Genomic DNA, 115,343 nt, shown 5'->3' with positions numbered 1-115,343 from the left:
ACCGTCAAAGGCGATGTCCATGATATAGGGAAAAACCTGGTCGACATCATTTTGAGCAATAATGGCTTTCACGTCGTCGATCTCGGAATCAAAGTAACCCCACAAACATTGATTGAAGCGGTGCAAAAAGAAAAGCCAGATATGATTGGATTATCAGGTTTACTTGTCAAATCAGCACAGCAAATGGTCTTGACCGCTCAAGATTTACAAAAAGCAAACATCTCTGTTCCCATTTTGGTGGGCGGCGCGGCGCTTTCCCGGAAGTTTACGAAGATGAAAATTTCGCCTCAATATGATGGGCCCGTCCTTTACGCCAAAGATGCAATGGACGGCCTGTCTTTAGCGAATGAATTAAGAGCGAACCCTCTTCAATTTCAAACAAAACCCTTAGAGGATCAAGAAACACTCCATAAGGAAAAAGAAACAACGCAGCCAAAAGCCGTGATTGAATTACTAGAAAAACGCGCGACACTTCCGGAGGCAGCCATTTTCACGCCAGAAAATACGAAACGCCATTATGTACGGGATATTGATTTGCACCACATTATGCCCTATGTCAATGAGCAGATGCTGATCGGCCATCACCTCGGTTTAAAAGGAAAGGTCAAAAAGCTCTTGGCTGAACAGCATCCAAAAGCATTGGAATTAAAACAGCTGATCACAGATCTTCTTCAAGAAGGCAGAGAGAAAAACTGGTTTGCACCTGCATTCGTCTATCAATTCTTCCCTGCCATTTCAAATGGGAATGACCTGCATATCTACGATCCAGAAGCGCCTGACCGCGTCATTGAGACATTCCAATTTCCAAGACAGGAAAAACTTCCGTACCGGTCTATTTCTGATTATGTGCGGAAAAGCGGAGAGAACGAGAAAGATTATATCGCCTTATTTGCAGTGACGGCTGGTGCCCGCATACGAGAGGTTGCGCAGCAATTTAAACAAGAGGGTGACTATTTGAAAATGCATGCGGTCCAAGCTTTAGCACTTGAGCTTGCAGAAGGATTGGCTGAACGAACGCACCAAGTAATTCGTGATAAATGGGGATTCCCAGACCCAGTCGATTTCACGATGGAGAAACGGTTCCAAGCCAAATATCAAGGTCAGCGCTATTCCTTTGGCTATCCAGCGTGCCCTAATCTAGAAGACCAAGAAAAACTATTCCATCTGCTGCAGCCAGAAAAAATCGGGATTCATCTCACAGAAGGGTTTATGATGGAGCCCGAAGCATCCGTTTCAGCCATTGTCGTTTCTCATCCTGAAGCTCGATATTTTAACGTTCACTAAAAAAACCTCCTGAATGGGAGGTTCTTTTTATAAATAAAAATGGAATAAATATGAAATATTACGTTTATTTACCGATATTATAAATGAAAGTCATTTACTTAAAAGGAGATGTTTGTCATGTTCAAAAAGAAGATCGGGGTTTTATTGCTTACAGGCCTCTTTATCGCTAGCCCTCTTTTCCAATCACCTGCTCAAGCAAGTGAAACTTCTACGAAACAAACAAAATATTATACAGAAGAATTGGAGCATTTGTATCCAGATAGTGATTATGCAAACAATGATACGATGGAAAAAGCTCAATTCTTACAGCACTCTCTTCATCTAAACAAGACCTATTTATATCACGAAGGCAGTATCTCTTCTATGAATGACATTGATTTTTACCGGTTCACCAGCTCTAAATTTGATGGAGCAGATGGCCGCTTTTCTATCAAACTCGTCAATGTGAAAGCTGGAAATGATTTCGATCTTTATCTTTACAATCAGAGCGGGTCACTCGTGTCTTCCTCTGTGCGGACAAACAACCAAAATGAAATCATCCATATGCCGAAAATTGCCGCAAGCACTGACTACTATTTAGCCGTCAAACCAAAGCAATTATTAAATGAAGAGGACAACATGTATCGTATTGTCTTTGATAAAAGTATTGAAAAAGGCACAACGAAACGATATGGATCACCTGCCACATTGAATAGTTTCAATGAAGCCGGATCTCCCAATTCTTCTTTTGATTTAAGCAGCTTGCCGCAGGATGCCGTTGTCACTGGCCTGTCATTAGAAGCTGAAAAAGGCAGTACAAATGCATATAATTATGTATTCACTGTCTCTTCCTTAAAAGGCGGAACAGTGAACGTACCTTGGAACGGTCAAAAAGTTGACATCTCTTCTTATAAAACAAGTCAAGTGCCAGCTAAAGACCGCTTTTTTGTCTCTTTTAATGCAACCGAGGTTCCTCAATTGATCGGTGGACGGTTAATCAAAGTAGGCGTTGTCTCAATTAAAAACTTACAGCTCACCTTTGAATATGAATACAACCGTGACCTCAATTATTAAACTATACAAAAGGAAAAGGGAGCACCGAAGCGCAGGACTGACACCGAATGCGAGGGTTTGTCTACACGCTGAAGGAAAAGGTATCCCCTTTTCCTTTTTCTTATGCGTTCTTATGGTACGATACATATAGAGAAATCAGCTAAGAAGGAGTTGCGTGTATTGCCAAACGTTATACAACGAACTTTAACCCTTGATGACATACCAGACCTTGTCGCATTGTCAAAAGAGGTCGACTGGCCTGATTACAATGCGGAAGAGCTCACATCTCTTTTAACAAATGGACATTTTACCGGTTTTACAACAACTGACGGACAAGTCATTTCATGCGCTGGACTTTTTCAGTATGACAGAGTGGCATCAATTGGGGCGGTCATTGTATCTGAGACACATCGAGGCCTCGGTCTTGCCCGTCAAATGATTGACACACTGCTTCGTCATAGTGATCCAAGTGTCCCTGTCGTTTTAACGGCTACTGTACAAGGACAGCCAGTTTATGAAAAAATCGGCTTTCAGACAGCCGGTTATATTCATACATACAAAGCACAAAAAACAAATCCTAGTGCGCTTCACCCGTCACATCAGATTCATCTTTTTCCCGCTGATCAAACGCACCTCCCGTCTATTGAAAGGCTGGATGAAAAAGGCGCAGGGACCAATCGATCAAACTTCTTAATAAAGCGAATGGAGCGAGCAGCATTTAAACTGATCGCAAAGGATGAACACCACGAAATCACCGGCTTCGCGTTTGGTGTGGAAACACCAGCTAATCTGATGATTGGCCCGCTTGCAGCAAACGATGAACAAACGGCGCTATCACTCATTCAATCACTTCTCACGTCTTATTCTGGCGCCTTTCGTTTAGATATGCAGGAAGAAACAGCTGAACGCCTGCATGCATCACTTGTAGAAGCAGGATTTACGAAAACAAACGTCGCACATTTTATGATGATTCGCGGGAACGAAAAGCAGAACGATTCAGAGCTTCTCTATTTTCTGGCCTCACAAGCATTTTCTTAAAAAATCAAAAAGCTGTAGACAGATGTTGTCTACAGCTTTTCTTTTTTATTTTTCGCCTACGGATGAGAGAACTTGAGCGAGTGCATTTGTGACCTTACCATGCTCTGATGCATGCGGCCGGTCATCTCCATCTCCATAGCCATAATCAATCATGCGATTACGGTTTAAGCAAAGCTTTGTCAGCTGTGGCTGGAATAGATCAAATAAAGCAAAACGATCTTTTAGCTGTGGAAATTGCTTTTGATACTGCTGAATTTCTTCTGCAAGCAAGCGCCAAAGCGTCGTTTCATCTAACAGATTGTGATTGTCTAACACGTTTGACACGTAACGAAGATTGCAAATAAACAGGCCTGTAAAAATAAATTGTACAAGACCCTCAGGCGGCTCACTACGCAGCACTTCCTTTAGATCTTCTTCTAATGAAGCCAATTCAGGTAGCGGTTGATCACTAATGTTCACATCATCAACAAAATCTTTGATCGCCAAACGATGCGGCTTGTGATCTTTTAATACAAGAATTGTATTTTGTCCGTGCGGTGAAAACACCGTGCCATATTGATACATAAAGTGCAGAAGCGGTGGCATGACAACGTGGAAGAATGACGCCATCCATTCTTTTGCTGACAGACCCGATTTTTCAATGAGCTGCTTCAGATAAGGCTCGCCTTCATGATCTTCATACGTCAGTGCCGCCAACGTAACAGGGCTCTCCCCTTCATCTAAATATGTATAAATGCTTTCTCTAAAAATGACCCCAAGCATTTCAAGGTATTGATATGGCGCACCAGGTAGCTTGCTGTAATAAGGATGATCAACATTGATACTCGCATTCTCACCTGGTAAAATCACGCGGCATACATCGGATAAAAAGGCGTCTTGATCGGCGATTCCTTTAATATGTGCTGTAATACGAGGAGCAATCACCGTCCGTTCTGATGGGAGCCCCCGGTACACTAGCGTATTTAAAATACTCATTGGCAGTTTAATATGATGCTTGCCTTTATTTGAGATGTTTGTAAAGGTTCTGATCGATTGCTGTGGAATATATTGATCCAGCCCTTCTCCTAAATACACAATACGGCGCATGGCTAAATCTTCAGGGAAATGCTGGATGATCATATGCGTCCACTGCCATTTATGAACAGGCATCATATAATAATCAGCCGCATTCAGCCCTTCATCCTTTAACACACGTTGGAATTGACGAATCGTGACTTCGTCTAATTCTTTGGCAATGATGTGCTCATAGTTCTCATGATCGACCGCATGGAAAGTCGCAAGTTCTCGGTGAACAGCAATCCAAGACAGCTGCACACATTCCTGCCTTTCAGGTGCATAGGCTAAGTAATCATCGTAGCTGAATCCAATACGCCCTTTGTTATAGACGATCCACGGATGACCAGTCATCTCGCCCTCAATCCATGCATAATCTGTATCTGTTAGCTCATCTGCACGAAGTGCTTTTTTCGACAGCAAATGAACATCCGCTAACAAGGTATGGTGAAGCTCTTTGATCAGATGACCAGTTGTTTCAGAAGACATTGGGATGATTGGCTGAATGTCTAGTAAAAACACAATGGCACTAACATCCTTTGTCCATGTTCCGTCTTGACAGCACTCGATCGATTCAGCAATCGTATCAAAACTATCAAACAAACGAGGTTTTGCGAGATAACGATATTTCTTCTGATCGTGAATGATTAATTCATATTGGGCGATGCCATCCTGATGATTTAGCTGAACGGGATGAAGCATATCCTCATACATATATTCGGACAGCATTTTTGCCACCATTCGCTGGTTTGCTTTTTTCCAAGCAGCAGGATTGACCGCTTTTTTCAATTCATCTTGTACACTCATCGGTTCATCCTCCTTACCCTTTGATTTCTTCAAATGTATTTGCGTGTTTATGTGTACCGAATGTCTGGAAAACATGCTTTTGATAAAGTGGATACACAGGTCGTCGAGCCAGTTCATTGATAATGACACTGTTTCGGTACGCCCCTAGCCCTAAATCTGGTGCGCCTACTCCATGTGTATGAAGCTCTGCATTTTGTACAAAAATATCATTCTCACCTAATGTGTTTGTTTTCAATCGATATTCACGTTCAACCTGGAAGCGTCCTTGATGATCCCACTGAATATGATGGGAAATCGGATCAATAAATGGTGGTAATACAGATTGATAGCCCGTTGCCAAGACGACAATGTCTGTCTCATGCGTAAAGGAGTCCTCTTTGACCCATTGATTGCATGAAAGCGATAAGCCGTCCCTCGTTTCCTCAATCAAATTGACTTCCGTCATCGCTTGCAGCACGGTGTTCAGCTGCTCTCCGCAAGCAGAACGTTCATAAAGCAAGTGATAAATATCTCGGATCATCGCTGAACTGATGCCTTTATACAGCAAATCTTGCTGCTTTAATAGCGCATCTTTTTTAGGCTGCGGAAGCTCATAAAAGAAATCAATATAGTCTGGAGAGAAATACTCAAGACCCAAATTTGAATATTCCATTGGGAAAAACCCTTTAGAGCGTGTAAACCAATGAATATCCTTCGCCTCATCGTCTGATAAAATGTCATAGAATACTTCTGCTGCACTTTGACCAGAACCGATGACCGTCACGGATTTTCCTTTAAAACAGCCTTCTTTCTTTCGTTTCAAGTAATCAGCAGAATGAAACACCCGATCCCCTAAAGCTGGCTGAAGAGATACTGGTACCGCAGGCTGTGTACCGATACCTAAAACAAGATGCTTACTTTCAAACACCTCTACCGTTTGATCTTTCACATGACGGACATGCACTTCATATCGTTTTTCTCCACCTTTTTCAACGATGGAGACAGATTCGACATTCATGCCAAATCGGCAAGAATCTAATTGATCCGCGACCCAGCGGCAATAATGGCTATATTCCTTACGCGGGATATGGAAGTCTTCTAGAAAGTAAAATGAATACAAACGATTTTGTTCCTGCAAATAGTTGAGAAAGCTATATTTGCTTTTCACATCCGCCATACTGACAAGATCCGCTAAAAAGGGGACTTGAAGTGTTGTCCCTTCAATGAGCATACCTGGATGCCAGTGGAACGCTTCACTTCTTTCAAAAAACAAAGCGTCAATTTCGTCTACTTCTTCAGATAATGCAGCAAGCCCTAGGTTAAATGGTCCAATGCCAATCCCAATGACATCCACTACATTATTTTGCTTGTTGAACCGCGTCATGGTTATACTTCCTTTCAAATCGATCTCGATGACAAAACATCAAAAGACCTGTTTTATCTGGTAAAGTGACTGGTTTCACACGTTCGAATCCACACTTTTCAAAGACATGAATCATTTTTTCGTTCCGAATATCTGGCTCAGCCACGATTTTTTCTGTTCGTTTGTTCTGCTCAAACTGAAATGCTGTCATGGCTTGAAGCATCGGAGCCGCAAATCCTTTCCCTACATAATCTGGCTCTCCAATTAACAGGTGAATGCCTTGATCATGCGGAGAAGGCTCATAGTACGATTCAATGATATCCCCTTTCACATTGTATGCTTCAAAATAGCTCATCGGCGTGCCATCAATGGTTCCTAAATAAAGGGTTTGATGCGGATCATGAATGGCCTGATAAAAGTGCTTTTCAAAAGCAGGAAATGGAATATTCAAATGCCAAAATGGGTGGACATACTCTTCTTGCATCCACTTGTGGACAAGCTGGACGTCCCGTTCATATTCAGCGCGAATGAACCCAATTCGATGCCTCATCCAATCAGCGCCTCCTTATGTAAAAAGAGCGGATTCAATACAGACGTGTACCTGGATTGAGTTTCTAAAGAACCCGTCAGCTCATCCATATCTTCAAACCGCGTGAGTAAGTTCGCTTTTGAAGGCAGCTCCTGTGACCGAAGAAGACTGTTCGTCAGCTCAGATGCACCATATGTCTCTTCATGCGCAAGCAGTGTGTCTCTAATCAGGGCTAATAAATCTTCTTCTTTTGCAAGCCCCTCTGTACCAAAACCATTCACAAGACCAAACAAATGATTAAAGAAGAAATAGTAACGCAGTCTCTCAACCGCTACATCGTCTGCACAAATGGTTTCACTTCTGACGCTTAAGTTTTGAACAAGCTTCGCAAGCTGATCCTTTTTCGATTCGCTATAATAGTAGCCTTGGTTGTCACGATAATAGAATGTGTGCGGATATCCATTCTTTAGCTGTACGACAGCATTTTGCTGATGGGCTTCAAGAGCAAGTCCATACGTTTCAAACAGCCAAAGCATCGGCTCTAACGCAATCGATAAATATTGTGTGAACCAATCACGGCTGACATCTTCTGTTGATCTGCCTTCAGCATCTGCTAATTCATGGATAATGCCTGAAAGGCGTGATTTTTCTCCATATGCATGATCCTGACATAGCCCTGCAATTAAGCTTGCCCCTTTTTCATGATGCAAAAATGGATTTTGACGAATGACGACTTCAAAGCCAGATTCCGCCTCATCCCCTTGAATAGATAGATACGCAGGATCTTCAATCACACGGAATCCAGAGAATTTGTCATATAAAGAAACGCCTAATTCTGTTTTTAAGATACGAGACATCTCAACTCCACGATCAAGTTCCTTTTGTTTGTTAACGCGTAAAGAGTTTGTGATCTTTACAGGGACAGAGAATTTAAGCATGTACGCAGAGTCTTTTTGATAGACCGTTCTAAAGGAAGATGTCGCTGTGTATTCAGATCCTAGCGGCCCTAAATACGTCAGCATCCCGTCCTCTATATAACGCTTGACGAACGCTTTCTCCATGACCACTTGGACTTGTAGCGGATGAATCGGAATCAGGACATATTCACCGCCTTCTGTTAACGTCGTCAGTCTCTCTTTTTCTTCTGGCATCTGGCGCATGATCTCCTCAAACATGAGACTTGCCGCAGATTGTGAAAGAGAAGAATCCTGAAGCACAATTGACGGATGTGCTTTAAAGTAATGAAGCTGGAAAGAGCCTTTAAGCTCAGGAGAATAAATAGCTTCCTCCTCTTCTGTCATTCCTTGTCTGCTTTTTGGTGTAGGATGCGTTAAATGCCCAAGAAGAAGTGACTGCTCCGCTTCAATATATTCAAAATCAGCTGAAGAAAGAGCCGCTCGATCACTTTCTCTCTCTCTGATGAATCGTTCAATATTCCGGCAGCTTAAAATGATGCGAAGCATGAACTCATCCTCTGCATCTGTGCGGCCATATTCAATGAGAAGTTCCTTTGAACATAAAGCAACAAGTGTGGTGTAATCGATGATCGTTCCCTGTTGCTCACTGCCTTGCGGGCGAAAGCGAACGGGAAAATCAAAGAGATGGCGGCCTACAGGCGAAAAATATCGAATCGGAATGACAAGCTCAAGATCTTGTTTTGCTAATGCTGCTACAAATACAAGTGAGCCGTCTGCTTTTGTCTCTTTCTTTGCAGATCGATCAATTCCTGTTTCACGTAAAAAACAGTTTAAAAAGCTTTGCATAGTTGCATTTTCAGCCATTTGTTTATATTGACTCAACGTAGTACCCTCCCGGATTGAATATGAGCGATCCCGATATCAACAATGTCAGAAAGGATTTCCTCAATATGTGTAATAGTCGTTCTCGGATTTAACAAAGTGAATTTTAAGCAAGTTTGACCATCGGCTACTGTTTTTGCTACGACAGCCGTTCCAGTTTGGAAAAGTGTGCGATGAATGATTTTATTGATGTCCTCTGCTTGATGATCATCTATAAAACGAAACACGACTGCATTGATTTCTGGATCAGGATTGATCACCTCAAGATGCTCATTTTTCTCAATCAACGTAGCCACATCTTTCGCAAAATGGATGGTATGGTCAATGATACTTGCAAATCCTTCTTCTCCAATCATACGCAGAGAGAGAAGGAGTTTTAGCGCATCAAACCGGCGCGTCGTCTGAACAGATTTATTCACGAGATGCAGAATGCCTTCCAGTTCATCTTCCTTTGGATTGAGATAATCTGCGTGGTAATCAATCAAACCAAAATGTCTTTTATCCTTTAGTAAAAATGCCCCGCAGGAGATCGGCTGATAAAATTGCTTATGAAAGTCAATCGTGATCGAATCAGCCAGCTCGATGCCATCTAATTTTCCTTGGAAGGCTTTGCTTAATACAAGCGCTCCTCCATAGGCAGCATCTGCATGAATCCACAAACCGAAAGGCTTCACCATGTCATATATGTCACGTACAGGATCAATACTGCCAAAATCAGTTGTCCCGCAAGTCGCCACGACTGCAAATGGAAGCAAATCCTGCTCTTTAAGCTCCATAAGCTTCTTCTGCAAATCATGCAGGTCCATTCGGTGATGTTCGTCCGTCTCAACTAACACAACAGCCTGTTCACCTAAACCTAGCTGATATGCTGATTTTTTCACAGTGAAGTGGGCATTCTTGGAGCAAAGAATCCGCATACGGTTTGCCTCGCTCGGCAACCCTTTCTGCTGTACATTCCATTGCCAAGTGTTTTCACAAAATGCATCTCTTGCTAAAAGCAGTCCCATGTAGTTAGATTGGGTTCCACCGCTCGTAAAGGTCCCATCTGCTCGTTCTCCATAAGAAAATTTTTCACATAACCACTTGAGGATTTCCTCCTCAACCAAAGATGCAATGCCGCTTTGATCAAAGGAATCCATTGATTGGTTAAAGGAACTTACGATCACCTCTGCTGCCAGAGCAGGAATAAGAGGTGGGCAATGCAAATGTGCCAGGCATTTAGGATGTGACACATCAACTAAATGCGGTAAAAGGTGATTTTTTATATCTTGAAAAACAGACTCAATGGATTCACCAGCCGGTTGAATCTGGAATAACGATTCGACATGAGCCGCTAATTTCCCAGGCAATATTCCGCTATACGGTCCTCTGCTTGTTTGCCACTCTGCCAGTAAGCTGTCGATGGATGTGTAGAGAGCCGCTTGGAAGGACTCCCTCCCAAGCTGGCTTTGTTGAATAAATAATGAATCGACAGATGGTTTAGTTGACTGCATCGTAAACTGCCTCTTTAAAAATCGTGATGACTTTTTCAAGCTGTTCTTCTGTCATGATCAAAGGTGGTAAGAATCGAATCACACTTCCAAAACGGCCTCCTGTCTCCACAATTAAGCCTTTATCAAAACAATTCTTTTGAATGAGACTGGCTAGCTCTGGATTTGCTGGATAACTGCCGTCCACATCCTGTTTCTCATCTGGATTCACAACTTCAACACCAATCATTAATCCTCTTCCTCGTACATCACCGAGAGCGGGCACTTGTTTTTGAATGTCTTTTAGATTGGCCTGCATACGCTGACCAAGCGCTTCTACATGATCAAGCAGATTGGTTTCTTTTATATATTTAAGCGTAGCAGTTCCAGCTGCCATCGCCATTTGATTTCCTCTGAACGTGCCAATGTGTGCACCTGGATTCCATTGATCTAAGTCTTTGTCATAAATCACAACGGATAGCGGAAGGCTTCCCCCAATTGCTTTTGATAACACAATGACATCTGGCACAATACCAGCATGTTCAAAGGCAAACATCTTACCAGTTCGGCCTATGCCTGATTGAACCTCATCAATAATAAGTGGAATTCCTTTTTCTTTTGTGATTCGTCTCATTTCTTGTATCCATTCAATTGATGCCGGGATGGAGCCGCCCTCCCCTTGCACCGCTTCAAAGATCATGCCTGCTGGCGGGAGAATTCCACTCTCAGGGTCATTTAATACACGCTCAATATAAGAGCTTGAAATGCGATGTGAGTCTTTACCGCCAATTCCAAATGGGCAGCGGTATTCATATGGATAAGGCAGGAAGTGAACATCTGGCATTAATCCTTGTACTTTTTCTTTTGGCGATAAGTTGCCGCTTAATGACATCGTGCCATGTGTAGCACCATGATATGCTCCGTGGAATGATAGAATGGAACGATTTCCCGTCGCTGTCTTGACTAATTTAATTGCTGCTTCTATAGCATCACCACCAGTTGGTCCACAAAATTGAATTTTTGCTCTTTTTGCAAACTCTTCTGGCAAGTGAGAAAAAATCTCATTCACAAATTCTTCTTTAATCTCTGAAGTGATGTCCAGCGTATGCAACGGTCTTTTTTCATGAAGCATACGTTCAATAGCATCTATAACAACCGGGTGATTGTGACCAAGGGCAAGTGTTCCTGCACCTGCTAGGCAGTCATAAAATTCTCTACCATCTGCATCTGTCACGATCATACCTTCGGCTTTTTGCATGGCTAATGGGAACCGTCTCGGGTAAGACCTTGCATTAGATTCTCTTTGACTTTGTTGCTCTAAAAATTGCTGATTTTTAGAAACGGTTTTGATGGACATAATAAAACACTCCTCCAATTGATAAAGATTATCATTTTCATTTACTAGCCTAGAGGATGTAAGATACGAAAGTCAATTGTATTCAAAAAGATGATTCTAAAAGCATATGAATGCTATATTCTCTTTTTAACGAGTAATTTCGTGTATTTTTTACAAACATCTACAGCCATAAGGCGATGTAACGTTTGAGCATGAAAAATGTTGAAAAAAATTACAAATCAATTCTCCTGGTTCTTTTGCTCTATGCGTTGTAGCTCCCTTGTTTGATACGGGACGGCCGAATGAAATGAATGTAGTAAAACAAAAAATGAATGTTATTTTATCTTGATATAAATGGTTATGATGGTATAATTTCTCTGAAACGAAAGGGAATCGAGGGAGATCTGATGATTTTAACGAAGCATGACCTTCACCACTACTTGGCACAAGATCAGAAAGCACTTGCCATCAATCGAAAAAGACCAAAGTGGCTTGGGGATGATATTTGGAAATATCAAAGATATTTACGAAAATATGAGTACTATACGAATAGCGGTGCTACGTTACGCAAATGGTTTTATCGTTACTTACATAAAAAGAAAGGCATGCAGCTTGGCTTTGATATCCCAATTGGTGTATTTGGACCTGGGCTCAGAATCAACCATACTGGGCTGTTGATTGTGAACAAGCATGCCAAAATCGGCGCGTTTTGTGATATTCATCAAGGCGTAAATATCGGTCAAAACCATCATGAAAAAGATGTGCCCGTCATTGGAGATCATGTATGGATCGGCCCTGGCGCTAAACTGTTTGGAAATATTTATATTGCGAATCATATTTCCATCGGAGCAAATGCAGTAGTGAATCGCTCCTTTCATGAAGAGCGGATTGTCATTGCAGGTGTCCCTGCTCAAAAAATAAAAGAAAAAAGCCCTTCTTTATGAAGGACTTACTTGACCAAAGCAGTGAGCCACATGAGATAAAATAAGATGGATAAACATGAGGATCATCCTGCCCGAGCCCATCACCATTTATCCTATGATGCTTTGGCGCAATCAAACCATCAATCGGTAGCAACTTGAAGTGAAACAAATCACCACAGCCGTACTCTCTAATTTGCGTTGGAGTACCCGAAGACCAGCATGAGAAAGTACAAGACAAAGACGAGGATGGCAATCGCATAGATGAAAATGGACACAATCAGTACTGTCCAGCCCAATCCTTTTCGTCCTGTTTGAATGAGATATATTCCAAGTGTGAAGAGCCCGAGTAAAAGACCTAAGATGGCCCATAACCATTTATTTTTCCCGTGTTTTGGTGCATCAACGAATAGGTAGATTGCGACTAATATGGATACAAACCAACCTGTAATCCATTTCACATTCATCCGCCACCCTTCTTTTTCAATTTATTTAATCTTACTATACTTTTTTCCTAATCTTAAAAACAACTATTCAAATGAATGATTCGGAAGGCTTTGCCATTCTTCTCTCAGCATCCCATACCGCATCGAATCATAATACTCCCCTTGATAGTAACGAACCTTACGCAGTCTTCCCTCAAGGATAAACCCGCATTTCTCTGCGCAACGCATCATGCGTTCATTTCCAGACCAGGTAGTCAGACCGATGCGTGGGATATCAATGTGTGAAAAAAGTTCATCGATCCATAGACGCAATGCCTTTGTTCCAAAGCCCCCATTCCAAAAACGTGAGTCATAAATAAGAATCCCACACTCCAGCCAACGTGTGCGTTCATTCTCCCAATAATAAGAAACTGTACCCTTTAATTCACCTCCGACATCAATGCCAAATAGTTTTGGCAGGACAGAATCATCCTGTAAATAGCGTTTTTTAAATGCAGCGAGCGATATGTCATGTTCAATAAAATATGGTGCATTCCACTTTCGATAAGCCTGGTCTGGCGCTTTAAACCTTAAATGCCATACCACTTCTAAATCGGTTTCGTCTAATGGACGTATGCTCACAATCTCTTCTTTTTTTCCTTTCATCTGTTCACGTTCCTTTACTTTGTCGTTCTTTTAGCAAGATGACGATACTCGATAGGCGTCATGCCTTCATTTTGCCGAAACAGCTTTGAAAAATAAGTAGGGTCATCAATGCCTACATGTTCTGCAATGAGAGCTATTTTTTCATTCGTTGAAGCAAGCAGGCTTTTGGCTTTTTCAATTTTGAGTCGATTGATGTACTGGCTCGGCGTCAGTCCGTACACGGTCTGCATGCACCTTGTCATGTAATCAGGATGATAATGAAGAATCTCTGCCAGCTTCTCCATCTGTAATTTTTGCGTAAAATGACGTTCAAGATAGTGAACCACTTCTGAAGCGACAGTCTCCTTTGCACTTGGAATATGAAATGCTTCTTTTTGTAAATGAATGAGCATTTCCTCAAATTGAAGCTGCTTTTTGAGCTGAAGTTCAGACGCATCATCATTTAAAGCGCGCATCGCTGAAAGATGCTTCTGTAGCACGCTTTCCCCTTTCACTTTTCCTTTTCGGGGCAGACGAAATTCATAGCTTGCTGCTTTTTCAAAAGTGGCTTGATTTTGCTTCATGTCAAACCAGTGTTCTCTCGGCCGATCTGTAAACTCAAATGAATCAATTGAAAAATGCAGCCACTCATAAAGTGTTTCTTCTTTGCATGGCAGATGTCCACCATGGGCAAGTCCCGGTGATAAGATGATATATTCTCCCTCTTTTACGTGATGAGGCACCTCGTCTTCTGTGATCCACAGTTCACCTTTCGTGACATAAAGAAGATCAAATACGGTGAAAATTCTGGAGATATGTCGTTCTCCTCGATGGAATACACCTTTGCCTGAAGCAATATAGACTGGAAATGGCGGTACAGTAAATGTAATAAACGGACCCATATTCATCCCCTTATGAAGTCGGATTTCTCCAATAAGTTTCGGTTTCATCTCTTCTTATTATAGTCGATGCAAGGTACACTATAAATCGGATTTATACGAAAGAAGGCGATGTGATGAAACCACAAGCACTGACAATACAAAAGGTTCAAGCCAAAAGTGAAAAATCCCACCCTTCATTATTTGCATTAACTTGGCCTATTTTTATCGAAATCTCTTTATATATGCTGATGGGGAGCGCAGATACACTGATGCTCAGCCAGTATTCTGACAATAGTGTTGCCGCAGTAGGGGTAAGCAATCAGCTATTAAATCTATTGATTGTGATGTTCAGCTTCATTACGACTGGGACGACGATTGTCATTGCGCAGCTTTTAGGAGCGAGCCGCAAGCAGGAAGCGACCCAAGTTGCCTATGTATCACTAGGCACCAACTTCCTCATTAGCTTTGTGATCAGTCTTCTTATGTTTGTGTTAGCTGTGCCCATCCTGCATATGATGGGATTATCAAGCGAGCTCATGCCAGATGCAACCGTCTTTTTACAGATTGTCGGCCTGCTTTCTTTTATTCAGGCGCTCATTATGACCTATAGTGCTATTTTAAAAAGCTATGGATTCACGAGAGATACGATGTATGTCACCATCGGTATGAACTTGTTAAATGTTGCTGGTAATTATTTGGTCATCTTTGGACCATTTGGCTTCCCTGTATTAGGTGTCATGGGTGTTGCTCTTTCCACATCATTTGCACGGTTGATCGGTCTTACAGCCATGATACTCATTGTTCGACACCGCATTGGATTGCGGTTTTCATTCAAACGAATGTTTTACATCCAGCGAACGCATTTAAAAAAACTGCTAAAAATCGGCATTCCTTCTGCTGGAGAACAACTTTCTTATAATGGTTCTCAAATGATTATTACGCTGTTTATCACATTTATGGGCACGCAAGCACTGGCAGCAAAAGTCTATACCCAGAATTTGATGATGTTCATTATGTTATTTGGTGCCGCCATTAGCCAAGGAACACAAATCTTAATCGGGCGCCTGATCGGGGCGAAAGAATTTGATGCGGCCTATCGAAGATGCATGAAAAGCTTATACTGGGCCATTGCCATCTCACTTCTTTCTTCTACTGCTTTATCTTTATCATCGACGCATTTACTTACTTTTTTCACTAGCAACAGTGAGATCATTCAAATAGCGAGTCTCCTCCTCATATTGACAATTATTTTAGAGCCTGGACGTTCTTTTAATATGGTCATCATCAACTCCTTGCGGGCAGCTGGTGACGCGAAGTTTCCAGTCTATATGGCGATGATTTCAATGTGGGGCATCGGCCTTCCGATCGCTTATTTATTAGGCATTCAACTTGAGATGGGCCTTATCGGGGTTTGGATTTCTTTTATCGTGGATGAATGGGTAAGAGGTATCTTCATGTATAGGCGGTGGCGTTCAAGGGTATGGACGGAGTACCGGTTTACTTCCACATAAAAAGGACTGCGGGTGCAGTCCTTTCAGATTGTTGACAAAGGGCTAAAACGAACGAACTCTATTTTACCCCTTTGTCTTCTTTTCATTACGTAATATCTTCTAAAATAAGTGCTTTTTCTTGTGTTGAAATATATGACCGCTTCGTAAAGACGCGGTATTCGTTTTCTCTAGTTTTATCTAAAATAGCCTTATAAAAGTGAGCAGCTGCTTTCACTGGTATCCTTGAATAAAGTGGGAATTCATGGAGATGGTCAAAAAATTCCTCATAGTACGCCTCTGCCTCAAAAGCAATATATTCCCATACATGCTGGAAGGCTTGATTGACGATCCCTTCTTGTAATTCTTGCTCTGTATACCCAAATTGATCCATGACTTGTTTTGGCAAATAAATGCGGTTCCTTTCCGCCTTATCCTCACCAATGTCCCGAAGAATATTGGTCAACTGCATGCCAATCCCAAGGGAAATCGCAGCTTCTTTTAGCTGTTCTTTTTTACGCGGTGCAATGATCGGAAGCAGCATTAATCCAACTGTACTTGCGACATGATAGGAATAGATGAGCAGTTCATCTAACGTTTCATATCGATGCTGCTCTAAATCCATCTCCTGTCCTCGCAGCAGGTCACGGAATGGGGATTCATCCATACGAAACTGTTGAAATGTATACTCCAGCGCCACCCACATTGGATCATCACGATCTACTTCTCCTTGCAAGAAACGATTAAATGCCTCCTGAAAAGACGCCAGTTCTTCCTTTGGTGAAGGAGACTCATCTACAATGTCATCCGCTCTCCTACAAAAAGAATATACGGCCCAAACAGCCTGTCTTTTCTTTTTAGGTAGCATGGAAAAGGCACGATAAAACGTTTTTGAATGGGTTTGAATGGTCTCTTCACATATTTTCAATGCTGTTTGCACATCAACCACTTAGCTTCACTTCCTTTCTGTTGTTCAGCTCTTTAAGCAGTACAGAAGCCATGAGCTTTGCACTTTGCATCACGATCGGTACCCCGCCGCCGGGATGGATGGATGCACCTACCGCATATAGATTGTCTACATCTGCAACCTTTACTTGTGGGCGAAACACACCTGATTGAAACAAATTAGGAGCGAGGCCAAAGCTGCCGCCTTCAAACAATCCTTCTCGCATTGAATCATTCGGTGTTCTCACCTTTTGCCAGACAACCGCCTCTCGCAGCTGTGGAAAGCCTCTTTTCTCAAGACGTTCCACCATTTTATCCACAAAGTCTGTCTCTTGTTCCCAATTGATGTGATCTCCTGATGGAACAGGAATGAGCATATATAGGACACTGCTGCCTTCTGGGGCAAGGGATGGATCGATGGTCGATGGATTAAAAGTATAAAATGATGGATCTTGAGGTATCGTTTTCGTTTGGAACACCTCTCTCATATGCTGATCAAAGTGTTCTCCCATGAAAAATTGATGAACAGGTGCTTCATCGTATACTTTGTTTAACCCTAGATACACCATCACGCAGCCGGAGGATGGAACGTATTTACGCCGGTCTTGTTCACCTAAACCAAGCTGTTTTAACGCCGCTGGATAATCTCCGTTCATCACAAATGCATCAGCTGCTATGTGCTCATCATTTATTTTTGCCTTGACCACACGTTTCCCCTCAAACTCAAATTGTGCGACTTCTTCACTTTTTCTTATGTGTACACCCGTCTTTAAGAGCTGTCTCTCCAATATATCTACTAAACTCGCATATCCGCCTTTTAAATAGTAAATTCCGTGTGCGTGCTCACTATATGAAACAAGCGAATAAATGGCGGATGCTTCATACGGATTTCCTCCGACATAGAGGGTTTGAAGTGCATATGCATCTCGGAGGCGCTCATCTGAAAAATATTTTTTGAGAGAACTTTGAACGGTTCGATATGCTTTTAATTTCATTAAAATCTTCATGTTCGCTTTTGTAAAAAAGGTTCGTTTTTCATGAAATGATTTTTCTAGAAAAGCTTCCTGCCCTTCTTGAAACCGATCCGTCATTTCTTGCATAAATGTTAAATATCCCTGTTCTTCCTTTGGAAATACACGTTTGATTTCTTCTAGTTGTCGCAGTGTATCAGAGTATTTCGTATAGGAGGTTCCATCTTGATAGTGGATCGTATACAGCGGATCGAGCTGCAAGAGATCAAGAGATGTTTCATCAATGCCTACGTCATGTAAAATGCCTTTTAACATATCAGGAAGTAGGACAATGGTCGGACCTTCATCTACTTTATATCCTTTCTCACGTACAAAAGCAAGTCTCCCGCCGAGCCGTTCATTTTTTTCAACAAGGGTGACATCATGTCCAGCTTTTTTTAAATAGAGGGCTGAGATCATTCCGCCAATACCGCCGCCAGCAATCAATATATGTTTTTTCATGAGGCGCTCCCCTTTTCTTGATGTGGCACTCTTTTGTGCGTATGTTTCTCTTTTGACAGAATCGCATTTGTCGTAATACGCGCTGATTCTAAAATGGTTGGCAATCCGCTGCCTGGGTGGGTTCCTCCACCAACGAGCCAGCAGTGTTTCAACTCATCAAATTCATTATGCGGCCTGAGTACCATCATCTGCGTCAACTGATGACCAAGATTAAATGTAGCTCCTTCATATACATACAGCTCTTCTTCCCAGTGCTTCGGTGTGATCATCCGCTCGACTTCAATATGCTGCCTGATATTCTTAAAGCCTGTTTTCCGCTCCAGCGTATCCAGCACAAGCTCTCTAAATTCTTCTTGATGCGCTTCCCAGTCAATACCGCTTTGATTATTGGCAACGGGTGCTAACACATAAAGAGCGGACTTGCCTTTTGGCGCAAGCGAATCATCTGTCACACTTGCATTTTGAATATAAATGGACGGATCATCCGGCAGCTCAAAGGTTTTCGTAATCTCTTTGACGAACTTCGCATAGTCATCGGAAAAAACGATGGTATGATGTGGCTCATCATATATCGTATCTAAACCTAGGTACAGCATAAAGGTGGAACATGAGAATTTTTTCTTTTTCAGTTTCTTCTCGCTATATTTCTTTAAAAGACCCGGCTCTACAAGCTTTGTCATCACGTGTGCAAAATCACCATTTACGACCACCTCATCTGCTTGTATTTCTTCACCAGTTTCTAAGCGAATGCCCTTCACTTTCCTGCCTTCCGTCAGTAACTTGTCAACTCCAGTTGATAGATGAAGGGTAGCCCCAGATTCAACAGCTGCCTTTGCCATCGCTTCTGACAGCTGATTCACTCCGCCTTTCGGATGATAAACGCCTGTGTCATGCTCCATAAAGGAAAGAATTGAGAACGCTCCTGGGCATTCCCAAGGTGACATCCCTAAATATTTTGATTGGAATGTAAAGGCATATTTCACTGATTCATTTGAGAAATAATCCGACAGCACATCATATAAGCTTTTATTTAATGAGAGCTGAGGAAGTGCTTTGATGACTTTTGGACGCAAATAATGATGGAAACGATCCATTTTACTTTGTAGAATCGGCGTTAGGCGGTCCATTTTTCGTTTTGTATCATTCATAAAACGTACATACCCCTCGCCCTCACCAGGTGCAAAGGCTTCTAGACGTTTGTACATTTCGTCTCGATCTCGAATCATATCAAGCTTCTCATCTTGAAAGATTAATCTATACATTTCTTTTAATTCAATCACATCTATATAATCATAGAGATTTTTACCGGCAAAGGTGAATAGTTCCTCTGCAATATGAATCATACTGAGAAAAGTAGGACCTGTATCAAACGTGAAATCACCAAGTTGAAACTTAGAGTTACGTCCGCCAACAAAGGACTGTTTTTCATATATATGAACATCATGTCCTTTGCTTTGCAACATCATAGCTGCTGCAAGTCCCCCTGGTCCTGCTCCGATCACAATGATTTTCATTATCCTTTTTCCTCCAAATTAATTCACTTTAAGTTAATTATACAAATTGAAGCGGTTAGATCAACTTTTGATGTGCTCTAAAAGTCTCATGTTATGTATCAAAAAAGCCGACTTCCTTTCAACAAGTGCAAGAAAGCCGACCCTTTGTTATGCTTCTATATCAATTCGATATGTTTCAAACCAATGATGAATCTGTGCCAAATGGGCAATGAGCTGTGGGCCTTTCATTAACTGACCATACCAAGGAACCTGGAAAGAAGCCCCTTCTGTTTCAATCAGCTGTTTTAATTGATGTGGATCTAAAAATTCATGAAGCACAGAATCCTTTTGTGCGAGACAATCTGTTAACATCTCTTTTACCGCCTGAGTATAAGCAGGATGATGTGTTTTCGGATAAGGGCTCTTTTTGCGATAAAGCACTTCATTCGGTAAAATTCCCTCTAATGCTTTTCTCAAAACCCCTTTTTCCCGATTTCCATACATTTTCATTTCCCAAGGAATATTCCATACATACTCAACAAGACGATGATCTGCGAATGGAACACGTACCTCAAGGCTCGCCCCCATGCTCATACGATCTTTTCGATCCAGCAGTGTTGTCATAAACCAAATCATATTTAAGTAAAAAAGTTCTCTTCGGGCTTTATCTACTCCAGTTTCTCCATCTAAAAGAGGGGTTTCTGCCACGGTTTCTTCATATTTGCTTTGCGCATATTCCTTCAGTGATAATTTCTTTTGCCATGAGTCTTGAAGAAGCTGAATGCGTGCTTCCGTTGATCTCATCCACGGAAATCCATTGGTTTCGCTTGCCATGTGAAACCATGGGTAACCTCCAAAAATCTCATCTGCACATTCACCTGATAAACCGACAACAAAATCCTTTTTAATTTCTCGGCAGAACCATAGTAAGGATGAATCAATATCTGCCATCCCCGGCAAATCTCGCACTTCAACCGCTTCTCTCAAATAAGAAGCCAGCTCTTTTTGCCCAATGATACAGCTGTGATGATTCGTTTGAAACGCTTTGGTCATTCGATCAATCCACGGCCCGTCAGCATTGGGCTGGAATTGACTTGCTTCAAAGAATTGATCATTTCCGTCGTAATCAACGGAATACGTATGCAGCGGGGCTTTCCCTATTTTCTCAAAGTGCTTGGCGGCAATGGCTGTAATGGCACTAGAATCCACTCCACCCGATAAAAACGTACATACAGGCACATCAGAGACGAGCTGTCTTGTAACAGCATCCGTAAAGAGTTCCTTCACGTGCTGAGCGGTGTCATCAAGCGAGTCTGTATGCTGCTTGCTTTTGACATTCCAGTACCTCCACACACGCAAACCATCTTTTGAGAAGGTTAAGGCATGAGCAGGTCTCAGCTCTTTCACCCCTTTAAATACGCCTTGCCCTGGTGTTCTAGACGGCCCTAAACCAAAGATTTCTGATAACCCTTCATGATCCACTTTGGCTTTCATTTCAGGATGAGCCAGAAGTGCTTTGATTTCTGAGCCAAACAAAAAGGAATGATGACGTTCTGTATAGAAAAATGGCTTGACACCGAGCCGGTCTCTCGCTGCAAATAATAATTCACGCTCACTATCCCAAATGACAAATGCAAAAATTCCATTAAAATGGGTCACACACTCTTCCTTCCATTCTGTATAGGCGTGAAGAAGAACCTCTGTATCAGAATGCCCAAGAAAGCGGTGCCCCCTTTTGAATAATTCTTTTCGTATATCCTCCGTGTTATAGAGTTCTCCATTGTATACCACCGTATAATCATGGTGTTGATGGGTATATGTCATCGGCTGCTTTCCGCCTTCAACATCGACAACGGCTAACCGTTTATGGCCAAAAAGAACGTGCTCACTTTTCCACGTATTTGTATCATCCGGCCCTCTTTTAGATAATGTATCTGTCATTTGATTAATTACATGATCCTGTTGGATGAGCTGCTTTTTAAAGTCTGCCCAGCCTGTTATTCCACACATCATCATCAGCTCCCATCCGTTTTTCATCAAGTGTTCTCATTTAGCCTTTCTTAGTTTATGCATCGTCTCCTTGATAGTTGATTTGTCCTTTTTTCCCTGTGTATAAGACAAGCTTCATTTGGTAAGAAAAGAAAGAGGAAAGGAGGTTTTGCGAATGGAGAACCGAATGACATATCTTCAGCAAAACCACCCAAAATGGTGTAACGGGTACTTACTGATGGAAAACGGTCATTGTCTGATTGAAGACGAAGAAGGAGACATCATGCTGCCTGAAAGCCTTCAAAGTTCTATGATCTGTTTGAAAGAAAAGGATCGATGGACAAAAGGAGAATTGCTCGGGTCTGTCGTTCTTTGTGATAATGGGAAGTTGATGGAGGTAAAAGGCGGTGAACGCATTCAATATACAGCGTCTCTTCCTAAAGGGTGGCTTGATTTGCTCATGTTCGTACCAGAAAGCGTCTTTTATCAGATCATTGACTATGTAGAACAGCTTGGCTTTTCCGTCTATGATTGTGTCTTCTCTTCCTTCCATCCTTCTCATCGCGTGTCTTTTTTTCAGTTTTCAGGAGACATGCAATCACTTGCCCTTCAATGCCACCATCATTCGGGTACAAATCAAGTTCAATTGGAATGGACGACATCTGACGGTCACCGGCTGATGTCTCAGTTTGATCTCACATAAAAAGGGCACTGCTTTTTGTTTGAATCAATAGGCTTTGGATGTAGTGAATGAGTCAACTCCTTAATGCTCACTTTCGTTCCGCTTACCATTGACTCATTCCGTATGTTTTTCACTCCATTTTTTAAACAGTAACGCTCTTCTTGTTTTTCCTTTTTGTGGTATGTTAGTTTTGCCGTTTCTGTCACTTCTTCTCATTTCCCATAAATCCATCACATGAATTTCGATCGTCATCACATTCATCTCCACAGTGAACGGATTCTATCACAAAAATATTCAATAAAACGAAGTATTAAAAATAAAAAAATGGTTGCGGACACCGCAACCAAAAGTAAATTTCTTAATGATTCTCTAACACGAAATCAATGAATTATAAATCTGAAAGCACAAACACACAAATCATACTTTATTTTTTCTTATACACAAAATAAAATACTCCATTAGCATTACCATCTGATAATCTTTTAGGTATACGAACATACCCTTTTTTATTTGTTTTAAAGCATCCCATACCTCGACTATAACATTGTTGGAAATATCCATCTCTTCTAATCTTATATGGTTTAAATGCTACATATCCTTTTTGCCCTTTTTTTAAGTTGAAAGTAAAAGAATTTGTAGTAGCCTTTACCTCTGTATACGTAATATTTAAAGATTGACTTATAGCACTTTTTTCAGCTTTTGTAGCTGTACCATATGTAACAGCTATAGACCTACTAAAAGAAACCCCATGACCTAATGAACATGTAGAAGCTGTACAATTAATATCTGCTGACACTTTTACTGGATCTCCAACATAAGAAGTAGATTTTGTTGGAACAAACTTTAAATAAGACCAAACTGTATCTCTTGTTCCCATTTTAGGTTCTTCATTCTCTACAACACTTGATAAATCATCTTCTGATTCATGTTTTAAATCCAAAGCTTTATACTCTTCTTTTGTTAACTCAATCAATTGACCTGTATCCGATAATGTAAATGCATTTACAAATGCATCAAACTCAGGAGAATAAAATTTTTCATCATCATTAATAGTAACTTCTGAATCTAACTCTTTAGCCTGAGTAACACCACTAATTCCAAAACAAAACATTAATAATGCTACAGCAAAAAATTTAAAGATTTTCATTCAATTACACACCCTATAATTAGATTTAAACAAACCTAATCATACCATAAAATATGGGTAATTTATTGTTTTTTTGAAAATTTACCAAATAAAAACACAGATAAAAACAATATACCTAAAACAAAACAGACAATTGCATAGTTTGAAAGTCCATATTCTTCGATTGTTTTAATACCAACACCATAAACTGATTCAAGAATAGCTGTAAAAACCTTATTTAAAAATAATAAAAAAACACCTAACAAAAAAGATATTCCACTTAACATCATAAATACTGGATTCATTCTACATCGCTCCTCTTATTCTCTTTCCTTTATCTTCAACTCAGAAATTGTAAAACAATAAATGTTAACTTTCCATAGAAAACACTATTTTTAGTAGTTAAGTAACAAAATTAAAAATACAAAAGCAGACTCTAATAAGCAATGCTCTTTTTATCTTAAAAGATATGGAAACCGATCGGCAGACGTAAGCCGAGAAGAATGGTCACAATAGCAACCACAATAAAACCAATGAATACACCCGTCACCGATTTTCCTTTTTTCTTGCGTACAAGGACCATTTCCATGAAACCAATCACAAGAATACCAAGTATCATTTTTCCAACATACTCGCCCCCGTAACCCGGGATTTTCATTCCTGTGCGAACATACAGCTCTACGCCTGTTGCAATAATAATCAAGTAGAACAGTCGTACGATCATATGCACAATTTTAGCGCCTTTATCGTTTTTACCTGCTAATGCAAAGGCAACGAAAAATAAAATAATACCTAGCACCCACGCTGTAATATGTAAATGTGTTCCCATTTGTGATTTCCCCCTTTATCAGAACAATTACCTTCTCATCGTACCACGAAATAAGTCGAACACAAAGCGACAATCCTGTGTCAACACGCCTTTATTTGACGCGATTTGATAACGTCCCAATTGGTTCAATTGTTACTTCAACCTGATCGCCTGAGGCTAAAAATTTTGGCGGTTCAAAACCTTTGCCGACTCCAGAAGGTGTACCTGTTGCAATGATGTCTCCCGCTTCCAGCGTCATCCCTTTTGAAAGAGTTGACACAATGTCTTCAATTGGGAAGATCATTAATTCCGTACTGGCAGACTGACGAACCTCTCCGTTTACCTTTGTTTCCACATGGAGTGCTCCATGATCCTCGATCACTGACTTGTGAACGATATAAGGTCCCATTGGACAAGTTGTATCTAAGCTTTTTCCTATGAAAAATTGTTTGTGTTTTTTCTGCAAATCTCTTGCCGTTATATCATTTAAAATGGTGTAACCGAAAATGTAATCGTGGACCTCTTCAGGAGCAATATTCTTTCCTGTTTTGCCAATGACAATGGCAAGCTCCCCTTCGTAATCCAATTCACTTGTCACATCTTCATGGAGAAGAATGTCCGCTTCATGCCCTACAACAGAGGTAGGCGCCTTTGTAAAGATCATCACGTCTTTAGGAATATCTGCCGCACTTCCCATTTCCATGACGTGATCTTGATAGTTTTTCCCAACACACATGATGTTTTTCGTTGGTTTTGGAATCGGTGCATGGAGTGTCACGTCCGAAAGCGGATAGACATAAGAGCCGCGGTCTTCTTCTTTTTTCTCCGCCCAATCAAGAAGCTGTTTGACGTGTTCGACAAACTTGTCCCCCATGTTGATGCATTCAGATAAAGAGTTTGGCAATGTTTCTAGCTCAAATAGTTTTGCTTCTGCCTTTTTGACGTCCATCACCCATTCATCATCAATGACGACCCCGATAAACAATCTGTTATGTATCTCACCTGTAAAAAACTTCATGTCTTCCCCTCACAATCTTCATTTCACTACATTATGATGTCTCATTTTTATTTCTCTACGAAATAAAAAAAACCCTTTTTTATCATACTCTCTTTTAAAAAGGGTTTCAAAAATGAAGACCTGACATTTAGCGGTAGCGTCGATACTCCCACATATTCCCTTGATCCCATTTACGATCAACATTTCCTTGATGGCGGGAATGATGTTTTTTCTTTCCGCATCTTCGGCAAGAGTGACTCCGTTTGTGGTGATGAGAACGTTTAGATCGATGGCTGCGGTGTGATTTGCGGCAGCTTTTCTTATGAGATCTGTATTTGCTGCGGCATGATTTTTTTGGTTTACTCTTTTTACTGCGGTATGACTTTTTGCTTTTATACGACTTTTTGCTTTTGCATGATTTCTTGCTTCTATACGACTTTTTACTTTTGCATGGTTTCTCGCTCTTTACACTTTTCTTTGAGCAGCGACTTTTTTTAGAGCGATAGCTTTTTTTAGAACGATAGCTTTTATGGCTTTTTTTGCTGCGATGTGACTTACGGCAGCCTCCTCCACCAAAGAACCAGTGACGGCGATTTGAATGACGAGAACGAGATGATTTGTGCGAATATCCCGATTCTGGTTCACGATCTAAGTGTTGATCACGCCCCTCACTTCGAAGTGAATCAACTGCATGTTCAATATGCGAATGATCAAATGTGCTCACGAACAATTCCCCTCCCAAACTGTGCTATGACAAAACAAACAGACAAAGCTGTTTATCTTCTCTGCTTTATGTTACGAGACTCGGTAGACAAGTGTTCTTGGCGAATGCCTCTTTCTTAGAAAACTCCATGAATACCTACCAGCAGGTACAGGACATTCCTTCATTTTCATATAGTGGAGGAGATATAGGAGGGTGATGAACGCATGGACACAGAACCTTTAAAACAACTGGATATCTGGATTCATCCAAAAGATCTCATGGAATTAAAAAAGGACATATGGAACGATGAACCCGTCGAGGCCATTCTGAAAACCGGCCAAACGAAGTCACATATTTATGCCTCATACCGAGGATCACACATCCGAAAGCTCAAGAAAAAATCCTATCAAATTGAATATCGAAAACCAAAGCAAAGACAGGGCGAATCCCTTTTTCACTTAAATGCAGAGTACAATGATCCTTCTTTCATTCGCAACAGGCTGTCTTTTTATTTCTTTGAACAAATGGGTGTGTTCAGCCCGACCGCTTCTCATGTGTTTCTTACTATTAATGGAAGAAAAGAAGGCATTTATTTAAAAATAGAATCTGTAGATGAGCTGTTCCTCCAAAAACGACAGCTGCATGGAGGCGGCATTTATTATGCTGTAGATGATGACGCCAATTTCTCTCTTTTAAGTTCATTTGATAAAAAGCCAAAAAAACATCTTCTTCTCGGTTATGAGAAAAAAACGGGAACTCCTGAACACGACAAGCAGCTGAGTGAATTTATTTACTTTTTGAACACCGCAAGGGACGACACGTTTGCAAATAAGATTGAGCAGTACCTTGATGTAACACAATATTTCCGCTGGCTCATTGGTGTCGTGTGTACCCAAAATTTTGATGGCTTTGTTCATAACTATGCGCTTTATGTGAATGATCAAGGAAGGTTTCAAGTAATGCCTTGGGATTATGATGCGACTTGGGGTCGTGATATTCACGGAGAAGAAATGGCGTTTGATTATATTCCAGTTAGCGGCTTCAATACATTAACCGCTAGATTACTAGACATCCCTGCATTTAAAAGAGACTATTATGCCCTTTTCCAGCACGTACTAGATACACATTTTTTAGAAAAACGACTTCTCCCCATCATTGAGACATGGCATGCTTCGATTGAGCAGCGAATTGGAGATGATCCATATACGAAAAACCGACAAGACATGCTGCGTTCAGAGCGAGAATTAATCCGACAGTATATCAACAAAAGACGACGTTATTTACAAACTGAGATTAAAAAAGAGACATCGCGCCTGTAAAGACACTTTCGAATTTTGTCACTTTAGTTCTCATATTGACGAAAGAGCTTTTTTTATAGAAAAATAGGGTATACTAACCATATCCTTCTATTTGATAAAAAATGTGAGAGTTGGCGTCCGTTATGATCAATTATGAAATTGAACAAAAAAGATTACATTTGATTGAGACCGCAAAAAAATTCGGAATGAATGCCGAAGAAACCATCAGGTGCAGTCAAGAGCTTGACACACTCTTAAATAAAGGCATCAAAACCACCTCTAAAGAATGCTCGAATAAAGGGTAAACCATACACTTCATTCCTCTCATCAAAGTTCTTCAAAAAGACAATCACATATTAAAAGACCCATCATAAGCTATGGTGAAACGCCCAAAAACGAAGTGCCCTATTTTTCTAAAGGATGTGCACCGCTATGCCGGCTATTGTTGGAGCCTTTAAAGTAAATGCCGTCGGAACGAGCGGAGTCGTTCATGTTGGAGACTGCATCACCATTTCACCAAATAGTCAGGTTAAAACGTTTGCCGGCGCAGGCAGTTTTAACACTGGTGATCAATTACGCATTAGCAACTATAAAAGTGTGACAAATACGTATGATAGTGATGTCATTGATCAACCGCTTGTTGGTAACTTGTAAGGAGTGAGAATCCATTGAACTTCTATATTAATCAAGCGATACAAATTAATTACTTACGTGTGGAGTCTGTGAGTAACTCATCCGTTCTGCAAATCGGCAGTGCTGGATCAATCAAGGCACTCTCCAATCTGTATAACACTGGAAGCTATGTAGAGTCAGCACCTGCCGCAGCAGGCACACAAGGAATTGAAGAGTCTCAAGGCGCAAGCACGGCACCTTTTGTACCGCTTCAGTCACCAACAACATAAGTTCATCTGCAATCCCCGGAGGTGTATGCATATGTATGACTATCAAAACAGCGCTTCACAAATGTATGGCATCATTCAAAAGCAAACACAGCAAATCATGATGCTTGAAAAAAGGCTTAACGAGCTTCAGCAGGAAATGCAAATGATCAAAGATAAACCGACAACAACGATTGAACGGATTGATTATCAATTTGATCAACTGAAAATCGAGCGGCTGGAAGGCACATTAAATATCGGCCTCAATCCATCTGATCCAAATAGTGTTCAAAATTTTGAAGTGGGCCAAACAACAACCCCGGGAATTGGAATGATGCAGCAAGAAATGGCTGATCAATTTTTCAATCAAACACGCCAGCTTGTCGATGCATTCTTAAATGAAGAAGCACCGCAGCTTCTTGAAGAACTAGAGCAGCGATACGAAGGCTCGCTTGATGAAAGCAACAAACACCATATCATTGAGGACATTCGAAAACAAATAGACAGCAGAATCAAATATTATGCGGGGCAGCTGCCACAAAGGGAAGATATGACCCCGCTTCAACGTTCCGAGCAAATTGCTGAATACGTGAAACATGATGTCAAACGGGCAATCGAGCACTTTTTAGCCCATATTCCAAATGAAACGAAAGGAGAGGAAAACGGATGAATTTCACAGTCGTCAACCGCAACATCGAAACTGGAAGCATTAAAGTAGTTGGGGTATCGTCCTCTTCCCTATTTATTATCGGGGACACGGACCATGTACAACTGTCATCGATTTTCGATACACCGCCAGAATCATTAATTATTGGCCCGTTTGTTCCTCTAGCCCCTCGATAATGATTAAGCGCACATCTCAAGTGAAGTTCTCTAAGGTGAATTCTGTCGGGATTGCGAGTGTTGTTCAAATTGGTGATACACAGGAGCTCTGCCCGAACGTGAAGGTGCTAGCTGTCCAGCGAACGATTAGTTTATTTTATGGAAATGAAGCTGAAAACCTAGATGCAAAAGAATTTGAAGTGTATTATGAGCCGATCCCATTGATGCTGCCAGAACGAACGGTTAGAACGGCCTTTTATCATGAAAAGCCTCTCATTAAAGTGTCGTCCATACATGTAGAAGGGGTCTCTTCCTCCTCTATCTATCAAATTGGCTCTACGTGCGGAATAAATGCCGTTGCGCGAGTGAAGCATATTCGAGAGTTATTTAGCAACAATGACGAACATCCGCCAAACTCACAATTGGACCTACCTGCGCATATGATGGTGATATGACTTCGAATAAAGGATGTCGATTATGCCAGCAATTGTCGGACCCATTTACATTAACTCGATTTCTGGGGGCGTCGTAAACGTCGGTGACTCATTTTATCTTTCGCCTAAAAGTTCTTCAAAATCTGCTTTAGGCTCTGGAGCGGGGAATACCGGAGATTTCTTGATTTTAAATAATGGCATTAGCGCCACCAACTATGTGGATCCTGACTTAAATGATCAGAATATGGTAGGCAATGCATAAAGCGGCTCCTCTACACTCATTTCATTTAGAGGAGCGCTTTTTTATGCTTATTTCTTTCTGCGTTGTCTTGATTTCTTTGTCTTGACCAGCTTGCTTGCCGGCTGCTTTCTAATCCATTTGATGTACGGAACAAGCTTTTCATCTTGTCTTAGGGCATCCAGCGTATTCAAACGTGCGGCAAGCTCCTGGTTTGTATAAAGAGCATGTACCTGTTTATGGCAAGGGATACACAGGAAGGCAGTCGGTAGAAAGGCCCCTCCTTCTTCTCTTGGCGTTAAGTGATGTTCTGTAAGGACGACCTCTTGTCTTCCGCACAGCTCGCATAATCCAATCGTTTGCTTTGCCATCCTGAGATCACCTCACTTTACATTAATTCCATCGAGACTGTTGTTCCTTTCCCACTTGGATCTGCTGGGTGGACAATCAGTTTCTTAGGCAGTCTCATCTTTAATTCTTCCACATGGCTGATCACACCAACAGCCAAATTTTGAGATTGTAGCTTCTCTAATGCTGTAATCACCGTATCTAACAAGTCTTGATCGAGTGTACCAAATCCTTCATCTAAGAAGAAGAATTGCAGCGGGAACTCACCTCTCAGCTGAATTTGTGCAGACAGAGCAAGGGCAAGTGCTAAAGACGTCAGGAAAGTTTCTCCCCCAGACAAGCTGGATACCGGACGTCTGACACCTCCATTGGCATCATCCCGCATCACAAAACCGCCCTCTGAATCGACTTCAATGGCATACCTTTGTCTTGTCAAAATCCCAAGACGATGAGAAGCATCACGGCTGACACTTTCTAGCTGTTCTTCTGCTAGGAACTCAACAAATGTATTCCCTTTAAACACAGTTTGAAGCTTATCCAGCCGGTCAATTTCTTGCTGCAGTTCTTCAAGGCGTTCATGAATGCTTGCAAAGCGCTGATGGTTTGCTTCAATCACTCGCAGATGCTCCTGTGCAGATCCACTCAGCGCTGTCGCTTCTTCAAGCGCTTTTTCCGCCGCTTCTTTTTTTAGTTGAATGTCTGTCCACTCGTCTTCATCCAGCGACTCACCTTTTAACAGTTCAGAAATTCGCTTTAAGTTTGCTGCACATTGCTTTCTTTTATCCTCAAATTCCTCAATTTCCTGTTTGACTGTAAGACGTACAGATCGATCCATTAAAGCAGGTGCTATCTCCTGAGGATGAGCAAAAGGAGTAGATGCTGTTTCTTTTTGCCACGCTTTCTCAGCTTCTTGTTTTCGCCGCTTCGCCTCTTGGAGCTGACGTTCACTGCTTGAGAAATGGCTTTGCGCCTCACTAAATAATTGCTGTGCATGCTTAAATTGCTCGTACGATTGCTGTTCTTTTTCATTTAGATGAGCAATAGATTGTTGAACTTCGTCCAGTTCATCAGAAAGAGAAGCCGCTTTTAAAGGATATCGCTGTAAATCTGTTTCATATTGATCGATCAGGTGTTGCTGGCTTCCCAGCTGATGCGCCAACTTATCGAGTTCCTTCTCTAGATCGTATATGGCTGTTTGCAGATGCTCTTTTGCCTGCTGTTTTTCCTCTAGAAAAGAAATACTCTTCTCAATACGCTCTTGATAACCTTCCGCTTGTTGATCCTTTTCGTCAATTTGTTGCTGCATTTCCTGCACTTGGTTGATTGTCAGGTGAGGAAAGGTCTGTTCAAATTGCGTCAGTTGTTCGGAAAGCTCAGATCGAAGCTCCTTGATCAGCATGTCTAATTCCTGCATGCGCTGCTGCTCAAATGTCAGTTGATCTTTTACTTTGCTCATTTCTGCCGCTTGATCATAAGTGACGTCCATTAAACGAGCTCGTTTGCTTTCGATTGCTTGAATATCTTGTTTTACGCCTTTCCATTCTTGAATCAGCTGGTGCAAAGACTGCGGATTCTGTACTGCTTCTACTGCTGCAGCTACTTCCGAATCGGGGGCTTTTTGAGATAAAAAGGAGAACTGTTTAACTAATTGATTGGCATGCGTTTCAAGCAGCTGCTTTGCAGCAAACATGTCTCTAGCATACTCCTCTGCCAGCTTGAGCTCTTTATCTATTTTTACAATCCATTCATCAATTTGGGCAACCGTTTCTTCATGGTCATTGTCTATCACAGCCTTTGGATCATGATGAATCGATCCACAAACAGGACATGGTTCACCGTCTACTAGCTCTGCCGCTAATTCTTTTCTTAATTCTGCCGATCTGACAACATCACGCTGTTTTAATTTTTCTTGTTTTTTGTCCTGCTCTTTATGCCTCCATTCTGTAAGACCTCGTTCAAATTCACATACATAAAAATACAATTGCTCTATCGCTTGAAACGATTGATTTATTTTTTCATGATGATCTTTTTGCTGTTTTTGAAGCTTTTCATACGATTGTGTCGCCTTTGCTGAACGCTGTCTTAGCTCCTCAATCTTTTGTTCTTCCTTTTGAATGCTCACATTCATTCTTTGAACATTTTCACTGAAACGAAGTGCGTCTTGTACAAGTTTCCGCTCTTTGACAGAGACTTGTAATTGTTCCAGCTCATGCTTCAACTGTGTTTGTTTCGCAAGCGCACGCTCTAATAAAGATTGCACGTTTTCGGCTTCCGCTTTTTTTTGAGTCAATTGCTGCGCTTTTTCATTGTTTTGCTGCTCTAGTACGGTCTTTTCCTGAACAGCTGTTTCTTTTTTTCGTTCAATTTCTTTTAATTGAATAAGCTGCTCTTTCTTTTGAAGAAGCTCTGGCTCATTTTCCATTTTCTTTTGCCGCGTTTGCTCATACTCCTGCGTCATTTGATCATAGATCGTTCGTTGATGAAGTAAATGTTTTTCTGCTTCCTGCTTCTCTTTTGATGCTTGAGAGAGCTGCTTTTCAGCCTTTGTTAATGCATCCGCATAAGGCTTTAATGTCTCTGCCTGCTCTGCAATGTGAAGTTGATTCTTTTTCTCTTCCATCGTGGATGCCAGTAGATTAAGTTTGTTTTGTTCCTTCTCGTACGCTTCTTGTTCCTTTTGATACTGCCAGATGGCTTGCGCTTTTGTAAAAGCAGTGAACGCTTCGTCCCGCGTTTGTTTTTTCTCATGAAAAATAGCTTGCGCCTGCGCAGCTGCTTCTTTAGCTTTCGCTAATGCCTCTGGACCAGCTTCTCCTAAACCAGTCAGTTCAGCCAGCAGTTCGTTTTTTTGTCCATAGTGATTTTGAGCCTTTGCGCGTAAACGTTTGACGAGCTGATCACCATATTTCTCTAAATTAAACAAACGCTGCAGCATTTGGCGTCTGTCGGCTCCTTTCAATGAAAGGAATTCCGCAAACTTTCCTTGGGGTAAAACAACCGCTCTCGTAAAATCGTCAATGGTTAAACCAAGTAATTCTTCTATTTTACGATTGACCTCACTTGCTTTATCTGCAAGAACTGTCTGCGTATCACCAATTTCAATCAATCGGCATAACGTCGTTCTAACCTTCATTTCATCTGCCCGTTTAAAGGCACGTTCCACTTTATAAGAAATATGGTGTTCTCTTTGCAAAGCGAACGTAAAGGAGACAGACAGCTTTTCTTCAGCTTGGTTCAAAATACCATGCGTATTATTGAGTGCACGTTCGACCTTGCCATAGAGTGCGAGTGTCATGGCATCTAATATGGACGATTTTCCGCTTCCAGTCGGTCCAAAAATACCAAACACACCTGCATCACATAAGGAGCTAAAGTCAATGATTTGTTCTTCTCTGAAGCTATGAAGTCCTTTAATGGTTAACGTGATCGGCTTCAATTCGCTTCCTCCTCTTGCATGTCATTGGCAAGCTCTAAAAATAGCTTGACGGTTTTTTCATCAGGTAGACCTCCACCTGTCTGACGCTCATAAAATTTCACGAACCGCTCTTCAATCGAGAGCTTTTCCACTTGTTTTTGTTCTTCTTTTTGCTGTAACTCTTTAAACTTTGGTCTAATATGGACAAATCCACTATGCTGTTTTCTCAGCTGATGAATTTGTTCGATCGACAGCTGATCTGTTAAGTGAATCTCTAAATCAATCCAGGCTTGAAGATCCCGCTTTTCATCCAGCCAACTGTGTACTTGGCTCAGCCCTTCAGTCGCCTTCCACTTCATAAGTGGTTTACCGCTTGATAAAAACACTTCTTTCCAGCTTGCTGTTTCATTCGGTTTTGCATCCACAATGGTGACTGATTTGGCGTAGCCTGCTTCAGAAAAGCTGTATGCAAGTGGAGATCCAGAATAGCGGGCAATCGTTTTGGCACGTTTAATAGTTTGGGGGCGATGCAAATGCCCCAATGCGACATAACAAGCCGCCTCAGGCAGACTTTCGGCCGCAACGGTATATGCGCCTCCCACTTCAATCGGCCTTTCCGAATCCGTTTGACTGCCACCTGCCACATAAATATGACTTGTTGCGATATTGACCGTATCCGCCTGAAATTGGCTGCTTAAATGTTGAAACATTTGTTGTATTTTTAAATTGTACTGATCACGAAGCAGTTTCTCTTCAAATGTTTCAGCCAGCACCTCGTTTAGCCTTGCTTCAGACGGGTAAGCGAGTGCTGCAATAGATAGACGTTCACTTGCAGAAGAAACATCGACATGAATTAAATCATTTGTCGGATATCCAATTAAATGAATCCCCTGCTCATTCGTTAAAGGAGATGCGGCTGATAAACGGTCTGGGTTATCATGGTTGCCAGAGATCACAACCACCTGACGCTTTCCTTTATCAGATAATGCAGACAAACTTTCATAAAAAAGCTGTTCTGCGCGAGCAGGAGGGTTCACTGTATCAAAGGCATCGCCTGCCATCACAATGACATCAATGTGTTCATCCTTGACGATGTGATTTAATTCATCTAAAAACTCAGCCTGCTCCTCAAGCCGGCTTCGGCCTTCTAGGGTTTTCCCTAGATGCCAATCCGCTGTATGCAGAATCCTCATGTGATTCACCTCTCATTCATTCCACCTATAAAGAAATTTCTAGATTTCCATCAAAGAAATAAAGGATTTTCTCCTCTAATGTTCTGTTTGTTAAACGTTCTACCGCTGCTGAATACAACGATATTTGTGTTTCATAGCGTTTTTTTAACATCGCTTCAGCTTCCTCTAATCCACCTGAGAATCTGCCAGTCACTCGATCTGTTTTATAATCAAGTAAATAGAGCTTGCCATCTGCTTCAAATAAACAATCAATCATTCCTTGAATGAGCACAGGTTCACCTTCTGCATCAATATGGCTGTATACCTCTTTAACCGGTAAAACCATACTAAACGATACTTCTCGTTTCACCCAGTCCGCTTTCTGCAGTTTTTGACCAATAGCAGTAGAAAAGAAGGCCACAATTCCTTCTCGATTGATGGACTGGATTTGTTCATCTGTTAGTAAGTCTTTCTCTTTTAAAGAATGGAGCAGCTCTTCTACACGAGATTCATCATATGGTTCATTTGAAGGAAGAGGGATATGCTGCATGACTGTATGCATGGCCGTCCCTTGTTCTGCAGCTGTGAGTGTTTTTTTCTTCATAAAAGCCGGTCGTTCGTACAGTGTCGCATGAGCTTTTCGAATGGAAGCAGGCACACTGTATTCATCCTGTATTTCTTTCATTCTTTTGATCTCGGAAACTGACTGCTTTGTCCCTACTTGGGAGGCCGCTAAATATGGATAACGCCATGAAAGTCTTTCTTTTACTTCCTCCTCGTAATCGCCATATCCTTGAACAGGCACACCTTCCATTAATGCTTGTAGCACTTCGTCTTGTTTTTGTTTTTCAAGTGACATGTCTTCTTGTAGAAGATCGGACGCTTGATGAAAGGTGATAGAAAATGATGATGGATGCGAGAGAACGACTTCTCTCGATTCTTCTAAAAGAGAAGACATCGCTTGATGACGGATAAGGGCAGGGCCAATAAAATCTAAGTATGTTCTCGCTTGATAACGTTCAAAATCAGGGAGAAGCCAGTCGTCTCCGTTTGCGGCATTTTGCCACTTACTTAAAGCTTTCACTTGATTTTTGACAGAGCCGACTAAAAATAATTTTTCCTTCGCCCTTGTGAGCGCCACATATAGAACCCTCAGTTCTTCAGATAACAACTCTTTTCTCATCTTTTTTTTCATCGCGATCAGCGGTAATGTTGCATAACTAATTCTCAGCTCAGGATGAATATATTTGCTGCCAAAACCTAATTCTTTATCGAGCAAATAGGACTGGTTTAAATCCATCATGTTAAAGTTCCTGCCAAGTCCTGCAGTAAATACAACAGGGAATTCGAGTCCTTTACTGCTATGAATGGTCATCATGCGGACAACATCCTCTGTTTCACTGAACGTTTTTGCCGCTCCAAGATCATCTCCACGCTCTTGCATTCTTTCGATAAATCGAAGAAATCGAAACAGCCCTCTAAATGCAGCCTTTTCATACTGTTTCGCTCGATCATATAAAGCCCGAAGGTTTGCCTGTCTTTGCTTACCTCCTGGCATCCCGCCGACATAATCTAGATATTGTGTATCTCGGTACACTTCCCAAATCAGTTCTGCTACCGAATGCAGCATCGAAAAATCACGCCATTTGCGTAATTGAAGGAAGAATCGCTCCAGCTTTCTGCATGTCGGATGATCAGAGTGTGTCACACTCATAAATGCCTTCACAGCATCATAATAAGTGCCTTTTTTATCACTTGTTCTAATCAGTGCCATCTCATTTTCGTCTAAATGAACAAGAGGTGACCTTAAAACAGCAGCGAGCGGAATATCTTGATATGGATTATCAATCACTTTTAACAAAGAAAGAATGACCGATACCTCTGTCGCTTCAAAATAGCCTGAGGAAAGATTCGCATAAACAGGGATTCCCTGCTTCTTCAACTCTTCCATCATTTGCGGAGCCCACGGCATTGAGCGAAGCAAGATCACAATGTCTCGATACTGCAAGTTGCGGGTCAGCTGCTGTTTTGCATCGTACACTTGAAAAGGCTGTTCTACCAATTCTTTTATTTTCTTTGCAATCACTCTCGCCTCAAATTGTACCGTCTCTAGCTCTTCTCGTTCTTCATCGCTTTCTGTGTCGTGCTGATCTAAATGAACAAGAAGCATTTCTGTCGTCGTGTCTTCGCTTTGCGGATAACTCGCTCCAAGCTTTAATTCAGCTTGTTCGTCATATTCAATTTCTCCAACCGTTTCTCCCATCAGCTGTTTGAACAGAAAGTTGGTACTGTCTAAAACATCAGCCCGGCTGCGGAAGTTTTTATTTAGATCAATTCTTTTACCTGTTTCTTTGCTATCTGCTTTAAATTGTTTATATTTATTTAAAAACAGCATCGGCTCTGCAAGTCTAAAGCGATAAATGGACTGCTTCACATCACCAACCATAAAGCGGTTGCCTTCTGCAGGATGTTTCCCTTTAGACACTAGCTTTAGAATCGTTTCTTGGACAAGATTTGTATCCTGATATTCATCCACGAGAACTTCTTCAAATTGCTGTTGATAGTATTTAGCCGCTTCTGTTTCAATGAGATTTCCTTCTGCGTCCTGCTTCGCTAAAATGCGCAAACAATAATGTTCTAGATCCGAAAAGTCTACGATTGATTTTTCTTGTTTGGCTCTTTCGAAACGCTCCCCATATTGAATCACAAGCTCTACAAGTGTTTCTACAACTGGCTTCATTTCAGCCAAGCTTTTTAAATGCTGATCGGGACTGCGCATAAAGTATTCATCTTTTAGCTTTTCTAATTGTTTTTTGGCTTGATTGCGTGCATCTGTTGCTTTTTCTAACAGAGCCGGGTCATAGTCATCCCCTTTGCAAGTCTTTAACCTTTTAAAATTGATGTTTGGCAAAAGCTCATAAAGTGTCTCAAAATCATCTTGATGCCTTATTAATTCATTTACTTGCTCTAAATCATCTATAAAATTCTCTGCTCTCGGTGCTGGACCGCCCGGCTCTTTTGATAAAGTGAGCGCTTGTTCCAGCAGTTCCTGGCAGCTTCTTAAAACGAGAGAAAGGTCCTCTTTGATATATGGATAAAAGGGTAATTCTTCTACCTTTGTCTGTGTATCCACATCATAAAGAGAAAGGAATGCCCGCATCCACTGTTCTGGCGCTGGATGTGATCTAGAAAACTCATAAATTCTTTTGACAAGCCATTGAAGATCTAAATCATGCCGATCAGATGTGTAACGATCAACGAGTTCAAAGAATGACGGCTTTCCAGCCTTATACTCATCCTCAAACAGTTCATCTAACACTTCATCTCCTAATAATTCTCCTTCTGTTTGATCAGCCAAACGAAAACCTGGATCAAGGTCAATCTCATAATAAAAGGTACGGAGAACTTGCAAACAAAAGGAGTGCAAGGTAGAAATATTGGCACGATTCATAAGTGACAGCTGTCTCCGCATATGAAGAGAACCAGGGTTTTTAGATAGTTCTTTTTCAAGTGCTTCAGTGATCCGGTGCTTCATTTCTGCTGCTGAAGCATTGGTAAAAGTCACTACGAGCAGCCTGTCCACATCAACTGGCTGCTCCGGCCGAGTCATTTTTCGAATGAGCCGTTCAACCAAGACCGCTGTTTTCCCTGACCCTGCCGCCGCAGCAACAAGAATATCTTGTCCTTCTGAAACGATGGCGTTCCATTGGTCATCTGTCCAAGTACTGTTATTCGGTTTTGGTATTTGCATACTGATCCCCTTCTTTTTTGATCCGGTCTAACATGACATCATCCTTCTCAGAGGTGAGCACCCTAAATTCATTATCTTCTATTGATTCATCAAATTGGCAAATAGACTTAAAGGAGCAAAAGCGGCAAGGGGTTTGATCCTTTAATTTATATGGGTTTATCTCTACCTCACCGCTTGTAATTCTTTCTCCTGCCTCTTCAAAGGTTCGCCGAACGTGTTTTGTGAGAATGTGAAAATGATCTTCACTTAATACCGCAGAGTCAGATCGGAAAGAACCATCCTTTTTCAAACCAGCTTGGATGACTTGTGATCTTCCTGATTCGAGTGTTTGATCCATCAACTTCACTGCTTCCACATCTTCGAGCAATAGACCCTTCATTTTAAATTTCTTCAATATTTCCTGCTCAATTGCATCCTCTGCGAGCGGAATAGGGGCTTGAATCAGCGGGTCATGAATATGGAAGTATAAAATTCCTGCCGGTGTCGCTTCCATGCCAAGCCATTCTTTAGAATACGTAATGGTTAGGTCTAAATAAGTGAGCATTTGCAAGGCTAAACCGTAGTAAACTTCTGCTAGATCAAGCCCCTTCTCACTGGACTTATAGTCGACAATTCTTAATAGAAGTCCTTTTGATCCTTCTGCTTTATCCACTCGGTCAATCCTTCCAACAAGCTCCATCGTGCAGCCGTTTTTTAATTGAAAAGTAAACGGCGGCAGAGGTCCTTGACCTCCAAAACCTAACTCAAGTCCAACCGGAGAGAATCCGCTCACTTTTGCATGTTCGCTTAATATAGAAGACACCCTGATGAGGATTTTTTGAAGCTTTTCTTTTATATAAGCATGCCGATTAGAGCTTAATAAAATTTCTTTTTGCAGACGTGGAGCCAGCTGTTCAATTGCATGCCTTGAGTAGGTCACACAATCTTCCTTCGTTAAGTTTTTCCAATCCTTTTTTTGTTCAATAAGCGTATCTGAAATCAGTTTTAAAGCCGAGTGAAAGAGCTGGCCGATATCAGGTGCTTCTAATTTGTAAAATTGTCGATCTTTTAGTTTTAGCCCGTGGGAAGCAAAATGAGAAAATGCACATGCATTGAATTTCTCCATTCTTGAAACACTGCCCTGAATATGGTCACCGTAAAGTTCTTTTGTGACATTCGGCTTTAAACGCTTCGCTCTATTTGTAAAGAACAAGCTGGACATGATTTTTTTTGATACGTCGCGGTTGGACGAGGTCATCAAATGATTATATACACTCCACCATACGCCGCTGATCGGATATTGATTGAGCCATTGTTGCAGCTGCGAAACGGTATAGGATAACGAGACATGCTCGTTTGTTACAAATTTTAATTGTTCCTGATCATCCAACTGCTCTGGATCTAACACATAGAGGGCTTGCTGATGGTTTGGCATCAGTTCCTCACAATACTTGATGAGGGTCGAAGGCAAAAGAGACCGCCCTTCCGTATCTGAAGCTGAATAGGATAAATACAGGTAGTGCGATGGACTGGACAGCGCTTGATATATCAAAAATTGTTCATCCAGCAGCCGTTCCTTCCCTGTCTCTGCCAGCTCTGCTCCTGCACGCTTTAACCATTCCCGGTCGTCTTCAGACAATACACTTTCATCAGAGGGCCGTGCAGGTATAACTCCATCATTTACTCCAATGACAAACGTACACTTTACTTGATACATTCTGGATAAATCCATACTTCCGATAAACACTTGATCAAGTGAAGGGGGAATCAAAGCGAACTTGAGAGAGGACAGTCCTGTATCCATCATCTGTTGAAATAATGGAAATGAGAGCTCCTCCTCGCCCAGCATTTCAACAAATTCATCCATCAATTGAATGACAGCATCCCACACTTGCCCATGCTGCATCGCTTCAGCTAACCTGCCTGCTTCTTCTGCCTCAAGCCTTGCCTTTTCAAGCTTTTCTGGCACTTGGGCTTCTTCTAGAAAGACATACACTGCCTCCACCATGTCTCTTAGCTTTTGCGCTTTTTTCAATCTTTTTTGCAATTGAAAGAGAGGCGGAACAATCCATTCTTTTACATCATTCAGCATTTGCTCCATTTCTATTTCTTGATCGGTTTGTCCAAAATCTTCATCTAGTGATTGGAAGCGGCGATAATGAAAGCGTGAACCCTTCGTCCAGCGTTCACCTTTTACACCGTAAGCAATACAATAGTTTTCAAGCTGATCCGCCTGTTCTCTCGCTTTGTTTTTGGCGAGTTCAAGCGGAAATAAGAACTCTGTTTTCACACAGCGAAACACCGCCTCATACCGCCAGTTCCCTTTTATGACATCGAGGCTCGAACGAATGAACTCAATGAGCGGATGATACTGCATCGATTCATTTCCATCAATAAAGAAAGGAATATCGTAATCTCGAAACACCTCTTTTAACGTATCTTTATAGTCGTCTACATGTCTTGCAACAATTGAGATGTCTCGTAACCTAAGACCTTCCCCTCTTACTAAATCAAGAATATCTCTCGCTACTCCCTCAATTTCAGCTCGTTTATTTGCACTTTTCGATACGGTAAGGTGAGGCGTTTCTTCTTGATACGGCTGCAAAGGTCTCTGTTCATATTGATTTTCTAAATAAGCTAGATCTGGAGTATGAAGATGCCGCTTATTTCTCTCCAAAATGTTCTCAGAAATAGCCGCTCCGCACTCTTTGGCCAGCTGATAAAGCTGGGAATATGTCTTACCTGTCATGCGAAATAAATCAAGTTCATTTGGCTGCGTGTCATGATAGGAACGATCCACTGTGAATGCAGCTGTTATTTTTTCGGCATGTAGCAAAAGCTGTTCAATGACAAGAAGCTGCTGGGGGGTAAACTGATAAAAACCATCTATATAAATGTGTGCCCCTCTCAATTCTTCTGATAAAGGAATTTGCTGAGCCAGAAGTGTCAAGTAATCCTCTGAGTGCACATACTCATCTTGCAGATGCTGCTCCATCTGCTGATAAAGAACATGAAGATCATGCAATTTTTCCGCCGCACGTCTTTCTTCTGTATACTCTGAATGCATGCTGGATGCCGAAATTTTTTCAATATCCTCCGGCATCATACAGTACCTTTTGAATTCAGCCATCGTCTTTTCTATTTGCTCAACAAATCCCGGTTTATCACTCGCCTTTTTGAATACCTTAAACTTGTCTTTCTGTTCTTCTATTACTTTTCTTAAGAGCATTTGAATCCCTGTGCTTGTGACAAATTGACGGTTCGCACCGCCAGTCTGCTGTAATATAGACCAGGCAAGCCGAGTAAAACTAAAGACTTTGGCCCTGATCATTCCACCAGCTTCAGACGTTTTTGCAAGCTCATATTCCATTAAAAATGTCATTTGATCCGGGACTAAAAAAATGATTGGCGGACCCAGCGGATCAAGCCGCAGTTGTTCTTTGATTTCTTCTAGAATTGCAGTCGTTTTTCCACTCCCCGATCTGCCTGCTAAAAACTGAATCTCCACGTTCCACAACACCTTTCTTATGTACTCATATTCTAGCGAAAATAAAGGTAAATAGCTATTTTCCTATCACCTTCCCTTTCTCCTCCGATTGAAAAGAAAATAGGCACCTTTCCCGACTCTTTTCATATCATAAACCATCATGATCTAAAAGGAGGCTGGCAATATCATGTATTACGGTTATTATGACTACTCGCCATATGACATGCGCCAAAACACAAGGATCATTGCAGACCTTGAAAAGGCCATCAATGGCGAATATTCTGCGATCCAATGCTATGAAAAACTTGCACAAAAAGCAAAAAATCCTGAAGCGAAAAAAATCATTCAAGAAATACGTCAGGATGAAGTCAGACATTATCAGCTATTTACAAAGCTATACTATTCTTCGACTGGTAAAAACCACAAACCAAGCATAACAGAGCCTTGTCCAGACCAATTTAGGGAAGGTCTCTTATTTGCCTTTAAAGACGAACAAAAAACAGTCGATTTTTACTTAACGGTATCAGACTATGTCCGTGATCAAGGAACAAAGGAATTAATGAAGCGTATTGCTCAAGATGAACAGCAGCATGCCGTCTGGTTTCTATATCTTTTAACGCACCATGTTTCTTAGTTACCCCTATTTTAATAGGAGATCGTATGTTCCGTCAAAAAATGAAATTGCTTTTTTGCTCATTCAATATGTGAAATAAAGGGCTGTCATCATCAAAACGCCTCTTCACTTTTCCTTTTTTAAGGATAAAACGACCTTTTGACCATAAAAAAACTCCTCTGCTACAAATCGCAGAAGGAGTTTTTTGTTATTTAATGAAATTTTGCTTCATTGCTTTGCTGCTGTTGTTTTAACAATCCATCAATCGATAGCATCTTGCTGCCACTAAGTGTCAAGTAAAGCGCCATGACCATTAAAGAAAGTTCAAATTCATAACCGCCCACAAATCCTCTTGCAAAACCAACTGTGATAATGGCTACAGCCATAATTGGCACAAATAAAGCTGCGAAAAGACGTGTGCCTAAACCTAGAATCAGGGCAATTCCACCAACCAGTTCAATTGTTTTGACAATATAGGCCATAAATTCAGGGACACCAATTTGACCAAAAAATGCAGCAGTGCCTCCTAGTCCACCTTGATATGCTTGAAGCCCATGTAAAAAGAAAATAATGCCTAAGATGACACGTACAAAAAGTGTTCCTATTTCTTGATTTGTTTTCATATAGTGATTTCCTCCCATTTTTACACTACATTATGTAATGTTCATTCGTAAAAAAAATTAGTAATTTAAGTTGAGCATAATCATTAAGACCAACATGAGGATGGTTGATGTCACAATTGGGATAAGTGGTACATTGAACGGTATGTTGTATGTTGGGTTTAAGATTTTTTGGATTCTTAAATTCAATGCTCGGTCTCCAAAGGACACGGCAAATTTCGTTTGTTTTTGAAACTGGGTTCTATTTTTAATGAGTTTCAAAAGGGCTTGCCCTACTCCAAGCTCAGTCCCTGTCTGCTGAATGGCATAGTCATCTGCAATGACCTCACGAAAAACGGAGTAACTTTGTCTCATATGCTTTAACACAGGAATGTACCAAATCACTTTTGTGAGCATAGAGAAAGTGAAAGTCTTTAAAGGGTCGTAGCTGTATTTGTGATGTAATTCGTGATAGACAACAGCATCGATTTCCCCTTCATCCAGCATGTCTATAAGCGCTGTTGAGAGATACACTTTTGGCCGAAGCATCCCCATTGCGAAAGCAAGCGGTTCATGGCAATGAAACACAATGATCTCATTTCTATACTTGTCTGATAGACTTTGCGTTGAATGTTGATCGACTGCCATCATCATATTTCTTTTGAAATGAATATACTTTCTGACCTGCTTTGTCATATAGAAAACGGCAAAACCAAGCGTATACAAGACGAACGCATCCAGAAAATACTTTAAAGGAGTGAATCCATAAAATTCGAGAACAGATTGACATACATGGATCAGGTTATATGCTTGATTCCAGCCAAAAAAGCTTGAGAGTACATAATAGCCCATCTGGTAAAAGATCACTAAGCCAATCAATATACCGCCTAAAAACAGCAGACTCGACTTCATTTTAATCATGTCGTTTCTCCTCTTTTTTGGATGCAAGCCTTGCTTCGAGTACCTTCAGTAATTCAGGATCAGCACTTTCAATTGCGTCCACCATATGATTGACTGCAAGGGGGCCGAAATCATCCATCAGTCCTTGAGTAATCCATTTCGTTTGCTCATTTAGAAATTCTTCTTTTGTTAAAACAGGGTTATAGATAGATGAACGCCCTTTTGTTTTCTTTTCCACAATTCCTTTTTCGGTTAATCGATTGAGTACCGTCATGACCGTGTTGAAATTAATTGGCTTCTCATCTGACAGCTTCTGCTGTACCTCTTTAATCGGCATATCCTCACCTTGATAAAGGATCTCCATAATCCTTCCTTCTAAAGGACCGAAAAAGCGGTTCAATCCCTTTTCGTTATATTTAAAAGAAGGAATTTTCATGTCATCACCTCACACTAAGCATTGTAGTGTAAACGGTCAAATTTTTCAACAATAATCCCTTATTTCATAAGGATTTCTTTCAAAACCAATATTTATGTACTCCAATTTACTCCAATATTACTTAAGACTTCTTTTGAATTTAAGGAGTTCACCTGTAAAATTCTTTAAAACGAACAAATGAACTCCTTATTGAATTATGCCGCCACTCTATCAGCAACCTGATAAACGTTTTCAGCTCTATCAACATTCTGTTCAACAATTTGTGAAAATGCCACAAGACTAATCAACATTATAGATGTAACCAGAATTTTTTTCATCAATAAGCTCCTCCTCTCTAATTTTTTTTCTTACATCAATACTCATTCTAAAGTAATCATTTGCCAATTTGAAGTTCTCGTTTGAACTAAAATATTCAGCCACTTCCAAAGCCAAATTTTCAACATCAGCATACATGTTCTTCTTTAAAAGGGAATCAAAAGCTTCCAAAATTAATGAATGATCATCTTCATAATACAATCCTGTTAAAATCATAAATTTCAACTTGTACTCTTCATCATTAAATTCGTCTACATATTTTAACCCTTTAATATAATAATACTTTGCTTCAAGAAACATGCCTCTTTTTAAATAAACATGAGTTTGATTAAATAGAGCTTTCGTTACGAAACTGTTATGATGAGTTTCTAAATAATTTAATGCTAGATCAAGGTGTTCACATACATCATTATACTGCTTCAATTCCTCATAACAAATAGCAGCGTTAATATGGGCCATCCCTTTAATATGAGCCAGTTTATTTTTTTCAGCAATATCTACTATTTCTAGAAACATATGAAGAGCTTGCCTAAACTTTGATTCATCTATTAAATTACCACCTATTACAAATCGACATCTAAGAGCCTGCACTAAATAATCATCATATCTTTCGTAAATATTTAAAGCTCTGTTAGCGTAATTTAAAGAGAAGTAAGTTTGTTTCATATAATAATAAACATAGGAAACTTTAAAATAAAACTCAGCTTGCTCAATTTCATCATTAATTTCAGATATCATCATTTCTGCTTTTCTATAAGCAGATATTGCGGTTGTTAGTTCCTTTCTCCTGAACTCATACATACCCATAAAAAAATAATAGTAATACTCTAACATACCTGTCAAATTTTCTTGTCTTTCAACCTTTTTCAATGTTAGATATGTTTTATCTAAATCATGAGGATTTTTTGCGTTGAGATGACTTTCTAACAAACTATGTCTAAATTCCAATAAAGAAAAATACAAAAGGGCATCTTGATTCTCCTCCATACTATCTAGCTCTCTTTTCACTTGCTGCTTAATTTCTATCGCCAAGTCAACATTTTCTGCCTTTATGGCTCTATACCAATCATTTAACTTGGTAGTTACTAGATCATATGGTATCAAATCTTGCATAACCCTTACACCTCCCCGCTTATCAAATAATTCTTACTTTCGTAAATAATAACAAATAAATCAATATTTTTACACTATTAATCAATTACTTCCTTTTACTTGAACATTATCAACAACCCATCCGCCTTTTTCTTTTTTCAATTCTGTTTGAATAATTAAGGTATGCTTACTGGTAACAGCATTCACCGTAACCGCAGTTTTTGCCTCATTCAAATATAGTTCTCGATTTTCATCAACTTTTTTTGAATAACTTTCCAAAGACAGTAAATCACCTTTAATGGTTACACTATGTTTTTTTGGAGCCTTAGAAGGGAATGCATAGCTCATAGCCTTATCAGTGGCTAACTTCCTCACCGCCCCTTCACGATCATCCGCATCTTCATATTGAAAAAATGCTTCAAAGAATTTTTGATTCATGTCAGCAGCTTCTGAATTCGTCATATGATTCATTTTATTTTCGATCCTTTGTTTTTCTTTTAGAGCTTGATTTTTTTCAGCACTTAACTTGCTGTATGTCATGTAATAACTCGTAATCCCTAAAATCAAAATCACACCACCCAATACCCAAAATACTTTTTTCATAAAATCCCCCTAATTTTTTATTCTGCCAAACGACACCAAGTGATCACGCCAATATCCCTTTTTAAGAGGAGAGTATTGAACGCCACTATCATTACTATTATACATTCTTCCATCTCCTACATAAATTCCCACGTGTGTGATGAATTTACCTTGATACGTCCCAGTGAAAAACACCAAGTCCCCCGCAACCGCTTCACTTTCAGAAATCTTTTTTGTTGCACCGTATTGTTCTTGGGCTGTCCTTGGCAAGGATATACCAGCTTTTCTATATGCCCATTGCACAAGACCACTACAATCAAAACCAGTGGAAGGAGAAGAACCACCCCACTCATATGGATTGCCTTCATACTTAAGTGCTTCATTCATAACACTCTCATATCCCTCCATTGCTCCATTGACTGGCTTCACAGTACCACCGCCTTTTAGATAACGCATTACATGGTCAACATAATGGGGATCACCGTAGCTTTTCCATCCCAATTTCAGAGCTTGGAAGTTACTAAATTCTAAAGCCAGAGCCTTTGTATATTTGCCACCTCTTTTTTTAACAAAATCTATAAATCCTCCACCATAATTGTAAGACTGTAAGGTTAGACGCACATCACCCCCTGCCTTTTTAAAGACAGCAGCAAAATGTTTTACTCCCACTTGAATTGAATACTCTTGACTAGTTATAGTGTTTGGTGGCAAACCTATTGATTCGCTTGATTGCATGATGTCAAGATAACGCCCACCACTTTCCTGCATAGTAAGCGCCATAATGATGTTCAACTGATCGTAAACACCTTCTTTGCGGGCATATTTTCCAAAGACGTGGCGGAGCCTTTCAATCTCTGGCGCAATGCCATTCGTCACAAACTCTTCATCCCCACCGCCGATTTCTTTTTGATTACTCCCCCCAAAAATCAACACAACCACAATCAACATTCCCCCAAAAAAAATAATTGGGAGTGAACTAAAAAAAGCCGTCAATAGCTTTTTCATGATCTGTCACCTTGACCATTCTTGCTTTGACGGCTCTCTATCTGATCCAATTCAATTTTCACATGCTTTGGTTGCTGCTGAATTACTCTTTTAGTTTTCGGTTGTGTATCTGATGTCTTAACTGTTTCATTTTCAGTTTTTGGAACTGGTGCACTTACTCTTTCTTTTGGTTGTGTTTGTTCATTTCTTGCTACGTTAGCATTAGGAACAGGACTCACAGGCTTTTGATTACTGATATTTTCCTCTGTTAACGTTTTTTCAGAAACACCTTGATCACTTCTTTCAACATCAACCTCATGAACTGATGTTGAACCCTTCGGACTATTGTTCTTTTCTTCTTCGGCAATATGTTCTTTAATTTGATCACTTCTTTCTGCATCCACCATTGGTATTTTGCTTGATGCGCTTGAATTATTGTTCGCTTCTTCTGCTAGTTGATCTTTTGCAGCTTGTTCGCTTCTTTCTACATCCACTTTTGACATAGGGTTTGAAACGTTTGACATTTTATTGGTTTCCTCCGCAAGTTGATCTTTAGTCGCTTGTTCACTTCGCTCTACATCCACTTTAGGCAGCTGATTAGAAACACTTGCCTTATTATTACTTTCCTCCGCAAGTTGATCTTTAGTTGCTTGTTCACTTCGCTCTATATCCACTTTCGGAAGTTGATTAGAAGCCCTTGCACCTGTTTCCGTTTGATCTGTTCTTTCCTCTTTTCCACCATCCACAACGTACAATGGCGGCTTATAATCATCTGCTTTCGAATCTACATCTACAGTTGATTCATCAAGCTGCCGTCCTCTTTCGATTTCTTTTTTCGCAGACGCATCTTTTTTGAGGGGATTATTTTGGGACATTCTATCAAATTTAGAATTTCCAGTAGTTGACTGGTTTTGTGGTGCGCCTCGTCTTTCTGCTAAAGACCGTTCTTCTTCTGCTTTCTTTTCTTCAGCAGCTTTTTTAGCATCACGCTTCTTTTTCCATTCACTAAAACCATTACCAACCTTCTTCATACCATCAAATGAGGGCTGTACAACCTGTTTTCTAGTATTTTCAAGTAGATTAGCATCCACCGATTGAACTTTGCCAGCCGTAACAAAATTGATGATCTTGTCACGTTTTAAAAATGCAAAGATCAGAATAGCAGACAATGCTGCCACATTTAAAAAATACATCCCTAAATTGGTAGGAGGGATTGTCTTATTAACAATTACACAGACAGCATAAACAAATACAAGAACAAGAGTTAGCATTGCTTTCATAATAAACAAAGCGAACATTCTTCCAAGCGACACAAAGCCACTATAGGCAAATTGCGGAACATATGAAAGAATAAACGCAAAAGGAAGAAAGAATGCTATCGCCAGAACGATAATTTGAATCAAGAAGTTAAGAAACGGAATCAAAAAGAATGGAACACCTAGAGAAATTGCAGCAAGCATCCCTATAAATGAATAACCTAACTGTGCATAAATACTTCCCTCTGCAATACTTTGGTTTTTATACTCTTTTACCTCTTTGTCATTAATGAACTCTTTCTTTGCACTTCGACCCTCACTGGTCAATTTGAAAGAAAGTAGCGTGTCTATACGATCAAGACCACCTTTTCCATCCCCCTTCTTCAAAATTGTTTTTTCATTTGGTGTACCATAGTTAGTCACCAAATAAGGATTTTTCAAGGCAGCATTAAAATAAAAATTTCTAAGAACGGCTGTGGTCCCTTTAAGCTCTTGACCTTTTTTTACTTCATCCATGGTCAAAGAAGAATCACCTTTACTCGAAAACGAATCGGTCAACTTATTACCAACTGTGATTAATTTCCCTTGTGCTTCTATCGACAACGCATTAAGAGATTCTATCCAATATCCAGCTTTACCGACCCACAGTCCTGCCACAATCATGACCATAAAAAATAACACAAATCGTCTCATACCTTCTTTAAAACTTCCACGAATTAAAAACAGATAGACTACGAAGCCTATCATAAATACAAAGATTATTTCTCCGAAACTATTCTTTAGAACGCTGTACATTTTCTTTGAGACATCTGTCACAGCATCACTAAATCCTTCTATCGGTTCAGCACTCATAAATAGGTCCATCGCTTTATCAACAACAAGAACTATTATTTGCGTTGTGCCTAGCATTACATTAGACAAAGAAACGATAGTACCCTTTATCATTCCATCTTCAGCTTGGTTGTGGGCTTGATAATGTTCAAGTGGAAATCGACTAATTTCAAGCTCGACCCCCCCAACTTTTTCAACCTTTGGTTTCACCGTTTTATCACCTGCTTTATCGTCAGCTAAAGCAAATGAAAAAAAGCTAGTTAATAGAATAACCATGATTGAGAAAACCAATATTATTTTCCGTTTTATTTGAATCGCCCCCGATCTGCAAACAAAAAAGCCATGCTGCTTCACATGACTTTCTACAAGTATTGTTCTTCTGCATACGCAACATCACTTTTATTAATTGTTTCAAATGCTCCCATCCACTCATCAAACAAACATTCAATTGAAATTTTTGCAGTACGCCCGTAAATATCCTTGAATAAGCATTGACCTTGAAACATGGATTCAAGCATTTTTTTGTTTTCCTCACTCGGTTCAAGATTCATCCATTTCAAGACTTCTTCACGTTCGTTCGGCTCATCGAAAGCAAAAGCGACACCGAAGTTTCCTGTGTCATCCTCATGTAAAGCATCCTTTGTTGATTGTGAGATGAAGAATTCAGCATTGTTGTAAGAACGCCCAATACGTCTCATTTGACGCTCTACTTTTTTACCCTGTGGCGAAGCTGTAAATATCCATGCTTCATCAATAAATTCCGCTGTTTTTTCTTCTGCATTCATTCCAAAAAGCTCGCAAAACTTACCAAGCGCAAACATGACCGCACTTGATTTTAATTGTGACTTCGTAAAATTTTCTATACGTTCCCCAAAGTCTGGCAAGTCCATGTTCTCAACTTCTAAAATTGTGATTCGCTCTTTTAAAGACAGGGAAGGATTAGAACCATCATGAACTAGCAACTTCATGATAGAGTCTTTGACAGACTCATAAAGAAAGTCTCCTGCTTTTCTCACAGTCTCTTCTTTATGCTTTTGCATCTCATAAATGACATGCAGCGATCCAACTTGTTCACCCTTCTCTTTCATTTCCAGAACTTTTGTAATTGCTCTCAAAAAAGCAGTGCTCACATCATCTTTCCCTTTAAAGTCATAAATCTGCTCGAATATAACTTCTAACAAGTCTTTCGCTTTACTTGGAGGCATGAAGGAAATTGGGTCTAATGCGCCCCAGTTCTCATCTTGTTCATGGTCTAACGTTATAAAGTGATATTTCTCTAAATGCTTAATATACAAAGGGAAATCTTTACGAGTTTGTGGGTTGCTGATAACTTTTCTAATCCATTTCCTCATTTCCTTTTTCGGGTCGATGTACAGCGATTTAATATCCATAAAGGATATATATGTGTACAACAGCTTTGCGAGGAAAGACTTACCATTACCTGTATCGCCTGTAATTAAGCAATGCGGCGATCTAGTTTTTGAACCTTTAATTTGCTGATTAGCAAGAAAAGGATGAAACAAAACAAAGTCTCGACTTGATCGAATGGCGCTTTCTAAATCTGTATGCTTATCAAAACGATCTCCCCATCCTAAAAAGAAACCAATCTTTGAACCAACAAAAGAATCAACTCCCAATAAGCATTCAGCCAATCCACTTTGTGTTGTTTTTTGAATCCAGTTTTTATCCATGACATCCAACTTTTCAGCAGGCAGCATTTTATAAAACAAAGACAATTGATCAGCAATAGGAATCCTGCATTTAATTCCTGCCCCTTTTAGGTGTCTCACGACTAATCGAGCCTTTTCAGCGCATTCTTTTTTCGTGCGTCCGTCAACAATCACAACCGCAAGCCAGTTGATCAAAGACACTTCCTCTTTTTTGATTTTATTTTGAAGGTCTTTGACGAGAAACGCACTTGTCATGGTTGACTGGTCGCTTTCGTCTCCAACACTATACTTTTCATTTTGTTCTTCTCTCAATTGCTGGTGCTTAATATTTAATGCTGTCTTTGTCATAGACTTACTTTCTACTTTTGCCTTTACCTCTACCTCCACTGGAAAAGGCAAAGACTGAACCTCATAAAACAAGTTGCTATTCGCCATATTGTCTAGAAATTCGTCAACAACAATCATTGAAATATGTCCTTCATCTTGATCACTAACGAGCTTTAAAGAGCCTGGAATTGTTGGATCTATAACAGTGTTTGTAATTGAATGAATATCTCCATTTTGGCTTTCTTCCTCAACATCGTGATAAAGCCCTCTTATAAAGTGATAACGATTGATATATTTAAGCTCGGCTTCTCTCAATCTCTCTCCAAACACGGATGTAACCGTACTCGCCAAATCGTCCTCGATCTCTTTATATTGTTCAAAAAATTGGGATGATACATCTTGTTCCCATCCAAGCATATTTACAACGGTGTCTGTGACAGTGTTAAACATTGACAAAACATTATCTTTAATATCAGCATCCAAACTAAGCAATGTCTTATTTAGCTTAATTCCAATGATGAAGTCGGGCCTTGTCAATCTTCCCAAGCGTTGCTGCATCACACTCACCATTTCCCCCATATAGTACGAAGCTACTTCTAAAGCATCCTCATGTATATCCTTTTTCAATACATTCAAACGCCCTTCGAGATCAAAGCGACTCGGATACATCATTAAATGGAAATCTTCATACTCTGTTATTTCCTCGTAAAATGATGTCCAACTGTCTTTATAATTATCTATTTCACTTTGGTTTCTGCTTGGAATCGAGCTACTTTTAATCCGATAATACGCCCAAACGTCTCCCGTTTTCGTCAAGACCATGTTGTTTAACAGGGTTTTCATTGGAGTTTTTAGAACAACCATTTTTTCGCACCACCCTTACTAAAGATTTGAATTTTATTTCTTGATCATTCGCAAAGTCTATTACTTTGTCGTTACAATATTTTTTCTTTGGCAATTTGATTAGTACAATGTACTTTATCAAACCTAAAAAATAGAGATAAATATTTTTCCCTTCTGGTTTGATTTTTGTAATCAAAATTGTCAAACCAAGTGGAATACCAAAAATCACGATTACAAAAGTATTTTCAAAGGCGCTAGGAAAAAACTTCCTAACACCTAAGAAAAAACCAAAACTAATAGCGACAAAAATAAAATAGTTGATCATCGGGATCAACTCTATCGCAAATGGTAAACTATAATTTTCCGTTATCCTTTGTATTTTTTTAGGCTCACGCATCGCTTTTCTATAGTTAAAAACAAATCTCGACACACTATCACCTCTTACATCGTTTTAAGTATCGCACTAACCCATCCTGTGACAGTAGACCAGTTTTGAACGCAAAATACACCAGCACTTGTAATGATTATTGCACCAACCACTTTACCAATACTTAATTTCGCAAGATTTTTCAGAATTAAGTACATAGCTATAATCGCTATAGCCTGTACAACAACTTGCTTCCACCAACTATGCACACCACCAATTGTTGGTAAGTCTGCTTTTGCTCCTAACACAAGGAAATCTAAGAATTCCATAAATATCACTCCTATTGATGTTTTAGTTGTTTTACATAATACTGACCACTGTTTTTTGTAACGAACAAAGTAAAACGTTCTTTTACCGGTATGCTTGTTTCTTTTTCTTTGAAGATGACAACAGAAGATATTTCAAAGCCATCATCATTCTTGTAAATACTGAAGTTTTCGACATCACCAAATACCAGATGACCGTTTAAAGTCTCTGGTGTTTTCATGACATACGACATGTCATCTTTTGATTCTTCCGCATATTTTCGGAAGAATGTATTTAGAAACTCTTTTATGGCTGCTGACTGATCGCCGTCATATTCTTCACGTTCCTCTGATGAACTAGCAATATCACCTTTAAGATCATACATTTCTGAAAGATAAGGCGTACCACTCACAGCAAATTTGTCCCCTTTATGTTTCACAGGAATATTTAACAATGCTTGTTTCGCTACCTTATGTTCTTTCTTTTTGACCTTTACAACATTCTCGTAATTCACCTTATATTGAAAAAGTGAACCTCCATCCCCTTTTTTAACATTGTAGAGGACATAATCATTCAAAACTCGATCCCCCTGTGAACCCGATGTATCAAACCATGTTTCTTGATCTGTCTCATCATCCACAACAAGATATTTCATCAAGGTATTTTGACGTTTTTCAGTAGCAGCCCTGTCATTTTTCACATTGATATACTGCTCAATGAATCCAGATAAGAAGCGTTCTCCTGCCACAATAGAAACTTCCTCTTTCTGCTTACTGTTTTGTTCTTGTTGTCTCGCAAGATCGTTCAAAGCTGACCTATTGCTAACAGACAGTAAAACCGCCAAGAAAGCAAAAAAGACAAGCGTTCCAATCATTGACCATATTCCAACAGTAATCATTTTTGAACGATCTTTTGGAATTGATTTAGGTTTCTTTTCTGGCTTTTTAACAGCTTTCAACTTCTTCTTAAAAGCTGAAAGCATTGGATTGTTTTCGGTAGCCATCTTACTGTCATTCTTTTTCTTTTTCATTTTCCTCCTCCTTTGTATTGATTGACCACTTTAGCAAACGGATGCAGCAGTAAAGAGCTAGTAATATCAAGGCAAACCCCAAAGAATTAACAGAAAAGTGACGTATAACAATAGATTCATGAGTAAACAATCTATATAGAGAAAAACCAGATGCAATAAGTATTATGAAAAACAATAAAGCAATTAAAAAATACCTAGCAATGCTGGCGATCCACTTAGAAAAAGTCATTATACATCACCTTCCTTTCAAGATTTTTTACTACTTAGTGCTTGAAGTATCATAAGACCTAGACACGTTAAATATAGTATTTTCAAAAATTGTATCCAGGCCAAAACTGTAGAAGCCATTCCATATAGATAGATCAATAGAACGCCAATAACAACGCAAGAACAAGCAACTCCACCAAGAAAAAACAGTTTTAGCATAACTAAAGAACCTCACTTTCAAAAAAGAGCAAGCCCCGAAAGACTTGCTCATGCATCATTTATTATTTTTTTGCGAGTCCTTTAATACTCGTTTGAATAAAGTCCATAAGCCATGGAACAAAATCCGTCAATCCTGCAAGAAGTGCCATTCCTACTGCTCCTGCAATTACTGCTGCTAATGTTCCCCATGAAAAACGATCCACATTCTCTGGTACTGCCATAATTATCATTCTCCTTTGTTTTTAGTGCATGTCTCCTGTGACATGCTCGATAAAGTTTTCAATATCACGCATTAAATTTGGGTAATCATCTTTCAATCCCATTATTGTTAAACCCAAAACTATGAATAAAACCGCCATAATACCTAATCTAAATATGTTCTGTTCCAATCTACCTCCCTCCTTATCTAACCAAAGACAAAGCCCCTCCTCTTGCTGTAATCTCTTGTTTATGTCCACCAATCAAAAATTGATAAGTAGTTTTAACACTATAAGTAATTTCAGTTCCATAAGGGTGCTTTTGGTTCAAAGAACTGCTTTCAATTTGAAAACTGCCCCCATACGAATTTTCATTCTTTTTCGTAATCGCTTGAAACGCATCTTTGGTCAATCCTCCTCTTCTCTCAATCTGGTAATTTGCATACTGCTTAAAGTCATTTATTTGATTTAACCTAATGCAATAGTTCGCCACATCCGCAACTAGAACAAGGCAGAAACAAAAAATATAAACCTTAAACAGCGTCATTACTGATCCTTCAACCATTTTTTATCCCCCACCTCCATTAATAAACTGGATGGATTTCACACCATCTATCAATAGAGTTATAAAAAATGAGATCATCACAATCATGACTGGCATTGCAACTTTAGTCGGGAAAGTACCAAATTTCCGCAATTTATATTCAACAATGTCATCAACTGTCATGAATAATTGTTCATTCGTCATCTTTCCTAATTCATAGATAATGCTGTCATCCTTTGAATTTTGCTGATACTCATACAAAGTGAGCATGAATAACCTTGCACTATCACCACCACTTGTATCATTCGCAAAATCTATAAAGGGCTGCACGTCATTAGGCTTTTCATGCATTGAAATTAATAGCATTCTCAATGCATCTTTCAAAAGACCCTCATCAAGCCTTGATGACAGACGTTCAAATGCTTGATAAACAGTAGACATGTTTTCCAGCAAGTAAATGTAGACTTCCCTAGAGAACTTGAAAAAGACTAGCTCTCTCTGGAATTTTTCTACCTCGTACCAACCCTTGATTTTCCTGTAGTCCATATGGTAAATGAAGCAGGCTAGTGCCAATGCTACAACTGCTATAACTGGCTTAAAAACAATCAATGGTAACGAAGCCAAAAAAATTGAAACAGCTTTAAATAATCTCTTCTTTTGAAATCCTTCAAAGCTCAATTCTGGATTCAAATAGAGCAACATTTCACGCAAGTTACTTTCCCCGATTTTTTCCCAAAAAGAAAAGACCGTCTTTTGTTTGACCGTCTGTTTCACCTTCTCATTTTTCATGTTTTTAGATTCTCACCTCCGTTACAGCATCATCAAAATACCTTTGATTAAACTGATGATAGACATAGAAAATGATAGACAAGTAAACCGTATTTGCTATCATCCCCACTAAGGCATGTGCGTAAATATCAACGTATTTCTTTAGGGTAAATGACAGCATAATGCCTACAATAAACCCTATTGAATAGAAAATCATTGTTCTAAAATCTTTCTTATGTTGCTGCTTATCTTCAATAAATCTTTGCTGTTTCAACAAAACTTTATTGTGATAATCTTTTGTATCTTTGAGCGTCAAAATGGATGTGCGCCCCTCAACAAACATGATTCCTAGCTGCTCTATATATTGATCGAATTGCACATCATTTTTATATGCATTCCTCAAACTTTTAAAAGCCTTCACGATCTCCTTTTCATCTGAATCAACTAAAGTTATTTGAAGATCAATGAGCTTTTGTTTCAATTCACCTTCTGCATATTGAGCACATGCAGAAAAAGCCTCTATCAATGGCATGTCATCATTTGTCAATAACTGGGTCATATTATTTAAGAACCTGTTTCTTTCTAGAAAAGCTGCCATTTCATAATCATTTTTAACTTTTCTTCGCAACTGATAAAACCAACCATACGAACCACCAACCAATCCTGCAAGAATCGCCATCCACCAATAATGAAAAAGTAAATAAGTTAATCCTGCAAAACAGACAAATGGAATCAAAATGAATTTTGCATATTCTCTTTTTTGTAATGGCTGACCAAATGCTATAGACATGGCACGTATTTCTTCTAAACTATAGAGCTTCTTTTTACGAAATTTCATGTACCCCCCACCCATCTATAATTTTGCTTTGAAGCTGAATATCCACACGTTTTTCCATCATTCGTTTCATGAAAATGCTACTTACCTTGCATGGAACATATTCAAACCCTTCATTGGTAAGATCACAACGAAAAACCGTCAAGACTTCACCATTCGGCAAAAACTCCACGATCTCTTTCAAATATCTTTTCATACGCCCTTCTTCATCTTCAATCTTTTCAATATGAATACCAAAATTAAGATAACGGAAAATATCATCTTTCATAGATGTTTCGTCAATGTCGTAACCCATTTTCATCATATTAATAAGTCGTGATGGTATCGCTCGAGCGTTGACAGCATGCAATGTTGTAATCAATCTGTGACCCGTTAAAATCCCTTGCATCATTTCATATGCTTCTCGACCTCGTGTCTCTGAAACAACCTGCCAAGCAGGGTTATTTCTTAAACCTGCTTTCACCAACATTTCAATGCTTATCGAAGGATTAGTAATCCATGATTTAATGTCCTTGTCAGGAAAAAGAATTTTCGCATGGCTCTCGGGAGTATCTTCGATCATAACAATATGATCTTTGTACTCAACAAACGATAACAGAAGTTTTTGCAGCTCGGTTTTCCCTGTTCCAGTCTCACCAGCGATTGTGATATTAGATTTAGAAGCCACCATCGCTTTCAATAAATCGAAAATATAATCTGGAGCAAATAATTTAAAATTCTCTTGGTGCAAAGCTAATTTTGGTCTTACAACCCGAAGCGCCATTGTTGTGCCATATTGGGCAATATCCTTATGGACCGCATTCAGACGCAAATTAGAAAACGCAGCATCCAAAATAGGATTTTTTCGGGTGAATTCTTTGCGACAGGCATTAGCGAATTTTTGAATGATCTTGATAATGTATGATTCTTCGATTTCTCCATAACGGAATTTCCCTTGATTCGTAATGACGTCAAGATGTGTACCGTTATACGAAATGTCTGTTACGCCCTCATACTCATCAATGATCTTTTCAATGACCCCTAAGCCAACGACTTCCGCCATGACAAATTTTAATTCTTCATTACTCAAATGAGGAAAGTCTTTCTTGACCACCTCATTCACTTTTCCCCTTGCTTCAAGATCGACAAAGGCTTTTAATAATTCCGAAGGATGATTTAGTTTTAAATGTTTTCGTACATCCTCCAGTAGCTTCTTTTGTTCCTCAATTTCAGTAATCATTTACGATCTCCTTTCGGTTTATCGACAACCAGTGTAGTTCGATATTCTTTGTTTTTTTGATCGGTTAATATAATCTTTACAGCTTTCATTTTTCCTTCTACATCTTTTAGGTACTTATATTTGAAAGATGTTTTTCCAAGTTTCACGTTGTTTTTCTCATTAAAAGAACTTTCGAAATTCAATTCGAAAGCTCTCTGTGACAATTCAACTTTTCCTTCTTCAATTCTAATGCTGTTATCTACGTTTCTAAGGCTCGCTATACGTGCCGATTCATTCATTGTAGCGATTATGCTATGCTGCCTATAATCAGCAACATAATAGTACGTGGTCGCACCCACAATAAATAGGATAACCGACACCATCAAAAGAATTAAGGGTACACCCTTCAAATCCCCTCCCTCCTTTCAAGAAATAGTTTTTCAACCTTCTAATTTTTCTAACCAAAGGCAATCAAAGCGACACACTGGTAAAGCAGCTATAGGTGTTTCTTCTTCTTCACTCGGACCACCAATTGTAAAGAAGACTCGCAAAATATAGGAGTCTTCTCCTTCCTCCAAATTGCCCTCAACCTCAAATGATTCAGCTCCACCTGCAACATTCTCACGTAAAGCTCTTAAAAAAGAGCCACTAGGTGATTGAGAACCAACCCTTTGCAGCTCTTTTTGGAAAGTAGATATGTTTTCAAAAACAAATGACATTTTGTTATTCCCCTTTCTTTAGTTTTGCAACTCAAAGCCAGTATATAGGACGTCAATATATGTTTCTCCGTCTCTTGTTTCTGGAAGCAGCACCTCAAAATCCACTTCCAAAATATACTCTTTTCCATCCATTTCAATTTTCTTTTGAACGGAAAGTGTTCCAAATAATTCTTCAACCCTTGTAGACCTCATTCGATCTGTCGCTTCTAACCAGATGCTTTCCCATGCAATTCTAGCCTTTTTTTCAATTTCTGATAGAGCTTGTGCAAATTGCAAACCATTAGCAAAATGTAAAATCATTGTTTTTCCCTCCTTTTAAAAATTATTTTTGGACTTCATGACCAGAATAGATGACACCAACATACATTTCTTCGCCTCTATCTTCTGGAGGCTTAACTTGGAAATCTACTTTCAGATTACTTTCTTTACCTTCCAACATAATTTTCTTATGCACCGTAATGCTTTCTTCAATGATTCTAGAGAACATTATTTGTTGACCAACTTCCAGCCAGACACTTTCAGTTATATTACCTGCTTTCTTTTCAATCTCTGCAAAATCTTCATCAAAGTGCGTAGGGTTTTCCAATAACACATTTAACATTCTTATTCCTCCTTTTTTTAGAAACAAAAAAGGACAGTCTTTTGACTATCCTTTAACCTAACTTTTATAAAAACCTGTTTATTGAACATTAAAAAGTGTTCTGCAATCATCAACGAGTTTCTCCATAAAAGGCGTATCTAATATTTTAAATTCATTGGTTAATTCCATAATTGCAAATGGCTTTTCAATATTTTGGGGATACTCTTTCTTTAAGAAATCGTTGGTGTCTTCCAAAGAAGCAGCATTAAGAGTAAAAACACGTTCATCAAGCACAATTAGAAAAAGCCTCATTGGGTCAGGATATTTCCCTCCAGTAGAAGCACCAAAATCAATAGGTCCAATTGCCATTACAATAACTCCTCCTTTCTTGAGCCTTGCCTAATCCCATCAACGGAAGCCCGTTGGATCGCAAATATCAATCCCCCTATTCCCCCGATTCTTCGGGGGACTCCCTCGCCGGTAGGCAGCTCAAAAGGTATGATGACCTTTTGAGACATTAAAAGGGTATTGGGGGCGCTGATTGTTTCAACTCCTTATCCTCACTTCGTTCCGGTACCGTTGACACAAGCAATACTCGCATCACTTAACTGTATCTTTTCTCCACCTTCAGATATAAAAAGTTCTTTTGAGAATGAGACATCTCTTCCACAGCACACTTTATTTGATCATCACTGGGATAGCTACCGAATGCACCAATCTCTTTCGTGCTAACTCCATCCTCACATCCGAAAAAACCAACAATAACAAAATATATTTCTATTTCCTTTTTCATATCTTCATCTCTCCTTAATTGATACTGATACAGATGCAAAATTAATTAGACATGACCCAATCTAAGTCCTTTTTAGTCCATCCTTCTGGTAATCCATTAGGGAATGGATCACTAGCATAAACAGGTTTCAGCAACACTTCATCTTGATCTATGGTTTTACTGTCCATGTGAGCATACATGGACGCATAAAGCTCCAATTGTTCGGTGACTTCTGTCTTTATTAAATTGACACCCATTGGTTTTGACTTGATTTTCGTTTCGTAATTCCCCAAGTCTGACCAAATTGGCGTGTAAAATTTTCGCCCTCCGTCAATCAATTCATAAGAAATTCTTTTGTCTTTATCATTCACCTGTTGATCGCTGAACAGGTTGCCTGTGTGTCGCTCAACGTTTATATGCGGAAGCTCATACACAAGGTCATAGACTGACGTTTCTCCCTGTTTTTTGTTAGTCACTTTCGTTTGTTCCATAGTAATCATCGAGTTATCGCCGCTTTTTTTATACGACAAATAACTATCGACTAAACGTGTGGGAACTTCAAAGTCAAATGATGGCTTAATGCTGCTGCCAATTTCATTTTCATAATGAAGATCAATTTCACGTTTCGTTCCATAGCCCGTTTTCTTCTTTTCAATTTTCGCTAATGGGAAAGTAAGTGTTTCATAATAAACCTTTCCTGCTGATGGCGTTTTTTCAGTCATCACAACGCCTTTGTATGAAAATTCTTTTTGCTTTTCAGAAGTTGCCTTGATCGTTTTTTCACTCGCTACATATCCATCCGTACTTAATTCGGATGCAGCAGCATCAATTTTAAAATCGTTTTTGTTGAAGTCTGTAAACTTCACAGTGTAGAGATTTTTAACAGCAGCCTTCAAACCGTCAGATGGTATTGTCATTTCTATTTTCTTAGGCAGCTCTTTCGCCGAATATGTTTTAGAAACGATTTTCTTATCCTTCAAGTACAGGCCTACTGTGATTTTCTTTTCTTCAAAATCTTTTAAAGTGGTCTTATAATTCATTTCTTTAGACAGATGAACTTTCACAGGTAAGCCCTTTGTGGATTTCGCTGTGTAGATTTGCAACTTATCAAATGACAGCTTTGCCAATGGCTTATCATAATGATAATTGATGACAATATTCTTGCCGCCAATCGTTCCACTTTCTTTGTCTCCATCAGTTCTTATATAACGATACTTGTATTCTCCACTTTTGATAGAAGGGGGCTTTTCTGAATACTTTTCTCCACGCACCTTTTTGTATTTCTTACTTTCCTTAATTTTTTCACCTGTACGGTTGTCATAATAATTAACCGTCACAGATCGCTCCAAATTATAGTAAAACTTGATCGTCACATCTTTGTTGCCTAATGTGCCTGTTTTCTTTTTCAGATCAACAGGGATAAATTTTTCTTTTCCTTTGGTGATAGACGCTTTAGGCGCAAATGAATACGAGGAACCTATGTTTCTTGTATAACTTTCCTTTTCCAAAACCTCTCCAGAGTATTTATCAATGTGCTGCACATTGATTTTCTTCTGGCGCACTTCAAATTTGGCGGTAAAAGACGTCTTATCATCTGGGTCTCTATATACATCCATCATTCCCAAAACTTGTGTATTTCCACCCACAGGCTTTGTAATCAAAGGTTGATACCTTTCTCTCTTACTGCCATAAAGGTCACCAGTAGAATAATTCAATCCAACCCCCATACCAGCTTCTAATCGTATCCGTTCGTTTCCATGAACAATCATTTTTCCACCAGTAATCTTTTTACCTGTACTTTCATTGATAATTGTCACATTGCTTGGAACTTTTATGTTTACACTATTTGATTTATGCGATTTAAACGTTGTGGATTCTGTCACTTGTTTGTTTCCTTTTACAGAAACAGCAAGTTTTCTTTTGGAGAAAGTCGTTCTATTATCAGGCACTTCTCCATTAATCACTTTATCCCACAGTTCATCATATTTCTTTAAATTCTTACCACTGCCGCCATTTGAATAAATTCGGTCTAAGACTAAAGAGGTAACAACTATACCTAAATCTTCCTCACTGCTTTTAAAGATGTTCTCTTGACCACCCCATCCATAATAAAGCGCCCTTTGCACCTTTTCATTATTATATGGAACCGATTCATCATATTTTGCCCCAGTCCCAGGCGTAGGTTTAGAGTGCTGAAAACAAAAAGCAATCTTACCATCAACCTTAAATTTTCCAACAACCGAACCACCATAATTGATCTTACCTAAATACGTTATTTTTGGTGGTGCTGCATCCACCTTTTTTAATGAAATCACATCAAAGGCTAATGAAAGCAATCCTTTCTTCTTTTTCTCAATCTCATTTTTTGTTAGAAGAGTTTGACCAATATCACCATCATTTAATAATTTATCGAATTTTGCTTTTTCATAATCGCCACTAACTTTCATATAAAGCGATTGACCACCCATGACTAGAAAACCTTCTTCATTTATAGATAACGATCCTAGCGTTTGGTTACTTTCTATTGGTCTGTCATCCCTTTGAATAGTAAAAAGTAGAGAGAAAAGAGTAAGTGATAAAAATATCAACAGAGTCTTTTTCAATAACACTAACAACCCCTTCTTTTCAAAAAGAAAAGGATATTCCGAAGAATACCCTTAACTTTTATTTATTCAATTCATCCCAAGGAACATCCAAATCTTTTTCACTGTAAGTATGTTTGTCATATGAATAAGTACTTTCTCCACTTCCAGCATGATTTTCAATCTTTCCTTGTCCTGTTTTCTTTCCGTTACTTGTAGAATTATTTGCAGGCGTTTTTTTAGGAACAGCAGTTGATTTTTTAGGCGCACTTGATTTACTTTGGTGATTAGAACCGCCATTACTTACATATTTCTTTGGCTGATTACTTTTTGAAGGACTAGAAGAACCTGTTGTATTTCTATAAATCTTCGGTTGTTCTTTCTTCACTACTGGAGCTTTACTAACGCTACTATTGTTATTTTTTTTCGGTTCACTGGCAGCAACAATTCTTTCTTTTTGTTGTGGCTGCTGCTGATCACTAACGACCTGTTTTTGCTGCTTTTCGACTTTCTTTACCTTTTTAGGCTTTTCTTTCTTAACTTCTTTTACTTCCTTCTTCTTTACCTTTTCTTTTTTCGTTTCTTTTGTTTTCTTTGTTTCAGCCTCTGTTTCTTTTACAACAGTAGCTGTTTTTGGTTGCTCTTTATCTTGTGTCTCCTGCTTCGCTTCATTTTTAGCATTAGCAGAGAACCCCCAAATAGTTCCACCAACTAATACGCCCGCCAACCCTAGACTAATTACAACTTTTTTCGCTTTCATAGTCTCCCCAACCTTTCTCTTTTCGTTTTATTCTTAATACAATTATACCATTTTTTGTGCTTTTTTTACATCAAAATTTTGTGTTTTTTCCAAATAATTGATGTAATTTACTACCTTGCTATATACTTGCCGAACACTGCTTTTATCAAGAAATATCTTGGTACTGGTCATTCGTCCGTCATCCATAAATTTCGTTTTGTAAAATGAATAACGATATTCTGAATAGCCTTTTATTCGCTCTCCCTCAACCACTAAAAACCATTCTCTACTTATCTGCCTTACATAAACCTTAGAAGGAACACCTATCATAAAACCCAAATTAAATAGTCTATGATCTAACCCTTTCCATTGGCTCATGATGGATCACCTATTCCACCAGTCAACAACAAAAGCAATAGCATTGTGCAATAGCACAAAATTCAACAAAAACAAGCAACCGATATAGAAATAAGATTGTTCTAAATCACACATCTTTTTAACAATCCTTTTAAGCAAACTATCTTTTTTTATCACATCACCTATATGCACAAAAATTATAGAAAATGGGCCGAACACAAAAATAATTAGTGCTATGAAATTCAGAAATTCGTTTTCTAGAACAAACATAAAACTCGCAAAAAACGCAACTCCAAAATATAAACTCGCCAAAAATGAAAGAAGTGGAACTAATATTGAAAAGCAAATATAAGCGAATTTTTGATACCCTTCATACTTCATACGGCTTCATCCTTCTCAACAGAAAGATCAATGTCCCTTGTTAATACTAAAACAGCCTCAGCAATGTTTTTATAGTTAGGCTCATTGGACTCAATAACAAGAATTTTTGTGTTTAATTTACTCGCCAAAGTCATCCCCCCATACTTACACAGCTTCATCCAATCGAAGCCTTTTAAAATTCAAAACAACATAGTCATCCTGCTGCTGATAATCCGTAATGAAGCTAATTCTGCCTAATACGCACCTTCCTGTATAATCCCCATCTTTATACTCACGTAACTGAATCAAATCCCCCACTTTAAAGTCCCTATCATTTTTTCGTATTTCAAAGCATTTGTGACCTGTTTTACAAGCCCAAAAGTATTGAGGTAGTATTTTTAATTCATGAAATCCTTCCTTCAAGAAAATCTCCCCTTTCTTATCCAAACAAAAAAGGACAGTCTTTTGACTATCCTTTAAGAACTCATCCCCCTATTCCCCCGATTCTTCGGGGGACTCCCTCGCCGGTAGGCAGCTCAAAAGGTGTGATGACCTTTTGAGACATTAAAAGGGTTTGGGGGCGCTGATTGTTTCAACTCCTTAATGCTCCCTACGGTGCGCTTACCGTTGACACAAGCAATATTCGCATCACCTGTGTTTATTAGCAGCAAGCACCTAAAATCAAACCACCATTTCATGAATTGGCGTTAAGAATGTTTCTAACATTTTTTCATGTTTTTCTTGCAATTCCGCATTGATGATCATGTCTGATAAATCATTTTGCCCTAAGGCTCTATCAGCTTCAAGAATCATCTTCATCGTTGGCGCACAGCTATTTTTCAACCAATTACGGGACTTCTGGTAAAAGTCAGTTTGCGGCTTTGTATACAACCTCAATTTCTTTACATCACCAATAAATTCTAGCCAAAATGGACTTGTTTCTCTCATTCTTTTTTCTTCTGGACCATCTTCTTCTACAAAACGAACATAGTTGTTTATGATAGCCATGCCGATACTGGTCAAATTTCTATCTTTAATTAGTTCACAGACAGCAGAATGAGCACGTTCATTTTTCAACCTTATTTCATACCTGTTCCAATCTTCCATCTCTTCATACGGAATGTTATATTTTTCAGCCTGTTCAAAATTCTTCTCGTAAAAACAAAGGTATGCGTCTGATTTTTTAGAACCGAAATATAAAGTTGTACCTCCTAGACGACCGTCACCAATATCAAACGAGCCATTATAATCAGATTTTCTAAATCTCGAAACGCACAGCCCTTTTTGTGCTTTATCCAGAAGAGAAGGTATTGAGAAATATGTTCGTTTGTCATCAATTGCTATATCTAATCTTGTAAAGCTCCCTTTCTCGTTTAAACAATCTTGAAAGAAATCGAACCATGTTTTCTTTCGACATTCGAGAAAAGATTCAAATTGTCTACAGCCCTTACCGGAAAATTCAATCAGTGTTCCCCTTTCATCATCTGGAGCACTGTACATGACTTTGATCATATCCATTTCCCATGTTCCAACATATCCGTAAAAGCCTTTCGGCTTCTCTGTCATAAAATCTTTATGGATATGTAAAATATTTTGAATGATATGATCTACATCATGAGTCTTAAAACTAACTCTTACATAGTCGACCATTGATGTTAAATTTTCTTCATCTTTTTCATTCTTGCGTACTACCCCCCTGTTAGCGTGGGGGGGTTTTACTTGCCCCTCGGTCATTCGCTTCGCTCACTCCTCCGTCGTCACTTGGGCGCTTTCGCTGCCGCTTGCGGCTGTCGCCGCCTGCGCGCCCTGCGTTCCTTCCTTAGCAAGTCGGATTTCTTCTAGGAAATCATAGCCACTAGGTATTAAAGGACTGTAAAATTCCATAATATTTCCCGATCCTGCATAGGCGTATCCTCTACCTTTAATATCCTTTTCAACGAATTTTTTATCAGTGTCACCAAACAACATACCGTAGCCTGTTTCACTCATTTTCCCCAACGAGACCCTAAAATTAAACTGATCTCGTATTCCGTCAGCAAAATACTTTGCATCTGGACGTTGCGCTCCTGCAACGAGAAAAAAGCCCATCTGTCTGCCGAGCATGATAATTTGCTTAATATCTTGCATTGCTGTTTCACGTTCCTTGAAATCGAGCATATCCATAAACGCCACGTACTCATCAAATATGATAAAAACAGGTTTATAGCCCAAATAGGCATAGTTCTCCCCTGTCCTATAATTCGGATGACTCTTCATCTCATTCATCCTATTCATCATATCTTCAACTGATTTACGCAGCGTCATCATGATGCCATTTTTTCGTGAAAATACTTTCCCCTTCAATATTCCCTCCAAGTCTGCCAAATCTGCATTCTTGGGATCTAGTATGCGTACATCCGATCCAAACGCAACAAAGGACTTTATCAAAGTGAGTATAAAATACGTTTTACCTCCACCTGTACCACCAGAGATCAGCATGTGCGGCAACTTATCAAATGTCCAATCAATATGCTTCATAAGCTTCATAGAGCCTTTATTTACAACAGCGTCATCAATGGATATACGATTTTTACCAGCATCATACAATAACTTATAATTGAAAAATCCATCCTCTAATTCCGTTTCAACCAAATCACAAAACAAGCCGTTCTCAAATTCTTTACCCAGTTCCATAAATCGAGACTGGAACCTGCTCATATCCATAGCAATCTTAATAATGATATGACCATCCTTAACCCTATAATAAAATCTAGGGAAATATGTGATTTTTTGAACCATTCTATCGGTTATACGGCTCTTCACGCTTTTACTATCATAAAATTTGTTTGACAGAATCATTCGTGCAATTTTTTGACGATGATAAATTTTCTTTAATTTTGAATACTTACGGAATATGTAGCGCCAACCAAATAAAATAGCTGCTGGAACTACAATTGACACAGTTAAACTTGTAATGATCAAAGGAATATTAAAGGTAAAGTTTTGAAATGTATCTTCAACACCTTTTTCGTATAACATCCAAAGATGGTCTTTCCAAAAAAGAGTCATCAGCAACAAAAAAACAGGTACACTTATTAATGCACCTGTCTTCACCACGTTATTTTTATGTCTAGGACGAATCTTTGTCCCTTTATACTTCCATAGCTTAGAAATGGTCATCCACCCCTAACACTATTACTTTTTATCATTTGTTACTGGGGCTGCTGGTGTTACTTTTGTAGAATTAGTATTAGAGCCTTTGATTCGAATATCTTCGGCAAGAATAGTCCAAACGAGAGTACCAAACCGACCACCATTGTCCACCCTTGCTTCAATAATAGGGTTTACCAGTTCTACATCTTGCATAAAGTCATATTCCTTTAATTCAACATTAGAAGGTAAGACCACTTCAACGGGACCACCTTGGCAACTAGCAGCAAGATTATAAGTTCTGCTTTCTAATTCATCAGTTCTTTTTTGATTGACTTGATCATAAACAAATTTTTCACGTTTAAATCCTAAGAATTTGCAATCTCCAAAAGTTTCTGCAATATTAGGTACAATAAATTTCAATTCCATTATAAATCTCCTCTTTCACGTGTTCATCACGATTTTTATTTTTCAATAATTTTAACTAACTTCGATCCTGTATAGCCGCCTTCTTTAAAATATAGGCGAACTCCAGCCCTGCCCTTGCTAATTATTCGGTCTACAGTAAGAGTTTTCGCAATCACAGAACCCGCACAACTAATTTCATTTACCTGTGTTCCAATTGAACCTTTTTTACCTTCTGAATCTCTAAAGTATTGGATGGTCATTTCATAACCTCCAGATCTTATATTTTAAAAAAGAATCGCTCCGACTCTGAATCTGTCCTCATGGCGCTTATCAGTCGCTCACAACATATCCAGTCATGGCAACCTAGTAGACCATTTATGATCATCAAGCTGCTTACAGCTATTTCGCACGCTTCTTCTAGCCTGCTTCGGCATTATTAAACATGATTGCCGTTAATCGTCAAATACTCACGCATGACATTTCAAACAAGAAGCCTTATAATAAAAGTGTCTATGTTTTATCTAAGGCGTTCTTGATGAATATCAAGGCGCTTTTTTTGTCTGTATGTATTTTTCAAAGAACTTCATTCCTTTTTAAAGAGATACTCCACCCACATATGGGCCATTTAAAAGAATAACTTTTGGTTTAGCACCAAATATGACTGGTGATTCATCAACAAGAGGTGTCCTAAAATATTGCATTGGCTTCCCCTCTGAATCATAAAACGTTTGTCTAAACCATTGATCAAATTCCTCATATTCTTTGTGCAGCGACTCATCAATCTTTTTTTGAATTACTGCTGCTAGAGCAAATGTAATTGGTTCTTTTTCATTTTCAAACCTTTTTAAGGATTGATTGAAAAATTCTAAAAGGCTCAATTACTTCACAACCTCTCTTTTCTCTCACGCTTTATAGTGGTGTAAACTCACACTATTCATTTAGCGAGCAGAGAAGAAATTTCTTTCATCCCGACATTATAATGTTTCTTGATTCGTCGAAATGATATCCCTTTTAGTAACAAATTTTCAACTACTTCTCGTTTCAATGGCTGTGATAAATAATGGTCTATGTACACATAATTTAATGCCATCTTCATTCTTGCTGACCAGTTGCCTTCTAAAGTTTTTGCAAGTAACACAGCCTTTTTCATTATGTCTTTTGTTTGAGAATATTCCATTAGCTTGTCACCTTTTCTCTACTATCTGAATAAAGGTAACTTTTTTCAAAATAACTTTTGTCTACTCTCCCTCTAACAACTTGATACCCCTGTTTTGTTAACTGTGCATTTAATTTTCTAATGACTTCATATGCAGTTGCTTGTTTAACATTCAAGATTTTTTGAACGTCTTTGCAGTTTAAAAAACTCATCATATCCCCCTTCAAAATATGCGTATAATCATTTCTTAACTCTATAATAAATGAGTATACGCATTAAGTCAACATAAAAAATGCATATTACGCATAAAAAACTGATGTTTATTGTTTATTTTATTACTATATGTAATATTATAAGAAAAAAAGAGGTCGAAAATATGAGTTTTGGTTATAAATTAAAAACTTTAAGAAAATCAAAAAAACTTACCCAAAAAGAACTTGCACATCTTTTATATTTAAGTCAAAGTTCTATTGCTCGCTTCGAGAATGAAGAGATACTTCCAACAAGTGACACATTAAATAAAATTGCTAACTTCTTTGATGTTTCCACTGACTATTTATTGGATCGTCCCAGTAAAGAAAGAAATAATTTAGAAAAGGCTATTAATGAAGCCATTGAAGAATTAAAAGAAGAAAAAACACTTATGTTCCTCAAAAATGGTGACATTGATGAGGAAACAGCCAATCTAATAAAAAAAGCTTTAAAAAATGGTATCGAGTATGCCGAGGCTATGAAAAAGAAAGAGTGATGACGATTTATACAGACAAAAGAATTAAACACAAAGCACAGCACTTATTAAAAGAACATAATGGCAACGACATTTATAAAATCTGTCAAACTTTAAATATACCAATTCTCAAAAACGACTTAGGTACTGTAAGAGGTTGTTTACAGTATCATGAAAATACCGACACCTATCTCATACACATAAACTCTAATTATGAATGGGAAAAATTCGGAGTAGCTCACGAATTAGGACACTATTTTTTGCACAGAGATTTAAACTCTTTCAAATTACAAAATTGTTCAATTGAGTTAGAAAAAAAATTAGAAGACCAAGCAAACATCTTCGCTGCTGAACTTTTATTACCCGATAACTTGATAAACACATTTACTAACCATCTTAATAAGTGGAGAATACAACAAATTGCCTTTCTCAATGACCTACCAGAATTTATTGTGGAACAAAAGGCTGCTCAACTTCGGATGTTTAACCCAACTCCTCAAAACTTTCAGAACGTTGGAAAAATAATTGTATAGAAAGGAGTTTAAGATATGCCTATAAAAAAAATGTCTAATGGAAAATATAAAGTCGATATAAGTGTAGGATTCGATCCCATAACTGGAGCAAGACGAAGAAAAACTAAAATTGCCAGCACTAAAAATGAAGCCGAAGAAATTTATTACCGCATTAAAAATAAGTACCGAAATGGTGAATTAGATTATGGAAAGAATACAAAATTCAAATATTTATTAGCTCTATACTTTAATCATATGGAACAACATTTAAAAGAAGTTACTATACACAATAGAACACTTTCGATTAATAAACATATCGCTCCATTCTTCAAAAATTCTCTTGTAAATAAAATCACGTACACAGAAATAACAAATTTCAGACAACACTTAATAAATCAAAATTTAAAGGTATCAACGATAAATCAACTTATGGTGATCTTACATAACATTTTTTCAACAGGAGTAAAAGAAGGGCTTGTTAAAAAGAACCCTTGCGCTGATGTAAAGAATCTCAGAGACACTTCTAATAAAATAATCATCTGGACTCCAGAAGAATTCAAATTGTTTATAAATTCTCTGACTCCAAAGCAAGAATATTACAAGACACTATATACATTTGCATATTTGACAGGGACAAGAATTGGAGAAGCTCAAGCAGTAACCTGGGAAGATTTAGATACAATAGAAGGAATAATAACCATCAACAAAACCTATCACAGACTTAACAAAAAAGATATCGTTACTACACCTAAAACACCAAATTCGATAAGAGCAATTAGCATAAACGAAAAACTAACTAATATGTTATTAAAATTAAAGACCAAGCAAAAAAATAGATACGATGAATTAGGTTTAATCCAAACACCACAGACTCCAATCTTTGAAAAAGATGGGAAAATCCCCAGCACTCATTATATCAATCAACTCATCAAAGACACATGCCACAAGATAAACAAATCAATGAGTCAATCTTTAAAAGTAATTAAATTTCATGGTTTTAGGCATTCACATGTTTCACTACTAATACATCAAGGTGAAGAAATACTATTGATTTCCGAACGCTTAGGACACAAATCAGTAACCTTCACTTTAGATACCTATGGACATCTCTTCCCTAGCAGACAAAAGCAGCTTTCAAAGAAATTAGATTCTTTGTCGTTCCTTTAGAAATGAGTACAGCTCATTTCTTTTTTCTTTATTGAGAACAAAAAAATGGAGTATTGTACTCCACAAATACTCCATAACTAATAAAATACATATAATTTAATGCATTTTTACATAATTAACATAACTGAAATAAGCATTTCTATCAATAAAGTCTTAATTAACAATAAGCATTGTAGTGTAATTGAAAATGATAGTCAACAGATAACAAAAATAGGGGAAAATCGTTGTATATTGTATTTGTTTTTGGCGAAAATTATATGTCATTTATATCAAAAAAATCTCTTTTCTAACAGAGTTAACCATAAGATAATCTTATGAAAATACTAAAAAAATTCGTATTTTATTTATAGATACTTTTGTATTATAGTGAAGATAACAACATTTCACTTACTGAACAAATATACAGGAAGAAGGTTTATACGTGATGAAGCAAGGAAACAGCCTTCGAACCGATCTCATTTTGATTGCGGTAAGCGGTTTAGGTGGATTCCTTTTGTCTCTAACAGGGATGTCTATCGGCTGGATGATTGGCACATTAATGACAGCTGCATTTATTGCCCTGCGCCGTCCCGCCCTGTTTCAGCGTAAAGGAAAGAATACCTTACGTATTCACAGCAGATGGCTACTCCTTGGTCAATTCATTCTCGGAATCGAACTAGGACAAAAAATGAACATGAAAGTCCTTCACATTTTCGCTGAAAATTGGCTTCCCGTGAGTTTCATGCTCGTTTTTTCTATTTTATTAGCCATGCTCTCCGGGTTTGTCTTATGGAAGCTGAGTAAAACAGATATGCTGACCAGCTTTGTCGGCACTGCCCCCGGCGGTCTTTCCGCTATGCCGGGCATCGCCCAAGAGGTTGGAGCAAATACAGCTGTAGTGAGTCTTGTACAAACGATACGCGTGTTAATGGTCGTACTGACCATTCCTTTTACGGTATTTTATTTAAATACAAAAAGCCAATCAGATGTGGTAGTCGCCCAAGGCAGCGCCTTCTCATCAGGCGTTTTCACCATATCAAACATTTCTTGGACTGCTGCACTCATTTTAGGGGCATGGCTGATGTCACGCCTAGCCGTGCGTCTTCACTTTCCCGCCCCATGGCTGATCGGCAGTATGTTAGGTGTGGCGGCTCTCCAAGTAGGGGCAGGCGCCTTGACAGGTCATGATTTGATTCCTTACTGGCCAGCCCAAGCGAACATTGCGTCACAGGTATTTCTAGGGGCAACCATCGGGTCAAAAATGAATAAACAAATGTTTGTCGGGCTAAAAAATACCTTGATTGTGGCCGTCGTCAGCTCAGCCGGATTGATTGCTGCGACCGTTCTCAGTTCAATTGCCATCGCAGAAATAACAGGTATTTCTGTCATTACGGCCATTCTTGCTTTTTCGCCTGGCGGTATTGCAGAAATGGCCACAACAGCTGTGACACTTCATGAGGATTCCACATTTGTTGTGGCTGTACAAGTCGTTAGAATTATTTTGGTCATCGCCATGCTGCCACCGTTTTTTCGTTTCTTACATCATGTCTGGGCAAAAAGACAGACTGATTATAAAGCCGCTAAATAAAAAGAGCCGCTTTGCATAAGCAGAGCGGCTTTCAGATGGTCTGACAACGGGCTAAAATGATGTTGATTTTAGCCCGTTGTCTTCTTTTCAGCGTGATAGAAAACCTTTGCAGTCTAGGAAGGTCGAGCACCAGAGCGGAGCGAATTTGACATTCGTGAGCACTGGAGCGCAGACATGACAACGAATGCGAGGGTTTGTCTACACGCTGAGCCGCTTTGCATAAGCAGAGCGGCTCTTTTTTATTCATCATGATTCCTTTTTACACCGACTACTTGATCCTTTGAGATCGTTCCAAAATGCCGGCTGTCAAAGCTATGTATTCGATTATCTCCGATCACGAAGTAATGATTGTTTTGTATGTTCTGACGACCGGTGATGGCTTTCAGCTGAAAATCACCTGTTAGGACGTTGCCCATTTTATGTTTTTTCTGCTCTTTTAAATACGGCTCTTTCCATTTTACACCATCAACAAACAGTTGATCATCTTCATATTTGATTGTTTCTCCTGGAAGTCCAATGACCCGTTTGATCAAGATTTGATTTTTAGGGCCATGAAATAACACATAGTCAAACCGGCTAATTTTCGTGAGTTTTGGCGAGAACTTGTTAATTAATAATTCTGTTCCATCTGTAAATGTCGGGTCCATACTAACCCCTTCTACTTTGTACGTGACAAACATGAAATTCTTTACTTGGAACAACAAGACGATGCATGTAATAATCATGAACCATAGCAATGGCTTCTTTTTCATTAAGAGCCTCCTTTGTCCTCACGCTGACTCATCCGAATATTCAACCTATTTTCTACTCTCTTTCCAACATACCATAATAAAGCAATGACTAGAACCGCAAAAACACTTCTTAACGGATTCTTTACTAAAGCTGAAATGTCATAGCCGATAAAACTAATAATAAAGAGCATGACACACTTCCCTGATAAAGCGGCTAATGAGAACTGCCAGACGCTGATTCTTGATAGACCTGCTACGACATTGACGGCAGCAGAAGGTGTAAAAGGAAAGCAGAGTAAAATAAATAATGGACCAAATCCCCGCTTTTCAACCCAAAGCATTAGCTTTTGAATAGAAGGGTGTCTGCTAATAAAATTCAGCATCCTCATCTGTCCAAATTTTCTGATCAGTAAAAAGACAAGGATAGACCCTGCACTTGCACCAATCCAGGTCAATAAAAAGCCTTCCCATAGCCCAAAAGCATTAGCATTGGCCACCGCAAATGCCACGAGAGGTAAAAACGGTAGAAATGCTTCTATTAAAGGGAGTAATATAGCCACAATGGGTCCAAAAGCCTTGTAGCTTTCAAAAAATGATGTGATATTTTCATGAGTAAATATAGAAAGAAATAATGGCAACTTGTTTGACTCCTTCAAGGTTTGTCTATCTTTCATTTTACATGGAAAACATAAAAATATACAAATGAATCCCTCTCAGCCCCCCTTGAGATTTTTTAAGTCATCCGATATAATAAATAAGAACAAACGTTCTATATATAAAGAAAGCAGGCATGGACATGACGAGATTATCAAGCGTACAGCTTCAGATGATGGAACAGGCCATCTTTCTTCCAATGGTCATCTCCATCCTCAATCGTGATTTGACGTACCTTAAAAAACATCAAACATTCAAACTAAATGAACCATATATTCAGCTAGTCACCTCTTCATTAAAAGAAGCACAAAAAGCCCTTTATCAACTGAAACAACAGTTACGTAAAGAAAAAATGAACGTACAGCAAATTGAACACGATGAAGGATTTACGACATATTTATTTCTGATAAATGGCTATGAAGAAAAGCATAAATATTTTAATCCCCGTATACGTCATCGTGTAGAGGAAATGCTCACCCACTATTTCCTCCATTCAGGAAAATAATATGGTTATATTTTACATTTATAGAAGGAACTCTTCAGTTTTTGGCGAATTGATTGTTATACCAAAAATTAGGAGGTTCCAACTCATGTTCAAAAAAATAACAGCACTCACCTTAGCAGCAGGATTACTTGTGCCAAGCACAGTGTCAGCATTAGAACCACTGCAAACAGGAAAACAAGCCCCAGCAACATCTGCACAAATAACAAGTGTAGCCTATACAACGGTTTCTATCGTTGGAAAACGAGTGAAGTTTGAAGTGAAAGCACTCGAAAATCCTTTCAACATGAATTACTATAATCGAATTGCTTGGACGAGTACGGACGAAGAACCAAGTGTATTCAATGACAATATTCTATCGGTCATTGTCGCTAAAAAAACCGGACAGGCTTATCAAGTCTTTTCATACGAAGCACTCACTTCGGTAAAGGACAAGATTGAATCAGGTCAAAAGGTGTATGGCTGGGCGCTTGCTTTAAATGGTGTGTGGTACCCAACGATGCCTGCAACCCTCTATTATTAAAAAAAGCCTGCCACAGCGGCAGGCTCCAGATTGTTGACAAAGGGCTAAAATGAACTTTATTTTAGCCCTTTGTCTTCTTTTCAGCGTGATAGAAAACCTTTGCAGTCTAGAAAGGACGAGTACTGGCGCGGAGCGAATTTCACATTCGTGAGCACCAGCACGCAGGACTGACAAAGAATGCGAGGGTTTGTCTACACGCTGAAGCCTGCCACAGCGGCAGGCTCTTTCTCCATTATGACAATTCGAGCTGTTTTCTAAGCTCTTGTCTCACTTCTTCTAATCCTGGTCCATCTAACTCAAAGTAATACACATTCCCAGGCTGGTAATCGTGCCCTTTTAACTGAATGGTATCCACTGATTTTAATGAACTCAGTAAAGGGAATAGACCGATCAACTGCTTCATGGATAAATTGGTGGAGACGTTATCCCCAAGTGTATCAATGATGTTGTCATAAGACGGTATGGAAGAAATGGATTTGGATTTTTCAAAGATGGCTTGAAGTGCTTCCATTTGGCGCTTTCCGCGCATGAGATCACTATCTGCCTTTCTCGTTCTCACAAACGCTAATGCTTCTTCACCACTGAGCGTATGCGTGCCTGTTTCCACATGAACTTTTCCTTTTGAATCCTTTTCCATTTGTTTTGCAATGCCTTCATCTTCAATCGTTACGTCAATTCCATTTAGCTCATCGACAATGTCTTGAAACGCCTTAAAGTTTCCTGCAATCACATAGTCTACCGGGATGTTTAACAAATTCTCTACCGTTTTGACTGATAAATCTGCACTCCCAAACGCATGGGCGTGAGCAATTTTATCATATCCTCTCCCCGGTATATCAACGTAAGAATCACGAGGAATACTTAGGAGCTTGATCGTTTTGTCTGTTCGATTCACCGTCGCCAGTAAGACCGCATCACTTCTTGCTTCGTCTACCGTTTCACCTGGACGGCTGTCAATCCCTAAGAGCAGCACCGAAAAGCTATCCTTTCCTGGATCAAAAGCTTTCACACGCTTTTGCGAGGTCTCTCCTCTTTCTAAAGATACTTGCGCTTTATTCGACGCTTTTGAAATTTTATAGTATGCGTATCCTGTGACAGATACTGCCATGATCATGACAAATGCCATGATAAACAGCACGACTTTCACCCAAGGTCTTAGCCTTCTTTTTGATCTTGTTTTCTCCTTCATCCTTTCCGAACCCTCACTCTATCTTAGTCTCACAATGTAGGTTCCACTATAACATATTTTGATGAAAGTTTCCTGCATGCAACATATTTTTATGTATCCACAATAAAAAAGCTGCTCAAAATGAGCAGCTTCAGATTGCTGACAAAGGGCTAAAATGAACTTGATTTTAGCCCTTTGTCTTCTTTTCAGCGTGATAGAAAACCTTTGCAGTCTAGGAAGGACGAGTACTGGCGCGGAGCGAATTTCACATTCGTGAGCACCAGCACGCAGGACTGACACCGAATGCGAGGGTTTGTCTACACGCTGAAGCTGCTCAAAATGAGCAGCTTTTCAACCATTACTTTTGTTCAATTCCTTTTTTCACTTCATCAATCATCGCATTCAATGATTCAAGGCCGCCGCCTGCTAAATACCACATGTCAGAGTTTAAATACACCACATGATTGTTTTTAACCGCTTTGACTGATTTCACATAATCATTTTCAACAAGCTGTTTCGCAGACGTTTCTTCTCCAATCGCCGCGCCTCGATCCACGACAAATAAGTAATCTGGGTTCGTTTTGACCATATACTCATACGAAATGCTTTGTCCATGTTTATCAGATGGCTCTAGCTTTTGATCTGCTGGTGTGATCCCAAATACATCATGGATCAGACCATATCTTGACTTAGGACCAAATGCCGTCATTTTGCTGTCGTTCGCCATGATGACGAGACCATTTTTGTTTAACTCTTTTGCTTGTTTCTTTAATGCATCTACTTTTTGATCAATGGCAGACAGTTCTTTTTTCACTTGGTCTTCTTTATCGAAAATCTTTCCTAACGTTTCGGCATTCTTTTTGAATGATTCCATATAGTTTGCGTTATCTACATCCATATAAATCGTCGGAGCAATTTCAGAAAATTCATCAAATGCATCTGCTTGGCGGTGCTGAATAATGATCAAGTCAGGCTTCATCTCTGCAATTTTCTCAAAGTTTGGCTCTTTTAACCCGCCGACATTCTCATATTTATCACTTTCATATTTAGATAAATAGTGAGGAATCACTTGTTTTGGTAAGGCTGTCACGTTGACACCAAGCTTATCAAGTGTATCGAGACTTCCCATATCAAAGACGACGACTTTTTTCGGGTTTTTCTTGACCTTCACACCGTCTTTATTCAACATATCCTTTACTGTTACGGTTTCCTCATTCGTTCCCGCTGTTTTTCCTTGGTTACCACAGGCAGCAAGGACAGCAATCGCTGTTAATACTGTTATCATCCAAATCCATTTTTTCATGATTGATCACCTCTTCATTTTTTCAAGAAAAATATAAGCAAATACGCTCACCACGAATGACTTCGATTGGTATGCGCATGTCATAAATGTGTTCAAGTGCTTCTGTTTGAATCACTTCATCAACGCTTCCTTCTTTGATCACCTGACCCTCTTTTAAGGCGACGATGTGATCTGAATAGACAGATGCAAAGTTAATATCATGGAGAACAACAACAATCGTTTTTCCAAGATCTTTCACGAGCTGCTGAAACAGCTTCATCATTTCAACTGAATGGTTCATATCTAAATTATTTAAAGGCTCATCTAAGAAAATATAATCCGTATCCTGAGCTAGCACCATGGCAATAAAGGCTCTCTGCCTTTGTCCGCCGCTTAGTTCATCTAAATATTGATGCTGGATTTCGACGAGTCTCATGTATTGAAGCGACACATCTATCATGTTCTCATCTTCTTTTGTCAAGCGGCCTTGAGAGTAAGGAAAGCGGCCAAAGCTGACAAGCTCACGAACGGTCAAACGCACACTCATGTGGTTCGACTGCTTCAAGATGCTCATTTTTTTCGCAAGCTCCTGAGGAGAGTACGCACGATAAGGTTTATCCTCTAAATAAGCTTCCCCAGTATCAGGTTGAATCAGGCGGCTCATGATGGACAAAAGCGTACTTTTGCCTGCGCCATTTGGACCAATGAGAGAGGTCAGCTGTCCTTTTTTTACACTGACAGTTGTTTCGTGAAGCACTGTTTTTCCGTTATATGTCTTACTGACTCCCTTCATCACGACCATGAACGACTCTCCTTTAAAAGTAGATAAATAAAATACAGTCCGCCGACTAAATCAATCAGCACACTAAGCGGTGTTTGAAACGTAAATACCTTTTCCACAAGAAATTCCCCGCCTACAAGCGCAATGACACTAATGAAAAACGAGCCTAATAGCAAGTACGTGTGCCGATATGTACGAAACAGCTCTCTTGCCACATTGACGACGAGTAAGCCAAGAAACGTAATCGGGCCGACGAGGGCCGTCGCAATAGAAACAAGGACGGCAATGACGATCAGCATCTTTTTTGTGATCCCGTCATAGTCAATCCCAAGATTCACAGCCTGTTCCTTTCCTAATGACATGACATCTAATTTCGCGCGGAAGGTCCATATATAAAGACAAAGTGCCGCAAATAAAAGAGAAGCGAGGAGTAAAATATCTGTGTTCATGTGATTAAAGCTGGCAAAGGACTTGTCCTGTACGACTTGGTATTCATTCGGGTCAATGAGCATTTCCATAAAGGAAGAAAGACTTTTGAACAATGTTCCAAACACAATCCCGACAAGCAGGAGTAAGAAAATATGCTTGTTTTTGCGTTTGAACATGACCGTATAGAGCAGCACAGAAAAAAGAATCATTAATCCAACGCAGAGAAAGAAATTCAGGTTCTTATTCGCGATCATCATATTGGTCGATCCAAAAAGATAAATAATCGCCGTTTGCAAAAACAAGTAAAGCGCGTCTAACCCTAAAATGCTTGGCGTTAAGATTCGGTTATTGGTCAATGTTTGAAACACAACAGAAGAAAAGGCAATCGCGCCTCCTGTCAAAGTCATGGCAAGCACCTTTTTTAAACGGCTCGGCACTGTGTACTCCCAGTACCCCATTTGAAAGGTGACGAAGATGACAACGAATACGGCTGCAATGGCTGCAATGAGAAATAATGTTCGTTTCTTATGCATAGCGCTTCCTCCTTAATAACATGTACAGGAAGATCGCACTTCCAATGATGCCGACCATAAGCCCGACAGATATTTCATATGGATAAATGATCACTCGTCCGAGCACGTCACATATGAGCACAAAAATGGCCCCTAATAAAGCCGTATGCGGCAGGCTCTTTTTCAAGTGATCCCCTCGGTAGATCGATACAATATTCGGAATGATTAAGCCGAGGAATGGCAGCATGCCAACAGTCAAAATCGTTACAGAAGTAATCATCGAAACAATCACCAAACCAACTGCCATGACACGTTTATACGTTAAACCTAAATTGACGGCAAAGCTCTCACCCATACCAGCCACTGTAAAGCGGTCAGCATATAAATACGCGATGATCAATAGAGGAACACTCACATAGAGCAGTTCATAACGCCCCTGAACAATAAGAGAAAAATCCCCTTGCAGCCATGCGGATACGTTTTGGATCAAATCATATTTATAGGCTATAAACGTGGAAATTGAACTAACAATTCCGCCAAACATTAAGCCGACTAACGGTACGTAGATCGTATCGTTCACCTTAATATGGCGTAAAATTTTTAAGAATAATAGATTGCCAGCTAACGTAAATAAAAACGCAATCGCCATTTTCATCAGCGGGCTTGCCTGTGTAAAAACAAGCATGGCGGTTAAAATACCCAGCTTGGCCCAATCCATTGTTCCTGCAGTCGTTGGAGAGACAAATTTATTTCTCGTCATGCTTTGCATGATAAAACCGCATAAGCTCAGGCTCATGCCAGCAAGCACAATACTCATCAGCCGCGGGATGCGACTTGAAAATAAGGTGTTCATTTGTTCATCTGATAGATGAAACAACTGTAAAAGAGACAGGTCCTGTACTCCGACAAACAGCGACGCACATGCCAAACACAAAAACAACAAACTTAATTGGTACAACTTCATACAGGGTTCACACTTTCTATCAAGCTCTCTGCCACAAATGATTATCATTATCAATTAAGCGACAGTTCATATATTATCATATTTAGTGAAATATTCAATAGTAGAATGAGGGTGAAAACCGCATAAAAAAAACAGCTTTTGGGATCAGCTGCTTTTTTACGCTTCAATATTCAATTGAAACTGCCCTTGCAGTTCCTCTTCAGCCTCTTGAAATAACTGCCGCAAATTCTCTGCATAATCACCAAGCTCGTCTTTGCTTGCTTGATAGTGAATCCACGTGAGCTCTAAAGGCAAGCTCACTTCTCCTGTTAAACAGTCCCAAAGGGCATCAAGGTTTTTGCCGTAATGATCAGGAAGTTGTAACACTGTTTTTAGTTGATCATGAAGCTCCTCTTGTGATCTGCACATCGCACCATTTAGCTGTACTTTTTTCATTTCCCTCCCCCTCTTCTGTCTTTATTTTAAACGAATTGGAGAGGAAAGAGAAAGAATCCATTTCACTTTTGCCTCTCTCTGAAACTTAAACTAAGTAAGATCAGGCAGGCAGCCAGCACGAGCATGAAAAAGAGCGTTAACACTGTCTGAGTACCGTACATATCAGCAAAGAGACCAACGAACACACTTGGTATGCCAAGACCTAGATACGCAAACAAGTAATATCCAGCAACGGCTCTAGCCGCTTCCTTCTTCCCTTTCTCAACAATCAGCTGGAGACCACCTAAGTAAGTAAATCCATAGCAAGCTGTGCCCGCTAAAAGAGTTCCAGCAAGGACAAGGAAAATGGACCCGCTATTAGCACCGAATAACAGCAGGCCATATCCACACGGAAGACAAATAAAACCGATACGAAGCGCTGCACTGCTATTCATCTTTCGGACAAAAGGCTGCATCAGAACACCTGCCATATTAATAAAAAACAGCGCCGGTCCTACCCACAATTCATAGCCATTTAATTTAAGCTGTGCTGGCAAAATCGAAATGACAAGACCGCACACAGACCATGCGATAGCAATGGCTATGTTCGCAGGCATTGTCCCTTTTGGAAACCTCGGCATGTTCATTAGCGGTTTACTTGCCTCCCCTTGTACAGGCGGCACCAAAAAGAATACAGCAACAATCGTCAACATAATCAAGACCAACACAATCCAATAGCTAAGAGGCGTCAGTGACACTTGCTCAAAAGAAAGAATCGCTGTAAAAAGAGCACCTCCCCCAAATCCAATCGAACTGCATAATGCGATAAACGTTGGGATCCAGCCCGATTTCTCTGGATATAAAGCAATCAAGTAGGCAGTACATGTGCCAACACTTAACCCAAGTCCCACTCCTTGCAGCAGCCGGGCGACAAAGAGCATTTGTATGGTCGGATGCACGATCATGAGCAGGGTGGCACATAATGAAAAGCAAAGTGCGATCAATAAAATCGGTTTTCGTCCTGCCCGGTCAGACATGCCGCCAAGTAACAATAATACTGGAATCAGTCCGAAAACATACGCAGCAAACACAAGGGCTGTTGACGCCTTTCCGTATCCTGCGTGCTCTGCATATTCCGTATAAAGAGGGACTTGCAGGTTCACTGCTGTTGTAATCATAAAAAGGCTAAATAAAACGAACACAAACGGAATCATAGATAGCTGTGCTGTTTCTTCTTTTGATGCAGGAATCATGGGACTCTCTCCTCTGTGTAAATGATATGAACCAGTGTACACATCATTTGGATTTCTTCCCACATCCAAAAATGAAGCTATTGACCAGTCCATAATTCCATGTCATCATCATGATGACATGACAAAGGAAAGAAGGTGCACTGTGTACATTCATTTAGACCGTTCCAGCTCTACCCCGCTCTGGCAGCAAATCGTCAATGGCATCATTCAAAAAATTCATACAAACACACTGAATCCTGATGATCAGTTGACTCCGTCAAGAGTATTAGCACAAGAGCTCAACGTATCTCGATCCACCGTACAGCTTGCCTATGATGAACTGCTGGCAAGAGGTTATGTCAGCACCTCTAGAAGAGGCGGAACAAAGGTCATTTCAAGTGATTACAATGCTGCTTCTCCCCCACATCAAAACGAACCGCCTTTTGCACTTCCGACAAGACCTCACTTTGACGAGGCTGAAAAACAAATGGATCACTGGCTCTCGGCCAATCAATTTCATGACACACTTGAGATTGATTTCCGCCATCAAGAACCAGCCATCGACGACCATTTTCAAAACATATGGAAACGCTCGCTTCTAAAAGCATTACAGCGCTTAAATATGAAAGATTGGGGTTATTCTTCTCCGCATGGATTATGGGAAGTACGTTCAGAAATTCGCCAATACTTATCGGTTGAACGCGGCATTGAGATAGAAGAAGACCAAATCGTGTTAACAGGGGGCACACAGCAAGCCATTGACTTGATTTCACAAGTCATGCTCAAAAAAGGAGATACAGTCGCTGTTGAAGATCCTGGTTTTCCTGGAGCTAGGTTGTCCTTTTTACATCGCGAAATGACTATTTACCCCGCACCAGTCGATGAAGAAGGAATGATGGTGAATACATTGCCAGAACGTACAAAGCTGATCGCTGTAACGCCCTCTCATCAGCGGCCAACCGGTGTCTGTATGAGCGTCAATAGAAGACGGGAGCTGTTGCAGTTTGCTGCGAAGGCTCAATCTTACATATTAGAAGATGATTTTGATGGGGATTATCGTTATCATGGCGGACCGCTTCCTTCTTTATTTTCAGAAGCACCCGATCATGTGATCTATATTGTCAGTTTTTCCAAGGTACTTGCTCCAGGCATCCGCCTTGCTGCCATCATCGGCTCCAAAGCAGTCATCAAAGAAATCGCTGCACTGCAATCACTTATTCAAAGACAGCTGCCGATCATGGAGCAAATCACTCTTGCCTCTTTTTTCAGAGAAGGAGAGTTTACGCGATATGTCAGGCGGATGAGACAGGTGTATAAAAAACGGCAGGCAGCGATGATGGATGCTCTTTTGACACATCACTTTGACAAACACTTCCGTTTATATGGAACCGATACAGGCCTTCACGTCTTTTTGGAAGGAACATCAGACTTTGATGAACAAGGTACGATTGAGGCCGCAAAAGCGGCAGGTGTCGGCATTTATCCATTAAGCCCCTATTGTTATGAAAGCAAAAGGAAAGGGTTGCTGCTTGGTTTTGCCTGTACGGATGAAGCCATGATTCAAGAAGGTGTACGCCGATTAAAGCAAACACTGCACATCTAAAAAAGCCTGGAAGTCTCCCTTCCAGGCTTTTCATTGTGATTGCTGAACGTTTCCCACTTCTTCAATGAAAGAGGCTGTCTCTTGCAATCCATCTTGAAAATGTTGAGTAGCTGACATAAACAGCTTTTCTTGATCAGGACGCTTTAACAGCTGCTCTACCTTGCTAATTCCTTTTTCAAATGAAGCAAGACCTGTCTTTAATTGTTTGTCTGCCTTTTGATACACAGCTGGCACTTCTTGATGAGTAAGCCCTTTTTGAATGACACGGTCGAATGCTTTCGTCGCTTTTGTCAATTTTTCATTTACTTGAATTTTTCCATGTCCATCCGAAATAAATTGATCGGTCATGTTTTCATATGCTTCATTTAACTCATCCATATAACGCTGAACCCATTGTTCATACGCAGCTTCTTTTGTGTTTTGTTTTGAAGGCGGCTGACCTGCTTGATTGCAGGCCGTGAGTAGTGTCACTGTCACGGTAAATAGCAGCATCAAATGCCATCGTTTTTTCATACAGGGCCCCCATTTCTCTTTCCCATTTGTTCATATCGGTCAAATATGATCAACTTTTACCTCATACGAACACCTTGTAAGAAATGACTTATTTTTATTGTAACAGACCGCATGTATCACTTCTGTGATTTATGCGGAAATGAATGAAAATCCTTCTAATGGTTCACATTTCCCTGCCATTTCATGATGATACAGTCAATAGACGACGAGAAAGGCACATTTGGTTTCAATCTATTTCATTTTCGCCATTTTTTCTCAAATAAAAAAGACCCCTTTCGGCGCCTTTTCCTTAGATGTATGGATTTCAAATGATGATCTTTCTTAGAATGGAAGCTGCCTTATATTCTGCTATGCATGCGGCAACACCCTCTATGATCCTACCCATTTATTGCAGCTTTCCTTTACAAGCAATCTCCAGCTCTTCTACCACCTTGCCATCTTGAATGAGATATGCTTTTTCATGAAGATTCACAGCAGGACAGATGTGATTCGGAATCATTTGCACCTTCTCACCGATCTGTACACTTTGACGAAAGCCTTCATGATAGATAATGGCATGCTCGTCAAATACGCTTGAAACAAATACATCATCATATTCTTTCACTTTGCCTAAGCCCTCTGTTTTGGTCAGCCCTTTTGTACGTGTTTGTGCCGTCAGCCCCTTGGCCCCTACATCTGTAATCACCCGGCACTCTGTCGGTTTACTAATGACCGTCGTCAGCACTGATGCTGCACAATGTGAATATGTGCCGATTACATTGGACTGGGAAGCATCCATCAAGATGTATGTGCCTGGCCGTATTTCAGTGACTCCTATTGGAATATCAAATTGAAATAAAAATGGCGGTGTTGATCCAATACTGACGACCTCTAGCGGCATACCAGCTTCTTCTGCAATCTGCGCAAAACGGAGTGTTCGATTTACAGCCTCCTCGTATAATGTCCGGCAATGTGCTTTACTTTCCGCTTGATACGTATGACCATCATGAGAAAAAATCCCCTTTAAATGAACGGCATCACTTGTTTGAATCGCCTCTAATATGTGGCAGAAATCACGTTCTTCAATGACACCAGACCTTCCCTCTCCAACCTCTATCTCAATTAAAACCTCCGCTTTTTTCTCTGATTCACGAAAGACTTGCTCAATCTGCTTCACATGCTCAACACAATCTATACCGAATGAAATCTGTATCGACTCTGCCAGTTTACGAATCCGCTTGAGTTTAATCTCACCTACAATTTGATTGGCGATAAAAATATCCTTTAGCCCATGGGCTGCCATTACTTCAGCCTCTCCTACTTTCGCCACCGTAATGCCAGATGCACCTTTCTCTTCCTGCAGCTTGGCAAGTGCAGGCGTTTTATGAGTTTTCGTATGAGGGCGCAATTTGACATGCTGGCGGTCTGCGTATTGCTGCATCGCCGCTACATTCTCCATCATCACCCGTTTATCAATGAGTAGTGCCGGCGTATCCAGTTCTTCATACATCATCCCCATGACCCCTTTCATTATATAAAAAATTATACGATATAGATAAATTATATATTTTTTTATACGATAATCAATGGTTTTTTTGCAAAAAAGTGATGACGATGAGTAAGCAGTCCAGCGGCTGTCTGCCGCTGGTCTCTCACTAATAACGATTACGAAGTTCTCTTAAGATAAAATCATACACAAGGTTGAGCTGCTGTTCCTTTGGATACAGCATAAATTCTTGTTTCTTAGGAAGACCTCCATCAAGTCGATCTTGAAATTTCGTTCGGAGATACGCTGTTCGGTGTACCTGACTCTCAAATGACTTATATGAGACATCTAGTTTGACCGATTGCTCATTTGTAAAAGTAACAACCGTGTCTCCGAGGGATGATTCCTGAAAGATATGAATGTATTTGTGGGAGATCCATCCGCATTGAGGGCGGTTGGATGAATAGGTTGGGAAGAAATACAGATGATTGGATGAGTCAATCACGATGGGAGGCTTGTGTGATATACCTGTTACTTCATATGTTCCCGCTTTTCTGCCTGCATAGCTTGAGCCAAAGAACCTGCAACTGCGTTCTATAATTTGCAGCGGCTTTAATTCAACGTAAAAGCTTGTCTCTCTTTCGATCACTTTTGAATATACTCGTTTTCCTTCTTCAACCGGAAGGACCGCCATTGTTGTTTGATTAATGACGTATGAATCTAATGGTGTTTCACTAATTCCTGACACTTCATTTCCTCCTGTGTTAATTTTTGGTTATTTTAGATACTATTAATCTATCACCAACGTATAAGAAACGACAGGATTTTTTCAATATTTATTTAAAATTATCTTTTTATCATGTTATTTAGTACATTCGATCTATCTAAAAGCCATTTTTAAAGATATATCGCATCTTGTCGACTGGACAAGGGGTGTCGATATGGCTCAAAAATAAATTGTCTAAAAATTATAAATTCTTGTTGATTTTTTCTCCGCCAATCCATATACTATAAAAAAGGCATCGGGGGGATTCTTTATGAAAGAGAAAAAAACGTATGCTGAGCTCATGAAGTCCCGCAACACCCAAAAAACCGAAGAGAATGGCGTTACTATTTTAGACATTTATATTCAAATGGTTTTAGATGAGGCGCTTTATAAACAGCGCTTAACCTTCCTTAGAGAAGAGATTGACAAGGCTCTAGATCAGCGTGATGAAAAGCGTTTTAATGACCTGTCAGCTCAATATGCAGAACATTGCTTACATCAATCATGATGATTTTACTTGCGGCAGAGAGACAGAAACTTGTCTCTTTACCGCAAGTTTTTTGTTTTTATCCATTTAATATGGTTCCGCCATTCACATGAATCATTTGTCCATTCATATAAGAAGAGTCTTCGCTCGCTAAAAATAAATAACTCGGTGCTAACTCTACTGGCTCACCAGGCCGCTCCATTGGGACATCTCCACCAAATTCAGACACTTCCTTTTCCGTAAATGTGGATGGAATCAGCGGTGTCCAAATCGGTCCAGGCGCTACCCCATTTACCCGAATCCCTTGTTTGATAAGAGATAGAGATAATGACCTTGTAAACGTTACAACCGCCCCTTTTGTCGATGAATAATCAATTAAGGTTTCATGACCTTTATAAGCAGTGACCGATGCTGTATTAATAATACTGCTTCCTTTCGTTAAATGAGGGAGCACCGCTTTTGTTAAATAGAACATGGCAAATATATTCGTTTGAAATGTCCGAAGAAGCTGGTGAGAGGTAATCTGTTCAATGCTTTTTTGCGGATGCTGTTCACCTGCGTTGTTGACCAAAATATCAATCGAACCGAAAGCATCTTTTGTTTGTTTGACGACCTCGTTTGAAAAAGCTTCATCCCCTAGGTCACCTGATATTAAAATGACGCGGCCTCCCATCTTTTCAATATAGTCCTTCGTTTCTTCCGCATCACGATGTTCATTCAAATAAACAATCGCTACATTGGCTCCTTCTTTCGCAAATAAGACAGATACTGCTCTTCCAATCCCGCTGTCTCCACCTGTGACAATCGCCGTTTTCCCTGTCAGCTTTTTGCCTTGCACCTCTCGATCAAAGATAGGTCTAGGGTTCATTTTATATTCAAGTCCTGGACGTTCGTTCTGATGCTGAGGCGGTAACGTTTTCTTTGGCTGCTTTGTTGACACGTCAGTCCACTCCTTCCTTTTTATCTCGTTTATTTTTATGTGTTGCTCATTTTTTTATGTATTTCGCTCTTGTTTTCACTAAAATGTATGATTTTCAGCATCGTGGAAAAATTATACACAATAAGTGACTGGAGGCGACAACATGGAACAAGAACATAAAGGATCGGAACAAGCAAAGTCGTTATGGCTAGCTGATAGTGAGAAGCCCTCTTTTCCTACTGTCAGCGAAGATCTTACAGCAGATGTCATCATTGTCGGTGCCGGTATTACCGGTATCGCTACTGCATTTGAAATGACAGAACGCGGACTGGATGTCATCATCATAGATGCTGATCAAGTATTGCAAGGAACCACTGGACATACGACAGCGAAAATTACTTCCCAGCATGATGTGTACTATCATGAGCTGATTCAGCATATTGGTATGCCGAAAGCCCGTTTATATGTAGAAGCAAATGAAAAAGCAAAGGAGCTCATCCAAGCACGTGTGAAAGAGTATGACATTGATTGTCAGCTTGAGGTAAAAGATGCTTACCTTTATACAACAGAAGAAAACGGCGTCAAAAAGTTAAGGAAGGAATTAGATGCGTACAAACAGCTCGGTATCGATCGCGAATGGAAAACAGCGCTCCCGTTTGATGCTGGCATCAAGGTAGCCCTCGCCATGACGCAGCAAGCACAATTTCATCCTCTTCATTATCTTCATGCACTGATCGATCAGCTCATTGACCGAGGCGTGCGCATATTTGAACAGACAACGGCAGTCGATGTAAAAGAAGGAAAACACCCTGCTGTCATCACAAAAAGTGGTCATCATCTGATGGGGCGCTCTATCATTTCATGCTCACACTTTCCTTTTTACGATGGCAAAGGACTGTATTTCACACGAATCCATCCTGAGCAATCTTATGTCGTCGCAGCCAAAACAAAAAAACCGCTTCCAGACGGCATGTACTTAGGAATTGATCAGCCTGCCCATTCATTAAGAACGGCGAAATTCCATGGAGAAGATGTCGTGCTCATCGGTGGACAAGGCCATAAAACCGGACAAGGCGGAGATGAATCCGCACACTATGAAGCACTAGAAAAGTTTGGAGAAACCACCCTTGGCATAACGGAAGTCCTTTACCGTTGGTCCACGCATGATATGGTCACAATGGATCAAATCCCTTACATTGGCCGCCTGACATCACATCATTCGAATATTTTTGTGGCAACAGGCTTTAGAAAATGGGGCATGACCACAAGCCACGTAGCAGCGACACTGATCGGAGATTTGATCGAAGGAAAATCGAATCCTTACGAATCCATCTTTACTCCATCAAGACTCGTGTCAGACGCATTCGTAAAAGACTTTATCAAAGAAAACACCAATGTTGCAGCGAAGCTAATCAGCGGTAAATTAAAACGAGCTGATCAAACAATTGATGATTTAAAACCGGGTGAAGGCGGGATTGTGTCTTATGAGCATAAAAAATGTGGCGCATTTAAGTCAGAGGACGGCGATATCTTTCTTGTCGATACAACCTGTACTCATTTAGGCTGTGAAGTCGCGTGGAATAATAGTGACCGCACGTGGGACTGTCCTTGTCACGGGTCTCGCTTCTCCATTACGGGAGAAGTAGTAGAAGGTCCGGCTAAAAAACCACTGAAAAGGTCATATAAAGAACAGTAAAATTTCACTGTTTTCCCTTTAATAAAACCAAAATTATCCGATAAAAAACATAAAGTCTGATATTTGTGATGATTATGGGGGGACAAACACATTGTTATTTAAAAAAGAGAGTAAAAAGAAAAACACTGCTTTTTTCACACAGCAGGATGATGGGATAAAACGAATCAATTTTCCGGAGAATACGGACATTGCCAAACAAATTAAAATGATTGATTTGACGCAGCAAGACCTTTTTATCTTGAAACAGCTGAATCCAATCGTTCAAGATGAAATTGAACATATCGTCGATAAATTTTATAAAAACCTAGAAGTCGAGTCTTCCTTGATGCACATCATTCAAGATAACAGCTCAGTCGAGCGTCTAAAGAAAACACTACGCATTCATATTAGTGAAATGTTTGCCGGTGTGATTGACGAATCTTATGTGGCCAAAAGAATTAAAATTGCACAAGTTCATTTAAGAATTGGACTTCAACCTAAATGGTATATGGCAGCCTTCCAAGACCTATTGCTATCCATAATGGATTTATTTGCCCAGCATATCCAAGATTTCAAAGAATATCAGACGGCAGTGAAAGCGACGACGAAAATTTTAAATCTAGAGCAGCAGCTTGTCCTAGATACGTTCCAAAATGAATACTCTAAAGTTCGTGATGAAGCAGAACTACAGCAAAAAGAGCTTCATACAAAAATTACAGAAACATCTAATTCACTTGCTTCTCTCTTCTCAAACACAACAAATGCAGTGGACAAACTTGTATCAAAATCTGATGAGATGGCGGATATGTCACAGGCTGGCACAAAGATTTCTGCACAAGTTGAAGAGAAATCAATTGGCGGTAAAAAAGAGTTAGAAATTCAGCAGACGCAAATGAACCAAATTGACGGCAGTATGACAAAGATTGAAACAGAAATTAAACGCTTAGAAGAAATCGCGAAACAAATTGAACAAATTTTTGGGATCGTCACAGGTATTGCGGAGCAAACGAATTTACTCTCTTTAAACGCTTCAATCGAATCAGCTCGAGCAGGTGAACATGGCAAAGGCTTTGCTGTCGTTGCAAATGAGGTTCGCAAATTATCAGAGGATACAAAGAAAACGGTTTCAACTGTATCTGAGCTCGTCAACAACACAAATTCACAAATCGCCATTGTGTCACAGCATATTGCTGATGTGAATTTACTTGTGACAGACAGTAAAGAAAAAATGACCCAAATCAACTCGCTATTCGATGATATCGTCAGCAGCATGAACTTAAGCAAAAACCAAAACGGAAAAATTGAAATAGATTTGCAAACATTCCTAAACGAATTGAAAGAAGTCAAACAAACTGTGTCCCAAGTGGCAAGTTCGGTCGAATCCTTAACGAGTCTGACAAATCACTGATCCAGTCATTCTTCTTCTGTTTTAGTATAATAGAAGAAAAGATAGAAAAGGCGGGATTTGATTGACAGCAATTTGCCTAGTCAGACACGGTGAAACCGATTGGAATGCAGCGAAACGAATTCAAGGACGAACAGATATCCCTTTAAATGACACTGGTAAATGGCAAGCGGAACAAACCGGTCTTTACTTAAAAGATGCCCACTGGGATGTTGTCATTTCCAGTCCGCTATCAAGGGCAAAAGAAACAGCTCATTTGATTTTACAGCATGTACATGCACCGCTCGTGATCATGGACGATTTTATTGAACGTGACTATGGCGACGCTGAAGGCATGTCATTTGAGGAACGTCAGAAACTGTTTCCGAATAAACAGTATCCAAATATGGAACCATTATCGGCACTTCAAGATCGAATGCTAGAAGGTATTGAAAAAGTGAGAGCAACCTACCCAGATCAACGGGTACTAATCGTAGCACACGGTGCTGCCATCCATGCCTTACTCACCTCACTAGCTGACGAACATATGGGTATTAAGGATACAAGACTTGAGAATGCCTGCTTAAATTATGTGGAATGGACAGATGGTGAATGGAAGGTGAACGATTACAACGTGGTCAGCCATTTAACACAATCTGCCCCTTCTTAAAGAACCTGTTTTCATAGCAGGTTCTTTTTCATGTCAAAAACAATGATAAAATAATATTTTTTTATATCGAAATTCGAAATAGATGATAGCCTTTTCTACCTATTTTATGGCATTTCGGGTATCGAATGTTTATCCTCAAATGGATCATGAGAAAAAAAGCACGATTCCTTTTTAATAGGAAACCGTTGGAAATATAGAATAAACATATTTTACCATCATTTCCAAGCGACTTAATTCCCTATTTTTCGCTAGGACTTCCACAAAAATTCGGGCCTACTCTTATTTGCCTATCTCTATTAAACTGAAAATACAGAATAATCAAACGGATCATTCTAATAGACTACGGATGATTATTCTGAAATAAGAAAAAGGGATGTGGAATGTGCGTGAAAAAGAAAAATGTGATGACAAGTGTTTTATTGGCTGTCCCTCTTCTGTTTTCAGCAGGGTTTGGAGGCTCGATGGCAAATGCCGAGACTGCCTCAAAGTCAGAAAGCGAAAAAAGCTATATCGTTGGCTTTAAAGCTTCTGCCACCACAAACAGCTCTAAGAAACAAGCAGTGACACAAAATGGTGGGAAATTAGAAAAACAATACCGCCTCATTAATGCTGCACAAGTGAAGATGTCTGAACAAGCCGCAAAAAAACTTGAACACGACCCTAGCATTGCTTATGTAGAAGAAGACCACAAAGCAGAAGCATATGCCCAAACCGTCCCTTATGGTATCCCTCAAATCAAAGCTCCAGCCGTACACGCTCAAGGTTATAAAGGTGCTAACGTCAAAGTAGCTGTCCTTGATACTGGAATCCACGCCGCACACCCTGACTTAAATGTTGCAGGCGGTGCTAGCTTCGTCCCTTCAGAGCCAAATGCCACACAAGACTTTCAATCACACGGAACTCACGTAGCCGGAACCATTGCTGCCCTTGATAACACGATTGGTGTTCTTGGGGTTGCGCCAAGCGCCTCCTTGTATGCCGTTAAAGTATTAGATCGAAACGGAGATGGACAATACAGCTGGATTATCAGCGGTATTGAATGGGCTGTTGCCAATAACATGGATGTCATCAATATGAGCTTAGGCGGACCAAACGGCTCCACAGCGCTTAAAAATGCTGTAGACACAGCGAATAACCGCGGAGTAGTTGTCGTTGCCGCAGCAGGGAATTCAGGTTCAATTGGCTCTACTAGCACCGTAGGCTATCCTGCAAAATACGACTCTACAATTGCTGTTGCCAACGTGAACAGCAACAATGTCAGAAACTCGTCTTCTAGCGCAGGTCCTGAATTAGATGTTTCTGCACCTGGTACATCGATTTTAAGTACAGTACCAAGCAGTGGATATACGTCTTATACGGGAACATCAATGGCATCTCCTCATGTAGCAGGAGCAGCAGCGCTTATCCTTTCTAAGTATCCGAATCTATCAACGTCTCAGGTTCGTCAGCGCTTAGAAAATACGGCAACACCGCTTGGTAATTCGTTCTATTATGGAAAAGGATTAATTAACGTTCAAGCGGCTTCTAACTAAAATAAGTGTGACAAAAAAATCCGGCGAACTGAGCCGGATTTTTTATTTATTGCTTTTTCGATGTTTCCTCTTTTTTTGCGGCTTTTTCCATATCGATGATTCTCTCCATCATCGTCGGGTGTCCATAGCGGAATATTTTCACTAAAAGTGGCGGATTGACTTGGGAAAGCCCTGATTTTGCAAGCTTTTGAAATGACGTCACCCCCGCCTCTCCATCTTTCGTCAAGTTCACGGCGTATTCATCAGCTGCACGTTCTTGATGCCTTGACACAGCATTTGTAAAAGGAGAAGCAACAAATGACAGCATAGATACAATGATCAACAGAAGTGGAAGAGCAGCAACATCATGTGGTGCCTTCAGACGAAATGAAGAAGCGCCTTTTTGGTAAAGGGAAAAATAAAAACGGTCAATGGCAAAAAATCCAACCAGAGACAGCACTAAATATCCTGCTAAACCGATATACACATGCTTCATCACGTAATGTCCCATCTCATGCGCCATGATAAATAAGATTTCACGGTCTTTCAGCTTTTGAAGTGTCGTATCCCACAAAACAATACGCTTATTTTCACCAATTCCTGTGACGTAAGCATTCATCGTGTTTGTTTTCTCTGACATGTTGACTTCATATACATGATCTGCTGGAATGTTTGCTTTCTCTGCAAGAGTTAATATCTTTTTCTCAAGCGCTTGATCCTTCAATGGGTAAAAATCATTGTAGAGTGGATCAATAACGACCGGCTGTATAAAGAAGAGAAACAGTGTAACTGGAACGGTTAAACACCAAGCATACAGCCACCAATATTTCCTTTTCTTTTGAATGAGCCAAAAGAACACAATCGCGCATAGAACAAGCAGTGGATATTGAATCCAAAAATCAAGCGTTTGGTCTTTTAGCCAACTTGCCGTGCTTTGTGCTGAAACGCCGTAGTACAAGGACAACTGGTAGCTCACCCACTTGACTGGCAATGTGATCAGCATCGTCAAAAGTGACAGCACAAACACATACACAAGTTTGCTCACAAGGTGAAAACGAGCTGCTGCCAAGCTCCAATCTGCTAATTTCCTTGAAAACCCTGAAATGAGCAAAAGGAAAAAGACATACCAATCTAAAGGAATTGTCATAAAGTACAACAGGTTACGAATGTTCGAGTAATTTCCACTGATCAAAAGCTCATTGCTTGTCATAAATGTATGCGGGTCTGCACTTGTCCCTTTCACACTGTCAGGGACAGATGAATCCCCCATTAGAAATAAGTAAGAATAAATAAAAAGACCGTACAATATGTATGCTACCGTTGCAAGAGCTACCCATTTGCGTACTCGCACTGGTCAGCCTCCTTTCCATTTCTCTCTCTATTGTAATCACGCACGTTTTTGTTTAGAACCTGTCTCATGTGGCTCCATCATAGCATGCCCTATCTGAAAAAGCTTGAGTGAAAAAAATGATTATGCTGTTCAAAAATCGGAGAAACTAGCTATAAAAAAGTGAGTTGGAGGTTCATCATGAAGAAAATCCTTGCAGGAATTGTGATCTTTGGGCTTTTACTGATTACCTTCTTTTATGTGTTCAGCCGGACAAGTGACATCTTCGATGAAAATCGAGCAGAGAAATTATTGCTTTCACCGACGAACCAGTCCATTTCTTATGAAATAGATGATAAAGATACAACTGAGGATCTAATTGAACAATTAAACAAAGGGAAACAAACAAGCAGCCATCTCAAAAAGAATGTAAAGAAGCCAGATTATATTGCCAAGGTCATGTTCGGACGGACAAATGGCACTTCTTTTCAGCTATGGACCAACCGCTCTCAAGTTGTTTTTTTAGTAGACGGCACCTATTATGAATTAAATCAAAAACAGTCAAATTCCTTTCGAAAACAGGTACAAGAAGCGATTCAAAAAGGAGCCTCTTCATAAGAGACTCCCTAGATTGTTGACAAAGGGATAAAATGAACTTGATTTTATCCCCTTGTCTTCTTTTCAGCGTGATAGAAAACCTTTGCAGTCTAGGAGGCGCGGAGCGAATGTGAACCAAGCACGCAGGACTGACAAAGAATGCGAGGGTTTGTCTACACGCTGAGGAGCCTCCTCATAAGAAGAGACTCTTTTTTTATTTACTTGTTTCTGCTTGGTACTTATCCTTTAGCGCTCTTCTTAAAATTTTACCAGTCGTGTTTTTTGGAATATCATCAATGAAATGGATCGTTTGGGGCTGCTTATATTTCGCCAAATAGCGTGAACAATGTGTGATGATGTCTTCTTGATTGATGTGAGCATGTTTCTTAGGGGAAATGTAACAGACAACAGCCTCTCCTGTGTTTGGATCGGGCACACCGATGACAACGGCTTCTGCTACAGCTTCATGTTGATAAAGCACTTCTTCTACTTCTCTTGGATAGACATTATACCCGCCTACGAGAATCATATCCTTTTTTCGATCGACGATATAAATATATCCGTCTTCATCTCTCCTTGCCAAATCTCCTGTGTACAGCCAGCCATCTTTCAGTGCTGCTTCTGTGTCTTCTGGCATTTGATAATAGCCTTTCATAATGTTTGGCCCTTTTGCGATCAGTTCTCCGACTTCGTTTGGTCCAACTTCCTCTCCAAGTTCATTCACGATCTTATTTTTCACATTCATAATATCAGTTCCGACTGAACCTGGTTTTCTTTTTCCATCAAGGGGATTGAATGCCGTCACTGGGGAAGCCTCTGACAATCCATAGCCCTCTAGCACCGTGACACCGAATTTTTCTTCAAAACCGTGAAGTAAAGCAACAGGCATGGACGCACCGCCTGATATACAAATCCTCACCGACTTCATCGCTTCCTCATGACCGTCCTGACGGTATAAATAGTTATACATGGTTGGAACACCAACAAATAGCGTTGGTTTTTCTTTCTCCATCATTCGTAAAAGCTCTGATGGGCTGAAATGCGGCAGGACATAGATGGTCGCTCCATGAATCAAGGGGGCATTCATACAGACGGTCAAACAAAACACATGGAACATCGGCAATGCAGCAATCACCTTGTCCTTCTCATCAATTGACAGGTACTCCGCAATGTCTCTTGCATTTGAATATAGGTTAACATGAGTGAGCATTGCCCCTTTTGGTTTTCCTGTTGTGCCAGATGTAAATAAAATAACGGCCGTATCGTCAGGTTGTATGGAAGGATGCTCAGTTTCCGGCGCATCTCCAGACACAAGCTTTCCGAAGAAAACAAGACGATCAGAAACTTCTTTTAAACTTGACCTGCACGCAGATTCATTTTGTGCACAAATAATGACTCGTTCAATAGCTGGAAGCTGTTCATACACCTGCTCGTATATCGGCAGAAGCTGATCCGGTGCAACAATCCCTTTTACATCACCAGTGACCAGCATATAGCCGATTTCACTTGGCGTATATGTTGGATTGACAGGTACAACAACAAGTCCTGCCTTTAATGCACCAAAAAATGAAATCACAAAATGCGGTGAATTTCCTAAAATCAGCGCGATATGATCTCCCGCTTGAAACCCTTCGCTCACTAAACCATCTGCAAAACGTTCGATACTTGTCATCAGTTCTTGATAGGTCCACTTGTTCCCTTCAAAGATCAGTGCGACGTTCTCTCCCTTGGTCATCGCAGTCTGCTCAAGATTTTTGATCAAATCCATTCTCCCACCCCTTATACTTCATCAATGAATGAATAGCCATTCATTTTATGACCAAACATTCCTCCTTTCTATTATAATAGACAATCGAAAAAATTCACAAGATCAAATGTAAACCGCTTTCATCTCTTTCATTAGAAAAAGCACCGCTATCTCTAGCCGTGCTTGTCCTTGCTTAATAAATCAAATCCAGAAAATCTTCTTTTGATACGTTACCAAAATAATGGCGCATATCCATGTCTTCTAATACATCACTAATGGTTTTGCGATCATATTGCTGCCCAATGAGTCGTTTCTCAATATCAGCAATATCCCCTACACCAAAGAAGTCACCAAAAATTTTGCAGTCTTGAATGATGCCTTTTTTCACTTCTAATCGAAGATCAATCGATCCAGCTGGAAAACGCTTAGAGTGCTGCAAGTTAAACTTAGGTGAACGGCCGTAGTTCCATTCCCATTTTTGGTATCGATCACGAGAAATCTCATGAATCTTCTCCCAATCCTTTTCTGTCAGCTGATACTCAGGCACGTCTCCGTTCGTGTCAAAAATATAGCTTAAAAGAATTTTTCTAAATTCTTCTGTTGTCATCTTTTGATCCATCAGTTCACTAATATTCGCAACCCTGCTTCTAATGGATTTAATGCCTTTTGATTCGATCTTTTCTTTCTTCACATTTAATGCCGAGACAACATGTTCGATTTCTGAATCAAATAATAGGGTGCCATGACTGAAGATACGTCCTCGTGTAGCAAATTGAGCATTCCCCGAAATTTTACGCCCATCTGCCATGATGTCATTTCTGCCGCTTAATTCCGCTTTGACGCCAAGCTTTTCAAGCGCTTTGATGACTGGCTCGGTGAATTTTTTAAAGTTATGAAAGCTGTCCCCATCGTCTTTTGTAATAAAACTGAAGTTCAAGTTTCCTTTGTCATGGTAAACTGCACCACCGCCAGATAACCTACGAACGACTTTGATGCCATTTTCTTCCACATATTTTGTATTGATTTCTTCTATTGTATTTTGGTTCTTTCCAATAATAATGGATGGCTGGTTGATGTAAAACAGCAAATACGTTTCTTCTGGATCTAAATATTTTAAGCAATACTCTTCAATTGCTAAATTAATCATTGGGTCATAATGTTGCTCGTTATCGATAAACAGCATCTCTATCTTCCTTCCTTGTTCCATCTAAGCCCTGATTGGGCAAGCTGTATATTGCCAGTATATAACGCCTGTGCTTCATTGACTAGGTCTTTATGCCGACCGAAATGAGGCAGATGGGTGATGATAAGCTCTCCAACATTTGCTTCACTTGCCAGCTTCCCTACTTCAGTGCTGTTCATATGTCCTGCACCCGATCCGTCTTGTCCGGCGTAAAAGTTGCTTTCGGCAATAAGTAAGTCTGCATCCTTGCTAAAAGGGATAAATGCATCGTGATAGCTGGAATCAGCTGTATACACCACCACAGCCTCATTTGCTTGAATTCTCATCGCATAGCATTCTGCCGGATGAACCGTTTTCAAAAAATCAATTTGAAATGGTCCGATTTGAATGCCCTCTTCCGGGTGATAAGGTTTTGTCTTTGTATGTACATCATCAGAGAGCCGCTGAAATGCTGCTTGATCCCCGGTATGTCCGTAGATCGTCAGCGGACCACTGCTTTTTCCTAAATGATAACCCACTAGCTTCGCATATTGGAGAGGTCCGATATCTGCAATATGATCGTGATGATAATGAGAAAGGAGTACAGCATCTAGTTCTTCTATATCAATGTATTGCTGAAGCTTTGACAGAACTCCGCTCCCGCAGTCAACAAGCAGACGAAAACCATCTGATTCAAAAAGATAACCTGATGTGGCTTCACCTGCTGCTGGAAATCCTCCGTAGCAGCCAATCACGGTTAATTTCATCGTCATATTTCCTCCTTTTCAAAAAATCCCCTTCTTACAATATACCCATTTTTCATAAAAAAAGCATTCTTCTTGCCTATTGTTACAAAACAGATTGACAATTATCAAACTGTTATAATACAATGATAACAATAAAACGTATTGGAGGATGACAAATGCTAGGAAAAATCACTGAGTTTTTTAGAAATTTGCCTTCAAAAAAATGCACAAAATGTGGAAATGATTTAATGGAACAGCACGAGTGTTACGGTAATGAATGTGAGGAATGCTCACAAGTAAGTTATCTTAAATAAGGAAATAAATAGAACAAAAAAAGCACTTTTTTCCTCCTTCGTCAGTTGGAGTCAAAAGTGCTTTTTATTTTTTCTGATAAATAGGTAAAAAGGTAAAACCCTTGGTACAGAAGGGTTTTTTAGTATTTTCATATGATGACTTTTAGTTCGGAAGGCACTTTTTATTGACTTAAAACAACGAAGGGGGTTCGAAGTGTCCATTTTTTCAAATAATTTTGTATTTTCTTAATATAATTTAATCGTGGACGAACCTCTTTAATTTTAGTTATACTTTAATTCATATATTAAAACTTAATATAATGGGAATATTCCTTTAATGAATATGTTAGGGAGGAAATCTATGAAAAAATTAAAATTTGGATTAGCTACTCAAATCCTAATCGGTCTTATTCTCGGTGTCGTGGTTGGTGCGATCTTTTTCGGTAACCCTGGTGTTGAGACATATTTAAAACCAATTGGAGACTTCTTCTTACGACTCATTAAGATGATTGTCATTCCGATTGTCGTATCTAGCTTAATTTTAGGTGTTGCAGGTGCGGGTGATGGTAAAAAAGTAGGGAAGCTTGGTTTTAGAACCATTCTTTATTTTGAAATTATCACAACGTTTGCGATCATCCTTGGTCTTGTGCTTGCGAACTTTGTTCAACCAGGTGCAGGCGTTGACTTTGGACATACAGAAAAACAGGATATTAGCCAGTATGTTGAAACGGAAAAAGAACAAAGCAGTAAATCAGTTGCTGATACGTTCCTTCATATCGTTCCGACGAACTTCTTCCAATCATTGGCCGAAGGTGATTTGCTTGCGATTATTTTCTTCACTGTATTATTCGCACTTGGCGTTTCAGCGATTGGTGAACGCGGCAAACCAGTACTCGCCTTCTTTGAAGGCGTGTCACATGCGATGTTCCATGTCGTCAATGTTGTGATGAAAGCTGCACCATTTGGTGTTTTCGCGCTCATTGGTGTGACAGTATCAAAATTTGGTCTTGAATCTCTTGTTTCATTAGGTAAGCTCGTAGGTCTTGTTTATTTTGCGCTCGCTCTCTTCCTTATCGTTGTATTCGGAATTATTGGAAAGATGATTGGCGTCAATATTTTCAGATTTCTTGCTTACATGAAAGACGAAATGCTTCTCGCCTTTAGTACATCCAGCTCTGAAACAGTTTTACCGAGAGTCATGGATAAAATGGAGCGCATCGGGTGTCCAAAAGGAATTGTTTCTTTTGTTATCCCAATTGGTTATACGTTTAATCTGGACGGCTCCGTCTTGTATCAAGCCATTGCGGCGCTTTTCTTAGCGCAGGTATATGGCATTGACCTCACGATCGTACAGCAGCTCACACTAATCCTTGTATTGATGGTGACATCAAAAGGAATGGCTGCCGTTCCTGGTACATCCTTTGTCGTATTACTTGCAACACTTGGAACGATCGGTGTTCCTGCTGAAGGTCTAGCCTTTATTGCAGGTGTTGATCGTATCATGGATATGGCAAGAACCGTTGTCAACTTAACTGGTAATGCACTTGCAGCTGTCGTGATGTCTAAATGGGAAGGGCAATATGACCCTGAAAAAGGACACCGCGTGATGACTGGACAAGATGTACCTGAGCCAACACAACTTTCAAGCTAATCAAAAAGAACCCCGCGATCGGGGTTCTTTTTTTATACTGTGATTAATTTGCTTTGAACATAGTGGTACAGTAGATTGGCTGTATGAATCAATGAGTCTTCATGGGTTCTTTCAAAGGCATGCGAAGAGTCAATGCCAGGCCCAATCAGTCCATGAATGATATCATGCCCTGCTCGAATCGCTGCTGACGCATCTGAACCATAATAAGGGTATATATCAAGGCGGTAATCGATCTTATTTGCCTCAGCTAATGCGGCTAAATGTTTGCGCAGACCATAGTGATAAGGACCGCTAGAATCCTTCACACATATTGACACACTGTATTCATCAGTTGATTGACCGTCACCGATGGCTCCCATATCAACAGCCAAATATTCCACCGTTTCTTCCGGGATATTCGAATTCCCACCGTATCCGATTTCTTCATTATTTGAAATTAAGAAATGTGTCGTATGCGGCAATGTGATGTTCTCTGTTTGAATGCGGTGAATCAATCTCAGCAACAACGCCACACTTGCCTTATCATCAAGGTGTCTTGATTTAATAAAACCTGAAGATGTCACTTCCACTCTAGGATCAAATGAGATAAAGTCTCCTACTTGAATGCCAAGTGCTTGCACATCGTCTGCATTTTTCACTTTCTCATCTAAGCGAATCTCCATATTTTCTTGATTTCGCTTCGCTTTTCCAGCATCCTCATATACGTGAACGGACGTTTGATGCATCAGAATGGTACCTGTGTATGTACGGCCTGTTACTGTTTCAATTTCACAATACTCGCCTTCTATCGAGTTATATTGAAAGCCTCCAATGAGTGCAAGACGCAGCCGGCCATTTGATTTAATTTCTTTGACCATCGCACCGAGCGTATCGACATGTGCTGTCAGCATGCGGTGTTCCTTGTCATCTGTTCCTTTTAGGGTGGCAATTAATCCGCCTTTTCGATTTCGCTTCGTTTCAATATTTAAATCTTGTAAAAAACGTTCGACAAAGCCAATCACTTTCTCAGTATTTCCTGATGGACTTGGGATCGACACAAGCTTTTGAATAAGCTGAATCGTTTCATTTACTTCCGTTGTCATTCGGCATATCCTCCTTCATCTAAAAGAAATTCTTTCCAAGCATGCCTTTTTTCAGCATCCTTCTTAAAATATATCGCTTCGGGTTCCTGATGTCTAATTTCTAATAGAAAAACCTTTCTCATGAAAGAGAAAGGTTTTTTTGATTAAGCTTCTTCTTGTTTCATTTTTCTTATGTTCCAAGCAAAGTATGCTGTTGTTGCAGCCATCATGATGATGGCTACTGTTCCAAGAATTGCTGCTTGGTGCCATAAATAACTGTTATCACCGCTTGCAATGATCGTTCTAAATCCGTTGATGGTATACGTCATTGGAAGCAGACTGTGAATGACTTGGAAGAATTTTGGTACAAGCTCAAGCGGGAATGTACCCGCACTTGCTGCAAGCTGAAGAACCAAGATAATGACGGCAATAAAGCGTCCTGGGTTCCCCATCGTCGTCGCAAGAAGCTGAATGATCGCTAGGAATGTCAGACTGACGATGATTGCAAAGAGATAGAAGCGCCAGAGGCTTTCCACTTCAAGTCCAAGTCCAAAGATCAGCATGGAGCTTGCAATCACTGCCTGCAAGATACCGACTAAGAGAAGCACACTATATTTGCTGACAAACCATTCAAACGCATTTCTAGGTCGTCCTGCAGGATCTTTCATTGGGAATACAACAGTCAGCATAAGAGCTCCAACAAAGAGTCCCATTGATAAAATATATGGTGTGAGCCCTGTTCCATAGTTATCAATTTTTTTCGCTGTATCATTCTCTGTTTTGACTGGGCTTGCAATCATATTGTAATTGTCCTGCCCCGCATCAATGTCTCCTGTTTCATCTGCAGCGCTTTTTAGCTTATCAGAAAGCTTTCCAGTCCCACTTTTTAAGTCACCTAATCCTTTATCAAGGGATTTTGACCCTTCAGCCAGTTTAGATGAGTTGCTTTGGATACTCGCTGATCCACTTTCTAGTTTATTCAATGCTGCACTAAGCTGGCTTGAACCGTTTGCCAGTTTATCCGCACCACTTTTCGCTGTATCAAGCTTTCCATTTGCTGTTTGCAGGCCATCTTGTAATTTCCCTTGGCCCGTTTGAAGCTTCAGTGCACCTTGATACAATTTATTCGTACCGGATGTCATTTGATCAATCGCATTTTGTATGGCGACTGTCGATGTATACAGCTGTTCTGTTTTCTCTGGCAGCTTCTTGACTTGCTGTAGCTGTGCTTTTGCAGATGCAACCGCAGACTGAACTTCACTTGCGTCAGGCAGTTCCTGCAGCGCCGCTAAGCTTTGCTCAAGACCAGACAAATCAGGCAGTTCGATTGTAGGAAGACTGTCTAGCTGATCCATTGCCGCCTTTTTCTCTTCATCTGTCATCGAGCTGTTTTGAATAATACTTTTTACTTTTGCATCTCGATTAGATAATGCTTCTTTTAAAGAAGCAAGTTTGGTACTAAACGTTTTTGCATCTTCTTTCACCTGATCAATCTTAGGCGCCATCTTTTCAAGATTCGCTAATTCAGGTGAAGACAATACTTTCTCCACAGCAGCGATTTTTTCTGAAAATGACTGTGCTTTATTGTTCAGCTGCTCAATGCCTGCTGTGAATTGCGGCATTTTAGAAGAAAGCTGCTCATGTCCTTCACGGCTTGTGTTTAACCCTTCAGTCAATGTATCAATGCCTGTGCCAAGCTCACCAAATTTCTGATCAATCGTTTGATAGCCTGTTAAGAGCTGACCAAGACCGCTATCAAGAGATTGAATTCCAGTGTTCAGTTCACCCATTTTTCCTGCAAACTGATGAACACCTTCGCTATACGTTAACGTTCCTTCTGCCAATTTCGCCAGATTGTCTTTTAACTTTTGGCTACCGTCTTTTGCGCTTTTTGTTCCGTCATCAATTTTCTTCGCTCCATCGCTTGCTTGATCTAATCCTTTTGCAATCGTTTTGAAGTTATCAAAGATGACCTCTGCATAATTTTCTGTGACTTCCTTTGAAACCGAATCTTTTAATTTGATAATGGCGTTATTCGCAATTTGAGACGCAGCATAGTTTGCGCCTGGATTCGTATAATATTTCAGATTCGATTTTTTCGGATGTTTGTCTAGTACTGTACTCGCATTTTTCGAGAAATCTTTCGGAATCTCGACGACGAGATAATAGTCTTCGTTATTTAACCCCTTGATGGCCTTTTCTTCACTATCAACAAAATGCCATTTAAAACTATCGTTTTTCTTCAATTCCTTCACTAAATCATCGCCCACTTGAAGGGTTTTGCCGTCATAATGACTGCCTTCATCCAAGTTGACAACCGCTACAGGTAATTGATCAACTGTACCATATGGATCCCAGTAAGCTTTTAAAAATACACCACTATAAATCAGTGGAATAAATAAGACAGCTAAAATCGGGATCAGTAGTTTTTTGCTCGTCACAATGTCTTTCCATTGATTCCGAATTAAATTCATTGCTGTTTTCCTCCCATTGATGAATGACTAAATTAAGAATTCGGTCATTTGAACTCAAAAAAAATTATGTTGTTGCAGACAGTCCTTTTAGTACATAAAGCTCGAGCGATTCAGCGACCTCTTCTTTTGTTAAAGGCTCATATCGCTTTTCCCAGTCAAAAATAAGTGCAATATATAGTTTCACCATCACAAATGCCGTCAATTCAGGATCACAGGGCTTAATGTCGCCTTTTTCAATCGCTTCTTTTACTTTTGTTTTAATATAGCGAATGATCATCTGCTCCATTTTTTCAATCATTTCTTTCACTGCTGATGTGCCAAGCTCCGCATTTTCCTGAAAGATTTTAATTGTAAGCTGGTGGTTTTTTCGAAATTCTAATATTGCAAAGAGTGCTAAATGAAGGTTTTCTGAGAAACTATTCTTCTCATCTATTGCTTCATCTGCAATTTTCCTCATCTCCATTAACAGTGATGTGAAAATTTCATCGAACAGCTCTTCTTTGTTTTTGAAAAAAGTATAAATCGTTCCTTTTCCAACGTTGGCAAGCTTTGCTACAAGGTCCATTGTCGTGGCTTTATACCCGAACTGGGTAAATGCCTTTGTTGCTCCATCTAAAATCATTTGTCTCCTATCAACACTCATGATCTCACTCCCAAAATGACTATTTGAACGTTTCGGTCATTAAGTACAGAAAGTAATATACCACATCCTTTTCCTCAGATGCAACAACTTTGTTCAATTTTATTATTCACCACTCTTTTCTAAACATACGAACATGAAAAACTCCCTTTCCATGACAGAAAAGGGAGTTTGTTTTTTATGAAAATAGATAAGATACAGCTTCTGAGATGGCAGCTTTTCCTTGATCAATACAATCAGGAATCCCAACACCTTCAAATGCAGCACCCGTGATATAAATACCAGGATATGATTGCTTAAACGTTTCTCGCATCGTCGAAATCTGTTTTTGATGACCCACATGATATTGCGGCATGCTTGTTTTCCAGCGAGTCACTGTCGTCAGCTCTGGATCTGCTTTAATATCCATGATTTTCTTCAAATCCTCCAGCACGATGCTCACGATTTGATGATCAGACTGTTCGACAATTGATTCATCGCCAGCTTTCCCAACGTATGCACGGAGCAATGTTTTTCCTTTAGGTGCAGTGTGAGGCCATTTCTTATTTGTCCACGTACATGCTGTAATGGAGAAATCACTATTTCTTGAGATGACAAAACCAGTACCATCATATTCATTGTGAACATCCTCTTCTTTAAATCCGAGTGCAACTGTTGCAACAGAAGTCGATGTCATGTCATGCAAGTACTCAAGCCCTGCTTCTTTTGGAAACATGGAATAGATCGATTGGTGAGGAGTTGTCACAATGGCAGAATCTGCAAAAAGCGTTTGACCGCTGTCTAATTGAACGCCATAGCCTCCCTCTGCTTTTTCGATCTGGGTCACTTTTGTCCCTTTGTAAATCTTCGTCAGCTTGAGTTTACTTTCGACCGCTTCAACAAGTGCTTGCAGCCCTTGATTGATTGTCTGGAACTGTCCTTGCTTTTTCGCTGTCACTTGTTGCGCTTTTGCATGCTGCTGTGATTTTTTCATCCCAAGAATCAAACTGCGATGCTTCTGTTCTGTTTGATAGAACTGCGGGAAGGTAGACATTAAGCTCAGGCGATCAATGTCACCAGCATAAATGCCTGATAGTAGCGGTTCAATTAAATTCTCCACCACTTCATCACCCACACGTCTTCTAAAAAATTCCCCCAGAGACTGATCTTCTGTCTGTTTGCTTTTTGGCAAAACGAAATCCATCGCTGCACGTGCTTTTCCGGCAACTGAAAAAAGCCCAGTTGTAATGAAAGGACTGATTTGAGTTGGAATGCCCATGACAGCCCCCTTTGGCATCGGATGAAGGGTTTCATTGACTAATACATACGCTTGCCCTGTTTCATTATTGACGAGCTGATCAGATAGGCCAACATCTTTTGCCAGCTGGGGTCCACTGACCTTTCTTTCTAAAAATGAATCGGGTCCACGTTCAATGATATAACCGTCTTTATATAATGTTTGAATTTTTCCACCTAGCCTAGGACTCGCTTCAATAAGAGATATTTGGATAGGAAGGCCTTTTTCTTCAATTTCCTTTTCCAAATAGAAGGCGGCGGCCAAACCCGTGATGCCACCGCCAATGATGACAAGGTGTTTTTGATTGTCATGCATAGGATCGCCTTCTTTTATATGATTACTTGCTTTCATTAAGCTTCTTTAATACGACTGCTGCCAGTGCATCAATAAATGCTGGTTTCGCATTTGGCATTTCTGGACGATAGTAGGCTGCACCAATTTCATCCGTGACGACTTTACATTCATAATCATTGTCGTATAACACTTCAAGGTGATCAGCGACAAATCCAACAGGCACGTATACAAATGTTTTATAGCCTTTTTGCTCAAATAGGTCACGCGTGAGATCCTGTACGTCTGGTCCAAGCCATGGATCAGGCGTATTGCCTTCACTTTGCCAGCCAATTTCATAATGCTCAATTCCTGCACCTTCAGCAATCATTTTTGCAGATTGTGCAAGCTGATCAGGGTATGGGTCTCCTGCTGCAATAATTTTTTCAGGAAGACTGTGTGCAGACACAATCAGCACTGCTGAATCTCTTTCTTCCTGACTCATGGATGCATACGTCTCTTTCACTTGTTTCACCCAATAGTCCACAAACTTCGGTTCATCGTACCAGCTTTCAACAGAAGTAATGTTCAGATGGCCAAGCTTTTCTGCTTCATCTTGTGCACGTTTGTTATACGATTTCACACTAAATGTGGAGAAGTGCGGTGCAAGGACAATACTCACCGCTTCTGTGATGCCATCTCGGTGCATGTCAGCGACTGCATCTTCAATGAAAGGCTCAATATGTTTTAACCCAATGTATACATGAAATTCAATCTCGTCTTGGATCTCATTCAAATGTTCACACAAACCATTTGCCTGCTGTTCTGTAATTTTTGATAAAGGAGAAATGCCGCCAATTGCCTTGTAGCGGTCCTTTAAATCTTGCAGCATCTCCGGCTCTGGCTTTCTGCCTCTACGGATATGTGTATAGTAACGTTCAATGTCTTCTTCTTTATATGGGGTGCCATATGCCATGACAAGTAGCCCCATTTTCTTTTTCTCCACAACCAACACTCCTTCAGATCATTTGAAATCATTTAGATGGATGTCTTTTTATGTTTAGCTGAATAATCGTGAATAAAATCTGTCAGCTTCTTTAACGTGTCTGGTGAGACATCAGGAAATACCCCGTGACCTAAGTTAAAGATGAATTGATCTGATTTCATCCCTTGATCTAAAATCGCTGCTGCTCTTTCTTCAATCACTTCCCAAGGAGAAAGTAAAATCGTTGGATCAAGGTTTCCTTGTAACGTTTTTGTTAAGCCTTCTTTTCGCGCTTCGTCTACACTCATACGCCAATCCAGTCCAACGACATCAAGCGGCAAGTCATGCCAATCTTTGGCCAGATGGCTCGCACCGACACCATACATAATCATTGGTACGTTTTCAGACTTCAGCTCTGTGAAAATACGCTGCATGACAGGCTTAATGAAGGTCCGGTAATCTGCTGCATTTAAAGCGCCAACCCAAGAGTCGAAGATTTGAAATGCTCGGACGCCTGCTTTTACCTGAGCGCGTATGTATGTGATCGTCATATCGGCTAATTTATTCATCAAAAGCATCCATGTCTCTGGCTCACTGTACATGAGCGCCTTTGTTTTATGATAATTTTTAGATGGACCGCCTTCGATCATATAGCTTGCCATCGTAAAAGGTGCACCTGCGAAACCAATCAGCGGAACATTCAACTGCTCCTCTGTTAACAGCTTGATCGTATCAAGCACATACGGCAGGTCTTCTTCAGGATGAAGCTCTCCAAGACGCTGGATATCTGCCTTTGTCCGAATAGGCGAGTCAATCACTGGTCCAATTCCATTTTTAATTTCAACATCCACTCCAATAGCTGGAAGCGGAGTCATAATATCTTTATATAAAATAGCGGCATCTACACCATATTGTTCTACAGGAAGTCTTGTTACGTATGCACATAGCTCTGGCTGATGCGTAATTTCAAATAGCCCGTATTTTTCTTTAAGGGCACGATATTCAGGCTGCGAGCGTCCTGCCTGTCTCATATACCAAACCGGTACATGGTCTGTTTTTTCCCCTTTGCACGCCTTTAAGAACGTGTCATTAAAAGCCTTCGTTTTTCCCATTACCTTTCATTCCACCTTTCGCCTCACACTCTCTTTGTATAAGGCTCAAACACTGCTTTTACTATACCGCTTTTTCAAGGCACGGTATACTAAAGCGGCTCAATGTTCAAAAAATCGCCGAATATTAACGTCCAAAAGCCTCCGGCTTGATATAAGCACTGCCTTCGCCTTCTTCTTGTGTTTGAGTATTGTATGGAACAACCTTATACTGCGCATCTGAAAACACATTTGCATACGGCATTGTGTAGCTGTTTGTTCCTGTTACAGAATCGATCAGGGTCTCGCTTCCATTTCTCATTTCATAAATACGATATTCAACGCGTTTGTCTTCCTGTTCATCCCATGACAGCTCCAATGTAAAGAGCCCTTTGATTTTAAATGCATAACGTGCTTCAAAGCCTGACAGTCCTTCTAAATGGATTGGCGATTGAAGTTCTTTAATTCCCTCTGGTTTTTGGAATGTTTCATTGGTTATTTGGGCTGTCGTTAAAATATCTTTCATTAATTGCACTGGATACTGACTGCCGCCAGTTAAATAATGACTGTTATCCGTTTTGTCATACCCCATCCAGATTGCCCCTGTTGTACTAGGCGTGTAGCCAGCAAACCAAGCATCTTTCGTTGCCCCTTTGAAACCGGAATACGTAGTTGTGCCTGTTTTACCAGCCAAATCTCCAGCGTATGATCCGCTCTGAGCGGTTCCGCCTTTGACGACCTGTTGAAGCATTCTTGTCATATTCCAAGCATTCTGAACGCTAAACACTCGTTCTTCTTTGTTTCGATTTTTTTCAACGGTTTCTCCATCATCATTCGTGATTTTCTGAATGAAGAACGGCTTTTTATAGACGCCTTCATTTGCAAATGTATGAAATGCTCCAGCTATCTGCAACGGAGAAACCCCTTTTTCTAAACCGCCAAGCGCTATGGCAAGTCCTTTATCCGAAATATCCATCCCCATTTTCTCAAGATAGGATTTAGACGTATCGATGCCAAGCTGGCTTAACGTCCATACGGCAGATGTATTTTTACTTTTCATGAGAGCCTCTACCATCGTGACCCTGCCCTCGTACTGTCCATCGTAGTTCTTTGGAGAATAGCCGTCATAGCTTTTTTCCTTGTCCTCGAGCAGTGAATACGGTCTGAATTTTTTCTCCTGCATCGCTGGACCATATACTGCGATCGGCTTAAAGACAGAACCAGGCTGTCTAACAGCTGTGACTCTGTTATAGCCTCTTGCCTGATATTCTCGTCCGCCTATTGCTGCTTTTACACCACCAGATGCGTTGTCAATAAACACAGCGCTGCCTTCAGGTGACCCGCTTTTTCCCGGGAAATAACGATTGTTTTTCATTGCATCATAGGCAACTTTTTGCAAATTCATATCGATTGGTACCGTAATGGTATAGCCGCCTTGAAGCAATTGTTCATGCGAAATCGAATACTGCGATTCTGCTTCTTTAATCATGAGATCTACATAACTGTCCACCCAAGGGGTTTCTGATTTCTTTTTTAAATGAATACCAAGTGTTCTTCCTTTTGCTTCAACTGTTTCTGTAGAAGACAAATATCCTTGTTCATTCATTAAATTCAGGATGGTATCCCGTCTTTGTTTATTTTTATCTGGGTGTAGAACAGGGGAATACGTTGAAGGTGCCTTTGGCATGGCAGCAAGTGTAGCTCCTTCACTGACAGTGAGATCTTTTACATCTTTACTAAAATAGTAATTGGCCGCTGCTTGGATCCCATAGACGCCATGACCAAAGTAAAGCTGATTCAAATACATTTCAAGCAGCTTGTCCTTTGAATAATCTCTTTCTAAATTGATCGCAATAATGACTTCTTTTGTTTTTCGAAGAAACGTTTTATCATTTGTGAGAAAGATATTTTTGGCGAGCTGCTGGGTGATGGTACTGCCGCCTTCTACCTTTCCACCTGCTAATATATCTCGATAAACCGCCCTTGAAATCGATTGTGCATCAATTCCGTGGTGCTCATAAAAGCGCTTGTCCTCTACAGCAACAAAAGCTTTCGCTACTTTATCTGGGACCTCTTTTAATGACACAGGGTCCCGATTTTCTGAATACATGCTTGTGAGTTCTTTTCCATTCTGATCAATGATTTTCGAGGAAGCGTGAAAAACAAGCTTCTTCTCATCTATGACATAATGTCCTAAAAATAAAATGGTCAGATAGCCAATAAATGAAAGCACGATTGTACTTCCTGCAATGACTAATGGAATGATTATCTTCTTTTTCTTCAAATTAGGTCACCTCATTCCTTTATACGGATAGTATGGGATGTATTGCTTCATAATATGTTTTATGGATTGACTACCAAAGAATTATATATCATTCTTTTGTTATACTATCAAGCAGGAGGCGGTTTAGATGAATTTCTATATTACATATGGAACAGCAGACTTTTTGCAAAAAATCGCAAAAAAACATCATCTTGAAAATCTGCTTTATACGGTCGGTAAGGAACAAGCGGCTCTTTTTCATGAAACGGAGGGTGAGACAGTCTTTAAAGCACCCCATGCCTATGATGTGATTTATACAAAAGGTGAGCTCGTCCAATCTGGCTTTGTCACGCTGAATCATATCCCTGTAAAGCTCGAAAGCAGAGCGCTTTTTGAATCCACCTTTCAGAAAAAAACAAACATGTCAGAGCACCAGCGCGGCTTTCAGGCGCTTCGTGTGTTAAGACCAAAAAAGGATGAAGAAGTGTACTTGATATTGACCCTTTGGGAATCTGAAGACTTATTTCAAGACTTCCAAGAGTCAGAAGCGTTCTTTCAGCCGCACGAGGATACTGGCTCCATCTTCTCTCGTCCTGCCTATCTGACATCCTATCATGCCGTCATAGACCATTAAGGAAGTGCTGCTTTTCGCACTTCTTTTTTTTCATAAAAAAAAGCCCTTCTGCTGGGCTTTCAACGCTTATCTCTAAGCTCGTACCGATGAATGATTGGCTGAAGCACATAAAAATTCAGCAAGATCCACCCTAATAAGATTGGCCATTTGAGCATAGGTGAAGCACCTTTCATCTGAATAAGTAGTACCAACAGTGGAATCAAACAAATCATCAAAAAGCTCATCTTCGAAACGAACGTTTCTTTGATTTGATGCCGGCAGCTTGGACAAAGCATCATTCTCGTATGCGATAAATGAAATTTTTCGACGAAAGAAAATGCTTTTGAACAATTTGGACAGCTTCCCAATGCCACTCCCCCTTTTTCAAGCTTCATACTTAACCTTCGACTTTTATGTAAAATGACCTTTTCTGTCATTCTCGACATCCTCTTCTGTTGAAAGATTCTAACAATTACCATACAATCAGTAAAAGAGCCTAAAGGAGGTTTTCGGATCAATGACAGTATCCACTTTACACAAAAGGATCAATGAACGTCTTGATGAACATTATGAGGAAATGGTTGAAATTAGACGCCATCTCCATATGAATCCAGAACTTTCTTTTCAGGAAGAGGAAACAGCTGCTTACATCGCTCAATATTATGACAGATTACATATCCCAACACGCACACATGTAGGCGGACATGGTGTACTCGCTTTTATTGAAGGAGCTTCCCCTGGACCGACCATTGCACTGAGAGCTGATTTTGATGCACTTCCCATTCATGATGAAAAGGATGTACCTTACCGTTCAACAAAACCTGGCGTCATGCACGCATGCGGTCACGATGGCCACACAGCAACACTTCTCGTCTTAGCGAAGATCTTACATGAGCACCGAGATCAATTAAAAGGAAAAATCGTCCTCATACATCAACACGCTGAAGAATATGCCCCCGGCGGTGCGAAACCAATGATTGAAGATGGCTGTTTAGACGGTGTTGACGTCATTTTCGGCACCCATCTTTGGTCTTCAGAGCCATGCGGCACTGTTCTTTATAAAAGCGGGAACTTTATGGCAGCCGCCGATCGTTTCTCTATTCAAGTGCAAGGGAAAGGCGGACATGGCGCACAGCCGCACCTAACGAAAGATGCCGTACTCATCGGTTCACAAATTGTAGCCAATCTTCAGCAGGTCGTGGCCCGTAAAGTCAACCCGATTGATTCTGCGGTGGTATCTGTAGGGGGATTTGTCGCTGAAAATGCCTTTAACGTCATTGCAGATTCGGCCGTGCTAACAGGTACTGCACGTTCCTTTGAAGAGAGTGCACGCCATATCATTGAACGTGAAATTGAACAGGTGGTGAAAGGTGTCTGCCACATGCACGATGCCTCTTATACTTATGAATATGTAAGAGGCTATCCTGCAGTCAAAAATCACCCTGCACCAACTGAATATATAGCAGAAATAGCCAAACAGACAGAAGGAGTCACAGAAGTAAAAGAAGCCGAAACTCAAATGGGCGGAGAAGACTTCGCTTACTACCTTCAGCATGTTCCTGGTACTTTCTTCTACACAGGCGCTATGCCAGAAAACAGCCAAGATGTGTATCCACATCACCATCCGAAATTTGATATTAACGAAAACGCAATGCCTGTCGCAGCAAAGGTACTCGCTCATGCCGTCCTTTCCTACGATGAATAAAAAAAAGCCGCTGCCACCAGCGGCTTTTCTATTTCGATTCTTTCAACACTCTCAAGTGAAACACATGGCGTGCGACTTCACCAAGCTGTCCTGTCAGCTGATGATTTGCCACCCCACCAACAGCGGCACCGACCACAGGCATTAATTGAAACAGCTTCACAAGGTCAATATAATCTCGATATTCCTGCTGAAAGCTATACCAATCCATTTCTTCCCGGGTTGTTTCCCATTCTTCAATGAGTTTCATCATTTTTTGACGGTGTGCACTGCTTGAAAAGGCGAGTTGAAAAATACAAAGCAAAAAGAGCCTTTCCTCTTTTTGAGACAAATCAAATCCATATATACAAGCAAGCTCATATAGACATTTCATTTTAATACTCAAAAGGAGAGGGAAATCCGCCATTCCGAGAAACAATCCACCCGCACCTGTGCCAATTCCTTCAATCGCAGCGGCCTTTTGATAATATGTCACCTTTTCCTTTGCCAGCTCATTTCGCTCTACAATAGACAATTGTTCATCAATGACTGTAAATGAAGTAAAATGGCTTCCTGATACGGTGGATTCAACCATTGTTTTCACCGCACTTGTGATGACTTGATGAAATCGAGCAGGGATTCGACGATTCACTTGCTGCTGAACACCTTTTGAAAACCGCTCGATCTTGGATGGTTTTCTTAAAAAACGCATTTGAAAAAAAATGGCCTCTTCATACAGTTCCCGTTCAGCTGCATTCATCCCAGTTCCCTCCTTGGTGACATCATACACACGCTGTAAAAAATGCTTATCTCATCTTTTTTAATCTGCTTTGTACGTAAGGCTTGAATAGGACAAGCACAAATACCAATGAAATGAGAAGAGCAAGTCCGCTTCCCTTCCATCCACCTGCTGGAAAAACGGCGGAGCTCAGTACAATTGACTGGATGATGAGTACATTTCGTACGAGAACAAAAAAGCTTCGATCTTTTTCTTGCTGAGACACAGGATAAAGTGCCTGTAACGACAGATGAGCAAAGTGCTTTGTTAACGGGACAAGCTGTACACCTGTGATAAAGACTGTAAACAAGACAAGTAATGCCCCCACCCAGCCTGCTGCACCTGTATACAAGAGGATGAGCACAAACACGACCGTTAACCTAAACACAAGACCAAAATAGTCATTTGAACGTAAAAACGCCCTCACATACATATAAGAAAAAGCTTTACGCTGTTCATAAGGGACAAACTGCAAGACCCAGTCCATATACGCCCTTCTTTTCACTTGTTTCTTTAAATGAGGGACATCCGTAAATAAGTTTGCCAAGCGGTAAAAACGCTGTTTTCGTTTTAACTCATCAGAAATATGCAATTCCCATTGAAAGGGCTGTTTTTTTACTGCATTTGTTAGATAAATGAGATAGACAGCATATAAAAGATAAAAAACAATGGCAATGGCATAAGCTGCTTGTAAAACGGTATACATTAACATTGTATTGAGCAGAAAACGAATCACTGCATCAATCCATCTGACATGTTTCCCTTGAAAATAAGTGATTCTCCACTGAATCGCTGTATTCAGACCTTTTATTAAGATCATTTGCGCCAAAATGAGCACATATAGCATCAGATCGCCTGAGGAGACAGCCGAATATAGCGGAAGTGCAATAATGGACACGGCAATCAAAGGAAATAACTGAGAAATGAAGCTAAAGTTAAACGCTTGTTTTAAATAAGGGTCCATCTTAGCTTCCAAAGGAAGCATAAACACAAGATCTGCCTCTTTGATCAACGTTCGCACGTAAGAACTAGTCAGTACCAATGAGAAAACAACTGCCATGACCCAATAGGATGGGAAGTGAGCTGGAATATGCTTCAGCCAATTACTGTACCAGCTCGCCCCGCCTGCAAGGAAAAAAATGAGCACAATCACAAGATGATCGTTGAACATATATTTTAAATATTTTCTTGTTTCTTGTACGTGTTCTTCTAATCGTGATTTCCAAATGGTTTGCGTTGTTTTACTCATAGCTTTCTTCCTTTGTTAATTCCAAATAAAGATCATCGAGTGTCGCATCTCTCATGTTGAACTGCTCTCTTAGTTCTGTCAGTGTTCCTTTCGCTCTAATTTCCCCTTCATGCAAAATAATAAAGGAATCACAATAACGTTCCGCTGTGGCTAAAATATGCGTTGACATCAGAACACTTGCGCCATTTTGTTTCGCCGCATTCATACGTTCTAATAGTGCGTTGATCGCAAGCGGATCAAGCCCTAAAAACGGCTCATCGATAATATACAACTCTGGCT

119 protein-coding genes and 1 pseudogene (2 of these 120 running past the window's edge) are annotated in these 115,343 nt (G+C 39.9%); 32 read left to right on the top strand and 88 right to left on the bottom strand.

Annotation, left to right across the window (positions count from 1 at the left end; genetic code table 11):
* From metH to NSQ64_RS06270, 3 genes are all read left to right on the top strand, one after another.
* A protein-coding gene (gene metH, locus NSQ64_RS06280) for a methionine synthase (RefSeq protein ID WP_341015618.1) crosses the window boundary here: on the top strand, positions 1-1,284 show its 3' portion. It extends 2,145 nt beyond the left edge of the window; the window shows 1,284 of its 3,429 coding nt (coding positions 2,146-3,429); the start codon falls outside the window, past its left edge; the stop codon is at positions 1,282-1,284.
* Positions 1,285-1,401: 117 nt separating this feature from the next.
* A complete protein-coding gene (locus tag NSQ64_RS06275) occupies positions 1,402-2,337 on the top strand; it encodes a hypothetical protein (RefSeq protein ID WP_041507476.1) in 936 nt (311 codons plus the stop codon).
* 159 nt (positions 2,338-2,496) lie between these two features.
* Positions 2,497-3,354: a GNAT family N-acetyltransferase gene (locus NSQ64_RS06270; protein ID WP_341015616.1), complete on the top strand. Its 858-nt coding sequence runs from the start codon at positions 2,497-2,499 to the stop codon at positions 3,352-3,354.
* A 45-nt stretch (positions 3,355-3,399) separates the two neighbouring features.
* Here NSQ64_RS06270 and NSQ64_RS06265 read toward each other — a convergent pair whose 3' ends face one another.
* Genes NSQ64_RS06265 through NSQ64_RS06240 form a run of 6 tightly spaced genes read right to left on the bottom strand, consistent with a single transcriptional unit; the run spans position 3,400 to position 11,710 of the window.
* Positions 3,400-5,214: an IucA/IucC family protein gene (locus NSQ64_RS06265; RefSeq protein WP_024720040.1), complete on the bottom strand. Its 1,815-nt coding sequence runs from the start codon at positions 5,212-5,214 to the stop codon at positions 3,400-3,402.
* Positions 5,215-5,227: 13 nt separating this feature from the next.
* Positions 5,228-6,577, bottom strand: a complete 1,350-nt coding sequence (locus NSQ64_RS06260; RefSeq protein ID WP_341015613.1) for a lysine N(6)-hydroxylase/L-ornithine N(5)-oxygenase family protein — start codon at positions 6,575-6,577, stop codon at positions 5,228-5,230.
* Positions 6,552-7,106, bottom strand: a complete 555-nt coding sequence (locus NSQ64_RS06255) for a GNAT family N-acetyltransferase (protein WP_163116400.1) — start codon at positions 7,104-7,106, stop codon at positions 6,552-6,554. Before NSQ64_RS06255 ends, NSQ64_RS06260 begins: the two co-directional genes overlap by 26 nt.
* The gene (locus NSQ64_RS06250) at positions 7,103-8,884 is read right to left on the bottom strand and encodes an IucA/IucC family protein (RefSeq protein ID WP_268374004.1); all 1,782 of its coding nucleotides are present in this window, start codon (positions 8,882-8,884) and stop codon (positions 7,103-7,105) included. The genes NSQ64_RS06255 and NSQ64_RS06250 overlap by 4 nt, the downstream gene beginning before the upstream one ends.
* Positions 8,881-10,377 carry a pyridoxal phosphate-dependent decarboxylase family protein gene (locus NSQ64_RS06245; protein ID WP_341015607.1) on the bottom strand — a complete coding sequence of 499 codons (1,497 nt, stop codon included), beginning with the start codon at positions 10,375-10,377 and terminating at the stop codon, positions 8,881-8,883. The genes NSQ64_RS06250 and NSQ64_RS06245 overlap by 4 nt, the downstream gene beginning before the upstream one ends.
* Complete coding sequence (locus NSQ64_RS06240) at positions 10,364-11,710, bottom strand: aspartate aminotransferase family protein (RefSeq protein WP_017360200.1); 1,347 nt, start codon at positions 11,708-11,710, stop codon at positions 10,364-10,366. The genes NSQ64_RS06245 and NSQ64_RS06240 overlap by 14 nt, the downstream gene beginning before the upstream one ends.
* A 386-nt stretch (positions 11,711-12,096) precedes the next feature.
* Between NSQ64_RS06240 and NSQ64_RS06235 the strand changes: the two genes are divergently transcribed.
* The gene (locus NSQ64_RS06235; RefSeq protein ID WP_017360201.1) at positions 12,097-12,633 is read left to right on the top strand and encodes a serine O-acetyltransferase; all 537 of its coding nucleotides are present in this window, start codon (positions 12,097-12,099) and stop codon (positions 12,631-12,633) included.
* Between the two features lie 167 nt (positions 12,634-12,800).
* On the opposite strand, the gene NSQ64_RS06230 is transcribed toward NSQ64_RS06235, so the two are convergent.
* The 3 genes from NSQ64_RS06230 to NSQ64_RS06220 all read right to left on the bottom strand — a co-directional run bounded on the left by NSQ64_RS06230 (position 12,801) and on the right by NSQ64_RS06220 (position 14,581).
* Positions 12,801-13,076, bottom strand: a complete 276-nt coding sequence (locus NSQ64_RS06230; RefSeq protein ID WP_035392471.1) for a hypothetical protein — start codon at positions 13,074-13,076, stop codon at positions 12,801-12,803.
* Positions 13,077-13,139: 63 nt separating this feature from the next.
* Positions 13,140-13,700 (bottom strand): GNAT family N-acetyltransferase, encoded by a 561-nt coding sequence (locus tag NSQ64_RS06225; RefSeq protein ID WP_341015602.1) that lies wholly within the window; start codon positions 13,698-13,700, stop codon positions 13,140-13,142.
* Positions 13,701-13,714: 14 nt separating this feature from the next.
* Positions 13,715-14,581 (bottom strand): helix-turn-helix domain-containing protein, encoded by an 867-nt coding sequence (locus NSQ64_RS06220; RefSeq protein WP_045034702.1) that lies wholly within the window; start codon positions 14,579-14,581, stop codon positions 13,715-13,717.
* A gap of 113 nt (positions 14,582-14,694) precedes the next feature.
* On the opposite strand from NSQ64_RS06220, the gene NSQ64_RS06215 reads away from it, so the two are divergent.
* Positions 14,695-16,071 (top strand): MATE family efflux transporter, encoded by a 1,377-nt coding sequence (locus NSQ64_RS06215; RefSeq protein WP_019743129.1) that lies wholly within the window; start codon positions 14,695-14,697, stop codon positions 16,069-16,071.
* Between the two features lie 85 nt (positions 16,072-16,156).
* Here the strand turns inward: NSQ64_RS06215 and NSQ64_RS06210 are convergent, their stop codons facing one another.
* From NSQ64_RS06210 to asnB, 4 genes are all read right to left on the bottom strand, one after another.
* Positions 16,157-16,996, bottom strand: coding sequence for a phytoene/squalene synthase family protein (locus NSQ64_RS06210; RefSeq protein ID WP_035700220.1), 840 nt, complete (start codon positions 16,994-16,996; stop codon positions 16,157-16,159).
* Positions 16,989-18,464: a phytoene desaturase family protein gene (locus NSQ64_RS06205; protein WP_024720031.1), complete on the bottom strand. Its 1,476-nt coding sequence runs from the start codon at positions 18,462-18,464 to the stop codon at positions 16,989-16,991. Before NSQ64_RS06205 ends, NSQ64_RS06210 begins: the two co-directional genes overlap by 8 nt.
* Positions 18,461-19,978 (bottom strand): phytoene desaturase family protein, encoded by a 1,518-nt coding sequence (locus NSQ64_RS06200; protein WP_160757892.1) that lies wholly within the window; start codon positions 19,976-19,978, stop codon positions 18,461-18,463. Before NSQ64_RS06200 ends, NSQ64_RS06205 begins: the two co-directional genes overlap by 4 nt.
* Positions 19,979-20,125: 147 nt before the next feature.
* Positions 20,126-21,967: an asparagine synthase (glutamine-hydrolyzing) gene (gene asnB, locus NSQ64_RS06195; RefSeq protein ID WP_268374026.1), complete on the bottom strand. Its 1,842-nt coding sequence runs from the start codon at positions 21,965-21,967 to the stop codon at positions 20,126-20,128.
* Positions 21,968-22,121: 154 nt separating this feature from the next.
* Here asnB and NSQ64_RS06190 point away from each other — a divergent pair, with 154 nt between their 5' ends.
* The gene (locus NSQ64_RS06190) at positions 22,122-22,649 is read left to right on the top strand and encodes a DUF2777 family protein (RefSeq protein WP_341015595.1); all 528 of its coding nucleotides are present in this window, start codon (positions 22,122-22,124) and stop codon (positions 22,647-22,649) included.
* A 93-nt stretch (positions 22,650-22,742) separates the two neighbouring features.
* Here the strand turns inward: NSQ64_RS06190 and NSQ64_RS06185 are convergent, their stop codons facing one another.
* The 6 genes from NSQ64_RS06185 to cotG form a co-directional block, all read right to left on the bottom strand.
* Positions 22,743-22,880: a hypothetical protein gene (locus tag NSQ64_RS06185; protein ID WP_341015593.1), complete on the bottom strand. Its 138-nt coding sequence runs from the start codon at positions 22,878-22,880 to the stop codon at positions 22,743-22,745.
* A 172-nt stretch (positions 22,881-23,052) separates the two neighbouring features.
* On the bottom strand, positions 23,053-23,775 hold the full coding sequence (locus NSQ64_RS06180) for a DUF6060 domain-containing protein (protein WP_341015591.1): 723 nt from the start codon (positions 23,773-23,775) through the stop codon (positions 23,053-23,055).
* A 62-nt stretch (positions 23,776-23,837) separates the two neighbouring features.
* Complete coding sequence (locus tag NSQ64_RS06175) at positions 23,838-24,059, bottom strand: hypothetical protein (protein WP_341015589.1); 222 nt, start codon at positions 24,057-24,059, stop codon at positions 23,838-23,840.
* A gap of 155 nt (positions 24,060-24,214) precedes the next feature.
* Positions 24,215-24,583, bottom strand: a complete 369-nt coding sequence (locus tag NSQ64_RS06170; protein WP_007499115.1) for a YisL family protein — start codon at positions 24,581-24,583, stop codon at positions 24,215-24,217.
* A 91-nt stretch (positions 24,584-24,674) separates the two neighbouring features.
* Positions 24,675-25,580, bottom strand: a complete 906-nt coding sequence (locus NSQ64_RS06165; RefSeq protein ID WP_007499116.1) for a fumarylacetoacetate hydrolase family protein — start codon at positions 25,578-25,580, stop codon at positions 24,675-24,677.
* Between the two features lie 127 nt (positions 25,581-25,707).
* Entirely contained in the window at positions 25,708-26,283 is a 576-nt protein-coding gene (cotG, locus tag NSQ64_RS06160; RefSeq protein WP_178897183.1) for a spore coat protein CotG, read from the bottom strand.
* A gap of 203 nt (positions 26,284-26,486) precedes the next feature.
* Between cotG and NSQ64_RS06155 the strand changes: the two genes are divergently transcribed.
* From NSQ64_RS06155 to NSQ64_RS06120, 8 genes are all read left to right on the top strand, one after another.
* Entirely contained in the window at positions 26,487-27,581 is a 1,095-nt protein-coding gene (locus tag NSQ64_RS06155; RefSeq protein WP_061418628.1) for a CotH kinase family protein, read from the top strand.
* 122 nt (positions 27,582-27,703) lie between these two features.
* Entirely contained in the window at positions 27,704-27,865 is a 162-nt protein-coding gene (locus tag NSQ64_RS06150; RefSeq protein ID WP_008348605.1) for an aspartyl-phosphate phosphatase Spo0E family protein, read from the top strand.
* A gap of 127 nt (positions 27,866-27,992) precedes the next feature.
* A complete protein-coding gene (locus tag NSQ64_RS06145; RefSeq protein ID WP_003211745.1) occupies positions 27,993-28,214 on the top strand; it encodes a spore germination protein in 222 nt (73 codons plus the stop codon).
* A gap of 14 nt (positions 28,215-28,228) precedes the next feature.
* Positions 28,229-28,462 carry a spore germination protein GerPB gene (locus NSQ64_RS06140; RefSeq protein ID WP_035392485.1) on the top strand — a complete coding sequence of 78 codons (234 nt, stop codon included), beginning with the start codon at positions 28,229-28,231 and terminating at the stop codon, positions 28,460-28,462.
* A gap of 31 nt (positions 28,463-28,493) precedes the next feature.
* Positions 28,494-29,108, top strand: coding sequence for a spore germination protein GerPC (locus NSQ64_RS06135; RefSeq protein WP_008348607.1), 615 nt, complete (start codon positions 28,494-28,496; stop codon positions 29,106-29,108).
* A complete protein-coding gene (locus NSQ64_RS06130; RefSeq protein WP_003210893.1) occupies positions 29,105-29,281 on the top strand; it encodes a germination protein GerPD in 177 nt (58 codons plus the stop codon). The genes NSQ64_RS06135 and NSQ64_RS06130 overlap by 4 nt, the downstream gene beginning before the upstream one ends.
* A complete protein-coding gene (locus NSQ64_RS06125) occupies positions 29,281-29,715 on the top strand; it encodes a spore germination protein GerPE (protein ID WP_058337501.1) in 435 nt (144 codons plus the stop codon). Before NSQ64_RS06130 ends, NSQ64_RS06125 begins: the two co-directional genes overlap by 1 nt.
* Before the next feature lie 22 nt (positions 29,716-29,737).
* Positions 29,738-29,956 carry a spore germination protein gene (locus tag NSQ64_RS06120; protein ID WP_003211468.1) on the top strand — a complete coding sequence of 73 codons (219 nt, stop codon included), beginning with the start codon at positions 29,738-29,740 and terminating at the stop codon, positions 29,954-29,956.
* Between the two features lie 47 nt (positions 29,957-30,003).
* Here NSQ64_RS06120 and NSQ64_RS06115 read toward each other — a convergent pair whose 3' ends face one another.
* The 5 genes from NSQ64_RS06115 to addB are packed head-to-tail and all read right to left on the bottom strand — an operon-like array spanning position 30,004 to position 42,105.
* Positions 30,004-30,303, bottom strand: a complete 300-nt coding sequence (locus NSQ64_RS06115) for a hypothetical protein (RefSeq protein ID WP_017360217.1) — start codon at positions 30,301-30,303, stop codon at positions 30,004-30,006.
* A 17-nt stretch (positions 30,304-30,320) separates the two neighbouring features.
* Complete coding sequence (gene sbcC / locus NSQ64_RS06110; protein ID WP_341015580.1) at positions 30,321-33,716, bottom strand: exonuclease subunit SbcC; 3,396 nt, start codon at positions 33,714-33,716, stop codon at positions 30,321-30,323.
* Positions 33,713-34,888, bottom strand: a complete 1,176-nt coding sequence (gene sbcD, locus NSQ64_RS06105) for an exonuclease subunit SbcD (protein WP_056705134.1) — start codon at positions 34,886-34,888, stop codon at positions 33,713-33,715. The genes sbcC and sbcD overlap by 4 nt, the downstream gene beginning before the upstream one ends.
* Before the next feature lie 25 nt (positions 34,889-34,913).
* Entirely contained in the window at positions 34,914-38,618 is a 3,705-nt protein-coding gene (gene addA / locus NSQ64_RS06100) for a helicase-exonuclease AddAB subunit AddA (RefSeq protein WP_341015578.1), read from the bottom strand.
* Positions 38,596-42,105, bottom strand: coding sequence for a helicase-exonuclease AddAB subunit AddB (gene addB, locus NSQ64_RS06095; protein ID WP_341015576.1), 3,510 nt, complete (start codon positions 42,103-42,105; stop codon positions 38,596-38,598). The genes addA and addB overlap by 23 nt, the downstream gene beginning before the upstream one ends.
* 166 nt (positions 42,106-42,271) lie before the next feature.
* On the opposite strand from addB, the gene NSQ64_RS06090 reads away from it, so the two are divergent.
* Positions 42,272-42,718 carry a ferritin-like domain-containing protein gene (locus tag NSQ64_RS06090; RefSeq protein ID WP_341015573.1) on the top strand — a complete coding sequence of 149 codons (447 nt, stop codon included), beginning with the start codon at positions 42,272-42,274 and terminating at the stop codon, positions 42,716-42,718.
* A gap of 191 nt (positions 42,719-42,909) precedes the next feature.
* Here NSQ64_RS06090 and NSQ64_RS06085 read toward each other — a convergent pair whose 3' ends face one another.
* The 36 genes from NSQ64_RS06085 to NSQ64_RS05910 form a co-directional block, all read right to left on the bottom strand.
* On the bottom strand, positions 42,910-43,320 hold the full coding sequence (locus tag NSQ64_RS06085; RefSeq protein WP_008348626.1) for a DoxX family protein: 411 nt from the start codon (positions 43,318-43,320) through the stop codon (positions 42,910-42,912).
* A gap of 57 nt (positions 43,321-43,377) precedes the next feature.
* Positions 43,378-44,217 carry a M56 family metallopeptidase gene (locus NSQ64_RS06080; protein WP_156060619.1) on the bottom strand — a complete coding sequence of 280 codons (840 nt, stop codon included), beginning with the start codon at positions 44,215-44,217 and terminating at the stop codon, positions 43,378-43,380.
* A complete protein-coding gene (locus tag NSQ64_RS06075; RefSeq protein ID WP_007499135.1) occupies positions 44,210-44,632 on the bottom strand; it encodes a BlaI/MecI/CopY family transcriptional regulator in 423 nt (140 codons plus the stop codon). Before NSQ64_RS06075 ends, NSQ64_RS06080 begins: the two co-directional genes overlap by 8 nt.
* Positions 44,633-44,911: 279 nt before the next feature.
* Complete coding sequence (locus tag NSQ64_RS06070) at positions 44,912-46,060, bottom strand: response regulator aspartate phosphatase (RefSeq protein ID WP_283924308.1); 1,149 nt, start codon at positions 46,058-46,060, stop codon at positions 44,912-44,914.
* A gap of 81 nt (positions 46,061-46,141) precedes the next feature.
* Positions 46,142-46,642 carry a hypothetical protein gene (locus tag NSQ64_RS06065; protein ID WP_341015569.1) on the bottom strand — a complete coding sequence of 167 codons (501 nt, stop codon included), beginning with the start codon at positions 46,640-46,642 and terminating at the stop codon, positions 46,142-46,144.
* A gap of 9 nt (positions 46,643-46,651) precedes the next feature.
* Complete coding sequence (locus NSQ64_RS06060; RefSeq protein ID WP_341015567.1) at positions 46,652-47,626, bottom strand: bifunctional lytic transglycosylase/C40 family peptidase; 975 nt, start codon at positions 47,624-47,626, stop codon at positions 46,652-46,654.
* Positions 47,623-49,968, bottom strand: coding sequence for a CD3337/EF1877 family mobilome membrane protein (locus tag NSQ64_RS06055; RefSeq protein ID WP_341015565.1), 2,346 nt, complete (start codon positions 49,966-49,968; stop codon positions 47,623-47,625). Before NSQ64_RS06055 ends, NSQ64_RS06060 begins: the two co-directional genes overlap by 4 nt.
* A gap of 86 nt (positions 49,969-50,054) precedes the next feature.
* On the bottom strand, positions 50,055-52,553 hold the full coding sequence (locus tag NSQ64_RS06050) for an ATP-binding protein (RefSeq protein WP_445684639.1): 2,499 nt from the start codon (positions 52,551-52,553) through the stop codon (positions 50,055-50,057).
* A complete protein-coding gene (locus NSQ64_RS06045; RefSeq protein WP_283924303.1) occupies positions 52,465-52,962 on the bottom strand; it encodes a conjugal transfer protein in 498 nt (165 codons plus the stop codon). The genes NSQ64_RS06050 and NSQ64_RS06045 overlap by 89 nt, the downstream gene beginning before the upstream one ends.
* Before the next feature lie 11 nt (positions 52,963-52,973).
* A complete protein-coding gene (locus NSQ64_RS06040; RefSeq protein ID WP_283924302.1) occupies positions 52,974-53,228 on the bottom strand; it encodes a hypothetical protein in 255 nt (84 codons plus the stop codon).
* Positions 53,229-53,239: 11 nt separating this feature from the next.
* Entirely contained in the window at positions 53,240-54,235 is a 996-nt protein-coding gene (locus NSQ64_RS06035) for a conjugal transfer protein (RefSeq protein WP_341015563.1), read from the bottom strand.
* A 488-nt stretch (positions 54,236-54,723) separates the two neighbouring features.
* Positions 54,724-54,882: a hypothetical protein gene (locus NSQ64_RS06030; protein WP_157840133.1), complete on the bottom strand. Its 159-nt coding sequence runs from the start codon at positions 54,880-54,882 to the stop codon at positions 54,724-54,726.
* Positions 54,883-54,903: 21 nt separating this feature from the next.
* Entirely contained in the window at positions 54,904-55,050 is a 147-nt protein-coding gene (locus NSQ64_RS06025) for a hypothetical protein (protein ID WP_341015561.1), read from the bottom strand.
* Between the two features lie 13 nt (positions 55,051-55,063).
* On the bottom strand, positions 55,064-55,423 hold the full coding sequence (locus tag NSQ64_RS06020; RefSeq protein WP_341015559.1) for a hypothetical protein: 360 nt from the start codon (positions 55,421-55,423) through the stop codon (positions 55,064-55,066).
* Between the two features lie 3 nt (positions 55,424-55,426).
* On the bottom strand, positions 55,427-56,176 hold the full coding sequence (locus NSQ64_RS06015; protein ID WP_341015557.1) for a hypothetical protein: 750 nt from the start codon (positions 56,174-56,176) through the stop codon (positions 55,427-55,429).
* A 19-nt stretch (positions 56,177-56,195) separates the two neighbouring features.
* Positions 56,196-57,008 (bottom strand): hypothetical protein, encoded by an 813-nt coding sequence (locus NSQ64_RS06010; RefSeq protein ID WP_341015554.1) that lies wholly within the window; start codon positions 57,006-57,008, stop codon positions 56,196-56,198.
* Positions 56,995-58,224 (bottom strand): CpaF/VirB11 family protein, encoded by a 1,230-nt coding sequence (locus NSQ64_RS06005; protein WP_341015553.1) that lies wholly within the window; start codon positions 58,222-58,224, stop codon positions 56,995-56,997. The genes NSQ64_RS06010 and NSQ64_RS06005 overlap by 14 nt, the downstream gene beginning before the upstream one ends.
* Complete coding sequence (locus NSQ64_RS06000; protein WP_341015551.1) at positions 58,221-58,613, bottom strand: hypothetical protein; 393 nt, start codon at positions 58,611-58,613, stop codon at positions 58,221-58,223. Before NSQ64_RS06000 ends, NSQ64_RS06005 begins: the two co-directional genes overlap by 4 nt.
* Positions 58,614-58,643: 30 nt before the next feature.
* Positions 58,644-58,922 (bottom strand): hypothetical protein, encoded by a 279-nt coding sequence (locus NSQ64_RS05995; protein ID WP_341015549.1) that lies wholly within the window; start codon positions 58,920-58,922, stop codon positions 58,644-58,646.
* Between the two features lie 18 nt (positions 58,923-58,940).
* Positions 58,941-59,222, bottom strand: coding sequence for a hypothetical protein (locus tag NSQ64_RS05990; RefSeq protein WP_268425075.1), 282 nt, complete (start codon positions 59,220-59,222; stop codon positions 58,941-58,943).
* 22 nt (positions 59,223-59,244) lie between these two features.
* On the bottom strand, positions 59,245-59,523 hold the full coding sequence (locus NSQ64_RS05985; protein ID WP_283924291.1) for a hypothetical protein: 279 nt from the start codon (positions 59,521-59,523) through the stop codon (positions 59,245-59,247).
* 78 nt (positions 59,524-59,601) lie between these two features.
* Positions 59,602-59,871 carry a hypothetical protein gene (locus tag NSQ64_RS05980; protein WP_283924290.1) on the bottom strand — a complete coding sequence of 90 codons (270 nt, stop codon included), beginning with the start codon at positions 59,869-59,871 and terminating at the stop codon, positions 59,602-59,604.
* 235 nt (positions 59,872-60,106) lie between these two features.
* Positions 60,107-60,295, bottom strand: coding sequence for a hypothetical protein (locus tag NSQ64_RS05975; protein WP_073980122.1), 189 nt, complete (start codon positions 60,293-60,295; stop codon positions 60,107-60,109).
* A gap of 41 nt (positions 60,296-60,336) precedes the next feature.
* On the bottom strand, positions 60,337-62,883 hold the full coding sequence (locus NSQ64_RS05970; RefSeq protein ID WP_445684638.1) for a thioester domain-containing protein: 2,547 nt from the start codon (positions 62,881-62,883) through the stop codon (positions 60,337-60,339).
* Positions 62,884-62,938: 55 nt separating this feature from the next.
* Positions 62,939-63,616 (bottom strand): hypothetical protein, encoded by a 678-nt coding sequence (locus tag NSQ64_RS05965; protein ID WP_341015542.1) that lies wholly within the window; start codon positions 63,614-63,616, stop codon positions 62,939-62,941.
* Positions 63,617-63,658: 42 nt separating this feature from the next.
* Complete coding sequence (locus NSQ64_RS05960; protein ID WP_283924287.1) at positions 63,659-63,973, bottom strand: hypothetical protein; 315 nt, start codon at positions 63,971-63,973, stop codon at positions 63,659-63,661.
* A 6-nt stretch (positions 63,974-63,979) separates the two neighbouring features.
* The gene (locus NSQ64_RS05955) at positions 63,980-64,333 is read right to left on the bottom strand and encodes a hypothetical protein (protein WP_106067402.1); all 354 of its coding nucleotides are present in this window, start codon (positions 64,331-64,333) and stop codon (positions 63,980-63,982) included.
* Complete coding sequence (locus tag NSQ64_RS05950; RefSeq protein ID WP_341015540.1) at positions 64,330-64,461, bottom strand: hypothetical protein; 132 nt, start codon at positions 64,459-64,461, stop codon at positions 64,330-64,332. The genes NSQ64_RS05955 and NSQ64_RS05950 overlap by 4 nt, the downstream gene beginning before the upstream one ends.
* 16 nt (positions 64,462-64,477) lie before the next feature.
* Positions 64,478-64,735, bottom strand: coding sequence for a DUF3850 domain-containing protein (locus tag NSQ64_RS05945; RefSeq protein WP_223251396.1), 258 nt, complete (start codon positions 64,733-64,735; stop codon positions 64,478-64,480).
* Between the two features lie 258 nt (positions 64,736-64,993).
* Positions 64,994-66,046, bottom strand: coding sequence for a replication initiation factor domain-containing protein (locus NSQ64_RS05940; protein WP_283924285.1), 1,053 nt, complete (start codon positions 66,044-66,046; stop codon positions 64,994-64,996).
* A 9-nt stretch (positions 66,047-66,055) separates the two neighbouring features.
* Entirely contained in the window at positions 66,056-67,471 is a 1,416-nt protein-coding gene (locus NSQ64_RS05935) for an FtsK/SpoIIIE domain-containing protein (RefSeq protein WP_341015534.1), read from the bottom strand.
* Positions 67,472-67,486: 15 nt separating this feature from the next.
* A complete protein-coding gene (locus NSQ64_RS05930) occupies positions 67,487-67,870 on the bottom strand; it encodes a DUF961 family protein (RefSeq protein WP_341015533.1) in 384 nt (127 codons plus the stop codon).
* A gap of 35 nt (positions 67,871-67,905) precedes the next feature.
* Entirely contained in the window at positions 67,906-68,109 is a 204-nt protein-coding gene (locus tag NSQ64_RS05925; protein WP_341015531.1) for a hypothetical protein, read from the bottom strand.
* A gap of 333 nt (positions 68,110-68,442) precedes the next feature.
* Entirely contained in the window at positions 68,443-68,727 is a 285-nt protein-coding gene (locus tag NSQ64_RS05920) for a hypothetical protein (RefSeq protein ID WP_065097530.1), read from the bottom strand.
* Positions 68,728-68,783: 56 nt separating this feature from the next.
* Positions 68,784-69,026: a hypothetical protein gene (locus NSQ64_RS05915; RefSeq protein ID WP_283924283.1), complete on the bottom strand. Its 243-nt coding sequence runs from the start codon at positions 69,024-69,026 to the stop codon at positions 68,784-68,786.
* Positions 69,026-69,217, bottom strand: a complete 192-nt coding sequence (locus NSQ64_RS05910) for an ICEBs1 excisionase (RefSeq protein WP_341015528.1) — start codon at positions 69,215-69,217, stop codon at positions 69,026-69,028. Before NSQ64_RS05910 ends, NSQ64_RS05915 begins: the two co-directional genes overlap by 1 nt.
* A gap of 164 nt (positions 69,218-69,381) precedes the next feature.
* On the opposite strand from NSQ64_RS05910, the gene NSQ64_RS05905 reads away from it, so the two are divergent.
* From NSQ64_RS05905 to NSQ64_RS05890, 4 genes are all read left to right on the top strand, one after another.
* Entirely contained in the window at positions 69,382-69,753 is a 372-nt protein-coding gene (locus NSQ64_RS05905; protein ID WP_073979209.1) for a helix-turn-helix domain-containing protein, read from the top strand.
* Positions 69,753-70,265: an ImmA/IrrE family metallo-endopeptidase gene (locus NSQ64_RS05900; protein WP_283924281.1), complete on the top strand. Its 513-nt coding sequence runs from the start codon at positions 69,753-69,755 to the stop codon at positions 70,263-70,265. Before NSQ64_RS05905 ends, NSQ64_RS05900 begins: the two co-directional genes overlap by 1 nt.
* Before the next feature lie 15 nt (positions 70,266-70,280).
* Positions 70,281-71,411, top strand: coding sequence for a tyrosine-type recombinase/integrase (locus NSQ64_RS05895; protein WP_341015525.1), 1,131 nt, complete (start codon positions 70,281-70,283; stop codon positions 71,409-71,411).
* A 424-nt stretch (positions 71,412-71,835) separates the two neighbouring features.
* A complete protein-coding gene (locus tag NSQ64_RS05890; protein WP_007499137.1) occupies positions 71,836-72,978 on the top strand; it encodes an AbrB family transcriptional regulator in 1,143 nt (380 codons plus the stop codon).
* Between the two features lie 239 nt (positions 72,979-73,217).
* On the opposite strand, the gene lepB is transcribed toward NSQ64_RS05890, so the two are convergent.
* Together lepB and NSQ64_RS05880 are read right to left on the bottom strand one after the other, a co-directional pair.
* Positions 73,218-73,730, bottom strand: a complete 513-nt coding sequence (gene lepB, locus NSQ64_RS05885; protein ID WP_007499139.1) for a signal peptidase I — start codon at positions 73,728-73,730, stop codon at positions 73,218-73,220.
* Entirely contained in the window at positions 73,730-74,347 is a 618-nt protein-coding gene (locus tag NSQ64_RS05880) for a TVP38/TMEM64 family protein (RefSeq protein WP_017366969.1), read from the bottom strand. The genes lepB and NSQ64_RS05880 overlap by 1 nt, the downstream gene beginning before the upstream one ends.
* A 158-nt stretch (positions 74,348-74,505) precedes the next feature.
* Between NSQ64_RS05880 and NSQ64_RS05875 the strand changes: the two genes are divergently transcribed.
* Together NSQ64_RS05875 and NSQ64_RS05870 are read left to right on the top strand one after the other, a co-directional pair.
* Positions 74,506-74,868, top strand: a complete 363-nt coding sequence (locus NSQ64_RS05875; protein WP_017360224.1) for a hypothetical protein — start codon at positions 74,506-74,508, stop codon at positions 74,866-74,868.
* An 85-nt stretch (positions 74,869-74,953) separates the two neighbouring features.
* Positions 74,954-75,388: a hypothetical protein gene (locus tag NSQ64_RS05870; protein WP_060780949.1), complete on the top strand. Its 435-nt coding sequence runs from the start codon at positions 74,954-74,956 to the stop codon at positions 75,386-75,388.
* A gap of 232 nt (positions 75,389-75,620) precedes the next feature.
* Here the strand turns inward: NSQ64_RS05870 and NSQ64_RS05865 are convergent, their stop codons facing one another.
* The 7 genes from NSQ64_RS05865 to NSQ64_RS05835 all read right to left on the bottom strand — a co-directional run bounded on the left by NSQ64_RS05865 (position 75,621) and on the right by NSQ64_RS05835 (position 82,191).
* Positions 75,621-76,577, bottom strand: a complete 957-nt coding sequence (locus tag NSQ64_RS05865; protein WP_007499147.1) for an LCP family protein — start codon at positions 76,575-76,577, stop codon at positions 75,621-75,623.
* 337 nt (positions 76,578-76,914) lie between these two features.
* A complete protein-coding gene (locus NSQ64_RS05860) occupies positions 76,915-77,859 on the bottom strand; it encodes a siderophore ABC transporter substrate-binding protein (protein ID WP_341015520.1) in 945 nt (314 codons plus the stop codon).
* 22 nt (positions 77,860-77,881) lie between these two features.
* Positions 77,882-78,640: an iron ABC transporter ATP-binding protein gene (locus NSQ64_RS05855; RefSeq protein WP_019743341.1), complete on the bottom strand. Its 759-nt coding sequence runs from the start codon at positions 78,638-78,640 to the stop codon at positions 77,882-77,884.
* Entirely contained in the window at positions 78,631-79,581 is a 951-nt protein-coding gene (locus NSQ64_RS05850) for an iron chelate uptake ABC transporter family permease subunit (protein ID WP_024720012.1), read from the bottom strand. Before NSQ64_RS05850 ends, NSQ64_RS05855 begins: the two co-directional genes overlap by 10 nt.
* Positions 79,574-80,524 carry an ABC transporter permease gene (locus NSQ64_RS05845; protein WP_039167438.1) on the bottom strand — a complete coding sequence of 317 codons (951 nt, stop codon included), beginning with the start codon at positions 80,522-80,524 and terminating at the stop codon, positions 79,574-79,576. Before NSQ64_RS05845 ends, NSQ64_RS05850 begins: the two co-directional genes overlap by 8 nt.
* Before the next feature lie 156 nt (positions 80,525-80,680).
* Positions 80,681-80,959 carry a barstar family protein gene (locus NSQ64_RS05840; RefSeq protein WP_041507495.1) on the bottom strand — a complete coding sequence of 93 codons (279 nt, stop codon included), beginning with the start codon at positions 80,957-80,959 and terminating at the stop codon, positions 80,681-80,683.
* A gap of 62 nt (positions 80,960-81,021) precedes the next feature.
* Complete coding sequence (locus NSQ64_RS05835) at positions 81,022-82,191, bottom strand: MFS transporter (protein ID WP_159145571.1); 1,170 nt, start codon at positions 82,189-82,191, stop codon at positions 81,022-81,024.
* A 142-nt stretch (positions 82,192-82,333) separates the two neighbouring features.
* Here NSQ64_RS05835 and pdxR point away from each other — a divergent pair, with 142 nt between their 5' ends.
* On the top strand, positions 82,334-83,773 hold the full coding sequence (gene pdxR, locus NSQ64_RS05830; RefSeq protein WP_341015513.1) for a MocR-like pyridoxine biosynthesis transcription factor PdxR: 1,440 nt from the start codon (positions 82,334-82,336) through the stop codon (positions 83,771-83,773).
* 30 nt (positions 83,774-83,803) lie between these two features.
* Here the strand turns inward: pdxR and NSQ64_RS05825 are convergent, their stop codons facing one another.
* The 3 genes from NSQ64_RS05825 to NSQ64_RS05815 form a co-directional block, all read right to left on the bottom strand.
* On the bottom strand, positions 83,804-84,286 hold the full coding sequence (locus tag NSQ64_RS05825) for a hypothetical protein (RefSeq protein ID WP_008348662.1): 483 nt from the start codon (positions 84,284-84,286) through the stop codon (positions 83,804-83,806).
* A gap of 385 nt (positions 84,287-84,671) precedes the next feature.
* The gene (locus NSQ64_RS05820) at positions 84,672-85,778 is read right to left on the bottom strand and encodes an alanine racemase (RefSeq protein WP_341015511.1); all 1,107 of its coding nucleotides are present in this window, start codon (positions 85,776-85,778) and stop codon (positions 84,672-84,674) included.
* Positions 85,779-85,920: 142 nt separating this feature from the next.
* Positions 85,921-86,499, bottom strand: a complete 579-nt coding sequence (locus tag NSQ64_RS05815) for a competence protein ComK (RefSeq protein ID WP_017366958.1) — start codon at positions 86,497-86,499, stop codon at positions 85,921-85,923.
* Between the two features lie 289 nt (positions 86,500-86,788).
* Here NSQ64_RS05815 and NSQ64_RS05810 point away from each other — a divergent pair, with 289 nt between their 5' ends.
* Positions 86,789-87,025, top strand: a complete 237-nt coding sequence (locus NSQ64_RS05810; RefSeq protein ID WP_008348804.1) for an IDEAL domain-containing protein — start codon at positions 86,789-86,791, stop codon at positions 87,023-87,025.
* A gap of 58 nt (positions 87,026-87,083) precedes the next feature.
* Here the strand turns inward: NSQ64_RS05810 and NSQ64_RS05805 are convergent, their stop codons facing one another.
* Positions 87,084-87,944 carry an SDR family oxidoreductase gene (locus NSQ64_RS05805; protein ID WP_041507499.1) on the bottom strand — a complete coding sequence of 287 codons (861 nt, stop codon included), beginning with the start codon at positions 87,942-87,944 and terminating at the stop codon, positions 87,084-87,086.
* 142 nt (positions 87,945-88,086) lie between these two features.
* Here NSQ64_RS05805 and NSQ64_RS05800 point away from each other — a divergent pair, with 142 nt between their 5' ends.
* The 4 genes and pseudogenes from NSQ64_RS05800 to NSQ64_RS05785 all read left to right on the top strand — a co-directional run bounded on the left by NSQ64_RS05800 (position 88,087) and on the right by NSQ64_RS05785 (position 93,184).
* Positions 88,087-89,619 (top strand): FAD-dependent oxidoreductase, encoded by a 1,533-nt coding sequence (locus NSQ64_RS05800; RefSeq protein ID WP_268381648.1) that lies wholly within the window; start codon positions 88,087-88,089, stop codon positions 89,617-89,619.
* A 79-nt stretch (positions 89,620-89,698) separates the two neighbouring features.
* A pseudogene (locus NSQ64_RS05795) lies at positions 89,699-91,006 on the top strand (globin-coupled sensor protein); the annotation flags it as partial.
* A gap of 61 nt (positions 91,007-91,067) precedes the next feature.
* The gene (locus tag NSQ64_RS05790; RefSeq protein ID WP_025207047.1) at positions 91,068-91,652 is read left to right on the top strand and encodes a histidine phosphatase family protein; all 585 of its coding nucleotides are present in this window, start codon (positions 91,068-91,070) and stop codon (positions 91,650-91,652) included.
* Positions 91,653-92,038: 386 nt separating this feature from the next.
* Entirely contained in the window at positions 92,039-93,184 is a 1,146-nt protein-coding gene (locus tag NSQ64_RS05785) for a serine alkaline protease SapB (protein WP_045034875.1), read from the top strand.
* Between the two features lie 46 nt (positions 93,185-93,230).
* On the opposite strand, the gene NSQ64_RS05780 is transcribed toward NSQ64_RS05785, so the two are convergent.
* Complete coding sequence (locus NSQ64_RS05780) at positions 93,231-94,514, bottom strand: M48 family metallopeptidase (protein ID WP_341015508.1); 1,284 nt, start codon at positions 94,512-94,514, stop codon at positions 93,231-93,233.
* Positions 94,515-94,691: 177 nt separating this feature from the next.
* Between NSQ64_RS05780 and NSQ64_RS05775 the strand changes: the two genes are divergently transcribed.
* Positions 94,692-95,108: a hypothetical protein gene (locus NSQ64_RS05775; protein WP_007497192.1), complete on the top strand. Its 417-nt coding sequence runs from the start codon at positions 94,692-94,694 to the stop codon at positions 95,106-95,108.
* Between the two features lie 193 nt (positions 95,109-95,301).
* Here the strand turns inward: NSQ64_RS05775 and NSQ64_RS05770 are convergent, their stop codons facing one another.
* From NSQ64_RS05770 to NSQ64_RS05760, 3 genes are all read right to left on the bottom strand, one after another.
* Positions 95,302-96,855: a fatty acid--CoA ligase family protein gene (locus NSQ64_RS05770; protein ID WP_024720003.1), complete on the bottom strand. Its 1,554-nt coding sequence runs from the start codon at positions 96,853-96,855 to the stop codon at positions 95,302-95,304.
* A gap of 172 nt (positions 96,856-97,027) precedes the next feature.
* On the bottom strand, positions 97,028-98,017 hold the full coding sequence (lplJ, locus tag NSQ64_RS05765; protein WP_341015505.1) for a lipoate--protein ligase LplJ: 990 nt from the start codon (positions 98,015-98,017) through the stop codon (positions 97,028-97,030).
* Positions 98,018-98,019: 2 nt separating this feature from the next.
* Entirely contained in the window at positions 98,020-98,763 is a 744-nt protein-coding gene (locus NSQ64_RS05760; protein WP_341015502.1) for an MBL fold metallo-hydrolase, read from the bottom strand.
* A 155-nt stretch (positions 98,764-98,918) separates the two neighbouring features.
* Between NSQ64_RS05760 and yhfH the strand changes: the two genes are divergently transcribed.
* Together yhfH and NSQ64_RS05750 are read left to right on the top strand one after the other, a co-directional pair.
* Positions 98,919-99,056: a protein YhfH gene (yhfH, locus tag NSQ64_RS05755; RefSeq protein ID WP_008359029.1), complete on the top strand. Its 138-nt coding sequence runs from the start codon at positions 98,919-98,921 to the stop codon at positions 99,054-99,056.
* A gap of 340 nt (positions 99,057-99,396) precedes the next feature.
* Positions 99,397-100,686, top strand: a complete 1,290-nt coding sequence (locus tag NSQ64_RS05750) for a cation:dicarboxylate symporter family transporter (RefSeq protein ID WP_008348850.1) — start codon at positions 99,397-99,399, stop codon at positions 100,684-100,686.
* Positions 100,687-100,718: 32 nt separating this feature from the next.
* Here NSQ64_RS05750 and NSQ64_RS05745 read toward each other — a convergent pair whose 3' ends face one another.
* The 7 genes from NSQ64_RS05745 to NSQ64_RS05715 all read right to left on the bottom strand — a co-directional run bounded on the left by NSQ64_RS05745 (position 100,719) and on the right by NSQ64_RS05715 (position 110,764).
* Positions 100,719-101,768, bottom strand: coding sequence for a M42 family metallopeptidase (locus NSQ64_RS05745; RefSeq protein WP_024720001.1), 1,050 nt, complete (start codon positions 101,766-101,768; stop codon positions 100,719-100,721).
* Positions 101,769-101,911: 143 nt separating this feature from the next.
* Complete coding sequence (locus NSQ64_RS05740; RefSeq protein WP_341015499.1) at positions 101,912-104,221, bottom strand: YhgE/Pip domain-containing protein; 2,310 nt, start codon at positions 104,219-104,221, stop codon at positions 101,912-101,914.
* 64 nt (positions 104,222-104,285) lie between these two features.
* Positions 104,286-104,864, bottom strand: a complete 579-nt coding sequence (locus tag NSQ64_RS05735; protein ID WP_007497184.1) for a TetR/AcrR family transcriptional regulator — start codon at positions 104,862-104,864, stop codon at positions 104,286-104,288.
* A gap of 175 nt (positions 104,865-105,039) precedes the next feature.
* The gene (hemY, locus tag NSQ64_RS05730) at positions 105,040-106,452 is read right to left on the bottom strand and encodes a protoporphyrinogen oxidase (RefSeq protein ID WP_008348859.1); all 1,413 of its coding nucleotides are present in this window, start codon (positions 106,450-106,452) and stop codon (positions 105,040-105,042) included.
* Positions 106,453-106,474: 22 nt separating this feature from the next.
* Entirely contained in the window at positions 106,475-107,413 is a 939-nt protein-coding gene (gene hemH, locus NSQ64_RS05725) for a ferrochelatase (protein WP_017366949.1), read from the bottom strand.
* A 32-nt stretch (positions 107,414-107,445) separates the two neighbouring features.
* Entirely contained in the window at positions 107,446-108,504 is a 1,059-nt protein-coding gene (gene hemE / locus NSQ64_RS05720; RefSeq protein WP_041507508.1) for a uroporphyrinogen decarboxylase, read from the bottom strand.
* A 124-nt stretch (positions 108,505-108,628) separates the two neighbouring features.
* Positions 108,629-110,764, bottom strand: coding sequence for a transglycosylase domain-containing protein (locus tag NSQ64_RS05715; protein WP_041507509.1), 2,136 nt, complete (start codon positions 110,762-110,764; stop codon positions 108,629-108,631).
* 127 nt (positions 110,765-110,891) lie between these two features.
* On the opposite strand from NSQ64_RS05715, the gene NSQ64_RS05710 reads away from it, so the two are divergent.
* Entirely contained in the window at positions 110,892-111,377 is a 486-nt protein-coding gene (locus NSQ64_RS05710) for an antibiotic biosynthesis monooxygenase family protein (RefSeq protein ID WP_007497177.1), read from the top strand.
* Between the two features lie 59 nt (positions 111,378-111,436).
* Here the strand turns inward: NSQ64_RS05710 and NSQ64_RS05705 are convergent, their stop codons facing one another.
* Positions 111,437-111,793, bottom strand: coding sequence for a hypothetical protein (locus NSQ64_RS05705; RefSeq protein WP_017360309.1), 357 nt, complete (start codon positions 111,791-111,793; stop codon positions 111,437-111,439).
* Between the two features lie 80 nt (positions 111,794-111,873).
* Here NSQ64_RS05705 and NSQ64_RS05700 point away from each other — a divergent pair, with 80 nt between their 5' ends.
* A complete protein-coding gene (locus NSQ64_RS05700; protein ID WP_008348870.1) occupies positions 111,874-113,061 on the top strand; it encodes a M20 family metallopeptidase in 1,188 nt (395 codons plus the stop codon).
* Between the two features lie 28 nt (positions 113,062-113,089).
* Here the strand turns inward: NSQ64_RS05700 and NSQ64_RS05695 are convergent, their stop codons facing one another.
* The 3 genes in view from NSQ64_RS05695 to NSQ64_RS05685 are tightly spaced (at most 46 nt apart) and all read right to left on the bottom strand, a layout consistent with a single transcriptional unit that may run on beyond the window.
* Complete coding sequence (locus NSQ64_RS05695) at positions 113,090-113,797, bottom strand: EcsC family protein (RefSeq protein WP_024719995.1); 708 nt, start codon at positions 113,795-113,797, stop codon at positions 113,090-113,092.
* Between the two features lie 46 nt (positions 113,798-113,843).
* On the bottom strand, positions 113,844-115,064 hold the full coding sequence (locus NSQ64_RS05690; RefSeq protein ID WP_007497169.1) for an ABC transporter permease: 1,221 nt from the start codon (positions 115,062-115,064) through the stop codon (positions 113,844-113,846).
* Positions 115,057-115,343: the 3' end of an ABC transporter ATP-binding protein gene (locus NSQ64_RS05685; protein ID WP_008348877.1), read on the bottom strand. It continues 454 nt past the right edge of the window; 287 of the gene's 741 nt are visible here — the last part of the coding sequence; the start codon falls outside the window, past its right edge; its stop codon occupies positions 115,057-115,059. Before NSQ64_RS05685 ends, NSQ64_RS05690 begins: the two co-directional genes overlap by 8 nt.

It is taken from the genome of Bacillus sp. FSL W8-0183 (assembly GCF_038006825.1).
Classification (GTDB): Bacteria; Bacillota; Bacilli; order Bacillales; family Bacillaceae; genus Bacillus; species Bacillus altitudinis.
This window is presented reverse-complemented; position numbering and strand designations above follow the sequence as displayed.

Bases quoted from the DNA above. Each gene is read 5' to 3' on its own strand.
- NSQ64_RS06275 (WP_041507476.1), top strand. From the start codon at position 1,402: ATGTTCAAAAAGAAGATCGGGGTTTTATTGCTTACAGGCCTCTTTATC.
- NSQ64_RS06265 (WP_024720040.1), bottom strand. From the start codon at position 5,214: ATGAGTGTACAAGATGAATTGAAAAAAGCGGTCAATCCTGCTGCTTGG.
- NSQ64_RS06260 (WP_341015613.1), bottom strand. From the start codon at position 6,577: ATGACGCGGTTCAACAAGCAAAATAATGTAGTGGATGTCATTGGGATT.
- NSQ64_RS06255 (WP_163116400.1), bottom strand. From the start codon at position 7,106: ATGAGGCATCGAATTGGGTTCATTCGCGCTGAATATGAACGGGACGTC.
- NSQ64_RS06245 (WP_341015607.1), bottom strand. From the start codon at position 10,377: ATGCAGTCAACTAAACCATCTGTCGATTCATTATTTATTCAACAAAGC.
- NSQ64_RS06240 (WP_017360200.1), bottom strand. From the start codon at position 11,710: ATGTCCATCAAAACCGTTTCTAAAAATCAGCAATTTTTAGAGCAACAA.
- NSQ64_RS06235 (WP_017360201.1), top strand. From the start codon at position 12,097: ATGATTTTAACGAAGCATGACCTTCACCACTACTTGGCACAAGATCAG.
- NSQ64_RS06230 (WP_035392471.1), bottom strand. From the start codon at position 13,076: ATGAATGTGAAATGGATTACAGGTTGGTTTGTATCCATATTAGTCGCA.
- NSQ64_RS06225 (WP_341015602.1), bottom strand. From the start codon at position 13,700: ATGAAAGGAAAAAAAGAAGAGATTGTGAGCATACGTCCATTAGACGAA.
- NSQ64_RS06220 (WP_045034702.1), bottom strand. From the start codon at position 14,581: ATGGGTCCGTTTATTACATTTACTGTACCGCCATTTCCAGTCTATATT.
- NSQ64_RS06215 (WP_019743129.1), top strand. From the start codon at position 14,695: ATGAAACCACAAGCACTGACAATACAAAAGGTTCAAGCCAAAAGTGAA.
- NSQ64_RS06205 (WP_024720031.1), bottom strand. From the start codon at position 18,464: ATGAAAAAACATATATTGATTGCTGGCGGCGGTATTGGCGGAATGATC.
- NSQ64_RS06200 (WP_160757892.1), bottom strand. From the start codon at position 19,978: ATGAAAATCATTGTGATCGGAGCAGGACCAGGGGGACTTGCAGCAGCT.
- asnB (WP_268374026.1), bottom strand. From the start codon at position 21,967: ATGTGTGGAATAACAGGCTGGGCAGACTTTAAAAAGCAGCTCATCCAA.
- NSQ64_RS06190 (WP_341015595.1), top strand. From the start codon at position 22,122: ATGGAGAACCGAATGACATATCTTCAGCAAAACCACCCAAAATGGTGT.
- NSQ64_RS06185 (WP_341015593.1), bottom strand. From the start codon at position 22,880: ATGACGATCGAAATTCATGTGATGGATTTATGGGAAATGAGAAGAAGT.
- NSQ64_RS06180 (WP_341015591.1), bottom strand. From the start codon at position 23,775: ATGAAAATCTTTAAATTTTTTGCTGTAGCATTATTAATGTTTTGTTTT.
- NSQ64_RS06175 (WP_341015589.1), bottom strand. From the start codon at position 24,059: ATGAATCCAGTATTTATGATGTTAAGTGGAATATCTTTTTTGTTAGGT.
- NSQ64_RS06170 (WP_007499115.1), bottom strand. From the start codon at position 24,583: ATGGGAACACATTTACATATTACAGCGTGGGTGCTAGGTATTATTTTA.
- NSQ64_RS06165 (WP_007499116.1), bottom strand. From the start codon at position 25,580: ATGAAGTTTTTTACAGGTGAGATACATAACAGATTGTTTATCGGGGTC.
- NSQ64_RS06155 (WP_061418628.1), top strand. From the start codon at position 26,487: ATGGACACAGAACCTTTAAAACAACTGGATATCTGGATTCATCCAAAA.
- NSQ64_RS06150 (WP_008348605.1), top strand. From the start codon at position 27,704: ATGATCAATTATGAAATTGAACAAAAAAGATTACATTTGATTGAGACC.
- NSQ64_RS06145 (WP_003211745.1), top strand. From the start codon at position 27,993: ATGCCGGCTATTGTTGGAGCCTTTAAAGTAAATGCCGTCGGAACGAGC.
- NSQ64_RS06135 (WP_008348607.1), top strand. From the start codon at position 28,494: ATGTATGACTATCAAAACAGCGCTTCACAAATGTATGGCATCATTCAA.
- NSQ64_RS06130 (WP_003210893.1), top strand. From the start codon at position 29,105: ATGAATTTCACAGTCGTCAACCGCAACATCGAAACTGGAAGCATTAAA.
- NSQ64_RS06125 (WP_058337501.1), top strand. From the start codon at position 29,281: ATGATTAAGCGCACATCTCAAGTGAAGTTCTCTAAGGTGAATTCTGTC.
- NSQ64_RS06120 (WP_003211468.1), top strand. From the start codon at position 29,738: ATGCCAGCAATTGTCGGACCCATTTACATTAACTCGATTTCTGGGGGC.
- NSQ64_RS06115 (WP_017360217.1), bottom strand. From the start codon at position 30,303: ATGGCAAAGCAAACGATTGGATTATGCGAGCTGTGCGGAAGACAAGAG.
- sbcD (WP_056705134.1), bottom strand. From the start codon at position 34,888: ATGAGGATTCTGCATACAGCGGATTGGCATCTAGGGAAAACCCTAGAA.
- addA (WP_341015578.1), bottom strand. From the start codon at position 38,618: ATGCAAATACCAAAACCGAATAACAGTACTTGGACAGATGACCAATGG.
- NSQ64_RS06090 (WP_341015573.1), top strand. From the start codon at position 42,272: ATGTATTACGGTTATTATGACTACTCGCCATATGACATGCGCCAAAAC.
- NSQ64_RS06085 (WP_008348626.1), bottom strand. From the start codon at position 43,320: ATGAAAACAAATCAAGAAATAGGAACACTTTTTGTACGTGTCATCTTA.
- NSQ64_RS06080 (WP_156060619.1), bottom strand. From the start codon at position 44,217: ATGATTAAAATGAAGTCGAGTCTGCTGTTTTTAGGCGGTATATTGATT.
- NSQ64_RS06075 (WP_007499135.1), bottom strand. From the start codon at position 44,632: ATGAAAATTCCTTCTTTTAAATATAACGAAAAGGGATTGAACCGCTTT.
- NSQ64_RS06070 (WP_283924308.1), bottom strand. From the start codon at position 46,060: ATGCAAGATTTGATACCATATGATCTAGTAACTACCAAGTTAAATGAT.
- NSQ64_RS06065 (WP_341015569.1), bottom strand. From the start codon at position 46,642: ATGAAAAAAGTATTTTGGGTATTGGGTGGTGTGATTTTGATTTTAGGG.
- NSQ64_RS06060 (WP_341015567.1), bottom strand. From the start codon at position 47,626: ATGAAAAAGCTATTGACGGCTTTTTTTAGTTCACTCCCAATTATTTTT.
- NSQ64_RS06055 (WP_341015565.1), bottom strand. From the start codon at position 49,968: ATGGTTATTCTATTAACTAGCTTTTTTTCATTTGCTTTAGCTGACGAT.
- NSQ64_RS06050 (WP_445684639.1), bottom strand. From the start codon at position 52,553: ATGGTTGTTCTAAAAACTCCAATGAAAACCCTGTTAAACAACATGGTC.
- NSQ64_RS06040 (WP_283924302.1), bottom strand. From the start codon at position 53,228: ATGGAATTCTTAGATTTCCTTGTGTTAGGAGCAAAAGCAGACTTACCA.
- NSQ64_RS06035 (WP_341015563.1), bottom strand. From the start codon at position 54,235: ATGAAAAAGAAAAAGAATGACAGTAAGATGGCTACCGAAAACAATCCA.
- NSQ64_RS06030 (WP_157840133.1), bottom strand. From the start codon at position 54,882: ATGGCAGTACCAGAGAATGTGGATCGTTTTTCATGGGGAACATTAGCA.
- NSQ64_RS06020 (WP_341015559.1), bottom strand. From the start codon at position 55,423: ATGGTTGAAGGATCAGTAATGACGCTGTTTAAGGTTTATATTTTTTGT.
- NSQ64_RS06010 (WP_341015554.1), bottom strand. From the start codon at position 57,008: ATGAAATTTCGTAAAAAGAAGCTCTATAGTTTAGAAGAAATACGTGCC.
- NSQ64_RS06005 (WP_341015553.1), bottom strand. From the start codon at position 58,224: ATGATTACTGAAATTGAGGAACAAAAGAAGCTACTGGAGGATGTACGA.
- NSQ64_RS05995 (WP_341015549.1), bottom strand. From the start codon at position 58,922: ATGTCATTTGTTTTTGAAAACATATCTACTTTCCAAAAAGAGCTGCAA.
- NSQ64_RS05990 (WP_268425075.1), bottom strand. From the start codon at position 59,222: ATGATTTTACATTTTGCTAATGGTTTGCAATTTGCACAAGCTCTATCA.
- NSQ64_RS05985 (WP_283924291.1), bottom strand. From the start codon at position 59,523: ATGTTAAATGTGTTATTGGAAAACCCTACGCACTTTGATGAAGATTTT.
- NSQ64_RS05980 (WP_283924290.1), bottom strand. From the start codon at position 59,871: ATGGCAATTGGACCTATTGATTTTGGTGCTTCTACTGGAGGGAAATAT.
- NSQ64_RS05975 (WP_073980122.1), bottom strand. From the start codon at position 60,295: ATGAAAAAGGAAATAGAAATATATTTTGTTATTGTTGGTTTTTTCGGA.
- NSQ64_RS05965 (WP_341015542.1), bottom strand. From the start codon at position 63,616: ATGAAAGCGAAAAAAGTTGTAATTAGTCTAGGGTTGGCGGGCGTATTA.
- NSQ64_RS05960 (WP_283924287.1), bottom strand. From the start codon at position 63,973: ATGAGCCAATGGAAAGGGTTAGATCATAGACTATTTAATTTGGGTTTT.
- NSQ64_RS05955 (WP_106067402.1), bottom strand. From the start codon at position 64,333: ATGAAGTATGAAGGGTATCAAAAATTCGCTTATATTTGCTTTTCAATA.
- NSQ64_RS05940 (WP_283924285.1), bottom strand. From the start codon at position 66,046: ATGACCGAGGGGCAAGTAAAACCCCCCCACGCTAACAGGGGGGTAGTA.
- NSQ64_RS05935 (WP_341015534.1), bottom strand. From the start codon at position 67,471: ATGACCATTTCTAAGCTATGGAAGTATAAAGGGACAAAGATTCGTCCT.
- NSQ64_RS05930 (WP_341015533.1), bottom strand. From the start codon at position 67,870: ATGGAATTGAAATTTATTGTACCTAATATTGCAGAAACTTTTGGAGAT.
- NSQ64_RS05925 (WP_341015531.1), bottom strand. From the start codon at position 68,109: ATGACCATCCAATACTTTAGAGATTCAGAAGGTAAAAAAGGTTCAATT.
- NSQ64_RS05915 (WP_283924283.1), bottom strand. From the start codon at position 69,026: ATGGAATATTCTCAAACAAAAGACATAATGAAAAAGGCTGTGTTACTT.
- NSQ64_RS05910 (WP_341015528.1), bottom strand. From the start codon at position 69,217: ATGAGTTTTTTAAACTGCAAAGACGTTCAAAAAATCTTGAATGTTAAA.
- NSQ64_RS05905 (WP_073979209.1), top strand. From the start codon at position 69,382: ATGAGTTTTGGTTATAAATTAAAAACTTTAAGAAAATCAAAAAAACTT.
- NSQ64_RS05900 (WP_283924281.1), top strand. From the start codon at position 69,753: ATGACGATTTATACAGACAAAAGAATTAAACACAAAGCACAGCACTTA.
- NSQ64_RS05895 (WP_341015525.1), top strand. From the start codon at position 70,281: ATGCCTATAAAAAAAATGTCTAATGGAAAATATAAAGTCGATATAAGT.
- NSQ64_RS05890 (WP_007499137.1), top strand. From the start codon at position 71,836: ATGAAGCAAGGAAACAGCCTTCGAACCGATCTCATTTTGATTGCGGTA.
- lepB (WP_007499139.1), bottom strand. From the start codon at position 73,730: ATGAAAAAGAAGCCATTGCTATGGTTCATGATTATTACATGCATCGTC.
- NSQ64_RS05875 (WP_017360224.1), top strand. From the start codon at position 74,506: ATGACGAGATTATCAAGCGTACAGCTTCAGATGATGGAACAGGCCATC.
- NSQ64_RS05870 (WP_060780949.1), top strand. From the start codon at position 74,954: ATGTTCAAAAAAATAACAGCACTCACCTTAGCAGCAGGATTACTTGTG.
- NSQ64_RS05865 (WP_007499147.1), bottom strand. From the start codon at position 76,577: ATGAAGGAGAAAACAAGATCAAAAAGAAGGCTAAGACCTTGGGTGAAA.
- NSQ64_RS05860 (WP_341015520.1), bottom strand. From the start codon at position 77,859: ATGAAAAAATGGATTTGGATGATAACAGTATTAACAGCGATTGCTGTC.
- NSQ64_RS05855 (WP_019743341.1), bottom strand. From the start codon at position 78,640: ATGGTCGTGATGAAGGGAGTCAGTAAGACATATAACGGAAAAACAGTG.
- NSQ64_RS05850 (WP_024720012.1), bottom strand. From the start codon at position 79,581: ATGCATAAGAAACGAACATTATTTCTCATTGCAGCCATTGCAGCCGTA.
- NSQ64_RS05845 (WP_039167438.1), bottom strand. From the start codon at position 80,524: ATGAAGTTGTACCAATTAAGTTTGTTGTTTTTGTGTTTGGCATGTGCG.
- NSQ64_RS05840 (WP_041507495.1), bottom strand. From the start codon at position 80,959: ATGAAAAAAGTACAGCTAAATGGTGCGATGTGCAGATCACAAGAGGAG.
- NSQ64_RS05835 (WP_159145571.1), bottom strand. From the start codon at position 82,191: ATGATTCCTGCATCAAAAGAAGAAACAGCACAGCTATCTATGATTCCG.
- NSQ64_RS05825 (WP_008348662.1), bottom strand. From the start codon at position 84,286: ATGAAAAAACGATGGCATTTGATGCTGCTATTTACCGTGACAGTGACA.
- NSQ64_RS05820 (WP_341015511.1), bottom strand. From the start codon at position 85,778: ATGATGTATGAAGAACTGGATACGCCGGCACTACTCATTGATAAACGG.
- NSQ64_RS05810 (WP_008348804.1), top strand. From the start codon at position 86,789: ATGAAAGAGAAAAAAACGTATGCTGAGCTCATGAAGTCCCGCAACACC.
- NSQ64_RS05800 (WP_268381648.1), top strand. From the start codon at position 88,087: ATGGAACAAGAACATAAAGGATCGGAACAAGCAAAGTCGTTATGGCTA.
- NSQ64_RS05775 (WP_007497192.1), top strand. From the start codon at position 94,692: ATGAAGAAAATCCTTGCAGGAATTGTGATCTTTGGGCTTTTACTGATT.
- NSQ64_RS05770 (WP_024720003.1), bottom strand. From the start codon at position 96,855: ATGGATTTGATCAAAAATCTTGAGCAGACTGCGATGACCAAGGGAGAG.
- lplJ (WP_341015505.1), bottom strand. From the start codon at position 98,017: ATGCTGTTTATCGATAACGAGCAACATTATGACCCAATGATTAATTTA.
- NSQ64_RS05760 (WP_341015502.1), bottom strand. From the start codon at position 98,763: ATGAAATTAACCGTGATTGGCTGCTACGGAGGATTTCCAGCAGCAGGT.
- yhfH (WP_008359029.1), top strand. From the start codon at position 98,919: ATGCTAGGAAAAATCACTGAGTTTTTTAGAAATTTGCCTTCAAAAAAA.
- NSQ64_RS05750 (WP_008348850.1), top strand. From the start codon at position 99,397: ATGAAAAAATTAAAATTTGGATTAGCTACTCAAATCCTAATCGGTCTT.
- NSQ64_RS05745 (WP_024720001.1), bottom strand. From the start codon at position 101,768: ATGACAACGGAAGTAAATGAAACGATTCAGCTTATTCAAAAGCTTGTG.
- NSQ64_RS05740 (WP_341015499.1), bottom strand. From the start codon at position 104,221: ATGAATTTAATTCGGAATCAATGGAAAGACATTGTGACGAGCAAAAAA.
- NSQ64_RS05735 (WP_007497184.1), bottom strand. From the start codon at position 104,864: ATGAGTGTTGATAGGAGACAAATGATTTTAGATGGAGCAACAAAGGCA.
- hemY (WP_008348859.1), bottom strand. From the start codon at position 106,452: ATGCATGACAATCAAAAACACCTTGTCATCATTGGCGGTGGCATCACG.
- hemE (WP_041507508.1), bottom strand. From the start codon at position 108,504: ATGGGAAAAACGAAGGCTTTTAATGACACGTTCTTAAAGGCGTGCAAA.
- NSQ64_RS05710 (WP_007497177.1), top strand. From the start codon at position 110,892: ATGAATTTCTATATTACATATGGAACAGCAGACTTTTTGCAAAAAATC.
- NSQ64_RS05705 (WP_017360309.1), bottom strand. From the start codon at position 111,793: ATGACAGAAAAGGTCATTTTACATAAAAGTCGAAGGTTAAGTATGAAG.
- NSQ64_RS05700 (WP_008348870.1), top strand. From the start codon at position 111,874: ATGACAGTATCCACTTTACACAAAAGGATCAATGAACGTCTTGATGAA.
- NSQ64_RS05695 (WP_024719995.1), bottom strand. From the start codon at position 113,797: ATGAATGCAGCTGAACGGGAACTGTATGAAGAGGCCATTTTTTTTCAA.
- NSQ64_RS05690 (WP_007497169.1), bottom strand. From the start codon at position 115,064: ATGAGTAAAACAACGCAAACCATTTGGAAATCACGATTAGAAGAACAC.